Here is a 110,142-nt window from a genome sequence, read left to right as displayed (position 1 = left end):
AGTCGCAGCCGCATCAATCTGATCCCGTAGCTCGGGCGTGAACCGCAGTTTGAACTGCGGGTCGGTCTGTTTTGGCGTGGCCATTTTAGTTTTTCCCCGACTTGATCGCTTTCCGCCTATATGGACCATTTAGGTACTTGACGCCATAGGTACCTTATAGGTACATATGGACCTGTTAGGTACGTAGTTAACCGAGGATGAATGATGGAGGCTCAGCGCCAACTCAAAATCCGGCTTCCCTTCGATGCCAAAGCCTTCATCGAAGCCGAAGCTCGGGAGAACGCCAGTTCGCAGAATAGTGAGATTGTTCGCGCCATCCGCGCGGCCATGAAAGCAAAAAGCGCGGCATCGGCCGCAACCGACCAACACGACGTCACCTCACAGCCCCTGTAAGGATAGAAAAGATGATGAAAAACGATACCATCATCACGGACGCAGGGGCAGGGAGCATCACCCACCACGCCACCCTGAATGATTCGCTCCTGAAGGCCAGGGAAGTTGCCGACTTTCTGCAAGTCAGCATCCCGACGCTCTACCGCCGTGTTGCCGATGGCACCTTGCCTAAACCCTTTAAGCTTGGGGGCCTATCTCGCTGGTCACAGTCTGAAATCTTGGCGGCCATCAAGGTCGCGGGTGAGAGGCGGTTGTCAGTATGAGCGATATCAACGACCAGATGAATGCAGAACAAGAGCGCGCTTTTCTGGAATGGCGCGACCTTCGCAATAAGGCCGAAGCGACCGGCGATATGACCGACGCTAACGCGGCGGGAAAAGCATTCGCGACATTCTTCTACACCTATGTCGCCAACACCTATCGCCCCTCACCTTCGACGGGGCATAGACCTTGAACGCAATCGCCCAGATACCCGATACGGCCTATGTGCCTGAGATCGAGCAGGATGTTCTCGGGACACTGCTTTACGGCGGCGACTTCCGAAAGGTGATGTCCTTCCTGAAGGAGGAACATTTCGCCTCAGACGTGCACCGCATCATATATCGAGCCGCCAAGGCCGCTTTTGAGCAATACAGTTCAACGGCATTCCCGATCGTTTCGCGCCTGATCCCCGCCGACGCGGCGATGAGGTTCAGCCAGCAGACCGGCAAAGCACCGCTTGAATATTTGTCGTCTCTTGCCTCTACGGTCTTTACCGGCCCGAACGCCCTTGAGCGCGCCGGCAAAGCTGTAGTTTCACAGTGGGCGCGTCTCAAGGTGGCCGAAACCGGCAAACTGCTGCGCGATATGGCGCATGACGCGACGACTGACCCGAAGGAGATAATCCATGGGGCGGCATCAGATCTGGATAGCATAGCCGCAGAACTTCGCGCTGGTCCTCGTCGCCAAACACTCCACACTCTAGACAGGGCTACGGCTGAAGCGATCGAGGATGTTCGCGAGGCCATGCAACGCGGCAACGGCCTGACTGGTCACACATGGGGCCTGATGGACATCAATGCTGCTACTGGCGGTATCCACCCCGGAGAGATGGTCGTCGTCGGCGCCCGCCCGAGCATGGGGAAAACTGCCTTCGCCTTGTCTGTAGCGCTGCGCGCCGCGGGGAATGGCGTCGGCGTCGGGTTCATGTCCCTTGAAATGGGGGCCAAAAAGCTTGCCATGCGTCGGCTTACCGATATCGCCTTTGATTGGAACATCAAGGTTCCCTACGCCGACCTGATCAAGGGCAAGGTCGCAGAGCCCGACCTTGAAAGCATCCTTGCTGCAAACCAAGACGCCGACAATCTTCCGCTGTGGATCGAAGAGCAGTCCGGGCTCACGATAGCGGATATCAGGGTCAAGGTTGAGCGGATGGCAGAGCAAGCGACCGCTCGCGGTGTTCCTCTCGGCATCCTGATTGTCGACTACCTGCAACTCGTGAGGCCATCTGCCAGATATTCCGGCAACCGCGTCGGGGAGGTAACAGAAATCTCCTGGGGCTTGCGTGAACTGGGCCGTGAACTCGGTGTTGGCGTCATCGCTCTGTCGCAGCTCTCGCGTCAGGTCGAAAGCCGCGACGACAAGCGTCCGCAACTCTCCGACCTTCGCGAGTCCGGCTCGATCGAGCAAGATGCCGATATGGTCGCCTTCCTGTATCGCGAGGCTTATTACCTCGAGAAGGCCAAGGGCAAGGATGCCGAGAAGGAGGCTGACCGGATTGGCCGGCTGATCGATGTCCAGAACGAACTTGAATTCATCATAGCCAAGCAGCGGAATGGCCCGACGAAGACAGTAAAGCTATTCGTTGATATCGCTTGCTCGGCGGTTAGAAACGCGGTGAGGCTCTGATGCCGGCTATGATTGGGCAGCTTCGCGTTCGGAATTGGTCTGAGTTTCAGCACTACAAGGACCGCAATCCACCATGGATAAAATTGCATTTCGCGCTGCTTGCTAGCGAGGATTGGGTGACGCTAGACGATGCTAGCAAGCTGCTAGCAATCGTGTGCATGCTGGTCGCATCCCGCAATAATGGCATGATCCCGAACAATCCTGCGTATCTCAAGCGGGTTGCGTACCTCGACAAGCTCCCAAAACTTAAGCCATTGATAGATTGTGGGTTTCTCGAAATACCGCAAGCGGACGCTAGCACGTTGCAAGCGAATGATAGCACTGCGCAAGCGCTTGCTAGACCAGAGACAGAGACAGATACAGATACAGATAAGAAAGAGGAACCTAACGGTTCCTTGTCCGAAACGAGTTCGGACGACGCCGGGAAATCGAAGAAGAAACCAGCCTACCCCCCAGTTTTCGAAAGCTTCTGGCTCGACTACCCTCGAACGCCAAACATGTCGAAGACGAAGGCGTTTGCAGCATGGCGGAAGCTTCCCGGTGAAGATCAGGCGTCCTGTCATCGGGCCCTGCCTGCCTACAAGGCGTATCTGGCCGCGAAGCCAGATCACCCTGTCATGCACGCCACAACGTTCATCAGCGAACGACGCTTTGACGGGTTCCTTGAGCAGGCAACCGCGTCGGCAGCCAAGCCGGTCACCGAAGGCGACTGGAACAAGCGGCTGACCTTCGCCCGCGATAAACATCAATGGCATCTTGAGGCATGGGGCCCATTCCCAGGCGCCGATGGCTGCAAGGTTCCCGGACATCTCCTTCAACCAAATGACGGCCATGGCTGGGCCGAATGGGAGGCCTAGATTGATCACCCGTACTGACTTCAACGGCGGTTTGACAGTCGTCACCAGCGGCTGGGTAATACTCACCCGTACCGGCCTGCGCTGGTCCGATGCCTTGTGGCCGTCCAAGGAAAACGCTGAAGCGATTGCCGAAGCTCATGCGCTTGGGCCGGTGAACATCATCCCGGCAAAGCGCGTATGGAGCCTCAGCCGTCCGAAGTCCGTTGATTGGATCATGGCGGAGGGCAACGGATGAAACCCAATTTCCCACTTTCACGTACACCAGCGGCAAACGACAACAGGCGGGCAATCTGAATGAGCAAGGCCAAAAAAGGAAAAACGGCGCAACCGGAAAAGCCCAGGGTTCCGGCACAAGAAAAGCTACAGGTGCGAGCGCGACGGCTGTTGGGCCACGACTTTGCCCTGGCAATTGATGAGCATGGGCGCATCCGTCAGTACGCAGATACGGCGGAAGCCGCGCGCCGCTACGATATCAGCAACGGCGGCATCGTCCGGGTTCGCAACGTCGATCCGCTGAAGGGCATAAGCTCGCTGACCAAGGCGCACCGCATGGCCGGCGAAACCTTCCGCGAGACATACGAGTTCTGCGCTCGGGAAGGGATGAAGACGGGCGCCATGCAGGAACGCGTAGATGGTGGGCGCATGGGGAGCGGCGGGCCATCCGAAGCAATGTCGATCGCGCAAGGAGCCCTGAAGGCCGCGCAAGAGGCAGTCGGGCACCATGAGATTGTCAGCGTCATCGTCTCAGTGTGCGGCCATGGCATGTCATTGCGGGAGATATCGGCCAAGACGGGCGATCCGCGCGCCTCACTGCTGACCCTGCTGCGTATAGGGCTGGATAACCTGGCGATGCACTACAAGATCACCGCGCGCCCCCGGCGTAGTGTCTCAGCTTGACGCTACGCTTGTCGCGCGCCGCGCCGAACTCCTATATGCTTATCGGAATGCATGCGGTGTAGGAGGTTGAAGCCATGACGGTATACGGCGTTCTCATGTCGCTCGGCGGGCTCATTTTGGCGGGTATCATAGTCAAAGGGTTTTGGAGCGGCGACCGCGTCAAATCAATCGAGCAACCGGACGATTGGCAGAAGCATAATGTTGGCGGCGGACCTCCGGGAGGAAGCTGATACCAACCGGACCTGAAAGGGCAACGCCCGCCAACGCGCCGGTAGTGTCTCAGTTTGAAATCTGACGCCTCGCTTGTCGCGGTTCAGACCGAACTCCTATATGATGCTTAGTGGCTGAAAATGACGCCTGCAATGGCGGCTGGCGTGTCTCAGACCTCGTGGTCGATGGAAGACCTTTGCGAGAAGATGGACGCCGTTGCACCGAAGCCGGGTCCGCGCGGTCCGTATCGGAAGAAAGGTGCATGATGCATCCGTACTGGATTAACGTGAAAAATCGTCTTGGAGTTGGCATAACAGCGTATTCGGATGCGGATGCCGTCGAAATCTTCGCTCGCGCCTTTGGGTTGACAGAGACTATTGTCAGCGTGGATGTTATCAAGGACATGAATGACCTCGACCAAAACCATGTCGTACCCAATATGGGCACCTGGTTTCGCCGGGGCATTTGGTTCCCCCTAGGCTACGAACTAATTTCAAACTGAGACACTACCAACGCGCCAGTTCACTTGACGGTGGGAATCCAGTAACGTAGATTCGTCGGTAACGTGGTGATTTGCGCCACACGAACCCGCCCGCGAGGCGGGTTTTGCGTTTCAGGCTTCTTTGCAGAAGGCCCAGTGGAAAGTCGAGTTTGATGGCTCGTTCAAAGAAAAAGACGCCAATTTGCGGCATGACGACCGCCGACAGTGACAAGCCCTTCAAGGCCGCCGAGCATCGTCGTGAGCGCCGCAGTGTGAGGCGCGCGCTGGATGGCGGTGCTGATGTTCCCAGCCCTCTCCAGTTTGGCAATCCTTGGGCGTCAGAAAAGGACGGCAAACACTGGTTTGATCGTCAGGGCTTCCCCGAATTGATGCGGAAGTGAGCTTGTAGATCGTCTTCATCAAAGACCAATTCGGCCAGCGCGTATGGCGGGCCATTGAACCAGCCGGCATTTTCTGCTTCGGCCCGCGAAAGGACAGCGTTCGTAACCGTGCCATCTGAGTGCTTCGTGGTTATCTCCACGGGATCGATGCGAATGGCTACGACGGTGCGCGTACCAACGTCGGTGCAGCGGAAAGTTCCGCCATTCACCTCGAATTCCATGCCGATATGGAAGTTGGATGGTTTCAGGGAACTGTTCCTTGCATAGTCCAAGGCGTCGTTCAGCCCTGCCTCAATCTTGTCGAATGCGGACTTGCTCATACAGCTGTTCCCAATCGAGCGAGCGGCCCAGCCCGTCTCACCTGATCCTATTGGTATTGCCCTCGATGTCGCTCAATGTTCTCGCGAGCTCGTAGATCGCCTTTGCGATCTCATCCAGCTTTTCATTTGTATCGCTTGCGCGTTGAGCCTTCATAGCATGGGTCTTCGCCGCTGATGCCGACATGTATTCCTCCCGTTCAAACTCTGTAAATGCAGGTAACCAGAAATGGCGAGGACCGACAAGCGGCGGCCCGCGTCAGAACCTATTCACAAAATTCCTAAGTCGCGGTGGAGCAGCCCGGTAGCTCGCCAGCCTCATAAGCTGGAGGACGCAGGTTCAAATCCTGCCCGCGCAACCATTCCACACTTCCGTGGATAGGCGGCTGAGGCCGTCGCTTTCAACGAAGGATAAGACAATGGAACTGACCAAGGTTTGAATACCGGGTGCCTGACTGGCTGCACCGTCAGATTTTCCCGCCAGATCGCCAATTCTGAAAACCATTTCCAGAACGGACAGCCGCCTTATGGCCGCTGATGCCGGAAGGGAACGAGAATGCCAAGAGAACCGGGTCTTTCACCCGACAAGATCAAGGACATTGCCGACAGGGCCGAAGGCATCAAGCCAGAGCAGCCGGAAGCGGTCGTTGGTCGGCCACCGAAGTACAAAGACACCTTCGCGGCTCAAGCCGCCAAACTTTGCGGACTCGGCGCCACGAATGCCGATCTGGCCGATTTCTTCGAGGTATCCATTCGCACAATCGAGCGATGGACCTCAGAGCATGAAGAATTTTGTCGGGCCGTAAAGGAAGCGAAGGAAACGGCGAACGCTCGCGTTGAGCGCAGCCTGTATCAGCGCGCGGTCGGATACTCATTCGATAGTGAGAAGGTTTTCAACGACAAGGGCAAAATCCTGCGTGCTGCAACGCGCGAACATTGCCCGCCCGACACCACGGCGCAAATCTTCTGGCTGAAGAACCGCAAGCCGGATGAATGGCGCGACAAGCACGAGGTTGAGGCCAACGGCAACCTGACGATAGAAATCGTCTCGTTCTCGGATGGCAAGTGAAAGCCGGGTTCGGATACCAGCTTATGGCTGGCGTCCGCGTGATTACCAGATGGAGGCGTGGAACGCCTGGGAGCGGGGCTGCAAGCGTCAGCTTCTGTTCTGGCACCGCCGCGCCGGCAAGGATGAAGTAGATCTACAAAAGCATGCGGTGAGCGCCTTCAAGCGCCCCGGAACGTACTGGCACATGCTGCCGCAGGCATCGCAGGCACGAAAGGCGATTTGGAACGCGGTCAACCCGCACACCGGCAAGCGGCGCATAGATGAGGCTTTCCCGGCCTCGATCATCGAGAACCAGAATGACAATGAGATGTTCATTCGGTTCAAGAACAACGCGACGTTTCAGGTCGTCGGGTCGGACAACTTCAACAGCCTCGTCGGCTCTCCGCCTGTCGGCCTCACTGCATCTGAATGGGCTTTGGCAAACCCGAGCGCATGGGCATACCTGTCCCCGATCCTTGAGGAAAACGGGGGATGGGCCTCGTTCATCACCACGCCGCGTGGAAACAACCACGCCAAGACGATGCTGGATGAGGTCAAAAAGGACAAGTGGGACCCGGCAACCAATCCTGATGGGTGGTTTTCGCAAATCCTGACCGTCGATGATACCCGCGCGATCAACGCGGAGAGCATCGAGAAGCAGAGGCGGATTTATTCCGCCCTCTACGGCAAGGAAATCGCTGACCTGCTGATCCAGCAGGAATTCTACTGTTCATTCGCTGGCGCTATGGTTGGTGCCTATTGGGGTGCCGAAGTCGCAGAGGCAGAGGTTCAGGGCCGCATCGGCGTTGTCCCGATCGATTGGAGCCACCCTGTCCACACCGCATGGGACTTGGGCAAGGCGGTCAATAACCCGATCTGGTGCTTTCAGGTCATCAAGGGCCGTATTCGCATTGTCGATTTCTATCGGCCCGAGAGCGACGATGTAGAGGACTGGTGCAAGTGGCTCGATGAGCGCGGCTATCACGGCAACGACTACGTGCCGCATGACGCCATGGTGCACAATTGGGGCGAGGCCAAAACGCGCTTCGAGACGCTGAAAGCTCATGGCCGCAAGCCGAAGCTGGTCAAGAAGGTCAGTGTTGCCGATGGCATCGCAGCCGGTCGGCAGACAATCAAGATCGCATACTTCCATTGCGGAGAGGATGAGCGCGGCAAGCGCATGCAGCACGGCATTGATGGCCTGAAAAGCTATCGCCGCGAATGGGATGACGAGCGCAAGACCTTCCTTGAAAACGCACTGAAGGATTGGGCCGAACACATAGGATCGTCATTCCGGTACCTGGGCTTGGGCTGGAAAAGCGAAGTGGTTGAAGCCCCGCCGCCCCCGAAGAACAAAGAGCTTGTCTACGAGGCGACCGGCGACGGCGGCGTGAAATCCAACATGACCGTAGAGCAGGCCGTCAAGGCAATGGTGCAGCGTCGAAAGGGTAGAGAATGAAACCGCATGAATGGCTTGGCTTTGTAGCCAGCGCACTTGTCTACAGCGCAATCTTCCTGATCGCCGTGATTGTCTACGGCGGACCCGGCGCGCGCGCGGCGGCCGTGGCCTCTGCCTTGGTGGCCTGCTTCTCGCAGTACATCGGGCAGGACCAAAGCCGCCGCGCCTACGTGGCCTCGATCTACGTCGCCTATCTCGGGTTTATTCTGGCCCTTCTGGCGCTGATCTTGTTCGCACGGGGCATCTGATATGGCGAAGTCCACCAAGGACACTTCGACGCCTGAAGGCCAAGCGCTGCGCGAGACGGGCCGTAAATGGCTCACGCGCATTGAAGCGGCGGGAAAGGCAGAGAAGAACTGGATGGACGACGCCAGCGTTGCGGTTGGCGTCTATACCGGCGAGGGATCGAAGGCCGAGACATCAGTTGCAGCGGCCAACATCGCTTACGATTTCAATATCCTGTTCTCGAATGTCGAAACCATCGTGCCGGCGGTCATCAACTCGCCGCCGGCGCCTGACATTCGCCGCCGCTTCGGATCGGATGATCCGGTTGCCAAAGACTTTGCCGAGATGATCGAGCGCGCCATTCGCGTACAGGTCGATGACAGCAAGCTTCAGATCGAGATGGAAGCCATGGCTCAGGACGGGTTCCTGGCTGGTCGCGGCATCATCCGTATGCGCTTCAAGAGCGATTTCGTCGGAGGTGAAACAACCGACGAGGAGCTTTCCGAGCGTCTGGACGAGGAAAAGCCAGATTACGAGAAGGGCGACGAGGAGGAAGCGGCTCCCGAAACAGACGAAGAAACCGTCACGAATGAGCGCGTCACATTCGAGGCCGTGAGCTGGAAGGATTTCCGGCGCGGGCCGGCGAAGCGTTGGGACAGCGTCCCGTGGATCGCATTCCGCCATTCCATGCCCTGCGATGATATTGACGAGTTTGCAGATGCCAAGCTCGTCTCATCCCAGATGACGGCGGAAGACAGCACTGAGGCCGATCGCGACAGCGACCGCGATGTCTGGGAGGTATGGGTCAAGAAAAGCCGCACGGTCTATTTCATCGGGGCAGTGGACGGCGTTGTTCTCAAGAAGGTTCCCGACCCGCTCGGCCTGTCGACGTTCTTCCCGATCCCGACGCCGGTTCAGGCCATCGAAGTCACGGGCCGGCTGATGCCGGTCAATCCGTTCTCGATCTACAAGCGCCTGGCCGACGAACTGGACGTGACGACCAAGCGCATTCGGATCATCACCAAGCAGTTGAAGGTTAAGGGCTGGTACGGAGCGAGCGCAACCGACCTTCAAGCCGTCCTGTCGGCGGATGACAACGAATTTGTGCCGATATCAGACCCGGAGCTTTGGGCCTCGAAGGGCGGGATTGAAGGTGCGATTGCATTCTGGCCGATCGAGAAGCTGATCATCGTTCTGACCCAACTCTATCAGGTCCGGGAGCAGACAAAGCAGGCCATCTACGAGATTACCGGCATTTCCGACATTGTTCGCGGCGCCAGCAAGGCGACCGAAACACTCGGCGCTCAGCAGCTCAAAAGCCAGTGGGGTTCGCTGCGCATCCAGAAGATGCAGCGCATGATCGAGCGGGCCGCGCGCGATCTATTCGGCATGATGTCAGAGGTTATCCCGTCGAAGTTCTCCCCTGAAACACTCCAGAGGATGACGGAAATCCAGTTGGTGCCGACCGAGCAGGATATGACGCCGGTCCAGCCGCAGATTTCGCCCGACATGCCGCCAGAAGCCAAACAGCAGGCCATGGAGCAGGCGCAGCAGGCCGAACAGGCCCGCATGGCGAAGCTCCAGCACATGCAGCAACTCCAAGAGTTGATGAAGCAGAAGATCAACACCTACTATCGCGTGGACGTGGAATCGGACAGCACGATCCGCGCCGACCTGACCAGGCAGAAGCAGGAAGCAACCGAGTTCATGTCGGCGGCGGGCAGCTATTGGGCAACAGTCGGGCCGCTGGTCAAGGAGGGTGAACTGCCGATGGATATCGCGGTGGAAATCTTCTCCTCCATCTCGCGCATGTTCAATCTCGGCAAGTCGGTGGAAGACGCCTTGGACGAGATGATCAACATGGCAAAACAGAAATCCCAACAGCCCCCAGCACCGCCGCCGCCCGACCCTGAGCAGGAAGCCCGCGCCGCTGAGATGCAGGCCAAGACGCAGGGCGCGCAGTTGGACCAGAAGATCAAGACCGACGCGGCCCAGACTGACATCGCGATCAAACAACGCATGGCTGATGCCGATCTGGCCGGCAAGGTTCTGGACCAGAACACGAAGCGCGTGGACCTCCAGATCAAGCAAAAGGAACTGGAAATCAAGGACGTAGACCTTGCGCTGAAGACCAAGCAGCTATTCACGCCACCGACACAGGGTCAAAACTATGGGTGATCGCTACGTCTGGCGTGAAGGCCGATTTGTCAGCCGTTCCACTGGTGAGCCGATGGAGGTTCGCAAAGGCCCTCTGGCCGTGCCGATGATCGCCCCGAGCATGCCGGAATACACCAGCCCGATCGACGGGCGAGTGATTTCGACCCGGCACGACCGCCGCGAAGACCTGAAGCGCAACAACTGCGTGGAAGCCGGCGACATGCCGTCCCCGACAGGAGGGAAAATCAGGAACAAGGCCTTCGCGGCAAAGCGCGGGCTGAAAGTGAGCGAGGAATACCGATGAACGTCGAGAACCTGAACAGCAGCACCGCGCTTTCCACCGGCAACGCTGCCGTCATAGAAACAGCCGACCTTGGCGGCAACGAAGATGCTGCCCTCGAGGCGGTTTGGAACCAGATCGAGCGCGATAACGGCTCGGCTCGGGACGAGGGTGGCAAGTTCTCAAACGGAAATGGGGAAGGTGACGAGGCGGCGAAAGCTGCGGAGACCGACCCGAACGCTCCCCCACAGGAAGGTGAGGGAACGGGAGAGGAGGGCAACGAAGCCGGTTCCTCGACGCTCACGGCAACGGGCGTTCCTCTCCCGGCAAATTGGAACGGCATGGACGGCGATTGGGCGAAGATACCGCCTGACGTTCAGGCCAAGATCGCGGCGCGCGATACCGAAATTCATGCCCGCATGTCGGAGCAGGGCCGCAAGATCAGCGAGTTTCAGCCCTACACCGAAGTATTCGACCGCAACAAGGATTTGCTCTCGGGCAAGAAGATGGAAAACGGCAGCGAGCCTTCAATGGTCCAGGCCGTCGATTTCCTGATGAACGCACAGCGCCGGCTTGATCAGAACCCGATCGCCGGCCTGATGGAAATAGCTGAACGCTATGGAGTGCTGCCGCATCTGAAGGCAGTGTTCAGCGGGCAGATGCAAATTCCCTCCGACCCTCAGCCAGCCGGCATTTCGCCCGCTGATGTTGAGCGGATCGTGAAGGGTGCTCTTACGGAAGACGCCACGGTCAAGGCCGCGAACGACGAACTCAGCCGCTTGACAGCAGACAAGCCGCTGTTTTCCGAAATTCCGGAAGACGACATGGTGCACTTCATTCACAGGGCGCGAACGAAGCTCGGAGATGCCGCTTCCAAGGAAGCCGTATTCAACCAGGCTTACGACATGGCCGTGAACGCGGACCCCGATCTTAGGGCCAAGGCAGCCGCCACCAAGAAGGCCGCTGCAGCCGACCCGAAACGGACGGCGGACGCGAAGCGGGCCAACAGCGTCAATGTGACCTCCACCTCAACGGGCAAGGCGCGGGAGCTCACCGAAGACGAGCTTCTTTCGTCTGTCTATGACGAAATCCAGAACAAGGATTAACGACCATGGCTGGTCCATCCACAGTCTTTACGCAGATGGTTTCGACCACCCTGCGTAATTCCGCGACCGAAGTCGCGGACAATGTGAGCAAGCACAACGCTCTGCTCAACCGCCTGAAGGCAAAGGGCAATATTCGCAATCTCGACGGCGGCACCGAAATTCAGGTTCCGCTCGAATATGCGGAGAACGGCACCTATCAGCGCTACGGCGGCTACGACACGTTGAACACCAACGCGTCGGATGTCATCACGTCCGCGAAATACGATTGGGCGCAGATCGCGCTTCATGTCGTCTCCAGCGGTCGCGAGCTTCGCCAGAACTCCGGGAAAAGCCAGATGATCAATCTGGTGAAGTCGAAGAAGAAGAACGTCCTGCACACCGCGGCGAATAACTTCTCCGTCGACCTGTATTCTGACGGTTCGCTCTCCTACCAGATCGGCGGCCTTGCCAACCTGATCCAGACCAACGGGCAGGGCACGGTCGGCGGCATCGACTCCGGTACGTGGACCTTCTGGCGCAACAAGTTCCGTGAAATCACGGGCTCCAACGCCTACACGAAGGATACCATCCTTGGCGAAATGAACGCTCTCTGGATGGCCCTGACGCGCGGCGCCGACAAACCGGACCTGGTCACCCTCAGTCACGACCTGTTCACGGTCTACGAAGCCTCCCAGCAGCAAATTCAGCGTTACATGGACGCTGACATGGCGAAGGCCGGCTTCCAGACCTACAAGTACAAGACCGCTGACGTGATCTTTGACGACAACACCAACTTCGCGACGAACGCGGAGAAGGGCTACTTCCTCAACACGGACTATCTGTACATCTTCCAGCACAAGGAAGCGCAGTGGTCGCAGGACGAGGAGAAGAAACCCGTCAACCAGGATGCGGTGGTCATTCCGTATTACTGGATGGGCAACGTTGGATGCTCGAACCGGTCGCTGCAAGGCGTCCTGCTCGACGCGGCATAAGGAGACACGAACATGACCGCATTTGTTGGTGCAATCCTCACCGCCACTTTCACCGCAGCCGACCTTACCGGCATCGAAAGCGGCAGTGTTCCCGGCATCGGGGACATCTATGTCAGCCACGACAACAAGAAGTACCGCTTCGTCCAGTACAACGCCGGGGCCGGTGCGGTCGCGGCGGTGGCTGGCAACGTCGCCTACCTCTACGCTCCTTCCGGCGCATCTGCCGGCGCGAGCAATGTCGTGACTTCCGATCTTTCGGACAGTGCTGAAATCGGGGCGGGCGTCCTTCAGGCTGCAATCCCGACCGGTGGCTATGGCTGGATACAGGTTGGCGGCGTTGCCACCCTGACGCCCGCCCTGACTGCCGGTGCTGACGGCGATCCGCTGACGCCTACGGGCTCGACGGATGGCACGTTGGACACGGTTGCCGCGGCGACTGACGCGGTATGTGCATACGCGATCGATGCTTCGGCAAAGATCATCATGTGCGCCTTCCCGCACTAAGCACTCTCGACAATTTGAAAATGGGCAGGGCGGGCTTTCGGGCCCGCCCTTTCCGCATTCGACCATCACCTTCCAAAGGAGGCCAGTTATGGCAGACAATGAAAAGCCCGTAATCCGCGTGATCGGGTTCAAGCAGACATACGAGAAGCACCCCGTACGGGGCACAGACCCGCTCAACGACAACGTTGACGCCCATGGCTTCATCCTCAATGCCGCCGGCAAGCGCATCATGGAGGTTAAGGAAGAAGATTGGGTCGTCTACGCCCCGGCGCACAGCCCTCTCGCCACGCAGAACGTCGAGCGTGTCCGCCACATGATCCCCGACCCCGAGCGCGTAGGCGAGGATCACGATGGTTCGAAGCTCGCCTTCATGACCGCCCGATGGTCCCAGATCGAGCCGGCATACAGCGCATGGAAGAAGGGGCAGGAACTCCCTATCCACGGGACGGCTCTCAGCGTCTGGCCGGCGATCAATTCGGAACAGGTCAAGGTCTTCCGCCAGGTCGGCATTCTGTCGGTGGAGGAGGTTCGCGACCTTTCCGAAACGCAGATCAGCCGGGTTCCCCTCCCGAACATGCGCGAACTGAAGAAACAGGCATCGATCTTCCTCGACAATATGGGCGGCGCAGCGGCTGCAGAGCGCGAGGCGCTGAAGGACGAGAAGATTTCGACCCTCGAAGACCGCCTTGCCGAACTGGAGAAGCTGCTCGATACGCGCACCACACCGGCACCACAGCCGGCGGACGTTCCTGATGACGAGGTTGCCGCCCTGCGCGCCGAACTCGACGCCAAGGATATCGAGTACGACAAGCGGTGGGCTGCTCCGAAGCTCCGGGCCGCACTCGCCAATGAGGCGGCGTAATCATGACCGTCCTATCCGTCGCGCAGAAAGTTGCACTGAAAATCGGGCTCGACTCCCCGACGATGCTCATCGGCGCGACGGATCGTGAATTGGAAGAACTGGCGGAGGTGATTTCCAACGCCGCAGAGGTGATTACTGAGGCGTTTGATTGGCAGGCATTGCGCCGGGTCAAGACGTTCACCGGCGATGCTATAGCGGAAAGCTTCACCCTGCCTTCCGACTATGACCGCATGCTGAAAAAGTCTCGCATCTGGTCCAGCCGCTGGCGCTGGGCCATGACGCAGATCACCAACAGCGACGAATGGCTTGAGGCGGAGATTTATCCCTACGTCAACATATCTGGCATCTGGACGATTTTCGGCGATGCCTTCCAGATCAAGCCGATCATGGCGACGGGGGAGACGGCCAAGTTCTTCTACATCACCAATGAAACGGTGGTCGCGGAAGACGCGAGCCTTCACGATGCATTTTCAGCCGATACGGACAGGTTTGTTCTTTCCGAGAAGCTTCTGAGGCTCTGCGCGATCTATCTGTGGAAGCAGGCGAAGGGCCTCGATTTTGCGGCGGAACTCGCTGATTACGAGCAATTAGCGGCGCAACTGATGGACAAGGACGGCGGCGCGAAGCCGACCGTTTCTGGAAATCTTGTCGCATGGCCCGCAAGTTCGAATGTCTGGCCGGGGTCCGTCACGGGATGAAAAGCCAGCTTCTCCAGAAAACAGTTCGGCCAGGTCGATCGCGGACAAGCGACACGATTACGTTGCCGGCGCCGATCGGCGGTTGGAGTACGGCTGACGGGCTTGTGAATGCCGCTCCGGCGACTGCCATGGTGATGGATAACTGGTTCCCGACCAGCACAGGCGCGCGGCTTCGCGGAGGCTCTGTAACCCGAGCTACGATTTCGCTCTCTGCCGCTCCGGTCGTGAGCTTGATGGAATACAGTGCCCCGAGCAACTTCAAGGTGTTCGCTGCCAGCGCTACCGAGATTTTCGATGTAACGTCACCGGGCAGCCCGACCGTTCCGCCGGCGGCGGCAGTATCGGGTCGAACGACCGGATACTACTCCTACGTGAATTTTGCCACCTCTGGCGGGAACTTCCTGACGGCGGTCAACGGGTCCGATCCGCTGCTGCTCTACGATACCGTTGGTGGGTGGGTTCCGATAACGGGAGTGTCTAGCCCAGCAATAACAGGCATCTCAACGTCTGCGCTCTCCTACGTGTGGAACTACCGGAACCGCCAGTTCTTCATCGAGGGAAGCACACTCCGCGCCTGGTATCTTCCCGTAAACAGCATTGCCGGCGCGGCCAACGTCATTGACCTCAACGGCGTTTTTCAGCGTGGCGGCAAACTACTGTTCGGCGCAACTTGGTCGATGAACGCCGGCAACGGCCTCGATGACAAGTGCGTGTTCGTCACCGATCAGGGCGAGGTTGCAGTTTATCAGGGTTTTAATCCCGGCGATGCGAACAATTGGGGTCTTGTCGGACGCTATGACATGACATCGCCCATGGGGTCGCGGGCGTTCTGCCGCGTCGGCGGCGATCTGCTCATAGGTGTGAAGGACGGGATCGTCCCGATATCGTCGGCAGTGAGCAAGGACCCCGCCGCTCTCAGCCTGGCAGCCGTCACCCGAGCCGTTACGCCAGACTGGAAACGGGAGGTTATCGCCCGCTCTACGCACCCTTGGGAAATCGTCAAGTGGCCCGAGAAGTCGATGCTGGTCATCTCGATGCCGTCTTCATCGGCAGGGCAGGACCATATCGCCTATGTCGCCAACGTCGAAACGGGCGCGTGGTGCCGATTTGTTGGCATGAATATCCGCTGCACGGTGCTTTCGAACGGCAGGCTGTTTTTCGGGACCAGCGACGGCAAGGTGAAGGAAGCCGAAATCGGCGGCACGGATGACGGCGCCGGCATCTACTACACTATCATCGGGAACCCGGAATATCTCGGCAACCGGGCAGCAGTGAAGACCCTGCTTCAGGCGCGGGCGACCTACATCGGCTCGACACCATTCGTGGACAAAATCAGCGTATCCACGGATTACAAGATCAACCTGCCGACCGCGCCGAATGCCGCGCCGGATGTCTCACTCAGCGAATGGGACGCCGGCCTTTGGGATGTAGCACTATGGGATGGTGAGGCTCGATCCTCGTCTGTAAGGGCGAAGTGGGTATCGATCGGCCGCACCGGCTATGCGTTCCAGTATCAGGTTCAGGTGACGGGCGGTCTGACGCCGGCCCCGGATAACGAGTTCATCAGCCTCGATCTGCTCTATGAGACGGGCGGTATCGTCGTTTGAAGCCGTTTTGGGGCTATGACAAGCAGGTTGCGGCATGGGTCGCGGCCCGCATCCCCGGCTGCGAAGAAGGTTTCAACACCTGTCGCGCCCTTGGCGTAGCGACTGACGATCTGTCGGCCATGGCTGGCGGCATCGTCTATCACGACTGGAACCCGCGCGCCCAGATCATGGAGCTTTCCGGCGCTGCCGCTACACAACGCTGGCTGACGCGCCCCGTGCTCTGGCAGATGTTTTCCTATCCCTTCATCGGCTGCGGCTGCCAGATGGTGGTCATGCGGGTTTCCGAGCGGAACGAGACGCAATACGGGCGCGGCATCAAGCGCATCCTGAAGGCTTACGGCTTCAACGAAACCCGCATCGAACGGCTCTTTGGCCGCGACGAAGACGGGCTTGTCTACACCCTCACCGATGACGCCTGGCGCAACAACGGCTTCCACAAAAAGGAGTTTGCAGAGTTATGAGCAAACTGACGCTTGAGCGACTGAAGCAAGTCGTTCACTACGATCGCGAAACAGGCATTTTCACGCGACTTGAAGACCATTGGCGCAGCCCCGCCGGCTTGGAGGCGGGGTATCTCCGTCCCGATGGATACCGGACAATCACGGTAGACGGAGAACGACATCTCGGGCATCGGCTCGCCTGGTTTTATGTGACCGGGGCGTGGCCAGCCGATCAGATCGATCACATGGACAGGAACCGCGGCAACAACCGGTTTGCAAACCTTCGCGAAGTGACGATTGCCGAGAATGGCCTGAACCGCTCGTCCCGCGCCGGGTCGTCCAGCCGTTATCCCGGCGTGAAATTCCGCAAGGATCGGGGTCGCTGGACGGCTCGCATCTCATTGAATTTCAAGCATTACAATCTTGGCTGCTTCGATACCGAAGAACAGGCCTACGCCGCATATCGAGCGGCCAAGATCAACCTTCATGGCGTTGAACTCCCGGAGGCCGCATAATGTCGAAACCCCGCGCACCCGAGCCGCCAGATCCGATGAAGACGGCGCAGGCCCAGACCGGCACGAACATTTCGACTGCCACGGCCAACTCCATTCTGGGCAATGTCAATCAGATCACGCCATACGGCAATTTGACCTTCAACCAGACGGGGCAGCAGTTCGTCGCAGACGCCAACGGCCAGTCTTATTGGAAGTCGCCGGACGGCAAGTATCAGACGAACGCGCCGGGTATGGTCAACACGAACGCGCCAGGAACGACGAAGAAAGAGCCGATCTACGGCCCGACGAGCCGCGACGGCAAGCGTCAGGTCATCGGCTACAAGGACGTGACGACTGGCGGCGGTTCGAGCTCGTCTGTTCCTACGGGCTGGACGCAGGTCAACGGCCAGTTGGTCCCGCAGTATACCGCGACACAGACGCTTTCGCCCGAGCAGCAGAAGATTTTCGAGCAGACGCAGGGCGCACAGCTCAATCTAGGGACGCTCGCCAACCAGCAATCCAAGTTCCTCACCGATTACCTTGGAAAGCCGTTTTCGCTCAACGGTTTGCCGGCGGGTGGCAATGCCAACAGCCTGACGATGCCGAACTATCAGCAGTTCGGGAAAGGTCCGGGGCTCCAGACCGACATCGCCAACGCGGGCAAGATACAGTCGAGCTTCGGCGGTAGCGGCGCAATTACAAACACCTACAGCACGGACTTCTCTAAGGACCGTGATAAGTACGAGAACGCGCTTATGACGCGCCTCAACACGCAAATTTCGCGCGATCGAGAGGCAAATGAAAGCTCCCTGGCCAATCAGGGCATCCGGCTCGGGTCATCGGCTTATGGAGCGAGCCAGGACGATTTCAGCCGTGGCGTAACCGACGCTCGTCTTGGTGCAATTCTGTCTGCCGGCCAAGAGCAGTCTCGCATGGTCGGGCTAGAAGCTGACAGGGCCGCGTTCCAGAATGCGGCGCAGCAGCAAGGCTATAATCAGGCGATGGGCCGCGCTGGTTTCTCCAATCAGGCACAACAGCAGCAATTTGGCCAGAACGCCACCAGCGCCGGGTTCAGGAACGATGCGCTCCAGCAGGGCTATCAGAACGACCTCACGCGGACGCAGGGCAATAATGCGTTGCAGGATCAGTCTCTCAACGCCCAGCTTGCGCGCTTCAATGCCCAGAACACGCAGCGCAGTCAGGCGATGAACGAAGCGTTTGCGGCGCGAAACCAGCCGCTGAACGAGATCAGCTCGCTTCTGTCGGGCTCGCAGCTGACCGCGCCGAATTTCATCAACGCGAACATGCCGACCATCCCGACGACTGACGTGGCCGGCCTGATCAACAAGAATTATGACCAGCGTCTGGGCGCGTGGCAGCAGAACAACGCCAACTCGCAAGGGTTGCTTGGTGGTCTGTTCGGTCTCGGCTCTGCATTCCTCGGCAACCCGGCGTTGATGCCTTCCGACAAGCGTCTGAAGAAGGACACGACGAAAGTCATGGACCTTGACGACGATGGCACCGGCCTGTGGACGTACCGGTACAAGGGTGAAGATAAGTCCGCGCCGAAGCGTATCGGCCTCATGGCTCAGGAAGTCGAGAAGAAGAACCCCGGCGCGGTCGTCACTATGCCGGGCGGTTACAAGGCCGTTGATTACAAAAAGGCCCTGACCGGCCTGATGGCAATGGGGGCGCGCTGATGGCTATCGAAAGCTACATCTTCGGCAAGGGCCAGAAGTATGCCACGCCGCAAGAGCTGGCGCGCGCTCGTGCCATCAACGAGGCGCTGTTGGCAGAGGCAACCAACGGCGTACCCCGCAATGTCGGTGAGGGCTTGGCTTCACTCGGCAAAGCTCTTTCGGGCCGTTGGGGAATGTCGTCGCTCGCCAAGCGTGAGAAGGAAGGCCGGGAAAGTGCCGCCGCAGCTTTCAACCCGATCGCAGCCGCGCTGGGTGGTGGCAGTGCCTTCCCGCCCGCGCCGAAGGCGTCGAATGCAGTAGCTGAAGCGCTTTCCGGCAAGACTGCCAAGGCCGACAATCCGAACCTGCCGAGCCGTCTCGACTTCGCGCGCTCGGATGCGGAGCCGGCAAACCTATCAGGCAACAAGGAAGCGTTCGTTTCCGCACTGATGCCGGCTGCTATCGAGGCATCACAGCGGACAGGCGTCGATCCCCGTCTTATCGTGGCTCAGGCCGCGCAAGAGACGGGTTGGGGCAAGAGCGCACCCGGAAACAACTATTTCGGCATCAAATCCCATGGGCAGGGTGGCGGACAGACGTTCACCACGCACGAGGTGATCAACGGCAAGCGCGTCAAGATCAATGACAGCTTCCGCCAGTTCGCTAGCCCCGGCGATAGCGTTGCCGGATATGCCGATTTCCTCCTGAAGAACCCGCGCTACAAGCCGATGATGCAGGCTCAGGGCCTTGATGCTCAGTTGCAGGCTCTTGGGGCTTCTGGCTATGCCACTGACCCGAACTACGCCAACTCGGTCGGCGCTATCGCTCGAAGCCTGCCGATGCCTGGCGGCGGCGCGGCGGCGGCAACGCAGGCCATGGCGACAGGCGGACAGATGCCGCAGGCACCGGTTCAGGTCGCCAGCCTTGACCCCTCTGCCGGCATGTCTCAGGCAATGCCGCCCATGCCGCAGGAGTACGCCGCAACGGGTATGTCGCAAGAGCAGTGGCAGCGGATGAACGCGCCGCAGGGCGCTGTTCCACCCGCACCGCAAGGCCCTTTGAGCGATATCGCCATGCAGCCGCCTCAGCAGGGCATGCCGCCGCAGGCTGCCCCGCCCCAGATGCTCAGCAGCAACCAGCCGATGGGCGGTCAGCCCATGCCGATGATGCCGCCGGCAGGCACTCAGATGGCACAGGTACAGCCGCCACAAGGTGGTCAGGGCTTCCCGCCAGCGCCGCCGGTTCCCGCCGCTCAGCAGCAGCAGCCAATGCCGGAAATGGCGGGAAATGGTCCGCAGCCACAGCAGGGCGGCATTCCCCTGCAAACGCTTTACCAGACACTCAGCAATCCTTGGCTGAGCGAGGATCAGAAGGCTGTGATCTACGGGGAAATCGAGCGCCAGCAGCAGGCGGCGGACCCCATGCGTCAGTTGCAATTGCAGAAGATGCAGCGCGAACTCACCTCGCCACAAAAGAACTGGCAGAAGCTGGACGACAACACGCTCTATGAGCCCGCAACGGGTGAAATCAAGAAGATCACACCCGGCGAAGAAGCTGCGATGTTTGGCGGCAACTCAGTTGAGGCTCAGGGCTTGAACTATCTCGTCCGCACCAACCAGTTGAGCCGCGATCAGGCTGCCCAGCTCGCCGCCGGCAAGACGATTACCAATCCGGCGGACGGCTCGATCATCTTCCTTACGCCTCAGGGCGTTTTTGGTCAGCCGGCAGGCGGTGGCGCAGCTCAGCCGATCGCGCCGAACCAGCCGCCACAGGCTCAGCCTTCGCAGGGTGGTCAGCCTGCGCCGCAGCAGGGCCAGCAGAACGCACCGCAGCCTCTTAATGCGCCGACGCGGGACGGCCTTCTCCAGATCACGCCGCCAAAGCCCGAGAAGGAAACCGAGTCTCAGCGCACCACAAAGTCAAAGGTGGATACGGCTTTCAAGACCATCACGGGCGAATTGGATCGATATGCCGAACTGGTCGGGAAAACCGGCATCGAGGCAATGCCTGGAGAGGCAAAGGACAATCTGAACACGGTGCGACAGGGCATCATGTTGCAGATGAAGGAGCTGTTCAATCTTGGTGTTCTGAACGGTCCCGACCTGAGCCTTATGGAGCGTATGATCTACGATCCTGTCATTGACCCGCTGAAGGAAGGCGGGCTTGCGAACCTGCCGAGCCAGCTTTTTACGGGTGCATTCGGCGGAGCCGGCGACCGGGCCCGAAACAGCGTGTCGGAACTGAAGCGCATGCTGGGCAACATCAAGCAATCCACGGTTGGAACGACGACTGCCCCGCCACCCCCTCAAGGTGGAGCGGGACAGACATCCGGCGGTCTGAAATGGAGCATTGAACCATAATGCCGACTTTGAACATTGGCGGTCAGCGCATCCGGGTTGAAGATAGCTTTCTGAGCCTTTCACCGGAGCAGCAGAGCGCGGCGGTGGAAGAAATCGCCCGCTCTCTGCCTCAGCAGACTGGCCCGCGTCCGCAGCATCCCGAGTTCGATGGCAGGCTTGTGCCTGGCTACAATCCGAAAACCGGTCTTGTTGACCGGGGCGCGATTGACGAGGCCGGGGCCTTTGCCCTGTCCACGGTCAACGGCGTCCCGATCGCTGGCCCGATGCTGCATGCCGGCGCCAAGGCTGCCGCTGCCGGCCTTGTGACCCCGTTCTCCGATCAGTCCTTCGGCCAAAACTATGCCGACATGGGCAGGCGTTCCGAGAACGTCCGTGAAGACAATCCCATTGCATCAACAGCCGGCGCGGTTACCGGTGCGGTCGCCGGCACTCTGCCGATGATAGCCGCGGCGCCGGCTGCATTTGGTGTTGGGCTTCCGACCATGGGCGGGAGAGTGCTTGCTGGCGGGCTGAGCGGGGTTGGCATCGGTGGAGCAGATAGCGCGGTTCGGTCAGGTGGGGACTTGGATCAAACGGCGTGGGGGGCTCTCGCAGGTGGAGCCGCCGGGGCTGCTGGCCCTGTCGTCGCTCCGATCATCGGCAGGGGCGTCAAGACGGTCGCTGACAAGCTGCTGAACAGCCGCCTTGCCAAGGCTACAGGCATGGACAAACGGGCGCTCGCGCTCATGTCCACCGCCGCCGAGCGTGACGGGCTGCATACTGCCGCTGTTCAGTCACGGCTTGCCGATCTTGGCCCGGAAGGCATGATACTGGACCTTGGCCCAAACCTTCGCGGTCAGGCAGCCGCGCTTGCTGCGATGCCGGGAGAGGGAAAGGAAGTCGTCAGGTCAGCGATTGGCGCGCGCGATGCCGCCGCCAACCGCCGCATTCTCCAGACGCTTGACGACACGCTTGGGACAGCCCCCATTCCCTCTCGAGTTGATGCTGGTCTCCGCGCAAATCAGAAAGCCTTGTCGCCGGCTTACCGGGAAGTGTTTCAGGAAGCTTCCCCGGTCGATTCCGCGCCGATCGCGCAGTTTCTTGACCGCGAAATCCAGACAATTCGCGGCGATGCGCAAAAGGGCCTGCGACAGGTGCGCGGGATGCTGAACCGTGTCGGGGCCGATGAGTTGGACAGCAACCCGGTAGTGCTGTTCGAAACCCGGCAGGCGATTGATGGACTTCTGGAAACGGAAGCCAACAGCAAGGTCATTGAAGCCCTGTCGACGGCACGTCAGGCCATTGATGATCAGCTTCGCGTCTCGGTCCCTCGCATAAAGGAAGTGGATGCGAGCTTTGCCGAACTGGCGCGCCAGAGGGAGGCAGTTGGCCGTGGGCAGCAGGTTCTTGCCAGCGGTCGCGAAGCGCCTCGCCCTGCCGAGCTCATTGACGAGGTGCAGCAAGGCGCTTTGCCGCAAGGCATGCAGATCGGCCCGTCCGCCGTCCCCATGCGTCTCCGTCAAGGGGCGCGGGCTGAAATTGAGCGGATTGTCGGCACGAAGGCCAATGACCGCGTTGCCCTCAAGGATCTGATCAAGGGCGAAGGCGATTGGAACCGCGAGCGCCTGGCAACACTTTTCGATGAGGACCGCGCTGACCAGATCGTCAAGCTTCTGGAGCGTGAAAGCCAATTTGCAGACACGTCCGGTATCGTGACGCGAAACAGTGAAAGCCTGGCGCGTCGAGAGGCGATTGACGACCTTACGGGCAAGCGCGGCGCTGATTTCTCGACGCGAGATGCCTACTCGGCAGGCGGCGTCCCTGCAATTGCGCGCTCCGCAGCGGTGAAGGGCACTGACGCGGTTCTGGAAGCCCTTCAGGGAGTGCGGGACAGCAAGGCTCAGGCGGACTTGGCGCGAGCAATTACCGGCAAGGACAGCGCGGTTCTGGATGCCCTCATGAAGGCAACAGCCGGCTCAAACATCGCTCAGTCAAAGATCGATCGTGTTGCGCGAGCGCTGCTGCTCTCGTCCGCCGGTGGTGTTGGCCGCTGACTTGTGGTCCCAGCACATGGCAATAGCCATCAGTCCGCCGACGAACAGTCCGCCGAACAATGCGCCATAGGCGAAGTCAGCACTAAAACTGCCCTGCAAACTCGAAACGCCCTGATGAATTGCCGCCAGGACGGCGACGGTAATCACGGCAGCGATGATCTGAAGCGTAGCGCGCATCCCGCACAAATAACCGATTTCCCAACGGTTCGAAAGAGCCGCCTCATTCTCATGGAGAAAGTGATGTTTAAGTCCGGCGGAGAACTTCTCAAAGGGAAGACGTGGACCATGAACGGCCTCGGCCCTACACCTTGTGAGCAGCCCGGAGGCTATCGATTGCTTGATGCGATCGGAGCCTGGCTATTTCGCGCACTTTCTCGTTCAGATTGGCGTCACCGCCAACGAATTCTGCACCGTTCAAGTCGCGATCGATCTGCATCGTGAAATATTCCAGTGCAGCGTTCTTGTCGTTGGTGTTCCTCAAGATGAAGTCCAAGGCAATCGTAGCCAGCAATCTGCCCGCCATGGCCTCGCCGCGCACGTCTGCGATCTGTTCGGATATTTTGTCCATCGTATCCACCTCCCAACCCGGGCTGATCATGAAAGCCTGCTGGTAAAAAGTCGAGTCCCCCGAAAATCAGAACTGTTGCCGTCCCACCGGGGCGGCTTTTCTCATGGAGAACAGCCCATGCCACGTGTAAATGGCGTCTACGCCGAACCGCCCGGTACAAAAGGCGTTCCAAACACGGTCATCGAGAGCGGAAAGTACAACACTTTCATCGATGATCTTGTGCAGGATGCGAACACGGTGCGACCGATCCTGGCCGGCGGCACCGGGGCAACCACAGTTATCGGTGCAGCGGATGCTCTGGCGACTGTTTCCTCAAATATCGCGGCTGCCGCCACGACGAACCTTGCCAGCGCTACCGGCGTGGTGGTCAGCGTCACAGGCGCCGCGACCATCACCAGCTTTGGAACCGTCTCGGCAGGTTCTGAGCGCGTCCTGTACTTCACCGGGGCCAGCACCATCGTGCACAACGGCTCCAGCCTGATCTTGCCAGGGTCGAACAATATCCTGACCGAGAACGGCGACGTGATCACGTTCCGGTCGCTCGGCTCGGGGAACTGGCGCTGCACTGGCGTCCAGAAGCGAAACACGCCGCAGATTGCCGGCTTCCGCAACAGGGTCATCAATGGTGACTTTGAGGTCTGGCAGCGCGGGACCAATCTTGGAACTTCCGGCTCGGGCGGCTCCAGCTTGGCCCTCTCTCTTATGCAGGCCGATCGGTGGGCCGGCGTAATCCAAAGCCCGAACCCCGGCACCGGATCGAATGCCATCAATCTTTCCCGACAGGCTCACACTTTCGGCCAGGCGACAGTTCCAGGCAATCCACGGTTCTTCCATCGCCTTCAGGTGACGGGCGTCCAGAGCGGCGCAACCAATTCCGCCGTCTACCTTGAACAGAAGATTGAGCGCGTCGACACCTTTGCGGCAAAAACGGTCACGCTCACCTTCTACGCCAAGGCGGCGTCCACTACGACTTGTGCCGTTCAACTCACGCAGAATTTCGGCACTGGTGGCGGGTTTTCTGCCTCAGTGCCGGTTGCCCCGAATGGTACGGCGACATTCACCCTGACGACTTCGTTCCAGAAGTTCAGCTTTACATTCAGTGTCCCTGCGGTGAACACGAAAACGCTTGGAAGCGACGGGAACGACCGGCTTTCCCTCTTTTTCGTCCTGGCCCAGCAGAGCGGGACATTGCTCGGCAACGCCTACGGTTCTGTTGGGAATTTCGCTACCGCAACCTATGACATCTCGCGTGTGTCTCTGGTCGAAGGCGATCTGATGGGGGATACCGACCCGTTTTCGCCGCGCGCGCTCCAGCAGGAAATTTCGCTCTGCCAGCGCTACTATTTCAACACCTATGCGGACGGAGTGTCACCCGGGGCCCTCTCTTTCCCCGGCTCCTATTCGTGGAATGTTGTCTCAGCGAGTGGCGGTGTGACCACCGCAAAATTCCCGGTTCAGATGCGGCTCATGCCATCTCTGACGAGCTACAACCCCTCTACAGGAGCAACAGGCACGGCGCGCGATACGACTGCCAACGCCGACAGAACGTTGACGTTCGGTTCCATCAGCCAAGGCGGCTGTTACCTCGCGGTCGCCAGCGGCACGGCGGGAAACGCGCTCGCCGTCCATGTCGTTGCAGATGCGGAGTTCTGACCATGATCGAACAGGCAAAATTCACTGAAGCCGGCGATATCCTGGCGGTGATCGGCGGCGAGACTGTCACTGTCCCCAATTTTCCCGGCAACCGCCACCGCGACATGCTGGCTGCATGGGAAGCCGAAGGGAACACGATCGAGCCATACGCGCCGCCGTCACCCTCGATTGATCCGAACGACTACCCGCTGTCTCCCTATCAATTCCGGGCCATGCTCAAGATTGCCGGCATTGAAGGCACGATCATCGAGGCGATCGACGGCATAGCCGATCCGGCAGCGCGGGCCGTGGCTCAAGCGAAGCTCGACTTCGCCTTGTCCTACCAGCGCGCCGATCCTCTCTTTGCGGTGATCGCGCCGATCGTCGGCATGACCGACGCGGAGATTGACGCCCTGTGGCTTCAGGCGAAAGACCTGTAGGCCCTCAACTCTCCCCAAAATCCGAAACCTGAAATCGCGCCGATCTATCGGCGGGAAAGGACGCGCCATGACCTGGCGTCTTGCAAAGAGCCTTGAAACCCTGCGCGCGCAGATCAACGCGCTTTCGCCAAACCGATCGAAGATCAGCGACGGCACGATTGGCGATGCCGCGCATGCTTCGCGCTCGTCGGATCACAATCCATGGGTGAAGGATGGGAAAACCGGCATCGTTACCGGTATGGACCTGACCCACGATCCGGCGCACGGCATCGACAGCGAAGCCTTGGCGGATGCGCTGCTCGCTTCCCGGGACAGTCGTATCAAATACGTCATCAGCAACAAGAAGATTGCCAGCGGCTCGGATGGTCCGTCGCCGTGGAAATGGCGGCTCTACACCGGCAAAAACCCGCACAATCACCACGTCCATCTGTCGGTGAAGCCCGACAAAGCATCCTACGACAGCACCAAGCCGTGGGCGATCGATCTGAAGGTTTCGCCGGCGGCGGTCGCGGCACCAGCCACCAAGCCGAAAAACCCGGTTCTGGTGAAAGGCAGCAAGGGCGCGGACGTGAAGCGCCTGCAAGGGCTACTCGGGCTCGCCACTGACGGGGCATTCGGCCCGAAGACAGAAGCGGCGGTCGTCGCCTTCCAAAAGACCTACAATCTCGTCTCGGACGGCAAGGTCGGGCCGCAGACATGGGATGAGCTTGCATACCAAGCCGCCGTTGCAGCGCAGCGTCAGGCGCAGGCTGCGGCGAGCCCCATGACCTTTACGGCCAACAACTCGACGCCCGCCAAGCCAACCGGCGGCTGGCTGGCCTTTCTCGGCGCAATCCTTTTGATGTTCAGGAGCAAGAAATGAGAACCGTCAATCAACCGACGCTCGCGCCGACGCGCAAGCTCACCGCGGCTGTCGTTGCCGGTGCGGCGCATTCCATCCTTGGGCTGCTGCTCAGGAACATGGCGCCCGAATGGTACGACCCGGAAGTGATGGCCGCAACGCTGCCGCTGGTCATCTTCGCCGCCGGCTACGTCATCAAGGACAACCCAAATGCTTGAAAAGCTGCTTTCCCTTTTCGCGGGTGGCAACGGCTACCTGATCGGCGGCGGCGCGGTCTTTCTCCTGTGGCTGATCACCATCCTCAAAGCCGTCCTGTGGGGCGCGGGGCGTGAGCGCGAGAAACAGGCCGGTGACAAGCTCGCCGCAGCCGAAGAACGCCTTGAGATGGATCGCGAAGCCACGGCAGCCGAACGCCAGGCCGCAGGCATGAGCGACGACGAGGCGCGCAAGGAGGCCATGCGATGGGCAGAGCGCTGATCCTGTCAGCTTTCCTTGCAGGTTGCGCCAGCTTTCCCGCGCCGGTCGAAAACCCACGGCAGGTCTGGTGCGACCACAATTCCCCACGCCGAGACGCCACGGCAGACACGCCGCGCGCCGAACTGGACGAGATCAACACGCATAACGCCAAGGGCGTTCGGTGGTGCAATTGGAGGCCCTGAGCATGGATGAAAACCAAGAGCCGGCCCGCCGCATGGTGGAGCTCCCGACGAAAACGCGCGAGTTCCTTTCTGAACTCAGCCCAGATGACATCGCCACCATCAAGACCGGCCTGCCGATCATCCGTATGATTGTTGGCTTCGGAAAGGTGACGAAATGGCTCGCCATAACCACGATCGGCATTGCAGTCGGGGCAGTCATGTTCTGGGAATCGGTGACGAAAATCCTGGGTTGGTTCCGTCCGCCGCCAGCCTAATCGCGATGGACAGGCTTGGCATTCACTTTCTGGGCAATTTCCGTCAAGTTATACCAGTGGGGGCTGTTGCAACTGCGATGGAGGAGCGATTTGCAACGGCGATATACGAGAGTGATGGACGAAAAGAGCTCGTTCTTGCGCGATGTCTGCAAGAGGCTGCGCCGCGAATTCGGCCATCCAACCGGTAGTATGCAGGGGATGGAAATTGCCAACGATATTCTTGCGTTGTTCGAATCCGGAATAACGGACGAAGAATCGCTGTTGAGCGCCTATCGTGCAAGCCATCCGAAACACCGCCCTCATTCGGGAGGTGCGGCATAGCCATCGTCGGGCTTTCCAACGCTGGGGCCGCGCTCACAGCAACTGTCCAAGCCTTGGCGGAGGATCGATCGCGAAGACCGCCCGAACCTACATCATCCCAAAAACGGGATAGGCGATCATTTTGCTGATGTCATATAAAAGCCCGCCGCTCCGAAAGGGGTGGCGGGCTAGCCTGTTAATGACCTCGACCGAATGTGTGTTGATTCGATAATTTATTGGTCGGAATCGAAGCGTCTGTCCGTCCAAAACGTCGATTGGGCCGAACGGATTTCAACCAATGCTTCGTCATACGCTTCACGATTTTTCTCAACCAAACTCGCGAGTTGCTTAACTAGCAGTTCTCCATCATCATTGCGGTCAGGACGGCGTTCAGCAAGTGCTGGTTGCATGGTCATAGGGCTGGCTCCGTTTTTCGAGTTTTATCCCGACATTATTTTATTAACAAATGTTCAACGATATGGCCACCAAAACGTTCAAACGTCCTGACATAGAATGTCCCGAGATAGTAATTGGTATAGTATCGCCGGTAGGTACCGACGTCACTGGAGTAATTTCCGCGCTACATTCGTCATTTAAAAAAATGAATTATGATATTTACCATATAAAGCTCTCAAAAATAATGGGAGATATCGCTAAACCGCTGTCATATAATAAACTTGTTGAGAGTAACAAGTACAGCCGGATAAATAGTTACATTGATTTTGGTAATTATTTGAGAGAAAACCTTGGAAATGATATATTATCTGCAATGGCTATTGCAAGTATCGTTGAAAATCGACTATCAGATAAGTTAAACAAAGGATTTGAGCGCAAAATATACATCGTTGATCAATTAAAGACTGAAGATGAACTTCATCTACTCAGTGAGGTCTATGGCAAATCTTTTTTTCAAATCTCCGTGTACTCCGCTCGTGATATTCGCGTCGACAATTTATCGAAAGCCATGGCTCACGACGAAAAGCGCGGGGATCGCAATGCGTTTCGTGACAAGGCTGAGTTCCTGGTGGTTAGAGACGAGGATGAGCGTGACGTTCCTCACGGTCAAAAAGTCGGCAAGATTTTTCAATATGCCGACTTGGTTTTGAATGCTGACAAGGTCGACGACCTCAATAAGATTGATCGCCAAGTGGATCGGTTCGTTGATCTCCTTTTCGGCTCCAACCGTTACTCGCCGAACAGGCTAGAGTACGGAATGTTTGTAGCTCATTCCGCCGCGCTAAGAAGCCTCGATCTTTCCCGCCAAGTCGGCGCAGCAATCTTCCGAAGTTCTGGTGAAATTGCTTGTCTGGGTTCAAATGAGGTTCCCAAAGCCGGCGGTGGGACATACTGGGCCGACGATATCTTTGATGCTCGAGAATACAAATTACATGGCGACAGCAATGATGCTCGCAAAGAAGAGCTTCTCAATGAAGTGCTTGAAATAGCTCTTGGAAAAGGGTTCCGATTGGGTGAAGAGAAGACGAAACAATTGGAACGCTCGCAGTTTATGGACGCTCTGGAGTATGGCCGAATAGTTCATGCTGAGATGTGTGCACTTAGTGATGCTGCCCGACTTGGTATTCAGGTGGTAGGAGGAACAATTTACTGTACCACTTTCCCCTGTCATATGTGCTCTAAGCACATCGTGGCCTCGGGTATCGCAAAGGTAGTGTTTTTGGAGCCTTATCCGAAGAGCCTCACATCCGATTTACACTCAGACTCCGTGAAGATCGAAGGATCGTCACGCGGTATCTATGAGAAATATCCATCGGTTGAATATGTGCCGTTCTTCGGCATCACACCGCGTCGTTACCGCGAACTATTCGCCCGTTCGAAGCGAAAGCAGAAAGGACGCTTTGTTGAATTTCAGGGTGACACACCTCGTCCAATAATTTCCATGATCGCTCCATGGTATATGCAACGAGAGAGCGAAATAATTGATCTGGCTCAATTATCTATTTCTGCCTTCATCAATCAGGTTTGGTCGAGAAAACCGGCATAATCACTCCATATCCGGCACTTCACCGGCCACAAACAGCGTCGTGGGCTCGCCATACTCTCCGACGGTCGGGTTTGCCTCTCGGCTCCAGGCGATGACACCGGCATGCTTTCCCGCCAGTCCCTTCGCCGTTCTGATCGCGCGGTCCTCGGTCTGCTGCTCCATTGGATCGAACGCCGGCTGAAGCTCGCCTTCCTCGTCTCGGTCGAATGCCATGACGACGATCAGCTTCGGCGCTTTCTGCCGCGGTAAGGTGTTATCGGACATGATCAGCCGGCTGCCGCGTGTCTACGAGTCGGGGGGATATCCCGAGCCAATAGATCGCCCAGAACTAGCGATGTTTCGCGCAAGAGCTTTTTGATCTCAGCGGCGGGCATTTTTTCGAGATGTTCGGCGGCGTCCAGAAGCTCGACAACCAGTTCAACACCTCGGGCGTGAAGTTGTGGCATCGCATCCTCCAACGAGAGGCCGACGCGACTTGGGCGACTTGGGGGTCTTCGCGCCGGCCATGCAGCCGACGGGGGTCAGGCTACTCAACCACATAATCACCGAATCTCCTGCCGTGCCAGTGAATTTGGAGGGAACATTGCCGCAAGGCGAGCGTTTGCCTCCTGCCGCTAATTTCTGGGATTATGCGAGGAGCGGAAACCGCCGGCGTTCACTCACTCCCCGGCGGCATAGAGCCCGCCTTCGCTGCCCTCGCGACGGCGGGCTTCTTACCGACGGCTCCGCTTCGTCATTGTGTTTTTCGGACGCGCGTCACCGATGGTCTTGGCTGACAATTCCAGTTCGGCGGTGTCTGGAACCTTATCCTTCGCCCACCCTTTGCAGCAGGCTTCCACCGCGGCCACATCGGCTTCCCGCCAGACGTCGCATATGTCGGAATTGTCTGGTCCTTCTCCTTCAAAGCCCAGAATATCCCAGCCTTCCATGGCGTATTGCGCTTCCGCCGCCTGAAGTGGTGTCACGCCGGCCTTGTCGAACACCGCTTGCGCTGCAAGCAGGCCCCGAACGATTTCTTCCGGGTTTGCACCTGGGATATGGATTGTGATCGACATTGTCTCACCCCTTCCTAAAAGCCCGGCACCCTGTCTTTCTCTGATTCTTCGCGATGTTCGGTGGAGCAATACCAGAGCGTGCCGTTCCGAGTATTCACGCCGAACGGCGCGACCTTTCTGCAACCGCTGCTGTGGTCGCAAAGGTGGTTCTCGATCTGCCTTGGGGCAGTCTGCTGTCTGGCCGTGAGATTTTCGTCCGACATGGTTCAGACCAGCGATTTTGGCTTGCGGTCCTGGCGGTCGAGCTTTTCCTGAAGGTGTGCGTTCAAGACCATCTGTTCCTTCAGGGCTTTCATCATATCGCCGCCGTGCAGACGAACGAATTTCTCGGCGGTGGTCTGCAGAATAGCCTCTTGCCGAGCATCAAGCGTGACAATGTGGTCCATGGCGGGACCTCCTGTTAGGCATGGACTCCATAAGAACAAAATGAGAACATAGAGTCAAGTCAAGCCTTTACCCGAAAGCCTGGAGAGAAATGCCCGATACCAGCGGAGCCCGTAGACGTGGGACGGAATGGACGCTGGCCCATGCCAACGAACTGCGTCACCTGATCCGCATTCGCTGCGGAACGTGCAAGATCCAGCGCCATTACTATCCAGGCGATCTATGGAAGCTTTACGGGAACATCGAGCTTGAGCGCGTTGTCAGTAAGATGTTCTGCGAAAAATGCGGCAAGAAAGAATACCTAGACATCGATACGGTCCACCCGACCGCTTCTGAAATCGTGAAAGAGAAGATCAGGGTTCGAACGCTGGTGGAAATCCGGTGGATTCGCCGGCCAGTTTGGCGCGATGACGACATGCCGCCTTAAAACAGGGAAGGTTGCTCTGGCGGCTCTGAAACGCCCTGCGGAAACTTGATCTGCGTTGCCGGCTTGCCCACGATTATCAAGGCATCGTCAGGCACCGGTCGCTGGAGTTTCTTGGCAACCGGCCAGGGCGCGGTAAGCCAAAGCTCGATTTCCTCTTCGGTCGTTAAAATGACCGGCATGGCCTTTTCGTGGATCGGTCCGACGACGCCGTTAGGTTGCGTAGTCAGGAAGCCGTACAGCTCGAAATCGCCAGGGCCGTCCTTGACCTTCCGGACGCCCTGCCACCGCGTCCAAAGGCCAGCAAAGAAGAACAGCGGGCGGCTTTCGTCGCGCGCGAACCAGAAATTCCGCTGGATACCTGTCTCCGGGTCTTTGTCGCCCGGAGTAGGTGATGGTTCGGCAAAGCTCGTCACCGGGACGACGCAGCGATTGCCGATGTCCAGATACTGCTGCCAGTGGGAATATTGGGTTTGGCGGATATTCGTCGTTCCGTAGTCCGCCTTTCCCTTCACGCGCTCGATCGGCGTCGGCATGCCCCAGAGCAGGTTTGCGACCTCGCGCTCACCGTCTGGCGCGTTGCGGACCACAGGGGCTGGGGTGTTTGGATAGATATCGATCGACGGCGGCAGGTTGCCGGATAGGTCGCGCAGCGTGCGCGTCAACTCACGTATGGCCTGCTGCGACGTGGTGATGTTGTACAGATTGCACATCGCGCGAGACTGCCCGCAAAACGGTTGGCGGGCAAGCAGGCAGCTAATGGCGCGCAACACCGATATCAGGGCGAACCTCAGTCATAACCGTGTTTCTTACTCCATTCTGCCAATTCGCGGTCAAGGGAGGCTTCGTCATCGTCTGCTGGTGGGCTGAAATTCCAGCGATACGTGCCATCAGGCAAGATATCCAACGATAGCGGTTCAAGTCCCGCTGATCGCAGAGCGTTCACAACGGTCTTGATATCTGATGCTCGAAGGCGAGGGCGGTTCGTATTTGTGGTCACAGCCGAAAATCTTCTTCGTCAATGGCGTTACTAGAGCAGTCTGACGTGGCTGGAATGATGAGAACCGTGACCGCGCCAAGCTTGACTTCGACTCGCACACCCTCCTTGCGAGCCGCGCGCATGATGGCCCGCAATTGATTTTCAGGAAGTGCTATTGAGCGTGACATGGAACCCTTGGGGTATCTATTCGCCACCGTCGACAGCCTGTCTTGGGCGTCCACGGTGGTTACTCGCTATTCGATCCGTCGCCTTTGTCCCTACTCATATAGCGCCTGAGTTTCCAGTCCTCGCCTTCCTGATCAGTGCTTGCGGTCAGACCTCCTCAAGCTCATATGGTTCAGGAGCGGCAATCGTGTCGATGCGTCTAATCTCGGTCCCGGGGATAAAGTCATCGAGCGATACGGCTGCAAACGTATCGTATTCCCGGTTGTAGGAGCGCACGAACTCCGGTGCGCGCTTCTCGACGTGGTCTAGAAGCAATTTCCCCTCCAGCACCGCAAGGAGGATCGAAGATATCAGATCATCGCGCATGTGCCGGGGAAACGCCCGAGAGATAACCTTGCTCACGTGGGCATAGACCACATCAGGCGAGTACCGCACCGTGTTGATTGATTGTTTCTTTTGCCGCCTATCGCGATAGTACTGTCGGTTTTGCTCGACATGTGTTCGGTTATATTGCCTATTGTATTCACTCAATCGCTCTCGACAATCCTTACGATACTGGCGCATGCGAGCTTTTATGTGCTCTCTATGTTTCTCTCTATAAGCCTTTTTATCGGCCAGCTCTTTTTCCCTATTCCTCTCCGAATAGGCTTTTCGTTGTCGCTTGCCCTTTTCGGTAGCACGGTATCTTTGTTGCGCCGCAGTGGCCTTTTCACGATTATTTCTCTGCCAAGCGCGACCTTCTGATCGCTTCCGTTGCAATCTTTCTTCGGGCGTTAACTTGGAGAGTTCCATCAAAACCATCCGGTAACAGGGCCCCGCCCGTAACCGTGGGTAGGGCGGATGGTCCGCCCGTATGGTTAACGAAAGGTTAACTGCTGCGGTCTCTTAAACGCACTCCTGGACCATTCCCGTTCTGCTCAATGAACATCACCCCGCCAGATTCCAGCGCGCTCTTCACAGCTTGAACATTATCGGCGGAACTGCGTCCGGGCCCGATTTTTTCCATTCTCTTGATGGTCGCAAGGGCAAGGCCGGTCTTCTCGGCTAGATCGCCTTGCGACCAATCTATCAGCGCGCGCGCTGCTCTCATCTGGCTTGCATTGATCAATGTGCACTTCCCTTCGTTAATCTTTATAGCTCACGACTTGCACAAAAAGATTGACAGGACAATTGTTAAGGCCCATTAAGGTTACCAGATGCGCTAAAAAGTGCAACGGGCGCACCTTAATAGAGATTGGGAGAACCAAAAATGCCTAACATCACTGTTCGGGCAGCCGCCGAAGGCTTGCCCTCAATCAACCGACGCATATTCCTCCGGGGCACGGCTGCTCTCGGTGCCATGAGTGCCACAGTGGCCGCCCCGGCATTCGCTGCCGAGCCTGAAACTACGATCCACGAAAGAGCCATCTGGCACATGCGCGAATTGGAGCGGTTGGCCGTAGAGGATGGTGCTGGGTCAGCCATGGTCATGGTCGTCGGTCGCCCATGCCACGGCCAGTACAAGGGGTTCAAGACCATGTTGATCGATCATCATGGGAATCTTCGTGATGATGACAGCATGTTCGTGGAGGCGCGAACATGAGCATCACCCGCCGCCTTTTTCTTCGCAATACCGCCGTCGCAACGGCAGTGGTTGCAACTGTCGGGGCCCCCGCCGTCGCGGAAGCCGCCAAACAGAACAGCCCGGCCATGGATCATTGGGCGGCGTTTATCGCTTCACTCGGGGAGCGCGTACCGGCAGGAAGCCGCATTCAAATATTCGGCGGCACCACGCACGTTCGCGCCGAAATTATGGTGACTTCAATCGAACAGGTCCACCCGAAGGTGGCGATGCCTGTAGAGCGCATCGTTGCCTCCTACCGGCTTCGGCGCGAAGGATGGGTTTCGGAGGACCGGCCATGACCAAAGCCAGTCTTTCCGACACCCCAAATTTCATCGGCAATCTGTCCGAGTTACTGACCGCCTCGATTGAAATCCTGCTGGAGGCGGATCGGCATACGATTAAAGCCACGCTCGAATCACTCGACCGCGTGACATCTTTGCTGATCATCGGTCGCGATATGTGCGACCGCACCTTGCAAGAAATCGAAAGCGGCCCGGAGGAAGAGGAAGAAGCGGGGGCAGCGTCATGAACACGCAAGAAATGGCTCGGCTTAAACTGCTCGACGCGATTGATGAACTTGACGTGACATCGGGCCTTTGCCGCGCGCTCGATATGGCTCTGGAAAATGATGACAGCGAGAACTCAGAAGCGCTGCGGCAACTGCTGATCGTCATTTCCAACAAGGTCGCCAAAGCGCGCGGGTATGTTGATGAAGCGCGGGAGAGCGTCCTGCCATGATGCTCATCCGCATCCGGCTCGCGCTGTTGATTCTGAAGGCCACTGGAATTGCCAGTGCGTACCTATTGCGTACCTGGGAAGAAAACGAGGAAAACGAGCGAATTAGCTAAGCGCTTGAAAAGGCTTGGCTCCCCGGGCCGGATTCGAACCAGCGACCAACCGGTTAACAGCCGGTTGCTCTACCACTGAGCTACCGGGGAACAGCGGCTCGTTTGAACGAGGGTGCCTATAGCAAACCAAATTCAGCTTTGCAAAGCGCCAATCTGCATTTTTCATGGAATAATATGCCCGGCGCCTCGCAATTGCGACGGAAAGCCTCATATGTGGGCATCCGGCCGGGATTTTGGTGGATATGGAAGACGGCAAAAGACTCATGACGGAGCAGGCGAACCAGTCGAGCAAGACGTCCAGGCGCGTCATAACCGTGTTTGGCCGCGAGATAAAAATGCCGCGGTCGCGCAACAAGCGCGTGGCGATCGGCGTGGGGCTGACGATTCTCGGCCTTCTCGGCTTCCTGCCGATTCTCGGCTTCTGGATGGTTCCGCTCGGGCTTCTCGTGCTTTCCTACGAATTCGCGCTGGTCAGGCGTTATCGCCGCCGCGGTATCGTCTGGTGGGAGCGGCGGCGCAACAACCGCTCGCGCTGAAGCGGCCATCTGCCGTTTTCCGGGTGATTCGATCAGGTTTTGAGGCTCAAGTCAGGACGGCGCGATTGCTCAGGATCGAGCACAAAGCCTCATTCAATCGGCCCTGAAAGACGAAACTCTCTTTTGTCGGCGTTCCAGACCAGATTGAACACAGCCTCGGGATTTTCCTTCCATATCTCCACCGCCTGGCGGTCGACCCGTATTTTGCGGCCGTTCACCAGCACTGTTCTTGCGGTTTTCGTCTTGCCGACGTCGTCATAGGAGATTTCCATCGCTCCCCCTTTGTCTTGTCCCTTCCTTATCTTTGAGTGGTGCGGCCGATTGCCGATATTAAATTAGACACATTGCAACAAAGAAAGTTCCGTTTGCGCTCGCCGGCCTCACGGTTCCTGCTGTCGGCAGCTCGGCTGGCCTTTGAACTCGCGCGACAGGCAGCCATATTCGTCGAACTTGCCGGCGGTGTCGCGAACCGCCTTGGCTGCGCCGCAGCCGCAGAGGGCGAGTGGTATCAAAACGGCAATGGCCAGTTTCCAGCGCACGATTTTCTCCACGGCTCGAGCGTTCCGTCGGATGGCGATGAACATGATGCGATTCTATCCCGCATCAGATGAACTGCAACCGCCCGGCCATGGCTGAAAATCGGCGCGGTCTACAATGCGTTCACGATGCCGCAGAGGATTTTGTTCGGAATGGCTGTCTGTCGCTTGACGGCAATTTGCCCGCAACCTATTGAAGCGGCGTAGAACGCCGGCAGCGGCGAGGCCTCGTGGCGGAGTGGTTACGCAGAGGACTGCAAATCCTTGCACCCCGGTTCGATTCCGGGCGAGGCCTCCAATCTGCCACAGCGGCCGCCATGCGCGGCTACAGCGTTCACGCGAAGTGAAACGCGCAACGCTTGCGCCGAGACGGGTTGTTTTGGGCATGGACACTGATTTTTCCGAACAGCGCGTGAAGATGGTCGATGGCCAGGTCCGCACGACGGATGTGACCGATCAGGCCTTGCTCGACGCCATGTTGTCTGTGCCGCGCGAAGCCTTCGTCGGCGCCAACCGCCGCAACCTCGCTTACATCGATGAGCATATCGAGATCGCATCTCCCGCGTCCGGCCAGCCTGCGCGGTACCTGATGCAGGCCTCGCCCTTCGCCAAGCTGACGCAGCTCGCCGAAATCCATTCGAGCGACTTCGTTCTCGATGTCGGTTGCGGCACCGGCTATTCGTCGGCGGTTCTGTCGCGCCTGGCCAGCTCGGTCATCGCACTGGAAAGCGACCCTGTGCTCGCGCAGAGCGCGACATCGACGCTGGCAAACCTCGGTTACGACAATGTCGTTGTCGTCCAGGGCGCGTTGAACGAAGGCCACGGCGCAGAGGCGCCCTATGACGTGATTTTCATCGGCGGAGCGGTCGAAGAGATACCTCAGGCGCTGTTCGATCAGCTGAAAGAGGGGGGCCGACTCATTGCCGTGGAAGGGCAGGGCAATGCGGGCGTCGCCCGTCTGTTTTTAAAGACTACTGGCATTGTTGGCGGCCGACGTGCATTTAATGCGGCAATTCGGCCACTGCCGGGATTCGAACGCATCCGCGCATTCGAATTTTGAGGCGGAAAGTCTTGCGACTATCGCGTCATCGTGGTGGCTTAGTGTTTGGACCATCGTTGCTGAGTCCTGTGCGTATTCGTGTGGGCATTTGGCAGGGGGCGTGAGTCGGATCGTGTTGGTGAGGCGCAACGCCTGAATTGACCGATGTGACGCCCGCAGAAACGAATGAGGGAATAGTCGTGTCGTTTATACGCAAAGGCATTTTCACTGCCGTATTTTTGTCGGCCACCGCGCTGTCTCCGATAGCTGCTTCCGCCGAAACCATCCTCGGCGCACTTTCCAAGGCCTATCAGTTCAATTCCTCGATGAATTCGAGCCGCGCCGGCGTAAGGGTGACGGACGAGGGGGTCGCGATCGCGAAATCGGGATACCGCCCGACGATCAACGGCTCGTCGAGCGTCGCTTATTCGTCGACGAGGGACGTCAACAGGCAGTCGACCGCCAGCTTCGGCATCCAGATCAACCAGATGCTGTTCGATGGCTTTCAGACCAGGAACAATGTCGCAGCCGCCGAAGCGCAGGTGTTCGCGTCCCAGGAAAATCTGCGCAACACTGAAATGAACACGCTGTCCAGCGCGGCCCAGGCCTATATGGACGTCATCCGCGACCGCCAGATCGCTGTGCTGCGCGAGCAGAATCTTAAATTCCTGGCCGAGCAGGTTCGTGCGGCCAAATCCCGCTTCGATGTCGGCGAGGGCACGCGCACGGACGTTGCGCAGGCCGATGCCGCCCGTTCGCTGGCCGAAGCGCAATTGGCGGCGGCGCGCGCGCAGGCGGCGGCGAGTGCCGCGACCTATCGCCAGATCGTTGGCGAGGAGCCGGGCAAGCTCAAGGCGGCGTCGCCCCTGGCGAAATTGCTGCCCAAGAGCCTGGATCAGGCATACGGCCTGGCTTCCGCCCAGCATCCGGCAATCCTGGCCGGGCAGCATCTCGTCGATGCCGCCGGTTTCTCGGTGAAATCGGCGGAAGGCGCGCTGCTGCCACAGATTTCTGCGTCGGCAGGCGTTTCGCATGCCTACAATCAAACCAACGGCATCCTGTCCGGGACGGGTCTGAGCGGGCAGAGCACGACCAACAGCGATACCGCCCAGATCGGCGCGTCGATCACGGTTCCGATCTATTCGGGGGGTCGTACCTCCGCACTCGTCCGCCAGTCCAAGGAACAGCTTGGCCAGCAGCGCATCCAGGTCGATGTGTTTCGCGATCAGGTCCGTCAGGCCGTTGCATCCTCCTGGACCTCTTACATTGCCGCGCAGGAAAGCGTCGCCGCAAACCGCTCGGCCATTGCCGCTGCCCAGCTGGCGCTGAACGGCGTCATCGAGGAGCGCAATGTCGGCCAGCGCACGACGCTGGACGTGCTCGATGCCCAGCAGGACGTCATCAACGCACAGATCAATCAGGCCAACTCCGAAAATCAGGTCGTCGTGGCGAGCTACGGCATTCTGCAGGCCACCGGCCAGCTTTACGCCAAGCGGCTCGGCCTGCAGGTCACCGAATACAAGCCGGAAGAGCACTACAAGGCCGTCAAGGACAAGTGGATCGGCCTGCGCACGCCGGACGGCCGCTGATATCGTTCCATTCCGGTTCCCGCCGGTTTTCGAGAGGCGCCCTTGTGGCGCCTCTTTTGATTCCAGGGCTCTATTCTGTTGAAATCGCCTAAGGGCTGACTTTGGGGATTCTCCAAGGTCGATCCGTCCGCTACCCTAACCGTTGATTCGAATTCCTGCGGCCTAAGCCAATGGAATCGTTAATTTTGGTCACAAGGGCGGCGGATGTGACGATGGCACAGGCAAGCAGCGTACAGCGCGAACCTTCGATGGAAGAGATTCTGGCTTCCATCCGCAGGATAATCGAAGACAGCGACACCGTCCGAAAGAGTGCCGACGAACTGGCGGCGCTTGGAGACGACGTCGATGTCGCACCCGTCGACAATGCGGTGATCGAGGTCGATGCCTTCCGCGCCGAACTGCGCGCGGCCCGCGCCGCTCCCGAACACCCAAAACCGCTGTCCATGGCCGAAGTGCAGGCGCAGATTGCCGAAGAAGCGCCGCAGAACCAAGAAATTGAACAACAGCCCGCCGAGTCCGTGGCGGTTGCCTATGCTGAGCCTGAAGTGAGCGAAGCACCGGCTGAGACGCCGGTTCTGGCGGAGCCCGAGTGGAATGTGCCGCAAGCTGCCGAGGCAGCTCAAGCCGCCGTATCGCAGCCGAGCTACGAGGACGAACTGGACGCGGCTCTGGACGAGCTTTCGCTGGAGCAACCTGTTGCGCCCACGCCGGCCGTCGAATCGCCTTCGCCGTCGTACAATGCCTATGCGCCGGTTTCGACGGCGAAGCCTGATTCTGTCTCAGCCGCGGCCGATATCGCCCGTCCGGCGATCATTTCCGAGCATGCTGGCCGTCAGGTCGCAGCCGCTTTCGGCGAGTTGTCGGAAGCCTTTGCCGCCAGAAGCCGCAAGACTTTCGACGAAATGGCCGAGGAAATGATGCGACCCATGCTGCAGGATTGGCTGGACAACAATCTGCCGACGCTGGTCGAGCGCCTGGTGCGCGAGGAAATCGAACGCGTCGCGCGCGGGGCGTGACCGCGCCATTGCATTTGCCGGCAAGATCAAGCATCTAATCGCCCGATACGCCATCGCCTTTGACTGACTGAAGCCGATCTTATCCCGCTTCGTCTAATGGTAGGACACCGCCCTTTGACGGCGTGAATCGTGGTTCGAGTCCATGAGCGGGAACCACAATATGTCTGGGCGATCCTCGAGCCTGTAGGAAAGATTTACGCCAGATTTCCTGCTAACCTATTGTTTTCCTTTACTGCGAACATTTTTTCACACCCGATCTTTCCTCACCCCATCAGCCTTCATCCATAATCCCCCCATCGCTCCTGCGGGACCGGGTCTGGAACCGGGATCAAGGGGGAGTGGCGGTGACCTCCCGCCCTGGTGTGGTAGCCAGGGACCCGAGGGCCCGACACAGGCCGGCGTGGAACGAGCACGGCGCAAATGCCTCTGCCCAAAACCATGCGGAGAACCCGCGGCGTCTTGTCCATGGAATGTACATGGAGCGGGCGTTGTGACCGGCCAACTTCGGGACAGACACCGAGACGGGCGGTCGAGAGATCGCAGAAAAATACAAAAGATGAGCGAGATTTCGGCCGCCCGTCTTTCCCGGCTCTTTGACAATGGCCAGACGGTGAAAACCGGGCGTGGCGATGATGAAGCGTGCCTGCGTTTTCTCCCCCCTCAAGGGGGAGATGGCGCGAAGCGCCAGAGGGGGTCGTTCATGCCACACTCGGCGCAAAGCAACGTCGAGCACTGCCGCAACGACCCCACCCGCCGCTGCGCGGCGACCTCCCCTCAAGGGGGAGGTGAGCCTCAGCCCACTGTTGACTCGCAATGCCCCTTCCGATTTACACCGGGGCAACCTATTTCCGGACAAATCGGATCACTTTCCCATGCTTGAGAAGACCTACGACGCAAAGACCGTCGAGCCGAAAATCGCCAAACGATGGGAGGAGGCCGATGCGTTTCGTGCCGGCGCCGGCTCCCAGCCGGGTGCGGAAGCTTTCACCATCGTCATTCCGCCGCCGAATGTAACGGGCTCGCTCCACATGGGCCACGCGCTCAACAACACGCTCCAGGACATTCTGGTGCGCTTCGAGCGCATGCGCGGCAAGAACGTTCTGTGGCAGCCGGGCATGGACCATGCCGGCATCGCCACCCAGATGGTTGTCGAACGCCAGTTGATGGAAAAGCAGATCCATCGCCGCGACATCGGCCGCGAAGAGTTCATCGAAAAGGTCTGGGAGTGGAAGGCCGAATCCGGCGGTGCGATCTTCAACCAGTTGAAGCGCCTCGGCGCTTCCGCCGACTGGTCGCGCGAACGCTTCACCATGGATGAGGGCCTGTCGAAGGCCGTGCTCGAGGTCTTCGTCACGCTCTACAAGCAAGGCCTGATCTACAAGGACAAGCGCCTTGTGAACTGGGACCCGAAATTGCTGACCGCGATCTCCGACCTCGAGGTCGAGCAGCACGAGGTCAACGGCAATCTCTGGCACTTCCGCTACCCCGTCGAAGGCGTTGCCTACGACCCGGAAAACCCCGCGACCTATGTCACGGTGGCGACGACCCGCCCGGAAACCATGCTTGGCGACACGGCCGTCGCCGTTCATCCCGAAGATGAGCGCTTCAGCAAGCTTGTCGGCAAGAACGTTGTTCTCCCGCTCGTCGGGCGCAAGATCCCGGTCGTTGCCGACGAATATTCGGACCCGGAGAAGGGCACCGGCGCGGTCAAGATCACGCCGGCGCACGACTTCAACGACTTCGAAGTCGGCAAGCGCCACAAGCTTCGCGCGATCAACATCCTGACCATCGAGGCGGCGGTAAACCTCAGGGATAACGAGGACTTCCTCGAAGGTCTTGATTCAACGTCTGAGCTTGCCGCCACCATCGAAGCGCTGCACGGCCAGGATCGCTTCACCGCGCGCAAGAAGGTCGTCGAGATGATGGAGGCGGGCGGCTTCCTCGACAAGATCGAGCCGCACCGCCACGCCGTGCCTCATGGCGACCGCGGCGGTGTGCCGATCGAGCCGTTCCTGACCGACCAGTGGTACGTCAACGCTGCCGAACTCGCCAAGCCGGCGATCGCCTCGGTGCGCGAGGGCCGCACCAATTTCGTGCCGAAGAACTGGGAAAAGACCTATTTCGACTGGATGGAGAACATCCAGCCCTGGTGCATTTCGCGCCAGCTCTGGTGGGGTCACCAGATTCCGGCCTGGTACGGCCCGGATGGCCGCGTCTTCGTCGAAAAGACCGAGGAAGAAGCGCTGGGTGCGGCGATCGAATATTACCTGGCGCTGGAAGGCCCCTGGAAGGGCTGGGTCGAGGACAAGCTTGAAAACTTCAAGCCGGGCGAAATCCTCACCCGCGACGAGGACGTGCTCGACACATGGTTCTCCTCAGCCCTATGGCCGTTCTCGACGCTCGGCTGGCCGGATGAGACGCCGGAACTGAAGACCTATTACCAGACCGACGTTCTGGTCACCGGCTTCGACATCATCTTCTTCTGGGTCGCCCGCATGATGATGATGGGCCTCCACTTCATGGAAGAGGAGCCGTTCCACACCGTCTACGTCCACGCGCTGGTCCGCGACAAGAACGGCGCCAAGATGTCGAAGTCGAAGGGCAACGTCATCGACCCGCTCGACCTGATCGACGAATACGGCGCCGACGCGCTGCGCTTCACGCTGTCGATCATGGCGGCGCAGGGCAGGGACGTGAAGCTCGATCCGGCCCGCATCGCCGGCTACCGCAATTTTGGCACCAAACTGTGGAACGCTACCCGCTTTGCCGAAATGAACGGCGTTGCCCGCAACGACGAGTTCTGGCTGCAGGACGCCAAGCTCACCGTCAACCGCTGGATACTCACCGAGCTTTCCCGCGCCACCCGCGAGGTCACCGACGGCATCGCCTCCTATCGCTTTAATGAAGCGGCTGGAGCGGCCTACAAATTCGTCTGGAACCTGTTCTGCGACTGGTATCTGGAACTGCTGAAACCCGTCTTCATGGGCGAAGACGAGGCCGCCAAGGTCGAAAGCCGCGCGGTCGCTGCCTTCGTGCTCGACGAGATCTACAAGCTGCTGCACCCCTTCATGCCGTTCATGACGGAAGAGCTGTGGGCGCATACGGCGGGCGAAGGGCAGGAGCGGCCGACGCTTCTTTGCCTGGCTGCATGGCCGTCGCCGGAGTTCGAAGACGCGGAGGCCGCAGCCGAGACCAACTGGCTGGTCGATTTGGTGTCGGGCATCCGCTCGGTGCGCTCGGAAATGAACGTGCCGCCGGCAGCGATCGCGCCGCTGGTGATCGTCGGTGCCAACGATACGACGAAGGCACGGCTGGAGCGTCACGATTCGGCGATCAAGCGGCTGGCGCGCGTTGGCGAAGTCAGTCATGACGAGGCAGCCCCCAAGGGTTCGGCCCAGATCGTCATCGGCGAGGCCACCGCCTGCCTGCCGCTCGGCAGCCTGATCAATCTCGAAGCCGAGGCCGCGCGCCTGCAGAAGGAACTGGCCAAGGTGACCGAGGAAGTCGCGCGCATCCACAAGAAGCTCGCCAACGAGAAATTCGTCGCCAACGCGGCCGCCGAAGTGGTGGCTGCCGAGCGCGAAAAGCTGGTCGAATTTCAGGAGGCGCAGGAGAAGCTGAACGTCGCTTTGGCGCGGGTTCGTGACGCTGGGTAAGGGCACTTCGGAGGCTGATTCCTGGATGCCGCCTGAGGCGGCATCTGCCCCGAAATGGGTCATAACGCAGCGTCATGTTTTCACATCTTTGCCACTTTTTGCCCCCTTGTTGCCATAATGTAACAATTTGGCGATATGGGGTCGAAAAGCATCGATTTTCACTTTTTTTGGCTGCTTTCGGCCACCTTTTATGAAAAAATTCCCACAAACTGAGGCCGTTTTAAGCCTTTTTGTGGATGGCCACCTTCCTTTTACGTAAGCCTTAACCTCCCTCGAAAGGTTCAGGTGTAAAAACGTGGTTGCACCCGCTGAGGGAAATAGTTCTAGCTTGCTTCACGTACTTCTTGGGGAGGGAATACCTGATGAAAAAAGCGCTAATGAAATCGGTCCTCGGAGCCGGCTCTTTGATGCTCGCGATCGTAGGATCGGCGAGCGCTGGTGGCCTCGAGCGCGGGGGCTACAACATCGATCTGCTTTTCGATACTTCGCGATTCACCGGCGAAGTTTCCGGCACTTACGTCATGCCCGATCGTAAGCTCAACAATGTGCGCGATATCAATCCCGCCAACGGCATCGGATCCAATGGTATCGGCGGTGGCGCGACGAACGGCGTCAACGAAACCGAGGATTACTGGGTTCCGCGCATCGGCTTCAAAGCTGGCATCGGCGAGGCCATAGACTGTATGGCCGACTATTCGCAGCCCTGGGGAGCGCACAGCAACCCAGGCGCTAACTGGATGGGCGCCAACGACAATATCGAGACCAAGATCGAAAGCGACAACTATGCCGCGACCTGCTCCTACAAGATGGATGCCGGGAAGGGCCAGTTTCGCGTGCTTGGCGGTGTGTTCTATCAGGAAGTCAGCGGTTTCAAGGAACGTTTGGTTGCACCCGTTCCAACGCTCACCGGTACCACGGCTTTCGGGAATGGCGTCGGCCGTCTCGATCTTGAGGATAGCGGCGTTGGCTGGCGCATCGGCGCGGCTTACGAAATTCAGGAAATCGCCTTCCGCGCAAGCCTGGTCTACAATTCGGCAGTGAAGCTGGACGGTCTTTCAGGAACGCTGGATTTGACGCAGATTCCCGGCTTCATCAGCCCGACCAACCCGCTTCTTGGTCGCGTGACGGATATATACGGCTCAGCAACGATGCCGGAATCAATTGAATTCAAGGTTCAGTCGGGCATTGCACCGGATTGGCTGGCTTTCGGCTCCGTGAAATGGGTCAACTGGAGCCGCTTGCAAACAGTTGATCTCTGCCCTGTTGGGGTCGATGCTTCGCTTTGCTTCCCAGGTAGCCCATTTGTCGCGACCTCGCTTGATCTGCTCTATCGCGATGGCTGGACGGTTTCCGGCGGCATCGGGCACAAGTTCAACGATCAGTGGAGTGCAGCGGGTAGCATCACCTGGGATCGTGGAACCACGACCGGCCTCAGCGCCCAAACCGACACCTGGACCTTCGGCGGCGGCGTCGCCTATACGCCAACTCAGAACGTCGAGCTCCGTCTTGCTGGTGCCCTGGGCATTCTAACCAGCGGTTCTGCCGGCCCTGTGACCTCAAACGGCATCAACTATGGCGAAGAGGTTACCTACGACTTCGACAATGACCTCGTCAGTGCCATCTCGGCCTCGTTGAAGGTCAAATGGTAACTCATTGGAAACAATGATCGAAAAAGCCGGGCGCATGCCCGGCTTTTTTGTTTCAAATGAGGAAAATTCTTAAGCCGGCAAGCGCAAGCTCTGCCGGCTTTTTAGTGCTGGTGGGGCCTGCGGCATGGTTAACATCCTCATACCGTTTGTGATGTTTCTGCAACACTCTCTGGTGAAGCATTGGGCTACAACGGGCCGGGCACAATTCGCCTAGTTCCCGCCATAAACCCGGAGCACCTCAGAGGTGTCTTCGGGCAGCATATTAGAAGCTGTGCGGAGAAACCGCGATGGGGCGGCAAGGACAGGAATGGACGCAAAGGTAATCTCGAAAGCGAAACTGCCAAGTCGCTATGTGACCGAAGGGCCGGCGCGCGCGCCGCATCGGTCATATCTCTATGCGATGGGCCTTTCGCAGAAGGAGATTGCCCAGCCTCTGGTCGGCGTCGCAAGCTGCTGGAACGAAGCTGCCCCCTGCAACATTTCGCTGATGCGCCAGGCGCAGGTGGTGAAGAAGGGCGTCGCCGCAGCCAACGGCACGCCGCGCGAATTCTGCACCATCACTGTCACCGACGGCATCGCCATGGGCCATCAGGGCATGAAGGCCTCGCTGGTGTCGCGCGATGTCATTGCCGACAGCGTCGAGCTCACCATGCGCGGCCATTGCTATGATGCTCTGGTTGGCCTTGCAGGCTGCGACAAGTCGCTGCCAGGCATGATGATGGCGATGGTGCGGCTCAACGTGCCTTCGGTCTTCATCTATGGCGGCTCCATCCTTCCCGGCAGCTATCGCGGCCGCCAGATCACCGTTCAGGACGTTTTCGAGGCGGTCGGCCAGCATTCGGTCGGCGCGATCTCGGATGACGATCTTCTCGAAGTGGAGCAGGCGGCTTGTCCTTCGGCGGGCTCTTGCGGGGCGCAGTTCACCGCCAACACAATGGCGACGGTGGCCGAAGCGATCGGCCTTGCGCTGCCATATTCCTGTGGCGCGCCGGCGCCTTACGAAATGCGCGACCGTTTCAACTTCGCTTCGGGCGAAAAGGTCATGGAACTGATCGCCAAAAACATCCGCCCGCGCGACATCGTCACGCGCAAGGCGCTGGAAAATGCGGCGGCAGTGGTTTCGGCTACCGGCGGCTCGACCAACGGCGCGCTGCATCTGCCGGCAATCGCCCATGAGGCCGGCATCGAGTTCGACCTGTTCGACGTCGCCGAGATATTCAAGAAGACGCCCTACATCGCCGATCTGAAGCCGGGCGGGAAATATGTCGCCAAGGACATGTTCGAGGCCGGCGGCATTCCGCTGCTGATGAAAACGCTTCTCGACCACGGCTATCTGCATGGCGATTGCATGACCGTGACTGGCCGCACTTTGGCCGAAAACATGGAACATGTTGCCTGGAACGACAGTCAGGACGTGGTTCATCCGGCCAACAAGCCGATCACGGTGACTGGCGGCGTTGTCGGCCTGAAGGGCAATCTGGCTCCCGAAGGCGCGATCGTGAAGGTGGCGGGCATGTCGGAGCTGAAATTCTCCGGTCCGGCGCGGTGCTTCGACTCGGAAGAAGAATGTTTCGAGGCGGTGACCCATCGCAGCTACAAGGAAGGCGAGGTTCTCGTCATCCGCTATGAGGGTCCGATAGGCGGACCCGGCATGCGCGAGATGCTGTCGACGACAGCAGCGCTTTATGGACAAGGCATGGGCGGCAAGGTTGCCCTGATTACCGACGGGCGCTTTTCGGGCGCGACGCGCGGCTTCTGCATCGGCCATGTCGGCCCGGAGGCTGCAATCGGAGGCCCGATCGGCCTTCTCGAAGATGGCGACATCATCACCATCGACGCCGTGAACGGCAGTCTCGATGTGGCGCTATCGGAAGAGAAACTTGCGGCCCGGGCAAAGAAATGGAAACCGCGCCAGACCGACTATCAGTCCGGCGCGATCTGGAAATATGCGCAAACGGTAGGCTCGGCTCGCTATGGCGCCGTGACCCATCCGGGCGGCGCGAAAGAAACACACTGCTATGCTGACATCTGACGTCGTGAGAACAACCATCCTGTCGGCTATCGTAGCCGCAACGACCTTCGGCACCGCCGGGGGCGCGATGGCGTTCGACGACAAGGTTTTCGATGACAACGGCGCGGTGAAGGCTCAGTCCAGCCCGTGGGCGGTGTTCCAGTTCGGCTTCTCGGCCTACAAGAGCGGCCACAAGGATCAGGCCGTCGAGGCCTATCGCTATGCCGCTGAAAACGGCCAGATCGGCGCCAGCTGGAAGCTTGCGCGCATGTATGCCGAGGGTGACGGTGTCGATCGCAACGATTTCGAGGCGTTCAAGTTCTTCAGCGAGATCGTCGAGCAGGATGTCGAGCCCGGCAGCCCCGAGGAAAGCTATGTCTCGGACGCACTGGTCGCGCTCGGCAACTATCTGCAGAAGGGCATACCGGGCAGCCCGATAAAGGCCAACAAGGTCGCCGCGCAGGAATATTTCATGCGCGCCGCCGCCAATTATCGCAATCCCAACGCCCAGTTCGAAATGGGCAAGATGTTCCTGAAGGGCGAGGGCGGCGTGAAGGCGAGCGTGCGTCAGGCGGGACGCTGGTTCCAGCTTGCGGCCGAAAAGGGCCATGCCGGTGCGGAAGCGACGCTGGGCAATCTCCTGTTCCAGTCGGGCAAGGTGGTGCGCGGGCTTGCCATGATGACGGCAGCGCTCCAGCGCGCAGCCCCTGCCGATCAGCCGTGGATTCGCGGCATGCAGGAAGAGGCATTCGCGCTTTCGGGTGAAGCGGATCGCCGCACCGCGATTGCGCTGGCCGAGGATATTCTCACCAAGGGCGATACCGGCCAGCAGTGACGGGCGTTAACCGTTCGCGTCGGTAAATGCTGTCGGCAGCAAGAGATGCGGCGCGCCATGCTCGCCGGAACTCTCTGGCGGCTGTGAAGACGGTCCCTCCGGCCTCGAGAGAAGCTCCGCTTGCGGGCAGCCGTCCGAGACTTTCTTCCAGGCCGAGTTGTTGAGAACCATGTCGCAGCGCGCCAACTGGTTGCCGTTCGGCAATTTCAGGCAGGCCAGTTCGCCGTGATGGTAGACCTTGCCGTTGGCAAGGCACTGGCAATCAGCCAAACCCGCAGTCAGCGACGAAGCGAGCATCGCGACTGAAAGCAGGCAGGATCGGGCCAACTGCATCACCGCATATTAGCACCTGCCGAAACCCCGCGCTATACGGCCATCGATCAGGCTGGCTGGAGTGCCAGCTCGGCTGCCACCGGCACATGGTCGGACGGTTTTTCCCACGCCCGCACATGCTTTTCGATCGAGGCGGAGGAAAAACGATTGGCCGCTTCCGGCGACATCAGCAGGAAATCGATGCGGATGCCGTTGTTCTTCTGCCAGGCGCCGGCCTGGTAGTCCCAGAAGGTGTAGGTGTCGGGCGCGTCGGTCACGGCGCGCGTTGCCTCGGTGAAGCCGAGGTTCAGGAGTCGCCGGAAGGCCTGCCGGGTCTCGGGCTGGAACAGCGCGTCACCAAGCCATGCTGCGGGATTGCGCGCGTCGATCGGCTCGGGAATGACATTGTAGTCGCCGCACAGTAGCAGGGGCTCCTCAAGGAGTAGGCGTTCCCCCGCCCATTTCTCGAGCCGCGCCATCCATGACAGCTTGTAGGGGAATTTTTCGGTGTCGATCGGATTGCCGTTCGGCAGATAGAGCGACACGACCCGCAGCACGCCCTTGTCGGTCGAGAACACGCCTTCGATGAAGCGCGCCTGCTCGTCGCTGTCGTCGCCGGGCAGGCCGCGATTGACTTCATCGAAGCGCAGCTTGGACAGGATAGCGACGCCGTTGAAGCCTTTCTGGCCATGCGTTTCGACATGATAGCCAAGCGCCTCGATCTCGGAACGGGGAAACTGTTCGTCGACCGATTTTATCTCCTGCAGGCAGACGATGTCGGGGTCGCTCTCCTTCAGCCAGACCAGCAGATTGCCGATGCGCGCCTTGATGCCGTTGATGTTCCAGGTGACGATTTTCATGATTTCCTCGAATCGAAACGTTCAAGCAGGCCGCCGCTCGACGAGCCCGATCGTATTGCCTGCCGGGTCTTTAAGGAAGGCCATCCATTCGCTTTCCCCGGCCGGACCGAACTCCCCAGCGGTGTCGATATGGACGAGTGTGGGCGGTGAGCTGATCGGAATGCCGCTCGCGGCCGCATTCTTGCAAAAGGCATCGATGCCGGTCATGTCGAGATAGACGGTGGCCTGCGGAGTGCCATCGGTGAAGAACAGCCTGACGCCGCCAATCACGATGAAAGCGATGCCGGGCGGGTCGAAGCGGGCATAGGTTTCAAGCCCCAGCACGTTGCGCCAGAAGGCGAGCGTGGCGTCGAGGTCGCGGCCGGCAGCCAGCGCGACCTGACGAAAGACGGTCGGGCTCGTAACCGGCCCGGCCATGGCTCAGATGGAAAAACTGGTACCGCAGCCGCAGGAAGCCACGGCGTTCGGGTTCCTGATCTGGAACGACTGGCCCATCAGGTCGTCGACGAAATCGATCACCGAGCCGCCCATGTAGACGAGCGACAGATCGTCGATTAGCACCGTCGCGCCGTCTTTCTCGATAGCAATGTCGTCGTCGTTTCTGGAATCTACCAGATCGAATTTATAGGAAAAGCCCGAGCAGCCGCCGCCTTCGACCGAGACGCGCAGCGCGATCTTGCCCGGTTCGCCGGCGACGATCTTCGAGATACGCTTCGCAGCGGCCTCGGAAACGTCTACACCCTTCATGGCAGTCTTGGCATCTGCGCCCATTGGCGTCACCTTGCATTCGTGTTGTTACCATAGGTATGAAGCGCGAAGGGGCAAGTCAACCAGCAGCGGCAAGTCAAAAATGGCGAACGAGCTAGGCGACATCGGTTTCGGCTACCGGCCGCGCGCTGCCTATGCCTGTGATCCGGCGCTTTCGCGCGGGCGGTTTTTCGATGAGGTCGAAAGCCCGACGCGCACGCCATTCCAGCGCGACCGCGACCGCATCATCCATTCCACGGCATTCCGTCGACTGAAGCACAAGACGCAGGTCTTCATCGCGCATGAAGGCGATCACTACCGTACGCGGCTGACCCACACGATCGAGGTGGCCCAGATTGCACGGGCATTGGCACGGGCACTGCGTTGCGACGAGGATCTGGCAGAGGCGGTGGCGCTGGTCCATGATTTTGGCCACACGCCATTCGGCCACACCGGCGAGGATGCGCTGAACGAGAAGATGGCGGCCTGGGGCGGTTTCGACCACAACGCGCAGTCGCTGCGCGTTGTGACGCGGCTGGAGAGGCGCTATGCCGAGTTCGACGGGCTGAACCTGACCTGGGAAACGCTGGAAGGGCTGGTTAAGCACAACGGCCCGCTGATCGACTCCCAGGGCAAGGGCCTGAAAGGCGCGGTGCCGCAGGCTATCCTTGACTATTCGGAGCTTCACGACCTCGAACTCGACAAGTTCGCCAGCCTGGAGGCGCAATGCGCGGCAATCGCCGACGATATCGCCTACAACACGCATGACATTGACGACGGTCTGCGGGCGGGGCTGCTCACGCTCGACATGCTGGAGGAGGTCCCTCTGCCGGCATCGATCCTGAAGGGCGTGCGCGAACGCTATCCGGCGCTCGACCCTGCACGCACCGGTCACGAACTGATGCGGCGCCAGATCACAATCATGGTCGAGGACGTCATCAAAACTGCTTCCGCACGGCTGGCTGAGTTGAAGCCGCAAAGCGTCAAAGACGTTCATGCCGCCAATGCGGCGATTGCAACGTTTTCAGACGAAATGGCGCCGGCTGAAAAGGAACTGAAGGCGTTTCTCTACAAGAACATCTACCGCCACAAGGATGTGATGCTGGTGCGCGAGGGCGCCGACCAGATCGTGCGCGAGCTCTTCGACGCTTATTTCGCCGATCCGCGTGAAATGCCGGACGGCTGGCGCGAGGGGCTCGACCGCGCGGCGGAACGCGTAAAAGCGCGTCATGTCGCCGATTTCCTGGCCGGCATGACGGACACTTATGCGATCAAGGAACACCGCCGCCTGTTTGACCGCACGCCCGATTTGGGCTAGGCGGAACCGGTTTTCCGGCATTGAGCCGGCATAAAGTGCCGATTTTCCAGAGTAGCCATCCATGAATATCTTCGCCGATTTCAACGAGCGGATCATCAAGATCGTTGAAGCGCTTGATCTTAAAGACAAAGACGGCCAGCCGGCCGATCTTTCGCGAATTGCCGTGGAGCCGCCGCGTGATGCTACGCATGGCGATCTGGCGACCAATGCGGCGATGGTTCTGGCCAAGCCGACCGGGCAAAACCCGCGTGCGCTCGCTGAAAAGCTCGCTGAGGCGTTGCGTCAGGACAAGGATATTGCAGCCGTCGACGTGGCCGGTCCCGGCTTCGTCAATCTGCGGCTGACGGATGGTTTCTGGCAGGCGCAACTGACCAGCCTGCTGGGTGTCGGCATCGATTATGGCCGCTCGACCGTCGGCAAGGGCATCAAGGTCAATGTCGAATATGTTTCGGCCAACCCGACCGGGCCGATGCATGTCGGCCATTGCCGCGGCGCGGTGGTGGGCGACGCCCTGGCCAATCTGCTCGGCTTTGCCGGCTATGACGTGACCAAGGAATACTACATCAACGACGCAGGCGCGCAGATCGACGTGCTCGCGCGCTCGGCCATGCTGCGCTACCGCGAGGCTTTGGGCGACGAGGTCGGGGAAATCCCGGCCGGGCTTTATCCCGGCGATTATCTGGTGCCGGTGGGGCAGGCGCTGGTCAAGGAATTCGGCCGCGACCTGCTGCAGAAGCCTGAGGACGAGGCGCTCGCCCTCATCAAGGACCGCACGATCGATGCGATGATGGTGATGATCCGCGAGGATCTGGCGCTGCTGAACGTGCACCACGAGGTGTTCTTCTCCGAACGCACGCTGCATGCCAACGATGCGGCCGCCATTCGCTCAGCCATTACCGACCTGACGCTGAAGGGCCATGTCTACAAGGGCAAGCTGCCGCCGCCCAAGGGGCAGACGCCGGAAGATTGGGAAGACCGCGAGCAGACCTTGTTCCGCTCAACGGATGTCGGTGACGATATCGATCGTCCGCTGGTCAAGTCGGACGGTGCCTTCACCTATTTTGCCGCCGATGTCGCTTATCTCAAGGACAAGCTGGATCGCGGTTTCGGCGAGACCATCTTCATTCTCGGCGCCGACCACGGCGGTTACGTCAAGCGGCTGGAGGCGCTGGCCAAAGCCTTGTCCGGCGGCTCGCTCAAGCTGACGGCACTTCTGTGCCAGTTGGTGAAGCTCTATCGCAACGGCGAGCCGGTGCGCATGTCCAAGCGCTCGGGCGATTTCATCACCCTGCGCGAGGTGGTGGAGGAGGTCGGGCGCGACCCGATCCGTTTCATGATGCTCTATCGCAAGAGCGATGCGCCGCTGGACTTCGACTTCGCCAAAGTGACGGAGCAGTCCAAGGACAATCCGGTCTTCTACGTGCAGTATGCGTCTGCGCGCTGCCATTCCGTGTTCCGGCAGGCAAAGGAGCAATTGGGCGAGGGTGCATTCGACCGGGCTTCGCTTGCCGAATCGGCTGCGCGCCTGACCGACGAAAGCGAAATCGGATTGATCAGAAAGCTCGCCGAATATCCCCGGCTTGTCGAATCGGCAGCACTTGCGCATGAGCCGCATAGACTGGCATTTTACTTGTATGATTTGGCCTCCAGCTTCCACGGACACTGGAACAAGGGTACGGAAAATCAGGACTTACGTTTTGTTAAGGTTAACGACCGACAATTGACGTATGCCAGACTCGGGCTGGTGCAGGCTGTCTCGGACGTTTTGACGTCCGGCCTGGCGTTGATCGGGGCCGATGCGCCCGCCGAAATGCGCTAGGTTTTGCGGGAAAACCTGTCACCATTTGCCCACATTGCGCTGGTAAGGCCCAACCTTACGTGACGCCCATTGCGTCCGAATAGTGCGAGTATCGGGAAAGAGTATGGTAGACAGAACCCAGCTTAAAATCGCCGATCGGGACCAGTTGTCGAACGATGATCCGTTCGCCGAACTGACCCGGATCATGGGATTTGACCCGCGCCAACCGGTCCAGCAGGAACCGGCGGCAGCGCCTTCTTCGGTCGCAAATGTCGAGGCGGACGATTTCGGCATCGATCTGGAAAAGGAACTGATGGGCGAGTTCGCCCAGGAAGATTCCGTGCACGACAATGTGCATGCTTTCCAGCCGGCCTATCGCACGGAAACGGCCTATCAGCCGGAAGCCCCGGCTGCCTACGAGCCCGAGATTTTGTCCAGTGAGCTGGATGTAGCCGAGTTCGAAGCTCTGGAGCCTCAGGCTTCGGAGGGCGAGCCCGCTTTTGCCGCCCAGCCGGAATATGAGCCGACGGTTGCTTTCGAGGCTGCGCCTCTGGAAGCTCTGGCCCATGATGCAGGCAACTTCGACGACGCGGTCGCCGCTGAGTTGGAAGACGAGTTGTCGCTGGATGGCGAGTGGTCTCACGCGGAAGTCGCCGTTGAAGAGGCTGCGTCACCTGAATATCAGGCGGTCACGGCCGCTGAATATGAACCGGCATCCGACCAGCAGCCTGCTGCCGATTATGAATCCGTAGGCGAATACGAAGCTGTAGCTGAATACGAGCCCGCAGCCGAATTCACTCCGGTAGAAGTTGCTGTCGAAGAGTCCGTCGTTGCTGATCCTTTCGATCAGGCGGTAGCCGCTTCCTTCGAAGACGACCAGCCGCTGCATGGCGAATGGTCGCCAGCTGATGAAGCCGGTGCTCACGTCGCCTATGAAGGCGAGGCTGAGCCAGTCTACGAAACTGCGGCGGCCTCCGAAGCCGCACCGGCCTACGAAGCCGAGGCAACGAACGAATACACTCAGCCTGTAGCCGCAGTCGCTTCGGAAGAAGCTTTTGCCGATGATTTCGATGAAGCCCTGGCTGAAGTGGACATGGACTTCACCGCCGTGCCGCTGAAATCGTCCGGTCACGGTTCGATCGATCCGGAACTGGATAAGGAACTCGAGATCGCCCTGCAGCCGGAAGAACCGGTTTCCGCCGTGGATGAGAGCGGGCCGAGCCTTGAGGACGAGCTGAATGCGCTTCTGGGCAATGTGCCTGCGCATCACGCCGAAGAGGCTCCGGTCGTGGAGGCCGTTGCCGAAGAGCCGGCCTACGCTATCGCCGACGAGCAGGTTTATGCCGTTGCAGACGAGCCGGCCTATGTTGCCGCGCAAGGCACGGACGAAGAAATCGAGCTGGAACTCGCAGACGAGGATATGCTCGCCGAGACGCCTTACGTCGAAGCTCCGCAGCCGGTCGTTTCCACGCCTTACTCGCTCAGCAATTACCGTACCGGTCAACCGGCCTACGCGGCTCCCGCCGACGAAGCCGTCTATGACGCCGAGCCCGTCGCAGAGGCCGAGGCGGATATCGATCTTGAATTCGACGATGAAGCCTTCGACGCCGCATTCGCCAATTCGATTGAAGATGTCGACCTCGCTCTGGATGAGGATGAGCATGCGCCGGTCGAGGAGCCGCCGGTGGTGGCTTCCAGCCAGCCTAACGATCCTTATGCCGATCTGGCTGCCTTGACGGCTCAGTTCACGCCGACCGGACCGGTAAGCACCTGGAACAGGCATGAGCCTGAACCGCAGCCGGTGGTCGCGCACTATGACGAAGCGTCCGACGAAGACTTCGCAGCGCCTGCCGCCAGCTACAACGACGTCCCGGACATCGAAACGATCGATGTGCCGGAGCAGGCGGTTGCGCTCGCGGAAGACCTCGATATTCCGGAACTGGCTTTCGAAGAAGACGTTCCGGCAGCACCCGCTTACGACGACATCGACGCGGAGTTCGCAAGCCTTCTCAACGACATGAACTCGCCGGAACCAGCGCCTGCCGCACAGCCGCAGCAGGCTGCGGGCGATGCCGACGACTTCGCCGCCGATTTCGAGCGTGAGTTCCAGATCGACGAGGATGCGCTGACGCAGGGGCATCCGTATCAGACTGCAGCCGTTGCCGGTGCCGCCGTAGCTGGCGCGCTTGGCGCAACTGCCGCTCACACCGCCTATGCGCCTGCTGCCACTCAGCCCGCCTTCGACACCGGCGCTCTTTCGGGTTCGCAGGGACGGGGGCAGTATCAGCAGCCCAATCTCGATGATTTCGATTACGACCCGGACTCTGAAGAAGAGATGACGGCAACCGCTTATGGCGCGGCTGGTGAGAGAGAGCGTCCGCAGCGGCGCGGCATGCTCATCGCTGCCGTTGTCGGCGGAATCGCGGTTATCGGCGCGATCGGCGCCTATGCGCTCTCGGGCGGCAATGTCGGGTCCGGCGCGCCGGCGCTCGTCAAGGCCGATGACGGCCCGATAAAGATCAGGCCGGAAAATCCGGGCGGCACCGTTGTCCCCAATCAGGACAACAAGGTCTACGACACCGTTTCGCGCACGCCTTCCAGCGCCACGCCGACGCAGGAAAAGCTGGTGACGACGGCTGAAGAGCCGATGGACATGGCTGCCCAGGATCCGGAACCGGCGCTGGACGAGACGGACATGGCATCCGAGACCGACGGCGACGCCGCCGCTCCGATGGCCAAGTCCGAGGATCGCATCCAGCAGATCATGCAGGAAAACGGCGGCGACCAGAACCCCGAAGTGGCCGCAGTCACGCCCCGCAAGGTGCGTACGATGGTCGTGAAGTCGGATGGCACACTGGTTCCCCGTGAGGACCCGGCTCCTGCTGCTCCGGCGATCGACCCGGCAACGACGGCGTCGGAGAGCGTCACCGATCCGGTCGGCGCAACCACCACGGCATCGGTGCCCGACGCCAAGCCTGCCGCATCGCTGAACGCCAATGAGCCTGTCCCGGCAGAAGCCAATGCTGCTCCGAAGGCAGCAGCCAAGCCGCAGAACTCGACCACGCCGAAATCGGTGGCGATCGCGCCGACGCGTCCTTCCGATCAGCCGGTCGATGTCGTGGGTGAAGTGAAGGCCGATCAGGTTGCAGCCCTTGCTCCGGCAAGCGCTGCTGCGGCCGGTGCATGGTCCATGCAGATCGCTTCGCAGCCAAGCCAAGCGGCCGCCCAGTCGTCCTATCAGGACCTGCAGCGCCGCTACGGCAGCGTGCTCAACGGCCACCAGGCAAATATCGTCAAGGCAGAGATTGCCGGCAAGGGTACGTTCTGGCGTGTTCGCGTGCCTGCACCGAGCCGCAACGAAGCGATCTCGCTTTGCGAAAGCTACAAGGCTGCCGGCGGCAACTGCTTCGTCTCGAAATAGGCAACTGGCAACATTCGAAGATAATGAAACCGGCGCGACATGTTCGCGCCGGTTTTGCTTTGCGGCAGGCCCGATAGCGATTTCGAATGGATTCCCTCGAAGCCCATGTTGCTCTAATCTGGGGGCCATGACCGAATCAAAATCCATGATCCTCGGCTGTGCCGGGAAAACGCTCACTCCTGACGAAATTCGCTTTTACGGCGATGAACGCCCTTGGGGCTTTATCCTTTTTGCCCGCAACATCGGCGAGCCGGAACAGATCCGCGATCTGGTCGCCTCGATGCGCGACAGCATCGGCCGCCCGGAAGCGCCGATTTTCATCGACCAGGAGGGCGGCCGCGTCCAGCGTCTTCGCCCGCCGATCGCGCCGAATTATCCGGCAGGTGCGGCCCTTGGCGCACTCTACAGGAGCGATCACGAGGCGGGGCTGCGTGCCTCTTGGCTTCTGGCGCGGCTGCACGCCTTCGATCTCCTGCGTCTCGGCATAACGGCGGACTGCCTGCCGGTGCTTGATGTGCCGATCGAGGGTGCAAGCGATGTCATCGGCACACGCGCCTACGGCAAGGAGCCGCAAAGCGTGACGGCGCTGGGCAAGGCTGCGGCCGAGGGGCTGCTTTCCGGTGGCGTTCTGCCGGTGATGAAGCACATTCCGGGTCACGGACGGGCGTTCTCGGATACGCATTTCGAACTGCCGACGGTCGATACGCCGATCGAGGAATTGCGGGCCCATGATTTCGCCCCGTTCAAGGCGCTAAGTCATCTGCCGATCGCAATGACCGCGCATGTTGTATATTCTGCGATCGATCCGGCGGCACCAGCGACCACTTCCGAGAAGGTGATCCGGGAGATCGTGCGCGGTGAGATCGGTTTTGACGGCCTGCTGGTCAGTGACGATACGTCGATGAAGGCACTTTCTGGGGATTTCCCGTCCAAAGCCGCTTCGATCCTTGCGGCTGGATGCGATCTGGTCCTTCACTGCAACGGGGTGATGGAAGAAATGACAGGCATAGCTTCACGCACCACGGCGCTCGAAGGAAAGTCGCTGGAACGCGCCGATCGTGCGCTAAGCTATATTCGTGAGCGCGACGCAGCCGACGAGGCGCAGATACGGGCCGAGTTTGCGAACTATTTCGAAGCGGTGGCATAGCCGCCGCGGAGTTTAAGGAGAGAAGGCACCGAATTGGCGGAGACATTGGAGAGCCGGGCCGGGAAGGCCACACCGATGGACCGTCTCTGGGCGGAAAACGACGATTCACGCGGCGTCAGCGAACCGACGATGCAGGTCGACGTTGCCGGTTTCGAAGGCCCGCTTGATCTCCTTTTGCATCTGGCGCGCAACCAGAAGGTCGATCTCTCCCGCATCTCGATCCTGGCGCTGGCCGAGCAGTATCTGAAATTCATCGACAGCGCCCGCGCAATCCGGCTGGAACTCGCCGCCGACTATCTCGTCATGGCGGCTTGGCTCGCTTTCCTGAAATCTAAGCTGCTCATTCCCAAGCAGCCGGGCGACGAAGGCGAAAGCGGCGAAGAACTTGCCGCTGTCCTGCAATTTCGCCTCAAGCGCCTTGAAGCGATGCGGGATGCTGCTTCGCGGCTCGTCAATCGCAACCGGCTTGGCCGTGACGTTTTCGCGCGCGGCATGCCGGAAATGGTCATCATCGACAAGAAGAACGAATATTCCGCCTCGCTCTACGATCTGTTGACTGCCTATGCCATTCAGCGGCAACGGCAGGCGATCACCAATGTGCGGATCGCCAAGCGCGGTGTCTGGTCGCTCAAGGAAGCGCGCGATATCCTCACCCGCCTGGTTGGCTCGTTCAAGGACTGGACGGCGCTCGATCAGTTCCTGCTCGCATACATGACCACTCCTGAGGAGCGGGCGACGGCAATCGCCAGCTCTTTTGCCGCCACACTGGAACTGGTGCGCGAGGGCCATATAGAGATGCGGCAGCAGGATGCCTTCGCGCCGCTCTATCTGCGCAGCCGTGCGCCGGCTGAAAAAGCAATCGAAGGTGCGCCATGAGTGACAGCGCAAATGCCACGGTGATCCCGTTCACGGTCGATGAAGAGGCCGAAGCCGAACGCAATCCGGCGGAGCGCCTGATTCTGGCGGAGGCTGCGCGCATGGCCGAGGCCATCGTCTTTGCCAGCACTGAGCCGGTGACTGAAAAGCAGCTTGCATCGCGCCTGCCTGAAGGTGTCGATGTTCGTGCCGCCATGGCTGAACTGCAGAAAATCTACGCGCGACGTGGCGTGAACCTCGTTCGTGTCGGCGACGCGTGGGCCTTCAGGACCGCCGGCGATCTGGCCTTCCTGATGAACCGCGACGCCATACAGCAGAAGAAGCTGTCGCGCGCCGCCCTCGAGGTTCTGGCCATCATCGCCTATCACCAGCCGGTGACGCGCGCCGAGATCGAGGACATTCGCGGCGTCGAGACGTCGAAAGGCACGCTCGACACGCTGATGGAGACGGAATGGGTGCGGATGCGCGGCCGCCGCCGCACGCCCGGCCGGCCGGTGACCTATGGGACGACCGAAAAATTCCTCGACCATTTCGCACTCGAAGAAATCCGCGATCTGCCGGGTATGGAAGAATTGAAGGGAGCAGGACTGTTATCGGCCCGGATGCCGTCGAATTTTTCTGTTCCGCTTCCGCCGTCCGATCTTGATCTGCTGACCGAGGACGAAGATCCGCTGACCGATATCGACCTTGAAGAGCTCGGGCTGTTGACACCTCGCGTCACAGATGATTGACCGGGACCGGGTGGTTCAAGGGTAGTGTTTTAAGTGAAGAATGGGGAAGCGCAGACCGCAAGCCGGGTGACCGCGGGTGTCACTTTTGCCGCGCGCCTTGCTTTCGAAAACATCTGCCATTCATTCGGGGCTGAAGCCGAGACGCTGCGCGACGTTACGCTCGCCGCCGAGCCGGGCGAAGTTCTGTGCCTGCTCGGACCGTCCGGCTCGGGCAAGACGACGTTGCTTCGTATTGCTGCCGGCATCGAAAGCCAGTCGACCGGACGCGTTCTGCTCAACGATCGCGAGATCGCGGGACCGTCAGTCTTCCTGCCACCGGAAAAACGCTCGATCGGCCTGGTTTTCCAGGATTTCGCGCTGTTTCCGCATCTGACCATCCTGGACAATGTCCGCTTCGGTCTGACCGCGCTTTCGGGTGAGGAGGCTCGGCGCGAAGCTTTGATTGCACTGTCCCGCGTCGGGCTGGAGCATTACGCAGGTTCCTATCCGCATGTGCTGTCCGGTGGCGAACAGCAGCGTGTGGCGCTGGCACGTGCCTTGGCGCCGCGGCCAGCGGTGCTTTTGATGGACGAGCCGTTTTCCGGGCTCGATTCGCGCCTCAAGGACAATGTGCGCGCCGAGACGCTGGCGATCCTGCGCGAAAGCCGCGCCACCGCGATCGTCGTGACGCATGACGCCGAGGAAGCGATGCGCATGGCCGACCGGATTGCGCTTCTGAGGGATGGCCGCCTCGTCCAATCCGGCCGCGCCGAGGAGCTTTATCTCAGCCCTGCGAATCTGTTTGCAGCCGGGTTTTTTTCCGAGCTGAACGTCTTCGATGGCCGGGTTGCGAATGGTGTGGTGGATACGCCGGTCGGCAAGATCCCGTCGCCGGATATCGCGGACGGCGCAAAGGCGACGGTGGCGGTGCGGCTGACAGGCTTCGAGGTCAGCGAAACGGAGGGCGAAATCGAGGCAAGAATACTGTCGCGCCGGTTCCTCGGCGTCGTGGAATTGCTGGAATTCGCCGTTTCAGGTGCCGAAAAGCCGGTGCGCGCCCGCATACGCTGCGGCGCTTTGTCTGCCAAAGCACGTGACATCTGGCTTTCCTTGCGAAAGTCTGACGTACTTCTGTTTGAAACGCAGCGCGAAAGCGCATAGATCAATCTCAGGAAATCGTTCGAGAGAGAGTTACAATGGGTTCCTTTTCGATATGGCACTGGCTCATCGTGCTGGTAGTGGTTCTGCTGCTGTTCGGCCGCGGCAAGATCCCGGAATTGATGGGCGACATGGCTAAGGGCATCAAGAGCTTCAAGAAGGGCATGTCTGACGAGGACGCCGAGGAAGGCGTCAAGACCGTCGATGGCAGGACCGTGGAGCATCGCTCCGACGAAACCATCCAGGCAGCCAAGGAAAAGGCCAGCAAGAGCTGAACCGTTTCCCAGCTAGTCAGGTTGGTTAGTCATGTTTGATATCGGCTGGACCGAAATGCTGGTGATCGCGGTCGTCATGATCGTGGTCGTCGGGCCGAAGGATTTGCCACGCATGCTGCGCACCTTCGGCAAAACGACGGCGAAATTGCGCACCATGGCGGGCGATTTCCAAAAGCAGTTCAATGAGGCTTTGAAAGAAGCCGAGCTCGATGACGTCAAGAAGTCAGTCGATGAGTTGCGCAGCCTGAACCCGGCCGCAGAAATCAGGAAGCAGCTCAATCCCTTCGAGAAGGCTGCAGCGGATGTTCGCGCCGGCGTTGATGCAGCCATGAAGTCGACGCCCTCCACCGCGGCGGAACCTGCTTCCGATGCGGTGCATGCGGCCGAGCCGCTGAAAAACGGCGCGACCACCATGCCCGGCGTTGCCGGTCCTGAAGCGATGCCAACTGCTGCGCCGGTATTTCCGGCGACAGCGCAGGAGCCCGCGCCAGTCGCCAAGCCTGCCAAATCGACGCCTGCTGCCAAGCCTGTAAAAGCGGCGAGTGTCGCCAAGCCGGTCAAGGCTGCCGCAGCACCGAACGCGGCTGTGAAAGCACCGGCGGCCAAAGCTTCCGCGCCGAAAGCCGCAGGCAAGGCTGCCGCTGAAAAGCCTGCAGCCAAACCAGCCGCAGCCAAGCCCGCCAAGGCGACGGCCAAAAGCCCGGCCAAGCCGGCCGCAACCAAGAAGAAATAAGCGGGAATCGCCAAGTGAGTGAACCGGAAGACGAAATCGAAAAGTCATCGGCGCCGTTGATCGAACATCTGATCGAACTGCGCACGCGTCTTATCTGGGCGATCGGCGGGTTTTTCGTAGCCTTCCTCGGCTGTTTCTTCTTCGCCAAGCAGTTGTTCAACCTGCTGGTCATCCCGTTCAAATGGGCGACCGCATGGGCCGGCCTCGACCCCCACAAGGTCGAGCTGATCTATACGGCACCACAGGAATTCTTCTTCACGCAGATCAAGCTTGCAATGTTCGGCGGCCTCGTCATCGCCTTTCCGCTGATTGCCTCGCAGATCTACAAATTCGTCGCTCCCGGCCTCTATAAGAATGAACGTGGCGCGTTTCTGCCATTTCTGATCGCGTCGCCCGTCCTGTTCCTGATGGGCGCGTCGCTGGTCTACTTCTTCTTCACCCCGATGGTGATGTGGTTCTTCCTGGCCATGCAGCAGGCCGGCACGGACGACCATGTGCAGATTTCGCTGCTGCCAAAGGTTTCCGAATATCTCAGTCTGATCATGACGCTGATCTTTTCGTTCGGCCTGGTGTTTCAGCTTCCGGTGGTCACGACGCTTATGGTGCGGGTCGGGCTGTTGTCGTCGCAGGCGCTTGTCGACAAGCGCAAATGGGCGATCGTGCTGGCCTTCATCGTTGCGGCAGTGCTGACCCCGCCCGATCCTGTCAGCCAGATCGGTCTTGCCCTTCCCACCATCCTTCTTTACGAGATTTCAATCTGGACCGCCCGGATGATCGAACGGAATCGCGAACAGGAACGCGTGGCGCGCGAGAAAAAGGAAGCCGCAGAAGCGGTAGCCGAAAAAGCGCCATTGAGTGGGACTGGAGACGGGACCGCCGCAAGCTGACAGCCTTTCGATCCCCCGTCGCGGTCGCCTTTAGAACTCATACTGCGACCGGACTTCTGACATGCTTGACATCAAATGGATTCGCGAGAACCCGAAAGCCCTCGTTGACGCCCTGGTGAAGCGTAACCACTCGCCGGAATCCGCGCAGGCAACCGTCGATGATCTGCTGTTGAAGGACGAGGAGCGTCGTGCCCATCTTGGCGAACTTCAGGTCAGGCAGGAGCGCCGCAACATAGCCTCGAAGGAAATCGGCAACGCCATGCGTGCTGGCGATTCGGCGCTGGCCGAGCAGCTCAAGCTCGAAGTCGCCGACATCAAGAGCTTCATCCAGAATGGCGAGGCGCGCGAGCGCGAACTCGACAAAGCGCTGGAAGATGCGCTGGCCGTCATTCCCAACGTGCCGTTTGATGACGTTCCAGTCGGCGCTGACGAAAACGACAATGTCGAAACGCGCAAGGTTGGCGCGATTAAGCCGCGCCCGAACTGGGTGAAGGAGCATTTCGAGATCGGCGAAGCGCTCGGCCTGATGGATTTCGAGCGCGCCGCAAAGCTTTCAGGCAGCCGCTTTACGGTGCTGAAGGGCAAGCTTGCGCGGCTCGAGCGCGCGCTCGGCCAGTTCATGCTCGACCTGCACACGACCGAGCATGGCTATCAGGAAGTGATCCCGCCGCTGCTGGTTCGCGATGAGGTTCTGTTCGGCACCAATCAATTGCCGAAGTTCGAAGAGGATCTGTTTTTCGTGCCTCACGGGGACGGACGGTTGGGCCTGATCCCCACCGCCGAAGTCCCGCTCACCAACCTCGTCCGCGAGGAAATCCTCGCTCAGGAAAAACTGCCGCTGCGCATGACGGCGCTGACGCCCTGCTTCCGCTCGGAAGCCGGCTCGGCCGGTCGCGACACGCGCGGCATGCTGCGCCAGCATCAGTTTTACAAGGTCGAGCTGGTTTCGATCACCGATGCGGACAGCTCGATTGCCGAGCATGAGCGCATGACGCAATGCGCCGAGGAGGTGCTGAAGCGCCTCGAATTGCCGTTCCGCACGGTCACGCTGTGCACGGGCGACATGGGCTTTGGCGCGCGCAAGACCTATGACATCGAGGTGTGGCTGCCGGGCCAGAACGCCTATCGCGAAATCTCGTCCTGTTCGGTCTGCGGCGATTTCCAGGCACGGCGCATGGATGCCCGCTACCGCGTCAAGGACGAGAAGTCGACGCGCTTCGTCCACACGCTCAACGGTTCGGGCACGGCTGTCGGCCGCGCGCTGATCGCGGTGCTTGAAAATTACCAGAACGAGGATGGCAGCGTAACCATTCCTGAAGTTCTGCGTCCTTACATGGGCGGCGCAGCCAAGATCGAGGCGAACTGACCTTATGCGCATTCTGCTGACCAATGACGATGGCATCCACGCCGAAGGCCTGGCCGCCCTCGAGCGCATAGCGCGCACTCTGTCCGACGATGTCTGGGTGGTCGCGCCGGAAACCGACCAGTCGGGTTTTGCCCATTCGCTGTCGATCTCCGAGCCGCTTCGCCTGCGCCAGATCAGCGACAAGCATTTTGCCGTGCGCGGCACGCCGACCGACTGCGTCATCATGGGCGTGCGCAAGATCATGCCGGAAGCGCCGGACCTCATCCTGTCCGGCGTCAATTCCGGCGCGAACCTTGCCGACGACGTGACCTATTCGGGTACGGTTGCCGGCGCGATGGAAGGCACGCTGCTCGGCATTCGCTCGATTGCACTGAGCCAGGCCTACAATGTGCAGGACGGCGCGCGGCTGGTGCCGTGGGAAACGGTCGAGGCGCTGGCGCCGGCGCTGCTGCAGCGTCTGCTTAAGATCGACCTGCCTGCGGGCACCTTCCTGAATGTGAATTTCCCGAACTGCCCGCCCGAGGAAGTCGAGGCGACCCGCGTTACCACCCAGGGCAAGCTGGTTCACAGCCTGTGGATCGACGAGCGCGCCGACGGCCGCGGCTTTCCCTATTTCTGGCTGCGCTTCGGCCGCGAACCACCCGAATTGAAGGAAGGCACCGACGTTCATGCCGTGCGCAGCAAGTTCGTTTCGGTGACGCCGCTGAAGCTCGACCTTACCGCGCATGAAATCCGCGACCAGTTGACGAAAGCGCTTGCATGAACTCCATCGACGACCGCGAAGGCTTTGCAGCATTTCTCCTGAGGTTGCGCGGACGCGGCATCGTTCCCAAGGACATGATCACCGCCTTCGAGGCGACGCCGCGCCGGGCCTTCATTTCCGCGCAGTGGCACAGCATCGCCTGGTCGGAGCGGACGCTGCCGATCGAATGCGGCGAGACGATCGAGGGCGCCGATCTGCAGGCGGCGGTGATCGCAGCCCTTGCCATCGAGCCCGGTAGCCGCGTCCTCGAGATCGGCACCGGCTCCGGCTACACCGCAGCCGTCATGTCGCGGCTCGCGGCGCGGGTGGTGACGGTCGATCGCTTCAAGACGCTGACCGAACAGGCGCGCCAGCGTTTTGAGGCGCTCGGCATCACCAATGCGTTCGTGCGTCAGGCCGACGGCTCGAACGGGCTGGCGGGCGAGGGGCCGTTCGATCGCATCGTCGTCTGGGCCTCGTTCGACGGCCTGCCGCGCACCTTCGTCGATCAACTGTCCAGCGGCGGCATCATGATCGCGCCGATCGGCCCCGACGAGGACGAGCAGGTGATGGCCAAGCTGACCAAGCTCGGCAGCCGCTTCGAGCGTGAGGATATCGGCGTGGTGCGTCTCCAGCCGATCGCCCGCAGCGTTGCTGCCGTGATCTGAGTCGTGGCTCTCACATTCGCGTATTTCTTACTATCTTCTCCAGCCTCTTAACCGACCAGTAACATTAACGCGCTTTAATCATACCAGTTGGGTATCGAGTATACGCGGGTTATTGCGATGCGAATCAGTATTTTAGCCAAGAACGAACGCGCTCTGGCGCGCAGTGCGGCCATATTCCTGGTCGCGAGCATGGCGGCGGGTTGCAGCGCCCAGGTCTCGCGATTCGGCGGCGGTGGTGTCGATGACATCTTCACGGCCTCGACGCCGAACCAGCGCCAGATCATGGGGCAGCAGAACCAGCCTTATCCGGGCGACGCCCAGATGGCGGCAGCGCCAGTTGCTCCCGCCCAGACAGAATCGGTCAGCCGCAGCGCGCTGACCCCGGTCTCCTCGCAGCCATTGCCTCCTCCGCCGGTAACGCAAGCCGCAATGAATACGCCGCGCGCTTCCAATCCTGCGCCGGCTCTGGCTCCGGTCGCTGCCGCAAGATCGCTTGATCAGACCGTGACGGGAACCGTCTCGCAGGCGAAGCCGGCTGTCATGGCAAGCGCGGAGGAAGAAGTCGCCGGCTGGTCGCGCGCCGGCGGCACGCAGATCACCGCCAAGGAAGGCGAGACCGTCTACAATCTCTCGCGCCGCTTCGGCGTGCCGGCCAATGTGCTGATGAAGGTCAATGGCATACCCGAGCATGGCGGGTTGCAGGTCGGCCAGAAGGTCGTCATCCCGACCTACGTCTATTCCAGCAAGGCGCCGGTTTCGGCTCCCGACAGCAATCCGAACGTTGCCGACGCCAGGTCTTCGACAGGCACCAAGTATGATGTTCCGGCCCATAAGGTGCCGGTACCGACGGGTGCGCCTGCGGGCAATCTCGGCGTGCTGCCGCAGACGCCGAAGCTGAAGGAAGGCGAGAATGCGCCTCAGCCGACCGCTACCGCTGCCAACGACGCCAAGGCGCCGACGGCACCCGGAACCTACAAGGTTCAGGAAGGCGACACGCTGAGCAAGATCGCGCGCAAGACGGGTGTGAGTTCGGCTGCTTTGAAGTCGGCTAATGGTTTGCAGGATGGCATCATCCGCATCGGCCAGACGCTTCAGGTTCCGGCCGGTGGTGCTGCCACCGTGGCTGCCGCGGCACCCGCACCGAAGGCCGCCGATCCGGTCGTTACCGGCGCGACCGTGCCCTCGAAGCCATCTGCCGCAGCCGCTCCGACGGTCGTAGCCTACACGCCGCCGAAGAAGGAAAAGCTCATCGAGCAGGTCGAGCAGGATGATTCAGCGGCACCAGATGCCACTGGCATCGGTCGCATGCGCTGGCCGGTTCGCGGCCGTGTCATCACCGCTTTCGGCAAGGGCGGCGGGAAGTCCAATGACGGCATCGACATCCAGGTGCCGGAAGGGACCCCGGTCAAGGCTGCCGAAAATGGCGTGGTCATCTACGCCGGGGACGGGCTTAAGGAATTCGGCAACACCGTTCTGGTGCGGCACGAGAATGGACTAGTCACCGTCTACGGCCACGCCAGCGAGCTGAAGGTCTCGCGCGGCGAGAAGGTCAAGCGCGGTCAGGAACTCGCTCTCTCGGGCATGAGCGGCAGCACGGACTCGCCGAGGCTGCATTTCGAGGTGCGCAAGAATTCTTCGCCGGTCGATCCGTCGACCTTCCTCGAATAAACGATTGCAGGCTTCCTGAATTCAAATCCATCATCTACGCCCGCCCCATTGGGGCGGGTTTTTGCGTTCGGAGATGACTGTAAGCGGATGAAGACGCTCAGTCTTTCAGCGGCTGACCAAGCCGGCCGGCGAGATCTTGAATGAATTGCCAGGCCACGCGCCCGGAGCGGCTGCCGCGCGTGGTTGCCCATTCCAGCGCATCGGCACGCAGGAGGTCCGGTTCGATCTTGAGATCGTGGTAGCGGACATAACCGTCGACCATCTCGAGATAGTCGTCCTGCGAGCATTTGTGGAAGCCGAGCCAAAGGCCGAAGCGATCCGAAAGCGAAACCTTCTCCTCGACAGCCTCGGAAGGATTGATCGCCGTCGAGCGCTCATTGTCGATCATATCGCGCGGCAGCAGGTGCCGGCGGTTCGACGTCGCGTAGAAAATCACATTGGCCGGACGGCCCTCGACGCCTCCCTCGAGCGCTGCCTTTAGCGATTTGTACGATGTATCGTCATGATCGAAGGAGAGGTCGTCGCAAAACAGGATAAAGCGGAAGGGGGCAGCCTTCAGGATCGTCATCAGCTTCGGCAGCGTGTCGATATCCTCGCGATGGATTTCGATGAGCTTGAGCGGCGCGTCCTTCTTGCGCGCGGCGTTGATCGAGGCATGCACGGATTTGACCAGCGACGATTTGCCCATGCCGCGCGCGCCCCAGAGCAGCACGTTGTTGGCCGGCAGGCCGGCGGCAAATCGCTCAGTATTGTCGACCAGGATGTCGCGAACGTGGTCGACGCCGCGGATGAGGCCGATATCGACGCGGTTTACGCGATGCACAGGCTCGAGAAAGCCGGGATCAGCCGCCCACACGAAGCAATCGGCTTCATTGATGTCCGTCTGCGGCACGGCGCGGGGCGCCAGTTTGCTGACGGCATCGATGAGAAGATCGAGCTTCTGGGTGAGCGTTTCGATGGTATTTTCGGTCATTTCGCATTCCGCATTCGTGGCAAACAATGTCGCGAACGCTCTAACATGCTCAAACAGGCCGGGAAAGCGGCTGCCGAAGGTGCTTACGCGGTTGCAAAGGTGGCTTGAGCGACTATATTCCCGCCAACTTTCACGAAGGGCTGGGGTAGTGGGCCCTCCCATAATTTTCAGGAGTTTTTTATGCCAGGTACAGGCGCAAGCCCCGACATGTTGATCAGCGTTCTGCCGTTCGTCCTGATCTTCGTGATCATGTATTTCCTGATCATCCGTCCGCAGCGCACGCAGCTCAAGAAGCGCGGCGAGATGCTGGCTGCCGTTCGTCGTGGCGATACGGTCGTCACCGGCGGCGGCTTCATCGGCAAGGTGACCAAGGTCATCGACGACAACGAACTGGAAATCGATCTTGGCGGCATGAAAGTGACCGCGTTGCGTTCGACAATCGCCGATGTGCGCGTGAAGGGTGAGCCTGTCGCCAATCAGAACGCCAAGAAGTAGTCTCTGACAGAGACTCGGCGTACAGAGTCGTCTGAACTGACGAGGCAAAATGCTCTATTTCTCGCGCTGGAAGACGATTTCCATCTGGGCCATTGTGATCTTGGGGCTGCTTTTTGCGGCCCCAAATCTGTTTTCGAAGGCAACGCTCGATGCGTTGCCGGACTGGCTGCCAAAGCGCGCCATGACGCTGGGCCTCGACCTTCAGGGCGGCTCGCACATTCTCCTGGCGCTTGACCGCAAGGACCTTGTCAACGAGCGCCTTGCGGTAACCCGCGACGACATTCGCACAAAATTGCGCGAAGCCAAGATCGGCTACACCGGCCTGACCGGGGCCGACAGGAGCGTGCAGGTCAGCATTCGCGAGGCAAATGAGGTCGACAAGGCCAAGGCAGCGCTCGATTCGCTGCTGCAGCCGGTGTCCTCCGGCATGTTCGGAACGGGTTCGACGCAGGAATTGACCCAGGACGAACCCCAGCCCGGCGTCTTGCGCTATACGCTGACTGATGAGGGTATCGACTACCGCGCCGAGGCGGCACTCGCGCAGTCGGTCGACGTAGCCACGCGCCGCGTCAATGAACTGGGCACGAATGCGCCGATCGTCGAGCAGCAGGGCGCAAACCGCATCCTCGTTCAGGTTCCTGGCCTTCAGGACCCGCAGCGCCTGAAGGAAATCCTCGGGCAGACCGCCAAGCTGACCTTCCAGATGATCGACCAGACCATGCCGGTGCAGGACGCGATTTCGGGGCAGCCGCCGGCCAATTCGACGGTGATGTATTCCCCCGACGATCCACCCGCTGCCTATCTGATCGAGGATCGCGTTATCGTCTCGGGCGAAAGCCTGATCGACGCAAAGGCTATCAGCCGCTCGGACGGCGAGTCCGTGGTTTCCTTCCAGTTGAACCCCGAGGGCACCGCGCGCTTTGGCGAAGCGACCCAGCAGAATGTCGGCCGGCTCTTTGCCGTCGTCCTCGACAATCAGGTCATTTCCGCTCCCCAGATCAGGGAACCCATTCTCGGCGGCGTCGGCCAGATCGCCGGAAACTTCAGTGCCGAGAGCGCGGCCGATCTGGCAGCATTGCTCCGCGCAGGTGCATTTCCGGCTCCGTTGACGATCGTCGAGGAGCGAACGGTTGCCCCCAACCTCGGCATGGATTCCATTATGGCAGGTGCAACCGCCGCCTTGATCGGCGGCCTGCTCGTGCTGGTTTTCATGATCATCGCTTATGGCGGCCTAGGCGTCATCGCTAACCTGGCGCTCATTGCCAACGTCGTGCTGATCATCGCCATACTTTCGCTGTTCGGCCTGGCGCTGACCATTCCCGGCATTGCCGGCATCATTCTCACCATGGGCATGGCGGTCGATTCCAACGTCCTTATCTATGAGCGCGTCAAGGACGAGCGGCGGCAGGGAAAATCGCTCGTGCAATCGCTCGACGCCGGCTTCTCTCGAGCCATGGCCACCGTTATCGATGCCAACGTCACCACGCTCATTGCAGCGGCAATCCTCTTTTATCTCGGCTCGGGCGCCGTGCGCGGCTTCGCCATCACCCTGGCCGTCGGCATCATCACCACCGTCTTCACCGCATTCACCTTCACGCGCTGGATGATCTCGTTCTGGCTGCGCCGGACGCGGCCGACCGAAATCCCGCGCGGCATCGTCAAATTCGTGCCGGACGACACCAGAATTCCGTTCATGAAGATGCGCAAATATGCGTTCGCTCTTTCGGCTATCCTGTCGATTGGCACCGCCGTGCTGTTCGTGACCAGGGATTTGAACTACGGCGTGGATTTCCTCGGCGGGTCGGTCATCGAAATGCGGGCCAAAACCGGCTCGGCCGATGCGACCGATGTGCGGGCGCGGCTGGATGAAGTCAATCTCGGCGAGGTGCAGGTGCAGGGCTTCGGATCGCCGCGCGATCTCCTCGTCAAGATCGCGGCGCAAGGCGGAGGCGATAATGCCGAACAATCCGCGGTCGAAAAGGCGCGGCTTGCCGTCGGCGAGGATTACGATTTCCGCCGGGTCGAGGTCGTCGGCCCGAACGTCTCGAACGAACTGGCGAAGGCGGGCGCCCTGGCTGTGCTCGCGGCTCTGGCGGCGATGCTCATCTACATCTGGCTGCGGTTCAAATGGCAGTTCGGCCTTGGCGCGGTCATATCGACGCTTCACGACGTCATCGCCATGATCGGTCTCTATGTCGTCACCGGCATGGACTTCAATCTCGCCAGTGTTGCCGCGATCCTCACCATCATCGGCTATTCGATCAACGACACCGTTGTGGTCTACGACCGCGTTCGCGAAAACCTGGCAAAGTTCAGGACGATGCCGATCAGGGATGTCGTGGACCTGTCGCTGAACCAGACCCTGTCGCGCACGATCCTGACGGGTGCGACGACGCTGCTTGCGCTGATTGCGCTTTATCTGTTCGGCGGCGAGATCATCAGCTCTTTCGCGCTGGCATTGATTTTCGGCGTGGTGTTCGGCACCTATTCCTCGATCTTTGTCGCCGGGCCGCTGCTGATCCTGTTCAAACCGCGCCCGGACACACTCGACAACGACACCAGTGTCGTGCGGACGGCCCAGCCGTCGAATTCATAGCGGGCAACAATGTCGGGCATTTTCATCAAAGAAGCGCATTTTCCCGGCCGCGCGCCGATCGAAGCCTATGGCAATGGCGGCTTTCGCTTTGCCGACATGTCGCATCGCGGCTCGATTCTGTGCCTGCCTTCCGGCATTTACGGTTGGGAACCGGCAGATCCGAATGCGCTGACGGCAGAGGATTTTGCGCGGCTTCTTTCCGAGGCTGGCGATGTCGAGATTCTGCTGGTCGGAACGGGCAAGGATTTGCGGCCTTTGCCGGCCGCACTCAAGACGGCGTTGAAAGATGCGCGCATCTCGTCCGATCCTATGTCCACGGGTGCTGCCGTGCGAACCTACAATGTGCTGCTCGCAGAAGACCGTGCGGTCGCAGCAGCCTTGTTAGCCGTCGATTGATATGAACGATCACGCCCAGATCGTGATGGAGGCGGTGCGCGCCGCCGACCGGGATCGCTACCTCTCGACGCTTTATGCGCCGGAAGACAAGCGCACCGGCCTTTTCGCTCTCTATGCTTTCAACGCGGAGATTGCCGGCGTTCGTGACCGCATCCGCGAGGCGCTGCCCGGCGAGGTGCGTCTGCAATGGTGGCGCGACGTGATCGCGGCGGGCACCGTCGAGGCAGCATCAGGCCATCCCGTGGCCGAAGCGCTGGTCAGCACGATTGCGGCTTACGGTCTGCCGCAAAACGCCTTCCAGAACTATCTCGACGCTCGGATTTTCGATCTCTACGACGATCCGATGCCGTCGCGAAACGACCTCGAAGGCTATTGCGGCGAGACGGCTGCTGCACTCATTCAGCTTGCGTCGATGATCCTCGATCCGCAAGCCGCACCGAAATTCGCCGAACTCGCAGGCCACGCCGGTTGCGCGCAGGCGATCACCGGCCTCTTGCGCCTGATGCCGATCCACCGCGCGCGCGGGCAGTGTTTCGTGCCGAAAGATATCCTCGCCGCTGCCGGCTCTTCGCCGGAGGAGTTTGTCTCCGGCGATGGCGGGGCGGGGGCTTCCCGCGCGGTTGAGGCGATGATCGCACTCGCCCAAGACCATCTCGGCACCTTCGAGCGTGGAGCGCGCGATCTTCCCGATACGCTGCGGCCGGCCTTCCTGCCCGTTGCATTGACCGGCGCCTATCTGAAAAAGCTCGGCAGTGCGCCCGCGAAAGCGCTGACCTCGGTGTCAGAGATTCCGGCCTGGCGCCGGCAGTGGATTCTCTTTCGCCACGCCACGCGCGATTGGCGATGAAACGCCTTTGACGTAAACGTCAATTATGATATTCCTCTCGCGACGCCGCTGCGGATAGCTGGACGCTTCGGTCGGGAGGAGAATTTCGGCCTATGAGCTTGCCTGTACTCGTCGCCATCGTGGTTGTCGGGATAGCTTTGTGTGTTCTGGCCGTCCACTTGACGGGCGGCAGCAAGGGCTCGTCGATCACCGCTTCTGATGATGCGAAACAGCGCTTTGGCGAAGATTTCCCGGAAGAAACAATCTGGACCGTTCGGCTCACCGCGGACGGCAAGACGGCATTTCTGGAACTCGACGGCGACCGAACCGGTATCGTCCAGAGCTTCGGCGACAAGTTCCTGACGCGCATCATCACGCAATCCGACGTGGTGTCGCTGACGAGTCCCGACCCTGAATGCCTGTCCATCCGGCTTAAGGATTTCACCTGGGCCGGCGGAGAGTTCGCTTTCGCCAACGCCGCCGATGCCAGCGCGGTGCGCAACGTGCTGCTACCCGCAAAAAGAGAAGCATCATGATGGAAAATTACGATTTCCCGCAGGTTACGCAGCTTGCCATTCCCTTCTTCGTTATCGCCATCCTGATCGAACTCTGGCTGGTGCGCACCGGGCGGGCCAAGGGCGCTTTCGAAACGCGCGATACCCTGACCAGCCTGATGATGGGCACAGGCAACGTCGTAGCCGGCATCCTGCTCGGCGTTGTTTCCTACACCGCCTTGCTGTGGGTCTGGCAGTTCCGTTTCTTCGACCTCGGCCTTTCCATCTGGGTGTTTCTGGCGGCGTTCCTTCTCGATGACCTGCGCTACTACTGGTATCACCGCATTGCACACCGCGTGCGCTGGGTGTGGGCCGAGCATGTCAACCATCATTCGAGCCAGCACTACAACCTCTCCACGGCGCTGCGGCAGAGCTGGACCGGCCTTTTCACCGGCATGTTCATTTTGCAGGTGCCGCTGGTGCTGCTCGGTTTCCACCCGGCGGTGATCGCCTTCGTCTTCGGCTTCAACCTCGTCTGGCAGTTCTGGATACACACCGAGACGATCGGCAGGATGTGGGGCTGGTTCGAGATGATCTTCAACACGCCGTCGCACCACCGTGTCCACCACGCCACCAATCCGCGCTATCTCGACGCCAACTATGCCGGCACGCTGATCATCTGGGACCGGATGTTCGGAACTTTCGTCGCGGAACTGCCGGAGGACCAACCACGCTACGGCATCGTCAAGAACATCGGCACGTTCAACCCGGTGAAAGTCGCGTTCCACGAATGGGTCGGCATGTTCCGCGACGCGGTAGCACCCGGCCTGACTTTGCGCCAGCGCCTCTCCTACCTGTTCCAGCCGCCAGGCTGGAGCCATGACGGGTCGCGCAAGACTTCGCAAGACCTGAAGCTGGACTATGTCCGCCTTCATCCCGGTGAATCCGGAAAGCCTGGCCTTCCGGCTACCTCGCAAGAATGATGCGGGCCTGATTGAAATAAGGACAAAGCGCCTCTATTCCTTTTTATCGGAGAAATAATATTCGATATGCGAGGTATAGTGGCATGCTTCGTCTTGTATTTATTGCTTTGCTTTTCTCCATTTCGACCGTTGTACACGCCGCGCCGGCAATAGACTGGCGCGTCGAGCATCCATTCCGCTACTTCCTCGAAACCCGCGACTTCGACATGCAGCGCGAGGCCATGGCCGATGTCATGGCTGCCAATGGCGGCGCGCTGTCGGCGACTGCGGTGTCCGATCTCGAACGTTCGCTGAACGATCCACGCTGGCTGCGCGAATGGTACAGGCAGGATTCCACGCTTTATGCCAATCCGCGCAGTGCCGGCCGGCCGGAGCGCGGATGGGCGCATCACATCAACCGCCGCCGCGCCACTTGCTGGGACAGTCGCCAGCAATGGCATTCGTCCTGCGCCAGCGACACATTCGGCACAGCGCTACGCACAGACTATGTCAGGCGGCAGCGCCATACCGTGATCCTGAAGCTGACCGAGCCGCCGTCGGGTCAGTGCAAATGGCAGGCGGCGAGGGCGATCTTCATTGAGGGCAACGCGCTCGTCACGATGACGGAGAAGCCCTGCGCCGCCGATGTCGAGACGCGCATTCCCTTCGAGCCTGACCTTCCCGAAGCCCAGCGCGGCGTGGCCGTCGCCGTGCAACTGCCCGACGGCACCAGTGTCTCGCACGAACCGATCTGGGTGCGCGACCGGCTGGTCGTCGGCATGGGCGACAGCTACTCCTCGGGCGAAGGCAACCCGGACACGCCGGTCGAGATCGACCGGTTCTCGCGTCGCGCCGGGCTCAATATCTCCTATCTCTACGACCCCGACGCCCAGGCGATCCGTTCGAACGCTACCTATTCGCTTCCGGTGCGCTACCAGAACGGCCCCGCCGGCTGGCTCGACCGCAAATGCCACCGTTCCGCCTACAGCTATCATCTGCGCACGGCTCTGGAGATCGCGCTCAGCGACGTCAAGCATTCGGCGGTGACTTTCCTGGGCTTTGCCTGCTCGGGCGCGGAGCTGACCGAGGGTTTTCTGTTTCCCTATGCCGGCGTCGAGAGGGTCGAGCCCAGTTACTTCACCGCCGGCGGGCGGCTGCGCCGTGACATGCCGCAGGTCGACCGCCTGATGGTCGAGCTTTGCAGCGACGACCTGATGCGCAGGCTTCCCCGCCGCACGATCTCGCTGGATCAGCCGGTGACCGCGCCCAACGACCGCCCGGTGCGCAGCGTCAGCCTGCTCGATTGCCCGAGCGGAAAATTCCTTCGGCCGGTCGACCTGCTGATCGTCTCGATCGGCGGCAACGATATCGGCTTCACGCCGCTGATCGTTGATACGCTGACCAAGACGCGACCGCCTTACGCCAACCTCAACACCGAAATTCGCGCCAGGGCGCAGGGCAACGATCTTATCCGTCTGGCCGCCCGGCTGACCAAGGCGCATGGCATCGATCGTGCGCAGGAGAGGGCGCGGGAACTGCCGGCGCGGTTTGCCGCCTTGCGCAAGGCGCTGGCGCCGATCCCGATCGTCAAGGGTGACGCCGGCAAGCCCAATATCGTCCTTACGGCCTTTCCCAAGGTCGAGTTCAATGAAAACGGCCGTCTCTGCGGCGAGAGCGATCCGCGCGAACGGCTCGAAGGGTTCAATGTCGGCGGCGTGCTGTCGATCGATGTTCCGGAATTGCGGCTGGTCAGCCGATTCGCCAACGAGGTTCTTTATCCGGCCACCCGGGACGCCGCGCGCGCCGGCAACTGGTATTTTGTCGACGCCCACCGGGAGCCGTTCGCCAAGCACGGCATATGCGCGCAGAAGCGCGACGCCAACGGCAATGTCTCGGCTGCCGAAAACCTGATGCTGCCCTATTATCACTTCGCCAGCCCGGTAAATCGCTGGTCGGATTTCGAGCCTTTTGCGGAAAACCGTGAAACCGGCTTCAACCGCCTGCGCGACACGCGCGCCTACGCGCCGCGCGAGCGCTGGTTCCGCACCCTCAACGACATCTGCCTGTTCGTGCAGTACAAAGCCAACGGCTCGCCGCCGCCAACAGGACAATGGGGCCTGCTCGATCTGATCGAAGCCTGCCTTGGCGGTCCGTTCCATCCAACGGCCGAAGGTCATGCGCATATCGCGGATGCGGTTTTCAACACGGCCAAGCAGATCCTGAAACTGCCGGCACCGAATGTTGCGGATTTGAGGTCGGGGTTGTAGTGCGGCCCTCTTCCTTCTCCTTGAGGGGAGGGTGGCCCGTAGGGTCGGGTGGGGTCGCTGCGGCCGTGCTCGACGTTCCTTGGCGCCGCGCCGCTGCCTTGACCGACCCCCTCTGGCGCTTCGCGCCATCTCCCCCTCAAGGGGGGAGAATACGCCGGCGCGTTTCATCGCCAACCGTCCTCATCCTGAGGTGCGAGCGCAGTGAGGCTCGAAGGACGCACCTTATCGCCACACCCGCTCTCCACCCCAGGAAACTGACTCTACCGCCGGGTGAAAAACAGAAAGCGGTCGAGGCCGCGCGAATTGACGTAGCTTCGCCTCTCGCGATGCAGGCGGCGCGCGACGCTCATCGACGCGCTGTTTTCGGGCGCGACGATTGATCCGATTTCCGGCTCGCTGGTCGCGGCAAAGGCAGTGGCGAGGCATGCTCGGGCGGCCTCGAGGGCAAAGCCGTGGCAACGCCGATCGGGAGCGATGTGGTAGCCGATCTCCAGAAGGGGCTGGCCGCCAGCGTCCTGCCAGGTCAGGCCGCAATCACCGATCAGCCGTCCGGTGCTTTTTTCAATGACCGCCCAGAGTCCGAAGCCGTGCTCGGCGTAGCGCTCGAGATTGCGGCCTATCCATTCGGCCGCGGCAGCCTCGGTGGTCATTTCGGGATAGAAGCGCCGGGCATAGTCGTCGGCGAAGACGGTCAGCAGATCCGACGCATCGTCCGCCCTGAACTCCCGCAGAATAAGGCGTTCTGTCTCGGGCGGCTGCATGGTCGCTCTATTCCGCGGCTTGCGCTTCCGGCGCAATGCCGAGCCATTCACGGCAATCAGCCAGCGCGCGCGAGGTGATGGCGTGGCGCTTGGCGACGATCTTTTCCTTGCCGCGCAGGCGCTTGCCTTCGGATTTCACTGCCTCGACTGCCGGAAACAGGCCGAAATTGACGTTCATCGGCTGGAAGGAGCGCTTTCCCGGCTCGTCGTCGGAGACGATGTGCCCGCCGGTGATGTGGTTGAGCAACGCGCCGAAGGCGGTCGTCACGGGCGGCGCTGATGCCTGCTGGCCAAGAATCTCGGCGGCGGCGAAGCGGCCGGCGAGCAGGCCGATGGCGGCGGACTCGACATAGCCCTCGCAGCCGGTGATCTGCCCGGCAAAGCGCAGGCCGGTGCGGCCCTTGAGCTGAAGCGTTTCATCGAGAAGCGTCGGCGAATTGATGTAGGTGTTGCGGTGGAGGCCGCCGAGGCGGGCGAAATCGGCGTTTTCCAATCCCGGAATCATCCGGAATATCCGCACCTGCTCGGCATGCTTCAGCTTGGTCTGGAAACCGACCATATTGTAGAGCGTGCCCAGCGCATTGTCCTGCCGCAGCTGGACGACGGCATAGGCCTTGACGTCCGGATTGTGCGCGTTGGTGAGGCCCATCGGCTTCATCGGACCATGGCGTGCGGTTTCGGGGCCGCGCTCGGCCATCACCTCGATCGGCAGGCAGCCGTCGAAATAGGGCGTGCCTTCCCACTGCTTGAACTCGGTCTTGCCACCATCGATCAACGCCTGGATGAAGGCCTCGTACTGCTCCTTGTCCATCGGGCAGTTGATGTAGTCCTTGCCGGTGCCGCCGGGTCCGACCTTGTCGTAGCGCGACTGGAACCAGCATGTGTCCATGTCGATCGTGTCGAAATGCACGATCGGCGCGATGGCGTCGAAGAAGGCGAGCGCATCGGCGCCGGTCTTTGCAGCGATTGCTTCGGCAAGCGACGGTGCAGTCAGTGGGCCGGTGGCGATGATCGCCTGTTCCCATTCCTCGGGCGGCAGGCCGGTCACTTCTTCGCGCATGATGGTGATCAGTGGATGGGCTTCGAGCTTTGCCGTCACGGCTGCCGCGAATCCGTCGCGGTCGACGGCCAGCGCGCCGCCGGCCGGCACCTGGTTCAGGTCGGCCGAATTCATGATCAGCGAGCCGGCAAGCCGCATTTCGGCATGCAGCAGCCCGACCGCATTGGCCTGCGCGTCGTCTGAGCGGAAGGAATTGGAGCAGACGAGTTCGGCGAGGCTGTCGGTTTTATGCGCGTCGGTGCCGCGCACCGGGCGCATTTCGTGAAGCACGACAGGCACGCCGGCCTGTGCCGCCTGCCAGGCGGCTTCGGAGCCGGCGAGACCGCCGCCGATGATATGGAGCTGTTTTGTTGTCATGGAGGGGGAATAGGCCGATGGCCGGGGGAAATCAATCTCTGCCGAAACACGGCCCTAAAACAACAACACCCGCCGGGGGAGGAGGTCCGGCGGGTGTCGTTTTGATCGGTCAGCGATCGGGAGGAGGTGAAGGCTGACCGTATTCATCGGAACCTGGGAGGAGGTAGGCGCCGACGAAATTCTTTTCATTCTTTTCGCCGTTTAGAGGGTGCGAAGGCCCTTTGGGAGACAACACCCGCCGCGGGAGGAGGTGCGGCGGGTGTCGTTTTGGCCAGTCAGCGATCGGGAGGAGGTGAAGGCTGACTGTATTCATCGGAACCTGGGAGGAGGTAGGCGCCGACGAAATTCCTGTTAGATCGAGCGGCGAGCGACCGACTGGATTTCGGCGCGGTTGATGCCGAGGTCCGAGAGCTCACGGTTCGAAAGGCGGCTCAGCTCGGAAACGGTTTCCCGGTAGCGGCGCCAGTTGCGGTAGTTGCGAAGGATGTTCATTTCTTTTTTCTTGCTTTCTTTACGTCTTGGTAGTGCCGAGGCCACGATCGGCCTCGAAATCAGTTAGGCGGCCTTGCGGGCAACGAAAGGAATGTCGCTGCGGCTGATGCCGAGGTCAGTCAGTTCGCGGTTCGAGAGGCGGCTCAGCTCGGAGACGGTGTCCCGGTAGCGGCGCCAGTTGCGGTAGTTGCGGATCAGGTTCATCGTAGTTCTCGTTTCGTCTTTCGTTCGTTTTCTTTGTCGCTGTTTACGAAGCCTAAATATGTCCGGTTGTTACATTTTAAAAGTGCTATCGGCGCATGGCAGCAATGCGTTTTGTGCATTGCAACATTAATCGATTTTAGTGGCTGCGGCGCAAATGTGGCCAAATCTTAAAAAAGCCATGACAACAACGGCTTGTTCGGCGATCTTTCGTCGCAGGCTGTATCGGGAGAATTGCATTGGCCGGTTATTCGTCGCGGGTGAAGAAGGACATCGGCCGCTGGCTGGAGAGGGACCTCATCGACGCCCAGACAGCCGAGGCGTTATCGCGCGACGTCGAGGCGAATGAAAGCAACCTGTTCAGTTTCGGTTTCATCCTCGCGGTGATGGCGGCCTTGCTGCTGGGCGCGGCGATCCTGCTTCTGGTCGCTTCGAACTGGGAAGCGATCCCGCGCCTGATCCGCGTCGCCTGCCTGTTTGCGATCATCCTGGGCGGTTACATCGGTGGTGCGGCGCTGAAGCTGCGCGGCAGCGACGCCATTGCCGAAGCGCTGTGGCTGATAGCGGCAGCGGCCTTCGGCGGTGCGATCGCGCTGATCGGGCAGATGTATCATCTCTCAGGCGACGAGGCTTCCGCCGTGATGACCTGGTGCCTTGGGACGGCGCTGGCGGCTGCCGCATTGCGTTCCGGCCCGCTCACCATTGCAGCCGCTGGAATTGCGATCGCCTGGATGGTGCTGAGCCAGGTCGAATATTGGGACAGCGGCCGGTTTCCGTTCTTCTATCTGGCCATCGCTGTTGTGCTCTGGCTGGTGTCCTACTGGACGGACAGCCGCACCGCGCGTCATCTGATCCTCTTGTCACTCATATTATATGGCGGCCTGCTGGCGGTGCATTACGACGACGTCGCCGGCATCGGCACTGCCATGGCGATCGTCTCGGCGGCACTGTTTGCGGCAGCGGTCTATCTGCGTGATCCCGTCGAGAAGATCGTGCAGCTTGGGGGAAGGCTGCCGGTGCACTGCCTGATAGGTTTCCTGACTGGATTGGCGCTGGTGCAGGCTGAAATGGTCGACAAGACGCCGGGCCTGGCTATCGGAGCACTCGTGACCTTCGCCGGCATTGCCGCAGCCCTGCTGCTGGCTGGCCGCGAAAGCCGCATGCTTCGCTGGGTCGCCTATGCCGGCTTCGGTCTGGAGCTCTGTTACGTCTATGTCGTCATGTTGGGCACGATGCTCGACACGGCCGGCCTGTTCCTGGCCTCCGGCATCGTGCTCGGCATCATTGCGCTCTTCATCATCAGGGTCGAGAAGCGCGTCAGGAACAAGCTGCTTGAGCAAAAGGGAGCCTCGTGATGCCCAAGAACAGGCTTCTTATATCCGCGCTTGTCCTGGCACTCGTGCAGACCGGCTTCCTGTCGTGGATCATCGCATCGCGCGCGGCGATCCTGCGCAACGGTCAGGAAGTCCTGCTCAAGGTCGAGCCGGTCGATCCGCGCGACCTACTGCGCGGCGATTACGTCCGGCTCGGCTATGACATTTCGGCGGTGCCGGTTGAGATTGTCGTCAATCGGCCAACTGATGCGGCGAAGGCCGACTTCAGATCGATCTATGTTCGCGTCAAGAAAGGCCCCGACGGCTTTTGGTATCCAGCTTCGGCTTCGCTGGAAAAGGTCTTTGCCGCGCCGCCGGCTGACGGCGAGGTGGATCTACATGGCACCGTTATTTACGGGGTTCCAGAGGATGGCAACATTGGCGTCCACTACGGCATCGAACGCTTCTATCTCCCCGAAGGCGAGGGGCTGGCGATCGAGCGCGACATGCGCGTGCGCAGCTTCGGCATCCTCGCGGCTGTCGATAAAAACGGCACGCCGCAGATCAAGGCGCTGATGGACGGGGAGACAAAGTTGTTTTCGGAGCCGCTTTATTGATTCTTCGTGTCTATGTCTTGCCCCAAGTGCGTTCTATAGCCGTATCAGCTTCTCTATCGAGCGCCACAGGACTGCATACTGAATGATCATAAAAGAATATAAAATTGACCGATTTATACCGATAGATAGGAAGTAGTCAAAAGATACAATGAGTATCGCCATTGCTATTAGTATATATAATTTTTGTGGGTGCGAAAAATTTAAATTTAATTTGTTTTTGAATGAAAAATATATCCTGCAATACATAAAATTCGTAAGAAGTACTATAAATACTAGAATGAAATCAAATTTAAAGGCCTCTTCCATGCGTACGCAAGCTCCCCAGCAGGTGTGATCTCTCACGATATGCGTTTGCCGTCGCTTGGGGAAGATCAAGGGCGCAGGCTCGATTTGCGGTCCGAGGATGAAAGCAGGCTTTCTGAATTGTTGTTCAGATATGGTGCGCATGGAGGGACTCGAACCCCCACGCCTTTCGGCACTGGAACCTAAATCCAGGGCGTCTACCAGTTCCGCCACATGCGCGCGGCCTGCAAATCTCACGTGGCCATCATTCTGTCAATGTCGCGATTGAACGATGAACCGGCTTACGTGCGAAGAGAGTTGAAAAATCAGTCCGTGTATGACAAAAGGCGTGTCAAATGTGACGGGTTATAAAGGTCCGCTTCGGACGAATGTGGTAAGAAGCAGGAAAAACAAAGACTTACCCACATTCTTGGAATGGACTGACAGCATTTTCCGCCGGTGGCGCAAGCCACCCCGGTTGAATTGCTTCACCCGCCCAAAGAATACCCCCGGCACGAGAATTCCGGCAGGCTGAGCGGCAGAACGCCGTGTGTTCAGCCGCTTTCGTGAAAACAAAGGTTTTATGATGCAGGTTACCGAAACACTCAATTCCGGTCTTAAGCGCGAAATCAAGGTGACCGTGCCGGCCGGCGATATGGAAGCCAAGCTCGTCGAGCGGCTTTCGGACGCCAAGAACAAGGTGCGTATCAACGGCTTCCGTCCCGGAAAAGTGCCGATGCAGCACCTGCGCAAGGTCTACGGCAAGTCGTTCATGGCCGAGGTCGTCAACGAGATTCTGTCGAACTCGACGCGCACCATCATCTCCGATCGTGGCGAAAAGGCTGCCATGCAGCCCGAAGTCACCATGACCGAGGACGAGAAGGAAGCCGAAAAGATCCTCGCCGGCGGCGCGGACTTCGAGTTCCAGCTTTCCTACGAAATCATCCCGGCCATCGAGATCAAGGATTTCTCCAAGATCGCCGTGACCCGCCAGGTCTTCGACGTGCCGGAAGGCGAGATTGACGATCAGGTCAAGCGCATCGCCGAATCGTCGCGCACCTATGAGCCCAAGACCGGCAAGGCCGCTGAAGGCGATCGCGTCACGATCGACTATGTCGGTAAGATCGACGGCACGCCGTTCAACGGCGGCACCGGCAACGACCAGCCGCTGGTTCTCGGTTCCAAGGAATTCATCCCGGGCTTCGAAGACCAACTGGTCGGCACCAAGGCCGGCGACGAGAAGCTCGTCACCGTGACCTTCCCGGAAAACTACAACGCGCCTGAACTGGCCGGCAAGGAAGCCACCTTCGACGTCACCGTCAAGGAAGTCGGCAAGCCCGGCGATCTCGAGATCAACGACGAGACCGCCAAGAGCCTCGGCCTCGAATCGCTCGAGCGCCTGCGCGAGATCGTGCGCGGCCAGATCGAAAGCCAGTTCGGCACGATGACGCGCCAGAAGGTCAAGCGCCAGCTTCTCGACCAGCTCGATGAGAGCTACAGCTTCGAGGCGCCGTCGAAGCTCGTTGAAGCCGAGTTCGAAAACATCTGGAACCAGGTCCACCGCGATCTCGAAGCAGCCGGCCGCACCTTTGCCGACGAAGAGACGACGGAAGAGGAAGCCCGCGCCGAGTATCTGCGCCTTGCGGAGCGCCGCGTGCGTCTTGGCCTCGTTCTGGCCGAGATCGGCGAGAAGGCCGGCGTGCAGGTGTCGGACGAGGAACTACAGCGCGCTCTGTTCGAGTTCGTTCGCCGCTACCCGGCCAACCAGCAGCAGGAAGTCTTTGATTTCTACCGCAACAACGCCAACGCGCTGACGACCCTGCGCGCGCCGCTGTTCGAAGAGAAGGTCATCGACCATCTGCTGACCCAGATCTCCGTCACTGACCAGAAGGTCAGCAAGGAAGAGCTGATGGCCGACGACGAGGAAGAAGGCGCTGCCAAGCCTGAGAAGAAGGCCAAGAAGGCATCCGCTAAGAAGGCCGACGACGAGGCTACTGCCGAAGAGCCGAAGAAGAAGGCCGCTCCCAAGAAGAAGGCCAAGGAAGCCGACGCCGAATAAGGCGACGCTTCCGGGACGTCATGAAAAAGGCCGCTGGTAAGACAGCGGCCTTTTTTCTTTGAGCTGAATGGAGTGGAACCAATGAATTCTGAAACAATCGAGATCTATCACCCTCGCGATGTTTCAAATTTGGGCCAGTGGGACATTGGCGATCTCAAGCTTAAGATCTATGGCCTTGTCGCAGATAACAAGAAGATCGACCAAGCCATGGTGACCCTGGCGCAGTCATTTGTGCGACAGGACGTTCTGCCGCGCGTAGTGGACGAGGGCGACGACAATGGCATGGGCTTTGTGATCGTTCATCCCGGCGAACTCGGTATTTCCATCTCGGTTCACTGGTGGATACAGGGTTCGGTGCTTTGTCAGCATATCTATCGGAAGCTGTATTCTGCCTCCGAGCCAATGGATACGGTCAAAAGGCCTGTTATCGCCTGTGTTTGGGAATTAGCTCTGATAAACGCTGAGCAAGAGGCCTGGCGAAAGGCGATGATGAAAAGCGAGCCAAGTCCGTCAGCCTACATGGACACGCGCGCTGACTTCGCAGCCGCATAGAGACCCACCTTTACAAATTTGATGCGGCTGGAATCCGCGTGATTGCTATGCAATCATTCCGCAGCCGTAAGACGTCCAGGCGCTTGTTCACGCTCGAACGTCGCATTACTAAATTGCCGCTGCATTCGCCGCTATTGCATTCCAATGGTTCCGGGACGGGAAAGTATGACGTCACGCGCAACTGCGAAAATCCTGCTTTTTATGCTTTTCATCACTGTTTGGGCGCTTGCGGCCACCACCGCGCGAGCGCAACTGGCGGATGGCTGGCGCTTTGGCAACGGCAGCAATGGCCAGTTCACCGCGTCGGTGTTTTCGACCAACACGATGAGCACGGATTCCTCGCGCGTCATCGAGTATCACCCGGTCTTCACGATCGGTTGCCGTACAGGCGGTAATCCCAGTTGGACGCAGTCGATCCAGCTTAGGGAGTCGCTTTCCAGGCGGCAGGCGATCGATCTCGAACTGCGCATCGACGGCAGCGCGTTTTCCGAGCAATGGACGCTTGGCTTCCAAAACCGCAGTTTTTACACGGACGGCGATGCGGCTGTTGCCCGCCTTCTGGGCGCCAGCCGGTTTCGGGCGGTCTGGCGCATCAGCTTTCTGTCGGGCAACGGCGAGGCCGACTTCAACCTGACCGGTATCAGGGATGCCCTGACCAAGATTGCGGCGTCTTGTGGCGTGCCGCTGCCGTAAGCGCGTGGATCGTCAGATCAGCAGCAGGCCTTTCATGCTGGCATGACCCTTCTTGCCGATGATGATGTGATCGTGCACGGCGATGCCGAGCGGCTTGGCCGATTCGATGATCAGCTTGGTCATATCGATGTCTGCTCGCGACGGTGTCGGGTCGCCGGATGGGTGGTTATGAATTAGCACGATGGCCGTCGCCGATAGCTCAAGCGCCCGTTTTACCACTTCGCGCGGATAGACCGGCGTGTGGTCGACCGTGCCGGTCTGCTGCACCTCGTCGGCGATCAGCGCGTTCTTCTTGTCGAGAAAGAGGATGCGGAACTGCTCGCGCTCCTCGAAAGCCATGGCGGCGCGGCAATATTCCAGCACCTGGCTCCATGACGACAGAACCTCGCGGCCTTTGATTTCACCGCGCGCCATGCGTTGGGCGGCGGCCGCCACGATCTTCAGGTCCATGGCAGCACCTTCGCCGATATCCTCGACTTCGCGCAGCAGATGCTCCGGCGCGCCGAGAACCTCGGCCAGCGAACCGAACCGTTTCAGCAGCGACTTGGCGCGTTCCTTGGTGTCCGCGCGCGGGATGGAGCGGAACAGCAGAAGCTCCAGAATCTCATAATCGGAAAGGGCCGATGGACCCGCTTCGCGAAACCGTTCGCGCAGGCGCTGGCGATGGCCGAGATAATGCGGCTTCTCATCAATAGGCTTGGCGGATTTCAGAGATTTCGGCGGCTGCTCGGCAAAGAAACCGCGCTCGTCCTCCCGGTCGTCGATCATGCCCGCATTTCCCCGTATGCATTGCCGCAAGATGCGGCATACCCCGAGGGAATATTAGGAAGACAAACCGGGCCGGTCGAGCCCTTTGGGCGACAGCGTGAAAATTTCGCAGCCGGTCGCGGTGACGCCGACGGTGTGCTCGTACTGCGCTGAGAGCGAGCGGTCGCGGGTGACGGCGGTCCAGCCGTCGGAGAGCACCTTTACATGCGGGCGGCCGAGATTGATCATCGGCTCGATGGTGAAGATCATGCCTTCGCGCATCTCGACGCCTTCATTGACGCTGCCGTAATGCAGGATATTCGGCGCATCATGAAAGAGCTGGCCGACGCCGTGGCCGCAGAAGTCGCGCACGACCGAGCACCGCTCGGCTTCGGCAAAGGTCTGGATGGCGGCACCGATCGCGCCGGTGCGCGCGCCGGGACGAACCGCGGCGATGCCGCGCATCAGGCATTCGTGGGTGACTTCGAGCAGGCGCTCGGCTGCTCGCTTGATGGTACCGACCGGATACATGCGGCTGGAATCGCCATGCCAGCCGTCGAGAATATAGGTCACGTCGATGTTGACGACGTCGCCGTCGCGCAGCGGCTTGTCGTCGGGAATGCCGTGGCAGACGACGTGATTGATCGAGGTGCAGGTCGACTTCGTGTAACCGCGATAGTTCAGCGTCGCGGGCAGGGCGCCATTGTCCATGCCGAATTCGAAGACGAAGCGGTCGATGGCGTTGGTGGTCAGTCCGGGCTCGACCATCGATGCCAGCTCGTCCAGGCAGCGTGCGGTGAGGTTGCACGCCTTGCGCATGCCCTCGAACGCCTCCGCGCCGTAAAGGCGAATCTGTCCGGTGTTTCGTGTCGGGGCCGTGGCGGCGTCCAGATAGGTGACCATCGATAGAACCTAGGGCTTGCGGATGGCCGAAGAAGCATCGGCCGCGTAAGCCCCTGATGTGACACCGGATTGCGCCGGCTTCAAGCCCCAACCGGGTGGGAATGGCCGAAAGACGCAGGCAAACCGGCCAATTCCGGCTGGAATTTGCGTCAAAAGTCGGCTTTCGCGTCGGGAACGACGACCAGCTTGCCGACGAAATCCTTGGCGACGAAATCGGCCTGCGCGCGGCGGAAGTCGGAGAGCCTGTAGACGCCGCCGACCAGCGGCTTGATCAGGCCCTGTTCGATGTAGCGCACGATGCGCTGGAAATCGCCGCGCGTGCCTTGCGATGAGCCGTGAAGCTGAAGCTGCTTGAGATACATAGTGCGCAGGTCGAGCTGCACGACCGGGCCGGCAATCGCACCGGCCGTGGTGTAGCGGCCTTCCGGGCGCAGGATGCGCAGGAGATCGTTGAAGATCGCGCCGCCGACGAGATCGGCAACCACGTCGATGGGTTGACCGCCGGTCGCCTCGTGCACCGCCGCGATGAGATCTGGCGCGCCGCGCGTGATGACGGCTTCCGCGCCGATATTCTTGACCGCCTGTTCCTTGCCGGCGCCGACGATCGCGTAGGGGATGGCGCCACGGGCGCGGGCAAGCTGGACGATGCCTGAGCCGACGCCGCCGGACGCGCCGGTGACCAGCACCCGCTCGCCAGCCTTCAGGCCGGCGCGCTCCAGCATCTGTTCGCCGGTGAGATAGGCGCAGCAGAAGGTGGCGAGTTCGATGTCGGTCATCGCCGTGTCAACGACATGGGCGTTTTCCGCCGGCAGTGCCTGATACTCGGCGTAACCGCCGTCGCGGCCGTGGCCCATATAGTCGATGTCGGCGAGGCTATCGTCGTCGCGGTTGTAGATCGAGAAATCGACCATCACGCGCTCGCCGACGCGTGATGGCGAAACGCCGTCACCGACCGCCACGATCCTGCCGACGCTGTCGGTTCCCTGGATGCGGGGGAAGGTCAGCGTATTGCCCTGCCGGCGCCACGTCGAAACCGCGCCGGCGTCTTCCTCGGTGCCGTATGCCCCTTGGCGCACCCAGACGTCGGTGTTGTTCATGCCGCAGGCGGTGACCTCGATCAGCACCTCGCCGGGAGCGGGGGCGGGAACGGGTACGTCCTCGCGATAGACCAGCTTTTCAGGACCACCGTGTCCGGTGAGCAGCACGGCGCGCATGGCGGCGGGGAGGGAGGATGTGATGGGCATGTTGATGCTTCCTGATTGGTGTTTGCGCTGCCCCTCACCTGCCTGCCGGCATCCTCTCCCCGTGTAGTGACGGGGAGAGGAAGGCTGGCCGCAACGCTTACGCTTCCTTCTTCTCCCCGTTTACGGGGAGAAGGTGCCGGCAGGCGGATGAGGGGCGGCGCTGGCTTTCAAGAACTAGTTATTCGCAAACACGCTCTTCACCGCATCCGCAGCAGCGGCGATCACCTTATCCGCCTCTTCCCTTGTCAGGCAGAGCGGCGGCGCAAAGCCGAGGATGTCGCCTTGCGGCATGGCGCGGCCGATGACGCCGCGCTCGGCAAGGGCGGTTGCGACCTGCGGGCCGATCTTCTGCGAGGCGTCGAAGAATACCCGGTCGTCCTTGTCGGCGACGAATTCCACCGCCGCCAGCATGCCGTCGCCGCGCACTTCGCCGACATGCTTGTGGCCGGCGAGAGCATCCGTGAGGCCCTTGCGGAAATAAGCGCCGGTTTCGCCGGCATTCGTCACCAGATCTAGTTCATCGATGAGTTCGAGATTGGCAACGCCCGCAGCCACACAGATCGGATGCGCCGAATAGGTCCAGCCATGGCCGAGCGCGCCGAGCTTGTCGGAACCCTGGACGAGCACCTGCCACATCTTGTCCGCGACGATGACGCCCGACAGCGGCGCATAGGCCGAGGTCAGTCCCTTGGCGATGGTGATGAGGTCCGGCTTCATGCCGTAATGGTCGGAGCCGAACATGGTGCCGAGCCGGCCGAAACCGGTGACGACCTCGTCGGCGACCAGCAGGATGTCATATTTCTTCAGCACGGCCTGGATCTTCTGCCAGTAGCCGGCGGGCGGCGGCACGATGCCGCCGGTGCCGAGGATCGGCTCGCCGATGAAGGCGGCAACGGTTTCCGGTCCCTCGGCCAGGATCATTTCCTCGAGCTTGTCAGCACAATGCTGCGAGAACTGCTCCTCGCTCATCGAACGGTCGGCGCGACGGAAATAATAGGGCGCTTCGGTGTGCAGGATCGGCGCGCGCGGCAGGTCGAAGGCGTTGTGGAAGAGTTCCAGCCCGGTGAGCGAGCCGGTCATGACGCCGGAACCGTGATAGCCGCGCCAGCGCGAGATGATCTTCTTCTTCTCCGGCCGGCCGAGCACGTTGTTGTAGTACCAGATCAGCTTGATGTTGGTTTCGTTGGCGTCCGAACCGGAGAGGCCGAAATAGACGCGGCTCATGCCGGCGGGCGCACGGTCGATGATCATCTTGGAAAGCCGGATCGAGGCTTCCGTGCCGTGGCCGACATAGGCGTGGTAATAAGCGAGGTTCTTGGCCTGTTCGGCGATCGCGTCGGCGATCTTCTGGCGGCCATAGCCGACATTGACGCAATAGAGCCCGGCAAAGGCATCGAGGCTGCGCTTGCCCGTGGTGTCGGTGATGTAGACGCCTTCGCCGCCGGCAATCACGCGCTGGGGCGATTCACCGCGCGCATGGGTGCCCATATGGGTCGAGGGATGGAAGAAATGATCGCGATCCCAGGCGGCGAGTTCGTTCGACTGTTCGAGCATGGCAGTTTTCCTTGCGTGATTGTTCAGGCTGCGTCGAGGCAGAGATATTTGAGTTCGGTAAAAGCCTCCAGCCCATGGCGGGAGCCTTCGCGGCCGAGGCCGGATTGTTTGACGCCGCCGAACGGGATCGGCGCGCCGGTGATCTTTACACGGTTGATGGCGACCATGCCGTATTCCAGTGCGCGGCCTAGCCGCAGCTGGCGAGCGCCGTTTTCGGTGACGACATAGGCGACAAGGCCGTATTCGGTGTCATTGGCGCGGGCGATCACTTCATCCTCCGTGTCGAAGGGCGTGACGGCAGCGACGGGTCCAAAAGTTTCCTCGCGCATGATGAGCGCATTGTCGGTGAGGTCGGCGAGCAGTGTCGGCTGGTAGAACAGTGCGCCGGCCTCAAGGCGCTTGCCGCCGGTCAGGCAGCGCGCGCCGCGTTTTATGGCATCGGCAACCTGTTCCTCGACTTTGGCGATGGCGCGCTCGTGCATCAGCGGGCCGATATCGACGCCTTCGGTCAGGCCGTCGCCGACCTTGAGCGCGGCAATGCGCTCGGCGAATTTGGCGCAGAAGGCGTCATAGATGGAGCGCTGCACATAGATGCGGTTGGCGGCGAGGCAATCCTGACCGGAGGTCGCGAATTTGGCGTCGATGGCGATCTTCACGGCGCGATCCAGATCGGCATCATCGAAGACGATCAACGGCGCGTGGCCGCCGAGTTCCATGACGAGGCGCTTCATCGTCGGGGCGCATTGGGCGGCGATCAACCGGCCGATCTCGGTCGAGCCGGTGAAGCTGAGCGCGCGAACCCGCGCATCCTCGCAAAGCCTGCCGACGATGGTCGCGGCGTTGCCGGTGACGATGTTGAACACACCGGCCGGTAGCCCGGCACGCTCGCCAAGCTCTGCCAGCGCGAGTGCTGAAAGCGGCGTCTCGGAAGATGGGTGGGCGACGATGGTGCAGCCGGCGGCGAGAGCTGCGGCGGCCTTGCGGGTCAGCATGGCCGACGGGAAATTCCACGGCGTGACGACGCCGACGACACCAAGCGCCTCGCGGCGAACGATCATTTCCGCGCCGGGCAAATGGCTGGTGACGCTCTCGGCGTTGAGGCGCTTTGCCTCCTCGGCGTACCACTCGATGAAGGATGCGGCATAGTCGATTTCGCCGAGGGATTCGGCGAGCGGCTTGCCCTGCTCCAGCGTCATGATCAGCGCGAGGTCTTCCTTCGCAGCGATGATCAGCTCGAACCATTTTCGCAAGATCGCCGAGCGCTGCTGCGGCAGGAGCGAACGCCAAGCGGGCAGGGCGCGTGCGGCGGAATCGATTGCCTGCGAGGTCTGCACGGCGTCCAGCGACGCAACCCAGGCGAAGGCCTCGCCATTCGAGGGATTGCGCACCTCGAAGGTCTGGCCGGTTTCGGCAGCCGTCCAGTGTTCGTCGACATAGGCGAGTTCGCGCAGCAGGCGGCGGTCGGCAAGCCGGTCGAGGGCATCCTGTCGATGGGCGCGAGCGAATTGGGCGGGCATCGGGAGTCTCCGAATTTGTTCACCCGGAGACTAGGCGTGACGGACCGGAGAAAGAGACTTTTCCGGGGGACACCAGGAGAGAGATTGTCTAGCGCAGCGCTTATTGCCAGAGAGATCGACTATTGGCTGGCGTCCGGCGGCAGCAATTCCTGGAGCGGCAGCGCGGTCTCTTCCTTCACCGTCTTGATGACGATGTAGGTGAAATAGCGGTCGATGCCGAGCTCACGCTCCAGCAGGCCGTCGACCAGCCGCTGATAGGCGTCGATATCGCGCGCCATCACCTTCAGCACATAATCGACGCCACCGCCGACAGACCAGCAGGCGATGATCTCGGGAATGTCGCGGATCGCGCGTTCGAAACGGTCGAAATCCGCCTGCCTGTGCGCGCCTAGCGTGACCTCCATCAGCACCGTGGCGACAGGCGCAACCAGCCGCATGGCAAGCCGTGCGTGATAGCCGGTGACGATGCCGGCTTTTTCCAGTTTTCGCAGCCGCATCCAGCATGGCGTCGGCGACAGCCCGACACGCTCGGCAAGCGCCAGCTTGGTGATGCGCCCGTCGCGCTGGATCGCATCGAGAATGCGCAGATCGATCGGATCGAGTTTTATCGAGGACATAGCTTGCCTGTGAATTCCGTCGATGGACCATGACCGCGCATTTTTTCGATTGTCAATTGCACTGATTATGGTCTCATATAAATCATGACATTCTGGCGCCCGGATCCTGCTCTCATTCGCCGCCCCGCCTATCTTTCGCTTGCCGAACAGATTGCGCGGGCGATCCATGATGGACGCCTCGAAAGCGGGGCACGATTGCCGACGCACCGGCGCATGGCCGATGACCTGAAACTCTCGGTCCAGACCGTCAGCCGCGCCTACGAGGAGCTTATACGGCGCGGGCTTATTTCGGGCGAGATCGGGCGCGGCAGTTTCGTGCAGACGCAGCGCAAGGAACCGGACCCGCCCTATCTGCCGGAGCGGCTTGGAGAGGTGATCGACCTGTCGATCCTGAAGCCCGTCTGTGAGCCGATGCATTTGGAGAAGATGAAGCAGGCGCTGGGCTGGCTTTCGGAAAATCTGACGTCCAGTGCGGCTCTGTCCTTCCGGCCCAATGTCGTCTTCCCACGCCATCGCGCTATTGCTGCGGACTGGCTGCGGGGTTGTGGGCTGGAGGTGTCGCCGCAGAATATCAGCATCACCAATGGCGCGACGGCCGGCATGACGGTTGCACTGATGAGTGTCGCGCCGCCCGGTTCGATCGTCGCCACCGAGGCGATCGGCCACCATACGCTGATACCGCTTGCGACCTATCTCGGCTTCGATCTCGAGGGATTGGCGATCGATGACGAGGGCATGATCCCGGAAGCGCTGGACGAAGCCTGCCGGAAATCGCCGATCCGGGCCGTTTTCGTGCAGCCTTCCGTCATCAACCCGACGGCGACACTCATGGGTTCGGTGCGGCGTTCGCAAATTGCCGAGGTCGCTCGACGCCACGATATCGCGATCATCGAGAACGATGTGCTCGGCCCGCTGGTGCAGGATCGCGCGCCGCCGATGGCCTATTTTGCGCCCGAACGCACGCTCTACGTCACCAGTTTTACCAAGATCGTCGTGCCGGGCCTGCGCGTCGGTTATCTGGTCGCGCCGGACCGCTATGTCGCCGCCGTTGCCAACCGTCACCTCGTCTCGAACTGGATGGCGACGCCCATGGTGGTCGAGATCGCCTCGCGCTGGGTAGCCGATGGAACGGCCATGGAACTGGTCCGTTGGCAGCGCGAGGCCTTGCGCCGCCGCCACGAGATCGCAGCAGAAATGCTGGGCGGCGTGGGCTATCTCGCACACCGCGACAGCCTGCACATCTGGCTGCCGCTGCCGGATCAGCGCACCGAGGAGGGGTTCGTCTCGCAGGCGCGGCTGCAGGGCGTTGCCATCGCGCCCGGCGTTTCCTTCCGCATCTCGCAGGAAGAGTGGCAGCCGGCGGTGCGCATCTCGCTGGGATCGACGACCGAAGGCGAATTGCGGGCAGGGCTGGGCGTGGTCGCGAAGTTATTGCTCGGCGATCCCGAATTGCTGTTGCTGGCCATTTAGACGAAATGCCTCGAAATCCAGCATATTTCGAAAAATTGTCATGATATTATTTTATGAATTGACATGATTTCATAAACTCCCCATCGTTTGGGACATTCGCTTCTCCCAACAGGAGAGACACATGTCCCAGCCTATCATCAAGATCGACGGCATCACCAAGAGCTTCGGCTCGTTCAAGGTGCTCGACGGCCTCTCGCTGGAGGTCAAGCCGGCTGAGAAGCTGGCGCTGATCGGCCCGTCCGGTTCCGGCAAGACGACGATCCTGCGCATCCTGATGACGCTGGAAAGCATCGATGGCGGTCACATCCAGATCGACGGCGAGCATCTCTACCATATGGAGCGCAACGGCCAGCTGCTGCCGGCCGACGAGCGGCATTTGGCCAGAATGCGCCAGAAGATCGGCATGGTCTTCCAGCTGTTCAACCTGTTTCCGCACAAATCCGTCATCGAAAACGTCACGCTGGCGCCGATGCTGACCAAGGGCGTGAAAAAAGCCGACGCGGAAAAGCGGGCGATGGAGCTGCTCGACATGGTCGGCATGGCCGACAAGGCGAAGTCGATGCCGGCGCAGCTTTCCGGCGGCCAGAAGCAGCGCGTGGCGATCGCCCGTGCGCTGGCACTGTCGCCGAAGATCATGCTGTTCGACGAGGTCACCTCTGCGCTCGATCCCGAACTGGTCGAGGAAGTGCTGAACGTCATGCGCAAGCTGGCGGCCGAGACCGACATGACGATGCTGCTGGTGACGCATGAGATGGGCTTTGCCCATGATTTCGCCGACCGTGTTCTGTTTTTCGATCGCGGCAAGATTGTCGAGGAGGGCAAGCCCGACGACATCTTCCGCCATCCCAAGCAGGAACGCACGCAGGCATTCCTCAGAAAGATCATAGCGGCCGGACACCGCGTCTGACCGCAATGCATGGGCGGCGGGGCCGCTCGAAATAAAACCACAAGAAACCGAATGGAGCTGGGAACTATGAACAAGATCAAAGTTTTATTGGCAGGAACTGCGTGTGCGGCCGCCGTCGCCGCCTTTGTCGCAACCGGGCCGGTATCGGCCGACGACAGCAAGCTTGAGCAACTGAAGGCTCAAGGGTTTGCCCGCATTGCCATCGCCAACGAGCCGCCTTTCACCGCGGTCGGCGCGGACGGCAAGGTTTCGGGTGCGGCGCCCGACGTGGCGCGCGAAGTGTTCAAGCGTCTCGGCGTTGCCGATGTCGTGGCCTCGATCTCCGAATATGGCGCGATGATCCCCGGTCTGCAGGCCGGCCGCCATGACGCCGTCACCGCCGGACTTTTCATGAAGCCGGAACGTTGCGCTGCGGTCGCTTACTCCGAGCCCGTACTGTGCGACGCCGAAGCCTTCCTGCTGAAGAAGGGCAACCCGAAGGGTTTCCAGAGTTATGCCGACATTGCCAAGGACCCGTCGGGCACCATCGGCGCGCCCGGCGGCGGCACCGAGGAAAAGCTGGCGCTCGAGGCTGGCGTGCCGCGTGACCGCGTCATCGTTGTTCCGGACGGCCAGAGCGGCCTGAAGATGCTGCAGGACGGCCGCATCGACGCTTATTCGCTGCCGGTGCTGTCGATCAACGATCTCGTCAAGAAGGCCAACGATCCGAGCCTCGAAGTCGTCGCCCCGGTCGTCGGTGCGCCGGTCTATTGCGATGGCGCGGCCTTCAAGAAGGGCGACGAAGCCCTGCGCGATGCCTTCGATGTCGAACTCGCCAAGCTGAAGGAATCGGGCGAATTCGCCAAGATCATCGAGCCCTACGGCTTCTCGGCCAAGGCCGCGATGTCGACGACGCGCGAAAAGCTCTGCGCGGCGAAGTAGGGCACCTCTTCCTTCTCTCCGTTCACGGGAGAAGGTGGCTCGAAGGGCCGGATGAGGGGCAGCATCAATTCTGCCAGGCTAGCTCTGCCCCTCATCTGCCTGCCGGCATCTTCTCCCCGTAAACGGGGAGAAGGAGCTGCTCGCGCGAAATCACCGATCTGGGAAACCGCTGAATTCATGATCGACTGGTCCGGATATCTAGGCCTCATCCTGCAAGGCGCAGTCGTCACCGTCGAACTGACGGTGATGGGCTCCGCACTTGCGCTGGTCATGGCTTTTGCCGCGGGGCTCGGCCGCCTGTCGCGCTTCTGGGCGGTGCGGGCGCTGGCCACGACCTATATCGAATTTTTCCGCGGCACCTCGATCTTCGTCCAGCTTTTCTGGGCCTATTTCGTGCTGCCGTTCATGGGCATTACGCTGACGCCGCTGCAGGCGGGCGTGCTGGCGCTGGGCCTGAATGTCGGCGCCTATGGTGCCGAAGTGGTGCGCGGCGCGGTGCAATCGATCGGCCGCGAGCAGTATGAAGCCTGCGTTGCGCTCAATCTCGGCCGCTGGCAGGCGATGCGCCATGTCATCCTGCCGCAGGCGTTTCTCCTGATGCTGCCGACCTTCGGCAACAATGCGATCGAGCTTCTGAAGGCGACCGCCGTCGTCTCGCTGATCTCGCTGACCGACATGACCTTTCAGGCGCAGGTGGTGCGCGCCCAGACCGGCAACACGCTGGTGCCCTTCACCACCATATTGATCCTCTACTTCGCCATCGCCTGCGTGATTTCCTACGGCATGCGCGCGCTCGAGCGGCGCATGGCACGCGGCCTTGACGGCGTGAGGAGCTGACCATGGAGTGGGATTGGGATTTCGTCTGGCAGATCATGCCGACCCTTATCCAGGGCGTGAAGATCACGATTCTGGCAACGCTGCTCGGCTCGGTGCTGGCAGCAGTCGTCGGGCTCGGCATTGCGCTCGCGCGCCGCTCGCCGAACAAGCTGCTGTCGCGGCCGGTCGGCTTTCTCGCCGAGTTCATTCGCGGCACGCCGCTGCTGGTGCAGCTCTATTTCATCTTCTATGTGCTGCCCGATATCGGCATCACGCTGTCGCCGATGGTGGCGGGCGTGATCGGGCTTGGGCTGCATTACGGCACTTACACCGCCGAGGTTTACCGCGCCGGCATTGACAATGTGCCGCGCGGCCAGTGGGAGGCGGCGAAGGCCTGCAATCTGAGCGCGCGCCAGACCTGGACGCAGATCATCCTGCCGCAGGCTCTGCCGCCGATGATCCCGGCGCTGGCGAATTATTTCATCGCCATGTTCAAGGAAACGCCGCTGCTCTCGGCCATCACTGTGCTGGAGCTGATGAACCAGGCCAAGAGCGTCGCCAATTCCAGCTACCGCTATGTCGAGCCGATCACCATGGTCGGTGTATTCTTCCTTGTCATCAGCCTGATCTCGGTCTTCGCCTTGCGCTGGCTGGAACGGCGGTATGGGCGGATAGGTTGAAGATCATGAAACCATTGCCCGAAATCAGGATGAGCCAGGCGCGCCCGATGCTCGACGATCGCCCGATGGCGAAGCGCGTCGGCCTGATCGCGCTTGCCACCGACCACACATCGGAGGTCGACTTCCAGCGCATGGTCGCCGGCCCGCGCATCGGCGTCTACGTCGCCCGCATAGATTACGCCAATCCGACGACGCCGGAAAACCTGCGCAAGATGCAGCCGTCGCTGACCGAGGGTGCAAGGCTGATCCTGCCGGGCGAGGAACTCGACGCGATCTGCTATTCCTGCACCTCTGCCTCGGCGGTGATCGGCGACGACGAAATAACAGCGGCCATTCAGGCGGCAAAGCCGGGTGTGCCGGTCGTCACGCCGACCTTGGCCAGCGTGCGCGGCCTGCGGGCGCTCGGCGTCAGCAAAATCAGCGTGCTGACGCCTTATACGGTCGAGACGAGCCGGCCGATGGCGGCTTACTTCGCCAGCCACGGTTTTGAGCTCATCAACTTCACCTGCCTTGGTTTCGACGACGATCGCGAGATGGCGCGGATACCGCCGGCGCTGCTCATCGAGCTAGCGCGCGATGCCATCGCACCGGGCGCGGAAGCCCTTTTCATTTCCTGCACGGCGCTGCGGGCTGCGGGCGTCGCTGCCGAAATCGAACGCGCGATCGGCAGGCCTGTCGTTACCAGCAATCTCGCCAGCGCCTGGAACTGCCTGCGCCTGTGCGGAGACGGCAAGGCGCGCCCTGAGCTTGGCCGGCTGATGACCATGCCACTGGCGGCGGACTGATTTGCCATGGCCGATTTTGTGACCCTTCACGATACCCAGTCCGCGCGTTCACGCATCGCCGGCAAGGTCGTCCACACGCCCACCGTGCAGTCCGTGGCGCTGTCGGAGATCGCCGGTGTGCCGGTTTTCCTGAAGCTCGAACATCGCCAGACGACCGGAGCGTTCAAATTGCGCGGCGCCTCCAACGCCATTGCATCGCTGTCGGATGACGAGAGAAAGCGCGGCGTGGTGGCGGCATCGACCGGAAACCACGGCCGCGCGCTGGCCTATGCCGCCTCGCTGGAAGGCCTCCGCGCGATCATCTGCATGTCCAGCCTGGTGCCGCAGAACAAGGTCGAGGAAATCCGCAAGCTCGGTGCCGAGATACGTATCGTTGGAAAATCCCAGGACGACGCGCAAGAAGAGGTTGACCGTCTGGTGGCCGAAAGGCAACTTGTGATGGTACCGCCGTTCAATCATTCGGCGGTCATCGCGGGTCAGGGAACCATCGGGCTGGAAATGCTCGACGACGTGCCGGATGCCGCGACGGTGGTGGTGCCGGTTTCGGGCGGGGGGCTTGGAGCCGGCATCGCTGCTGCCGTAAAGGGCCTCAAACCTTCGATAAAAGTCATCGGCGTCTCGATGGAACGAGGCGCGGCCATGAAGGCCAGTTTCGACGCCGGCCGGCCCGTGCTGGTCGAGGAAATGCAGAGCCTTGCCGACTCGCTCGGCGGCGGCATTGGGCTCGACAACCGCCTGACATTTGCGATGTGCCGCGACCTGCTCGACGATCTGGTGCTGCTGTCCGAAGACGAGATCGCAGCCGGAATCCGGCACGCCTACGCGGTCGAGCGCGAGATCGTCGAAGGGGCGGCAGCGGTTGGCATCGGCGCGCTGTTGGCTGGCAAGATTAAGTCGAGCGGCCCGGTAGTTCTCGTCTTGTCGGGGCGCAACATCGATATGGATTTGCATCGTAGGATCGTCTGCGGCAACTGGCGCGACGGACGGGAGGCTGCATGACCTATTCTGCTCCTGCGCTCACCCCTCTCTGGCCTGCCGGCCATCTCCCCCTCAAGGGGGGAGATCAGCCTTCATTTCTGCTTTCGCCAATCACCAGCGATGGCGGGAGAGGGACGACAACGAAGCTGCTGATCTCCCCCCTTGAGGGGGAGATGGCCGGCAGGCCAGAGGGGGGTGATTCCAGCCTCAAATCTGGTCGCGAGGTGCTCTCATGCCGCGCATGACCATCCTCACCGAAGCCGATCTGCGCAAGATCGTCACGCTCGATCTGGAAGCGGTGGCCTGCGTCGAAAACGCTTTCCATGCGCTGGCGACGAAAGCGGTCGCCATGCCGCCGATCCTGCGGCTCGACATTCCTGAGCATCGCGGCGAGGTCGACGTGAAGACGGCATACGTGCCGGGCATCGACGGCTTCGCCATCAAGATCAGCCCCGGTTTCTTCGACAATCCCAAGCTCGGCCTGCCGAGCCTCAACGGCATGATGGTGCTGCTCTCGGCGCGGACTGGTCTGGTCGAGGCGCTGCTGCTCGACAATGGTTATCTCACAGATGTTCGAACCGCCGCCGCCGGTGCGGTTGCGGCGAAGCATCTGGCGCGTGAAGATTCGCATATCGCCGCTATCTTTGGTGCGGGCGTGCAGGCTGGCTTGCAGCTCGAGGCACTTACGCTGGTGCGCCCGATCAGGGAAGTCCGCATCTGGGCGCGCAATCTGGGCAAGGCCGAGGTCGCGGCCAAACAATTTGCCGAACGCCTTGGAATTGTCGTTCGCGCCGAACCCGATGCCGAAACAGCCGTTCTCGGCGCCGACATAATCGTCACCACGACACCTTCCGATCGTCCGATCCTGCAAGCCGAATGGCTGGAGCCGGGGCAGCACATCACCGCCATGGGCTCGGATTCGGAACACAAGAACGAGCTCGACCCCGCAATCATCACCAAGGCCGACCTCTACGTCGCCGACAGGCTGAGCCAGACGCGGCTGCTGGGCGAACTGTACCATGCGATCAAGGCGGGACTGGTCGAGGAAACGGCGTCTTTTGCCGAACTCGGCGAGGTGATCGCGAAAGCGAAGCCGGGCCGCAGCACCGGGCGTGACATCACCGTCGCCGACCTGACCGGCACCGGCGTGCAGGACACGGCCATCGCCAGGCTGGCAAGCGACCGCGCCAAGGCGGCAGGTGCCGGCACCACATTCGAAAGCTGATTTTGGCCATCGGCCCAAAAACACGAGGAAACGACAGAGAATGACCGGACCAAACCTGAAATTTTCTCGCGGCGAATATGCGGATCGCCTCGCCAAGACGCGGCGCGCCATGGAAGCCAAGGGCGTCGACCTGCTGATCGTCAGCGATCCCTCGAACATGGCGTGGCTGACCGGTTATGATGGCTGGTCGTTCTATGTGCATCAGGCGGTCATCGTTCCGCCGCAGGGCGAGCCGGTCTGGTACGGTCGCGGGCAGGACGCCAACGGCGCCAAGCGCACCGCCTATCTCGCGCATGACAACATCGTCGGTTACGCCGACCATTACGTGCAGTCGACCGAGCGCCATCCGATGGACTTCCTGTCCGAAACGCTTACGTCGCGCGGCTGGGACAAGCTCACCATCGGCGTCGAGATGGACAATTACTGGTTTTCGGCCGCCGCTTACGCCGCGTTGCAGAAGCATCTGCCGAATGCCCGTTTCGTCGACACGACAGCGCTGGTCAACTGGCAGCGCGCGATCAAGAGCACGCAGGAGATCGACTATATGCGCAAGGCCGGGCGCATCGTCGAGGCCATGCACCAGCGCATCGTCGACAAGATCGAGGTCGGCATGCGCAAATGCGATCTGGTCGCCGAGATCTATGACGCCGGCACGCGCGGCGTCGACGGCATCGGCGGCGACTATCCGGCGATCGTGCCGCTGCTGCCGTCAGGCGCCGATGCGTCCGCGCCGCACCTGACCTGGGACGACAAGCCGATGAAGAGCGGCGAGGGCACCTTCTTCGAGATCGCCGGCTGCTACAATCGCTATCACCTGCCGCTGTCGCGCACCGTTTTTCTCGGCAAGCCGACGCAGGAATTCCTCGATGCCGAGAAGGCGACGCTGGAGGGCATGGAGGCCGGCCTTGCTGCAGCAAAGCCCGGCAACACCTGCGAGGACATCGCCAATGCCTTCTTCGCGGTGCTGAAGAAATACGGCATCGTCAAGGACAACCGCACCGGCTACTCCATCGGGCTTTCCTATCCGCCGGATTGGGGCGAGCGCACGATGAGCCTGCGCCCCGGCGACAAGACCGAGCTGAAGCCCGGCATGACTTTCCATTTCATGACCGGCCTGTGGCTGGAAACGATGGGGCTGGAAATCACCGAAAGCATCCTGATCACCGAAACCGGCGTTGAATGCCTGTCCAACGTGCCGCGCCAGCTTTTCGTGAAGGACTAAAGGTCGATGCTCATGGCAAATCCGCGCCCCTCACCGATCACGCCCACCGTCGACTTCGACAAGCCCGGCGTCCAGCACGGCTTCCTGCGGCTGCCCTACAGCCGTGACGATTCCGCTTGGGGTTCGGTGATGATCCCGCTGACGGTGGTGAAGAACGGTAGCGGGCCGACGGCACTGCTGACTGGCGGTAACCACGGCGACGAATACGAGGGGCCGATCGCGCTGTTCGATCTCGCCCGGACGCTCGATGTGAAAGACGTTTCCGGCACGGTCATCATCGTGCCGGCGATGAACTATCCGGCCTTCCGCGCCGGCACGCGCACATCGCCGATCGACAAGGGCAACATGAACCGCAGCTTTCCCGGTCGCCCGGACGGCACGGTGACGGAAAAGATCGCCGACTATTTCCAGCGCGAATTGCTGCCGCGCGCCGATATCGTGCTCGACTTTCATTCTGGCGGCAAAACGCTTGATTTCGTTCCGTTCTGCGCCGCCCACATCCTTCCCGACAAGAAGCAGGAAGAGCAGGCATTTGCGGCTGTGAAGGCATTTTCCGCGCCTTTCTCCATGCGCATGCTGGAGATCGATGCGGTCGGCATGTACGACACCGCCGCCGAGGAAATGGGCAAGATCTTCGTCACCACCGAGCTCGGCGGCGGCGGCACCTCGCGCGCTGAAACAGTTCGGATCGCCAAACGCGGCACGCTCAATGTGTTGCGCCATGCCGGCATCGTTGGCGGTGCGGTCGACAGCCAGCCGACGCAAGGGCTCGACATGCCGTCCGGCGATTGTTTTTCCTTCGCGCAAGATGAAGGCATGATCGAGCCTGTTGTCGATCTGGGCGACGCGGTTGAGGCGGGGCAGGTGGTCGCCCGCATCTATCCGGTTGGCCGCACCGGACAGGCGCCGGCTGAGATCAAGGCAAAGCTTTCCGGCATCCTCACTGCCCGGCATTTTCCCGGTCTGGTCAAGCCGGGCGATTGCGCGGCAGTGGTGGCCGTGCTGGTGGTCGATTGATCGCATGCGCCCCGCTTCTCCCGTCGCACTGTTGCGGCGGGAAGCTGGTGATACGATAGCGAATCCGCACGACCCATACTTTTCATCGGCGACGAGACGTGTTACCAGCCCGTGCCAATCCTGAAAGGGAAAGAAAGAGTCTGCGCAGCTCGACAGAGCCGGCGCTGGCTTAACGCATCAAGGGCTGGCCATGGCAAAAATCATCGAAACCGCGACGGGCGCGACGGCGCTTACTTTTGACGACGTGCTCCTGCAGCCCGGCCATTCGGAAGTCATGCCGGGCGAGACAGACGTCCGCACCATCATCGCTGGCGACATCGAACTCAACATTCCGATCCTTTCCGCAGCCATGGATACGGTGACCGAATCGCGCCTCGCCATCGCCATGGCCCAGGCCGGCGGTATCGGCGTCATCCACCGCAATTTCACGCCTGCCGAGCAGGCCGAGCAGGTACGCCAGGTCAAGAAGTTCGAATCGGGCATGGTCGTCAATCCGGTCACGATTGGGCCGGATGCGACGCTGGCCGATGCGCAGGCGCTGATGCGCAATCACGGCATCTCCGGCATTCCGGTGGTCGAAAACGGCGGCTCGGGCGGGCAGATCGTCGGCCGGCTGGTCGGCATCCTGACCAATCGCGACGTGCGTTTCGCCACCGATCCGGCGCAGAAGGTCTATGAGCTGATGACCAGGGAAAACCTGATCACGGTCAAGGAGAACGTCGATCAGACCGAGGCCAAGCGGCTGCTGCACCAGCACCGCATCGAGAAGCTGGTTGTGGTCGACAAGAGCGGCAATTGCGTCGGCCTTATCACCGTCAAGGATATCGAGAAGTCGCAGCTCAACCCGAATGCCACCAAGGATTCGCAGGGCCGGCTACGCGCTGCCGCTGCAACCAGCGTCGGCGAGGATGGTTTCGAGCGCGCCGAACGCCTGATCGATGCCGGCGTCGACCTGCTGGTCATCGATACCGCGCACGGCCATTCGCAGCGCGTTCTCGACGCCGTCACCCGCGCGAAGAAGCTTTCGAATTCGGTGCGCATCATGGCCGGCAATGTCGCGACTGCCGCGGGCACGCAAGCGCTGATCGATGCCGGCGCGGATGCTGTCAAGGTCGGCATCGGCCCCGGCTCGATCTGCACGACGCGCATCGTTGCCGGCGTCGGTGTTCCGCAATTGTCGGCCATCATGTCGGCGGTTGAGACGGCCTATAAATCCGGCGTGTCGGTCATTGCCGATGGCGGCATCAAATATTCCGGCGATCTGGCCAAGGCGCTGGCCGCCGGCGCCAGTGCGGCGATGGTCGGCTCGCTGCTGGCCGGCACCGACGAAAGCCCCGGCGAGGTCTATCTCTATCAGGGCCGCTCGTTCAAAGCCTATCGCGGCATGGGCTCGGTCGGCGCCATGGCGCGCGGCTCGGCCGATCGCTACTTCCAGGCCGAAGTGCGCGACACGCTGAAGCTGGTTCCCGAGGGCATCGAAGGTCAGGTGCCGTACAAGGGACCGGTCTCGGGCGTGCTGCATCAGCTTGCCGGCGGCCTCAAGGCTGCGATGGGCTACGTCGGCGGCCGCGATCTCGCAGATTTCCGCGAGCGCGCCACCTTCGTGCGCATCTCCAATGCGGGCCTACGTGAAAGCCACACCCATGACGTGACGATCACGCGCGAAAGCCCGAACTACCCCGGCGGCTTCTGAAGCAGATGGTTGCCAGACTGGCACGGCATGCCGGGGCGCTCTGCGTTGCCTCGGCATGTGTTTTTGCCGCAATGACACTGCTGGAATTCTTCTATTTCCGCGGCCTGAGCGGTGGGCTGCCGTCTCTCGACATGCGCTATTTCGGCTTTACGCCCGATGAAGGCATGGAGTGGGTGACGGCACTGGGACGGCGCGGCAGCGAGAATATCCTCGTCTGGCACTATCTGACGTTCGACCTTCTGTTTCCGGCATTGTTTTCCGCAACGCTGGTCAGCCTGATTCTGGCCGCCGGAAATCGGCTTCGGCGCTTTTCGGCACTGTCTGAAAACGCACGTTGCAGCTTCGCGCTCGGTATGGTGCTGCCATACACGGTCGCAGATTACGCCCAGAACCTGGCCGTCGCACGCGTGCTTTCGGATCCGATCGCGGCCAACCCGGATACGCTTTCGCTTGCGGCTGGCCTGATCGTTGCGAAATTCGCACTCGGCACCATTCCGATCATTGTCATTGCCGCGCTGTTTCTGGCAGGCCAGAAAGAGAACTGAGGTTGTTCGTTCCGGAAAGGCAGGCGCGACCATGAATCCGACGGCAATCTTCTGGCCGGTCATTGCCCATGTGGTGCTGGTCTACATCGTCTATGCGGTCGTGGGTAAGCGGCGCTACCACGCGGTGCAGTCGGGCGAGGCGAAGACCTCGCAATTCCGTGGCCGCACGGACGAGCCGTCAAGCAGCGCCACTGCCGCGAACAATTTGATGAACCAGTTCGAGCTTCCGGTTCTGTTCCACGTCGTCTGTCTGGCTCTGTTCGTTACCAGCGGCGTCGCCTATGTGCCGGTAGCACTGGCTTGGCTGTTCGCCATTTCACGCTATGTGCATGCGTGGGTGCATCTGACGGGCAATCGCATTCGATATCGCCAGCCGGCATTCTCAGTCGGTTTCGTCGCGCTGGCGGCACTCTGGATCTGGTTTGCGCTGCACCTGCTGGCGGTTGTCTAGGGCAACATGCTCACCATCGCGTTTTCTATTACAGCTCGAACACCGTAATCTTCTTGCTGTCGAATTTGAGCGCGAGTTCGCCGCGCACCAGGCGTACGGCGATGTCGCCGAACACTTCGCGCCGCCAGCCATGCATGGCCGGCACGTCGGCTTCTTCGCCGTCCGCGGCAAGGCGGTCGATGTCATCGCTTGAGGCGAGGACCTTGGCAGCCACGCCTTCCTTTTCGGCCACCTGCCGCAGCAGAACCTTCAGCAGTTCGGCAGCCGCACTCGTGCCTTCGGGCGCCTGGATGACCTTGGGCAGCCGCGGCATCTGTTCCTTGGGGATGGTGAGGGCTGCGTTGACGATTTCGAGAAGCGTCGTTGCGGTGGAAGACCGTTCCCAGCCTTTCGGCACGGTGCGCAGGCGGGAAAGCGCGGTCGCGTCGCGCGGCTGCTGCTGGGCGATCTCGTAGATGGCATCGTCCTTCAGCACGCGCCCGCGCGGCACGTTGCGTTCGCGCGCCTCGCGCTCGCGCCATGCGGCAACCGCCTGCACCACGGCGAGCTCGACAGGCTTGCGCAGGCGCATCTTGAGGCGCTTCCAGGCATCGTCTGGATGCGGATCGTAGGTCTCGCGGGAGGTCAGCACCTCCATTTCCTCGTTCAGCCAGTGGGCGCGGTTGTCGCGCTCGAGTTGCGCCTGGAGGTGCTGGTAGACGTCGATCAGATGGGTGACGTCGGCCAGCGCGTAGGTGAGCTGCTTTTCCGACAGCGGACGGTGGCGCCAGTCGGTGAAACGCGAGGATTTGTCGAGATGGGTCCCGGTGATCTTCTGCACGAGCTGGTCGTAGGAGACGCTGTCGCCGAAGCCGCAGACCATCGCCGCTACCTGCGTATCGAACACCGGGTGGGGGATAAGCCCGCCGAGATGGAAGATGATTTCGATATCCTGCCGGGCGGCGTGGAAAACCTTGATCACCGCCTCATTTGCCATCAGTGCGAAAAACGGTTTGAGATCGATGCCCGGCGACAGCGGATCGACCAGCGCGGTGACGCCGGGAGCGGCCATCTGGATCAGGCAGAGTTCCGGCCAGAAGGTGGTTTCGCGGATGAACTCGGTGTCGACGGTGACGAAAGCGGACTTTTCCAACGCCGCAACGGCGGTTTCAAGTTCTTGCTGGGTCGTTATGACATGCATGAAATTTCTTTGACCTAAAAAGCAACGACATTTCCTTTCAGTCCCAGACGCTTTCGTCAAGCGTTGTGGCTCATTCGTCCTTACCCGATTTGGGTGTATCGCCGTTGCGGCGGGCAAGCCGGGCAAAAATCGTCGATGTTCGCAAAAGTGCGGTGAAGCGGCCACGGTGGTTGGCCGGAACGGGCGAGCGGACACCCATCCGGTAAAGCGTGATCAGGATGAAAATCGCATAGATCGCCGCCGTGAAGCTGAATAGCGAATGCGGCCCGAAATATTGCATCACCGTTGACGCCGCCAGCGGTCCGCCGATGGCGCCGAAGGAATAGAAAAGCATCAGCGCGGCATTGACGAGAACGAACTCGCCCTTGCCGGCGCGGTCGTTGGCATGGGCCGCGGAAAGCGAAAACAATGGCATGGCGAAGGAGCCGAACACGAAGACGAAGGCGAAATTGGCGATGACGGCGTTTCCGGCCAGAAAAACGATGGCCAGCGCCGACAGCATCGCGCAGCAGGTGGTGAGCAGGAGCACCTTGCGCCGGTCCCAGCGGTCGGAGAGATAGCCGAGCGGATACTGGATCAGCGCGCCGCCGATGATGCCGACACTGATGAAGGTGACGACGTCGGCGACCGACATGCCGATCTCTTCGGCATAGACGGGTGAAAGCGTTCGGAAGGCGCTGTTGGTGACACCGACGGCAATGCAGCCGATGCAGCCGAGCGGCGAGATGCGCCACACCCGCGCCAGATCGAGCTTCACGTCTTCCGGCGCTTTTGGGTTCGAGCGGTCGCCCAGCGATACAGGCACCAGCGACAGCGTGATCATGATCGACATGATGGCGAAGATGGTGAAGCCGCCGGCGCCGAAGACGGGAATCATGAACTGTGCGCCTGTGACCGAGCCGATATCGATGATGCGATAAAGCGCCAGCACGCGGGCGCGATCGTGATTCTGCACGCCGGAGTTCAGCCAGCTTTCCATGATCGTGAACAGGCCGGCAAAGCAGAAGCCCGTGGCAAACCGGATCACCGACCACATGATCGGGTCGATGACCAGAACCAGCATAAGCGTGCCGGCCGAAGCGATCGCCGCCAGTGCGGAGAAGGAGCGGACATGGCCGACCGCCTTCATGATGCGGGTGATGGCGATGCAGCCAAGAAGAAAGCCGGCAAAATAGGACGTGCCCATGAAGCCGATGGTCGAGGCTGAAAAGCCTTCCTGGGCGCCGCGGAGCGCAATCAGCGTGCCCTGAAGGCCGTTGCCGCCGAGGAGAATGCCGGCGGCAATGAGCAGGGGTATCAGCGGGCGTATGGAAGACATCAGGCTTTCAGTCTGGCGGTGAGGTATCAGTAGTGGACCATCGCCCTGGCGATTGCCAGCGGCAAACCCGACAGCCATTGGACCAAAACGCGGCATTGCCTTGACAAAACCGGGCTCGCATGCGCTTTTCGCGCGAATTTTGGAGCCGGCGGCAAAAATGCGCCGGCCTGATCACGCCAACATCCCGGACCGGAAATTTGACCATGCACCGTTACCGCAGCCATACCTGCGCTCAGTTGAGGAAATCCGACGTCGGATCGAGCGTCCGCCTTTCCGGCTGGGTCCATCGCGTCCGCGACCATGGCGGCCTGCTGTTCATCGACATACGCGACCATTACGGCCTGACACAGATCGTCGCCGACCCGGATTCGCCTGCCTTCAAGATCGCCGAGACCGTTCGCGGCGAATGGGTGATCCGCGTCGATGGCGAGGTCAAGGCGCGCATGGCCGAGACGGTCAATGCGAACCTGCCAACCGGAGAGATCGAGGTTTTCGCCCGCGAGATCGAAGTGCTTTCAGCAGCCAAGGAATTGCCGCTGCCGGTGTTCGGCGAGCCGGATTACCCCGAAGACATCCGCCTGAAGTATCGCTTCATCGACCTGCGCCGCGACACGCTGCACAAAAACATCGTCCAGCGCACGAAGATCATCGCCGAAATGCGCAAGCGCATGGACGAATCGGGCTTCACCGAATATTCGACGCCGATCCTGACGGCCTCTAGCCCCGAAGGCGCGCGCGACTTCCTCGTGCCGAGCCGCATCCATCCCGGCAATTTCTACGCGCTGCCGCAGGCGCCGCAGCAGTACAAGCAACTGATCATGGTGTCGGGCTTCGACCGTTACTTCCAGATCGCGCCCTGCTTCCGCGACGAAGACCCGCGCGCCGACCGCCTGCCAGGCGAATTCTACCAGCTCGACCTCGAAATGAGCTTTGTTGAGCAGGACGACGTTCTGTCGACCATGGAACCGGTGATGCGTGGCGTCTTCGAGACCTTCGCCAACGGCAAGCCGGTGACGCAGGAGTTCCCGCGCATTCCTTACGATGTCGCGATGCGCAAATACGGTTCCGACAAGCCGGACCTGCGCAACCCGATCGTTATGGACAATGTTTCCGAGCATTTCCGTGGCTCGGGCTTCAAGGTGTTCGCCGGCATTCTGGCCAACGATGCGAAGGCCGAGGTCTGGGGCATTCCGGCCAAGACCGGCGGCTCCCGCGCTTTCTGCGACCGCATGAATAGCTGGGCGCAGGGCGAGGGCCAGCCGGGGCTCGGCTATATCTTCTGGCGTAAGGAGGGCGATAAGCTCGAAGGCGCAGGCCCGCTGGCAAAAAACATCGGCGAGGAACGCACTGAGGCCATCCGCCAGCAGCTTGGCCTTGGGGATGGCGATGCGGCGTTCTTCGTTGCGGGTGATCCGAAGAAGTTCGTTTCTTTCGCAGGTGCTGCCCGCACGCGCGCCGGTGAGGAACTGAACCTCGTCGACCGCGACCGTTTCGAGCTCTGTTGGATCGTCGATTTCCCGTTTTTCGAATGGAACGAGGACGAGAAGCGCGTCGACTTCGCGCACAACCCGTTCTCCATGCCGCAGGGTGGTATCGATGCGCTGAATGGCGCAGAACCGCTCGGCATCAAGGCTTTCCAGTACGACATGGTCTGCAACGGCTTCGAGATCGCCTCGGGCGGCATCCGCAACCACCTGCCGGAAACGATGGTGAAAGCTTTCGAGATGGTCGGCCTCGATCGCCAGACGGTCGAGGATCGCTTCGGCGGCCTCTATCGCGCCTTCCAGTATGGCGCGCCGCCGCATGGCGGCATGGCGGCCGGCATCGACCGCGTGGTCATGTTGCTGGTCGGTGCGAAGAACCTGCGCGAAGTCACGATGTTCCCGATGAACCAGCAGGCCTTCGACCTGTTGATGGGTGCGCCGTCTCCGGCAACGCCGCAGCAGCTTCGCGAGCTGGAATTGCGTGCGGCGGCGCCCAAGAAAGAGGCTTAAGCGCCGGGCCTAACACACTCGTACGACTCAATAAAAAGCCCGGCATCGCCGGGCTTTTTCGTTTTCGATCGGCTCGAACAGGCGAATTACTCGTTGGCCGTAACGGTGACGCCGAGCGTCTTGGGCAGTTCCGTCGGCGCCGACATTGCGCCGGCGGCGATCATTGCGAACGGCACAGGCGAGGCGGGTGCCGCAGTGATCGCCAGGCTCTTCGGATCGTCGAGGAACTTGTTGACCGCAGCCGTGATCTGGCCGGACAGTTCGGGGTTGTTGAGCTGGGCGGTCAGGAAGGGAACGATCGCCTTGGCCTGGTTGGCGATGTCCTTCGGCTGCATGCTCTGCTGCTTGGCGACATAGGCGAGAACCTTGCCGGTCAGAGAATCGTCGTCGAAGCGGATGTTGGCGCCATGGAAGGTGAGCTGCTGCATCAGGCCGAGCATGGCGAGGCCCTGCGTGGAATTGTCGGCGCCGGCCGGCTGATCGGCCATCTTCTTCTGCATGTCCTGAAGCGATTTTACGAAGGCCAGCGTGTATCCGCCGAAGTCGAACTTCATGCCGAGCGTGCCGGCGTTATCGACCGTGATATCGTACTGGGACAGCGCCATGCGGCCATCGGAGGGCTGCCAGGAACCGGCCATTTCCAGGTTGCCGCTGATGTTCTGGTAGCCGAGGCCGTCGATGATGACTTTCGACTGGGGATCCTCGACGGCCGTAAGGTCGGCCGTGAACTTTTCAGCCGAACCGGTGAATTCCATCGGCTTGTCGTCGACGGGTGGGGTCACTTCGATGTTCATGTTGGAAAGCGAAAAGACCTGCTTGTCGGCAACCTTGACGCCGACGCTGGCGATCTGGGCCGAATCATACATCAGCAGCGATGCCAGCGGGTCGGCCGCATTGGCAGCCGGAAGCTTCACGCCCGAGAACGTCATGGTGCTGACGTCGATGACTGCCTTGTCTTCGGTGACGTGGTAGGGCTCGGTGCTCACCGTATCGACCTTGTAGCCGCCGTTTTCCTCGGTCACGCCTTCGAAAGTCAGCTTGCCGATCGGGAATGGCTCCTTTTCGCCCGGTGCGCTGAAGGTCACGCCGTCGAACACCATTTTGGAGGCGTCACCGCTGACCGAGGACCACTTCAGGTCGACGCTCTGGGCGGCCAGCAATTCCTTGAAACGCTCGGCAACGGCATTGGCGTCCTGTGCGTAGGCGCCGTGCAGGGGCAGGGTGAACAGAATGGTGGAAAAAGCGAGTTTGTAAAAAAGCGGACGGTGGATCGTCATTGTATGTTTCCTGAAACTGGAATGATTCCGTGCCGCCATTCCTGTCTGCGAAGAACCCGACCGGAAAATGGCGACTTCGGCACACCATGCTCAAAAATGCGTGCAAAAGGCAATTGGAAGATCGCTGCGCAATTGAAGGTTAGTATCAGCTAATAGGCGTGCGATTTCGAAAGTTCGGGGCTTGACCATCAGGCTCTTGCCGCGAATCACCCCTTCGGATAGTCGAAAGCCATGGGAAAAGGGCTCTTACCGCCAGGTGCCGGCGGCGGCGACAACATAGAACCGGTTGATCTGAAGAAGGCGCTGGAAGACCGATATCTTTCATACGCGCTGTCGACCATCATGAACCGTGCCTTGCCGGATGTGCGCGACGGGCTGAAGCCCGTTCATCGCCGCATCATGCATGCAATGCGGCTGCTGCGGCTCAATCCCGACCAGGGTTTTGCCAAATGCGCGCGCATCGTCGGCGAGGTGATGGGCAAGTTCCACCCGCATGGCGACCAGTCGATCTATGATGCGCTGGTGCGCCTCGCGCAGGATTTCGCCGTTCGTTATCCGCTGGTCGACGGGCAGGGCAATTTCGGCAATATC

The 110,142-nt window shown here is 60.5% G+C and carries 121 protein-coding genes and 4 tRNA genes (2 of these 125 cut by a window edge); 91 read left to right on the top strand and 34 right to left on the bottom strand.

The annotated features are described in order from the left end of the window. Positions 1-84, bottom strand: the 5' portion of a protein-coding gene (locus WBQ96_RS19085) for an Arc family DNA-binding protein (protein ID WP_336552789.1). The gene continues 927 nt to the left of window position 1, outside the view; the window shows 84 of its 1,011 coding nt (coding positions 1-84); the start codon lies at positions 82-84; its stop codon lies off the left edge, out of view. Positions 85-201: 117 nt separating this feature from the next. On the opposite strand from WBQ96_RS19085, the gene WBQ96_RS19080 reads away from it, so the two are divergent. From WBQ96_RS19080 to WBQ96_RS19035, 10 genes are all read left to right on the top strand, one after another. After that, positions 202-393, top strand: coding sequence for an Arc family DNA-binding protein (locus WBQ96_RS19080; RefSeq protein ID WP_336552790.1), 192 nt, complete (start codon positions 202-204; stop codon positions 391-393). Between the two features lie 74 nt (positions 394-467). Then, complete coding sequence (locus tag WBQ96_RS19075) at positions 468-656, top strand: helix-turn-helix transcriptional regulator (RefSeq protein ID WP_336552937.1); 189 nt, start codon at positions 468-470, stop codon at positions 654-656. Then, entirely contained in the window at positions 653-847 is a 195-nt protein-coding gene (locus WBQ96_RS19070; RefSeq protein WP_336552791.1) for a hypothetical protein, read from the top strand. The genes WBQ96_RS19075 and WBQ96_RS19070 overlap by 4 nt, the downstream gene beginning before the upstream one ends. A gap of 32 nt (positions 848-879) precedes the next feature. Continuing rightward, positions 880-2,280, top strand: a complete 1,401-nt coding sequence (locus WBQ96_RS19065) for a replicative DNA helicase (protein WP_336552792.1) — start codon at positions 880-882, stop codon at positions 2,278-2,280. After that, positions 2,280-3,137: a hypothetical protein gene (locus WBQ96_RS19060; RefSeq protein WP_336552793.1), complete on the top strand. Its 858-nt coding sequence runs from the start codon at positions 2,280-2,282 to the stop codon at positions 3,135-3,137. Before WBQ96_RS19065 ends, WBQ96_RS19060 begins: the two co-directional genes overlap by 1 nt. 1 nt (position 3,138) lies before the next feature. Further along, entirely contained in the window at positions 3,139-3,372 is a 234-nt protein-coding gene (locus WBQ96_RS19055) for a hypothetical protein (RefSeq protein ID WP_336552794.1), read from the top strand. 59 nt (positions 3,373-3,431) lie between these two features. After that, positions 3,432-4,034 (top strand): DUF6456 domain-containing protein, encoded by a 603-nt coding sequence (locus WBQ96_RS19050; RefSeq protein ID WP_336552795.1) that lies wholly within the window; start codon positions 3,432-3,434, stop codon positions 4,032-4,034. A 74-nt stretch (positions 4,035-4,108) separates the two neighbouring features. Beyond that, the gene (locus tag WBQ96_RS19045) at positions 4,109-4,264 is read left to right on the top strand and encodes a hypothetical protein (RefSeq protein WP_336552796.1); all 156 of its coding nucleotides are present in this window, start codon (positions 4,109-4,111) and stop codon (positions 4,262-4,264) included. Between the two features lie 242 nt (positions 4,265-4,506). Then, positions 4,507-4,746: a hypothetical protein gene (locus tag WBQ96_RS19040; RefSeq protein WP_336552797.1), complete on the top strand. Its 240-nt coding sequence runs from the start codon at positions 4,507-4,509 to the stop codon at positions 4,744-4,746. Positions 4,747-4,898: 152 nt separating this feature from the next. Next, positions 4,899-5,126: a hypothetical protein gene (locus tag WBQ96_RS19035; RefSeq protein ID WP_336552798.1), complete on the top strand. Its 228-nt coding sequence runs from the start codon at positions 4,899-4,901 to the stop codon at positions 5,124-5,126. Here WBQ96_RS19035 and WBQ96_RS19030 read toward each other — a convergent pair. Both WBQ96_RS19030 and WBQ96_RS19025 read right to left on the bottom strand, forming a co-directional pair. Beyond that, positions 5,096-5,446 (bottom strand): hypothetical protein, encoded by a 351-nt coding sequence (locus WBQ96_RS19030; RefSeq protein ID WP_336552799.1) that lies wholly within the window; start codon positions 5,444-5,446, stop codon positions 5,096-5,098. The two genes, WBQ96_RS19035 and WBQ96_RS19030, sit on opposite strands and share 31 nt — an antisense overlap. Before the next feature lie 37 nt (positions 5,447-5,483). Continuing rightward, positions 5,484-5,630: a hypothetical protein gene (locus tag WBQ96_RS19025; protein WP_336552800.1), complete on the bottom strand. Its 147-nt coding sequence runs from the start codon at positions 5,628-5,630 to the stop codon at positions 5,484-5,486. Positions 5,631-5,999: 369 nt separating this feature from the next. On the opposite strand from WBQ96_RS19025, the gene WBQ96_RS19020 reads away from it, so the two are divergent. From WBQ96_RS19020 to WBQ96_RS18945, 16 genes are all read left to right on the top strand, one after another. Then, positions 6,000-6,512 carry a helix-turn-helix domain-containing protein gene (locus WBQ96_RS19020; RefSeq protein WP_336552801.1) on the top strand — a complete coding sequence of 171 codons (513 nt, stop codon included), beginning with the start codon at positions 6,000-6,002 and terminating at the stop codon, positions 6,510-6,512. After that, positions 6,502-7,950: a hypothetical protein gene (locus WBQ96_RS19015; RefSeq protein ID WP_336552802.1), complete on the top strand. Its 1,449-nt coding sequence runs from the start codon at positions 6,502-6,504 to the stop codon at positions 7,948-7,950. The genes WBQ96_RS19020 and WBQ96_RS19015 overlap by 11 nt, the downstream gene beginning before the upstream one ends. Then, a complete protein-coding gene (locus WBQ96_RS19010; protein ID WP_336552803.1) occupies positions 7,947-8,198 on the top strand; it encodes a hypothetical protein in 252 nt (83 codons plus the stop codon). The genes WBQ96_RS19015 and WBQ96_RS19010 overlap by 4 nt, the downstream gene beginning before the upstream one ends. 1 nt (position 8,199) lies before the next feature. Next, positions 8,200-10,353, top strand: a complete 2,154-nt coding sequence (locus WBQ96_RS19005) for a hypothetical protein (RefSeq protein WP_336552804.1) — start codon at positions 8,200-8,202, stop codon at positions 10,351-10,353. Continuing rightward, positions 10,346-10,636 carry a hypothetical protein gene (locus WBQ96_RS19000; RefSeq protein ID WP_336552805.1) on the top strand — a complete coding sequence of 97 codons (291 nt, stop codon included), beginning with the start codon at positions 10,346-10,348 and terminating at the stop codon, positions 10,634-10,636. Before WBQ96_RS19005 ends, WBQ96_RS19000 begins: the two co-directional genes overlap by 8 nt. Then, a complete protein-coding gene (locus tag WBQ96_RS18995; protein WP_336552806.1) occupies positions 10,633-11,718 on the top strand; it encodes a hypothetical protein in 1,086 nt (361 codons plus the stop codon). The genes WBQ96_RS19000 and WBQ96_RS18995 overlap by 4 nt, the downstream gene beginning before the upstream one ends. A gap of 5 nt (positions 11,719-11,723) precedes the next feature. Continuing rightward, entirely contained in the window at positions 11,724-12,689 is a 966-nt protein-coding gene (locus tag WBQ96_RS18990; protein WP_336552807.1) for a phage major capsid protein, read from the top strand. Positions 12,690-12,701: 12 nt separating this feature from the next. Further along, a complete protein-coding gene (locus WBQ96_RS18985; protein WP_336552808.1) occupies positions 12,702-13,193 on the top strand; it encodes a hypothetical protein in 492 nt (163 codons plus the stop codon). A gap of 88 nt (positions 13,194-13,281) precedes the next feature. Then, the gene (locus WBQ96_RS18980; RefSeq protein ID WP_336552809.1) at positions 13,282-14,055 is read left to right on the top strand and encodes a hypothetical protein; all 774 of its coding nucleotides are present in this window, start codon (positions 13,282-13,284) and stop codon (positions 14,053-14,055) included. Between the two features lie 2 nt (positions 14,056-14,057). Continuing rightward, the gene (locus WBQ96_RS18975) at positions 14,058-14,753 is read left to right on the top strand and encodes a phage adaptor protein (RefSeq protein ID WP_336552810.1); all 696 of its coding nucleotides are present in this window, start codon (positions 14,058-14,060) and stop codon (positions 14,751-14,753) included. Positions 14,754-14,986: 233 nt separating this feature from the next. Then, positions 14,987-16,360, top strand: a complete 1,374-nt coding sequence (locus tag WBQ96_RS18970; RefSeq protein ID WP_336552811.1) for a hypothetical protein — start codon at positions 14,987-14,989, stop codon at positions 16,358-16,360. Next, positions 16,357-16,821, top strand: a complete 465-nt coding sequence (locus WBQ96_RS18965; protein WP_336552812.1) for an N-acetyltransferase — start codon at positions 16,357-16,359, stop codon at positions 16,819-16,821. Before WBQ96_RS18970 ends, WBQ96_RS18965 begins: the two co-directional genes overlap by 4 nt. Further along, positions 16,818-17,315, top strand: coding sequence for an HNH endonuclease (locus WBQ96_RS18960; protein ID WP_336552813.1), 498 nt, complete (start codon positions 16,818-16,820; stop codon positions 17,313-17,315). The genes WBQ96_RS18965 and WBQ96_RS18960 overlap by 4 nt, the downstream gene beginning before the upstream one ends. Beyond that, a complete protein-coding gene (locus tag WBQ96_RS18955; RefSeq protein ID WP_337035911.1) occupies positions 17,315-18,994 on the top strand; it encodes a tail fiber domain-containing protein in 1,680 nt (559 codons plus the stop codon). The genes WBQ96_RS18960 and WBQ96_RS18955 overlap by 1 nt, the downstream gene beginning before the upstream one ends. After that, positions 18,994-21,333, top strand: coding sequence for a glucosaminidase domain-containing protein (locus WBQ96_RS18950; RefSeq protein ID WP_336552815.1), 2,340 nt, complete (start codon positions 18,994-18,996; stop codon positions 21,331-21,333). Before WBQ96_RS18955 ends, WBQ96_RS18950 begins: the two co-directional genes overlap by 1 nt. Continuing rightward, positions 21,333-23,366 carry a hypothetical protein gene (locus WBQ96_RS18945; protein ID WP_336552816.1) on the top strand — a complete coding sequence of 678 codons (2,034 nt, stop codon included), beginning with the start codon at positions 21,333-21,335 and terminating at the stop codon, positions 23,364-23,366. The genes WBQ96_RS18950 and WBQ96_RS18945 overlap by 1 nt, the downstream gene beginning before the upstream one ends. Here the strand turns inward: WBQ96_RS18945 and WBQ96_RS18940 are convergent. Next, positions 23,304-23,543 (bottom strand): hypothetical protein, encoded by a 240-nt coding sequence (locus tag WBQ96_RS18940; RefSeq protein WP_336552817.1) that lies wholly within the window; start codon positions 23,541-23,543, stop codon positions 23,304-23,306. The genes WBQ96_RS18945 and WBQ96_RS18940 overlap by 63 nt on opposite strands. 160 nt (positions 23,544-23,703) lie before the next feature. On the opposite strand from WBQ96_RS18940, the gene WBQ96_RS18935 reads away from it, so the two are divergent. From WBQ96_RS18935 to WBQ96_RS18900, 8 genes are all read left to right on the top strand, one after another. Beyond that, a complete protein-coding gene (locus WBQ96_RS18935; protein ID WP_442920856.1) occupies positions 23,704-25,587 on the top strand; it encodes a hypothetical protein in 1,884 nt (627 codons plus the stop codon). 2 nt (positions 25,588-25,589) lie between these two features. Next, positions 25,590-26,006 (top strand): hypothetical protein, encoded by a 417-nt coding sequence (locus tag WBQ96_RS18930; RefSeq protein ID WP_336552818.1) that lies wholly within the window; start codon positions 25,590-25,592, stop codon positions 26,004-26,006. A gap of 67 nt (positions 26,007-26,073) precedes the next feature. Beyond that, positions 26,074-26,868 carry a peptidoglycan-binding domain-containing protein gene (locus tag WBQ96_RS18925; RefSeq protein WP_336552819.1) on the top strand — a complete coding sequence of 265 codons (795 nt, stop codon included), beginning with the start codon at positions 26,074-26,076 and terminating at the stop codon, positions 26,866-26,868. After that, positions 26,865-27,065, top strand: a complete 201-nt coding sequence (locus WBQ96_RS18920; RefSeq protein ID WP_336552820.1) for a hypothetical protein — start codon at positions 26,865-26,867, stop codon at positions 27,063-27,065. Before WBQ96_RS18925 ends, WBQ96_RS18920 begins: the two co-directional genes overlap by 4 nt. After that, a complete protein-coding gene (locus WBQ96_RS18915) occupies positions 27,058-27,324 on the top strand; it encodes a hypothetical protein (protein ID WP_336552821.1) in 267 nt (88 codons plus the stop codon). The genes WBQ96_RS18920 and WBQ96_RS18915 overlap by 8 nt, the downstream gene beginning before the upstream one ends. Continuing rightward, positions 27,309-27,506 (top strand): hypothetical protein, encoded by a 198-nt coding sequence (locus tag WBQ96_RS18910; protein WP_336552822.1) that lies wholly within the window; start codon positions 27,309-27,311, stop codon positions 27,504-27,506. Before WBQ96_RS18915 ends, WBQ96_RS18910 begins: the two co-directional genes overlap by 16 nt. 2 nt (positions 27,507-27,508) lie before the next feature. Continuing rightward, the gene (locus WBQ96_RS18905) at positions 27,509-27,760 is read left to right on the top strand and encodes a hypothetical protein (RefSeq protein WP_336552823.1); all 252 of its coding nucleotides are present in this window, start codon (positions 27,509-27,511) and stop codon (positions 27,758-27,760) included. Between the two features lie 111 nt (positions 27,761-27,871). Beyond that, positions 27,872-28,081: a hypothetical protein gene (locus tag WBQ96_RS18900; RefSeq protein ID WP_337035910.1), complete on the top strand. Its 210-nt coding sequence runs from the start codon at positions 27,872-27,874 to the stop codon at positions 28,079-28,081. A gap of 212 nt (positions 28,082-28,293) precedes the next feature. Here WBQ96_RS18900 and WBQ96_RS18895 read toward each other — a convergent pair whose 3' ends face one another. After that, on the bottom strand, positions 28,294-28,476 hold the full coding sequence (locus WBQ96_RS18895; RefSeq protein WP_336552825.1) for a hypothetical protein: 183 nt from the start codon (positions 28,474-28,476) through the stop codon (positions 28,294-28,296). 62 nt (positions 28,477-28,538) lie between these two features. On the opposite strand from WBQ96_RS18895, the gene WBQ96_RS18890 reads away from it, so the two are divergent. Further along, positions 28,539-30,062, top strand: a complete 1,524-nt coding sequence (locus WBQ96_RS18890) for an anti-phage dCTP deaminase (RefSeq protein ID WP_336552826.1) — start codon at positions 28,539-28,541, stop codon at positions 30,060-30,062. Here the strand turns inward: WBQ96_RS18890 and WBQ96_RS18885 are convergent, their stop codons facing one another. The 4 genes from WBQ96_RS18885 to WBQ96_RS18870 form a co-directional block, all read right to left on the bottom strand. Then, positions 30,063-30,326, bottom strand: coding sequence for a hypothetical protein (locus WBQ96_RS18885; protein ID WP_336552827.1), 264 nt, complete (start codon positions 30,324-30,326; stop codon positions 30,063-30,065). A 2-nt stretch (positions 30,327-30,328) separates the two neighbouring features. Beyond that, a complete protein-coding gene (locus WBQ96_RS18880) occupies positions 30,329-30,508 on the bottom strand; it encodes a hypothetical protein (protein WP_336552828.1) in 180 nt (59 codons plus the stop codon). A 267-nt stretch (positions 30,509-30,775) separates the two neighbouring features. Beyond that, positions 30,776-31,117 (bottom strand): hypothetical protein, encoded by a 342-nt coding sequence (locus WBQ96_RS18875; protein WP_336552829.1) that lies wholly within the window; start codon positions 31,115-31,117, stop codon positions 30,776-30,778. 206 nt (positions 31,118-31,323) lie between these two features. Then, entirely contained in the window at positions 31,324-31,503 is a 180-nt protein-coding gene (locus tag WBQ96_RS18870; RefSeq protein ID WP_336552773.1) for a hypothetical protein, read from the bottom strand. A gap of 89 nt (positions 31,504-31,592) precedes the next feature. Here WBQ96_RS18870 and WBQ96_RS18865 point away from each other — a divergent pair, with 89 nt between their 5' ends. Further along, on the top strand, positions 31,593-31,928 hold the full coding sequence (locus WBQ96_RS18865) for a hypothetical protein (RefSeq protein ID WP_336552830.1): 336 nt from the start codon (positions 31,593-31,595) through the stop codon (positions 31,926-31,928). Here the strand turns inward: WBQ96_RS18865 and WBQ96_RS18860 are convergent. The 3 genes from WBQ96_RS18860 to WBQ96_RS18850 all read right to left on the bottom strand — a co-directional run bounded on the left by WBQ96_RS18860 (position 31,925) and on the right by WBQ96_RS18850 (position 34,198). Further along, a complete protein-coding gene (locus tag WBQ96_RS18860) occupies positions 31,925-32,638 on the bottom strand; it encodes an SOS response-associated peptidase (RefSeq protein ID WP_336552939.1) in 714 nt (237 codons plus the stop codon). The genes WBQ96_RS18865 and WBQ96_RS18860 overlap by 4 nt on opposite strands. Positions 32,639-33,237: 599 nt before the next feature. Further along, on the bottom strand, positions 33,238-33,882 hold the full coding sequence (locus WBQ96_RS18855; protein ID WP_336552831.1) for a hypothetical protein: 645 nt from the start codon (positions 33,880-33,882) through the stop codon (positions 33,238-33,240). Between the two features lie 76 nt (positions 33,883-33,958). Next, on the bottom strand, positions 33,959-34,198 hold the full coding sequence (locus WBQ96_RS18850; protein ID WP_336552832.1) for a helix-turn-helix domain-containing protein: 240 nt from the start codon (positions 34,196-34,198) through the stop codon (positions 33,959-33,961). Between the two features lie 141 nt (positions 34,199-34,339). Here WBQ96_RS18850 and WBQ96_RS18845 point away from each other — a divergent pair, with 141 nt between their 5' ends. The 4 genes from WBQ96_RS18845 to WBQ96_RS18830 are packed head-to-tail and all read left to right on the top strand — an operon-like array spanning position 34,340 to position 35,431. Then, entirely contained in the window at positions 34,340-34,672 is a 333-nt protein-coding gene (locus WBQ96_RS18845) for a hypothetical protein (RefSeq protein WP_336552833.1), read from the top strand. Beyond that, positions 34,669-34,992, top strand: a complete 324-nt coding sequence (locus WBQ96_RS18840; protein ID WP_336552834.1) for a hypothetical protein — start codon at positions 34,669-34,671, stop codon at positions 34,990-34,992. The genes WBQ96_RS18845 and WBQ96_RS18840 overlap by 4 nt, the downstream gene beginning before the upstream one ends. Continuing rightward, entirely contained in the window at positions 34,989-35,222 is a 234-nt protein-coding gene (locus WBQ96_RS18835; protein WP_336552835.1) for a hypothetical protein, read from the top strand. Before WBQ96_RS18840 ends, WBQ96_RS18835 begins: the two co-directional genes overlap by 4 nt. Continuing rightward, positions 35,219-35,431 (top strand): hypothetical protein, encoded by a 213-nt coding sequence (locus WBQ96_RS18830; protein ID WP_336552836.1) that lies wholly within the window; start codon positions 35,219-35,221, stop codon positions 35,429-35,431. Before WBQ96_RS18835 ends, WBQ96_RS18830 begins: the two co-directional genes overlap by 4 nt. 125 nt (positions 35,432-35,556) lie before the next feature. Here the strand turns inward: WBQ96_RS18830 and WBQ96_RS18825 are convergent. Then, positions 35,557-35,631: transfer RNA gene (locus WBQ96_RS18825), tRNA-Asn, on the bottom strand. Positions 35,632-35,804: 173 nt separating this feature from the next. On the opposite strand from WBQ96_RS18825, the gene WBQ96_RS18820 reads away from it, so the two are divergent. Further along, the gene (locus tag WBQ96_RS18820; RefSeq protein ID WP_336552837.1) at positions 35,805-36,077 is read left to right on the top strand and encodes a hypothetical protein; all 273 of its coding nucleotides are present in this window, start codon (positions 35,805-35,807) and stop codon (positions 36,075-36,077) included. Positions 36,078-36,166: 89 nt separating this feature from the next. Here the strand turns inward: WBQ96_RS18820 and WBQ96_RS18815 are convergent, their stop codons facing one another. Then, on the bottom strand, positions 36,167-36,349 hold the full coding sequence (locus WBQ96_RS18815) for a hypothetical protein (RefSeq protein WP_336552838.1): 183 nt from the start codon (positions 36,347-36,349) through the stop codon (positions 36,167-36,169). 108 nt (positions 36,350-36,457) lie between these two features. Further along, positions 36,458-36,616 carry a hypothetical protein gene (locus WBQ96_RS18810; RefSeq protein WP_336552839.1) on the bottom strand — a complete coding sequence of 53 codons (159 nt, stop codon included), beginning with the start codon at positions 36,614-36,616 and terminating at the stop codon, positions 36,458-36,460. Positions 36,617-36,837: 221 nt separating this feature from the next. Here WBQ96_RS18810 and WBQ96_RS18805 point away from each other — a divergent pair. The 9 genes from WBQ96_RS18805 (at position 36,838) to WBQ96_RS18765 (ending at position 48,408) form a co-directional block, all read left to right on the top strand. Then, positions 36,838-36,911: transfer RNA gene (locus tag WBQ96_RS18805), tRNA-Cys, on the top strand. Between the two features lie 87 nt (positions 36,912-36,998). Beyond that, a complete protein-coding gene (locus WBQ96_RS18800; RefSeq protein ID WP_165120830.1) occupies positions 36,999-37,673 on the top strand; it encodes a protein-L-isoaspartate O-methyltransferase family protein in 675 nt (224 codons plus the stop codon). Between the two features lie 179 nt (positions 37,674-37,852). Further along, positions 37,853-39,241 (top strand): TolC family outer membrane protein, encoded by a 1,389-nt coding sequence (locus WBQ96_RS18795; RefSeq protein ID WP_336552840.1) that lies wholly within the window; start codon positions 37,853-37,855, stop codon positions 39,239-39,241. A 212-nt stretch (positions 39,242-39,453) separates the two neighbouring features. Next, complete coding sequence (locus WBQ96_RS18790; protein ID WP_336552841.1) at positions 39,454-40,257, top strand: PopZ family protein; 804 nt, start codon at positions 39,454-39,456, stop codon at positions 40,255-40,257. Between the two features lie 82 nt (positions 40,258-40,339). Next, a tRNA-Gln gene (locus WBQ96_RS18785) sits at positions 40,340-40,413 on the top strand. Positions 40,414-41,129: 716 nt separating this feature from the next. Beyond that, positions 41,130-43,913: a valine--tRNA ligase gene (locus WBQ96_RS18780; protein ID WP_336552842.1), complete on the top strand. Its 2,784-nt coding sequence runs from the start codon at positions 41,130-41,132 to the stop codon at positions 43,911-43,913. Between the two features lie 362 nt (positions 43,914-44,275). Further along, positions 44,276-45,562 carry an OmpP1/FadL family transporter gene (locus tag WBQ96_RS18775; RefSeq protein ID WP_336552940.1) on the top strand — a complete coding sequence of 429 codons (1,287 nt, stop codon included), beginning with the start codon at positions 44,276-44,278 and terminating at the stop codon, positions 45,560-45,562. A gap of 307 nt (positions 45,563-45,869) precedes the next feature. Further along, positions 45,870-47,594 (top strand): dihydroxy-acid dehydratase, encoded by a 1,725-nt coding sequence (gene ilvD / locus WBQ96_RS18770; RefSeq protein WP_336552843.1) that lies wholly within the window; start codon positions 45,870-45,872, stop codon positions 47,592-47,594. Then, complete coding sequence (locus WBQ96_RS18765; protein WP_165120824.1) at positions 47,581-48,408, top strand: tetratricopeptide repeat protein; 828 nt, start codon at positions 47,581-47,583, stop codon at positions 48,406-48,408. Before ilvD ends, WBQ96_RS18765 begins: the two co-directional genes overlap by 14 nt. Positions 48,409-48,414: 6 nt before the next feature. Here WBQ96_RS18765 and WBQ96_RS18760 read toward each other — a convergent pair whose 3' ends face one another. Genes WBQ96_RS18760 through erpA form a run of 4 tightly spaced genes read right to left on the bottom strand, consistent with a single transcriptional unit; the run spans position 48,415 to position 50,351 of the window. Next, complete coding sequence (locus WBQ96_RS18760) at positions 48,415-48,735, bottom strand: hypothetical protein (RefSeq protein WP_337035909.1); 321 nt, start codon at positions 48,733-48,735, stop codon at positions 48,415-48,417. Between the two features lie 53 nt (positions 48,736-48,788). Continuing rightward, the gene (xth, locus tag WBQ96_RS18755; protein ID WP_336552845.1) at positions 48,789-49,580 is read right to left on the bottom strand and encodes an exodeoxyribonuclease III; all 792 of its coding nucleotides are present in this window, start codon (positions 49,578-49,580) and stop codon (positions 48,789-48,791) included. Positions 49,581-49,601: 21 nt separating this feature from the next. Beyond that, positions 49,602-49,997, bottom strand: a complete 396-nt coding sequence (locus tag WBQ96_RS18750) for a VOC family protein (protein WP_336552846.1) — start codon at positions 49,995-49,997, stop codon at positions 49,602-49,604. A 3-nt stretch (positions 49,998-50,000) separates the two neighbouring features. Further along, positions 50,001-50,351: an iron-sulfur cluster insertion protein ErpA gene (erpA, locus tag WBQ96_RS18745; RefSeq protein ID WP_336552847.1), complete on the bottom strand. Its 351-nt coding sequence runs from the start codon at positions 50,349-50,351 to the stop codon at positions 50,001-50,003. A 79-nt stretch (positions 50,352-50,430) separates the two neighbouring features. Between erpA and WBQ96_RS18740 the strand changes: the two genes are divergently transcribed. The 14 genes from WBQ96_RS18740 to WBQ96_RS18675 all read left to right on the top strand — a co-directional run bounded on the left by WBQ96_RS18740 (position 50,431) and on the right by WBQ96_RS18675 (position 67,094). Further along, a complete protein-coding gene (locus tag WBQ96_RS18740; protein WP_336552848.1) occupies positions 50,431-51,645 on the top strand; it encodes a deoxyguanosinetriphosphate triphosphohydrolase in 1,215 nt (404 codons plus the stop codon). A gap of 61 nt (positions 51,646-51,706) precedes the next feature. Then, on the top strand, positions 51,707-53,464 hold the full coding sequence (argS, locus tag WBQ96_RS18735) for an arginine--tRNA ligase (protein WP_336552849.1): 1,758 nt from the start codon (positions 51,707-51,709) through the stop codon (positions 53,462-53,464). A 103-nt stretch (positions 53,465-53,567) separates the two neighbouring features. Beyond that, complete coding sequence (locus tag WBQ96_RS18730) at positions 53,568-56,864, top strand: SPOR domain-containing protein (RefSeq protein ID WP_336552850.1); 3,297 nt, start codon at positions 53,568-53,570, stop codon at positions 56,862-56,864. 127 nt (positions 56,865-56,991) lie between these two features. Continuing rightward, positions 56,992-58,011, top strand: coding sequence for a beta-N-acetylhexosaminidase (nagZ, locus tag WBQ96_RS18725; RefSeq protein ID WP_336552851.1), 1,020 nt, complete (start codon positions 56,992-56,994; stop codon positions 58,009-58,011). Between the two features lie 75 nt (positions 58,012-58,086). After that, positions 58,087-58,887: a segregation and condensation protein A gene (locus WBQ96_RS18720; protein ID WP_165120815.1), complete on the top strand. Its 801-nt coding sequence runs from the start codon at positions 58,087-58,089 to the stop codon at positions 58,885-58,887. After that, entirely contained in the window at positions 58,884-59,618 is a 735-nt protein-coding gene (gene scpB, locus WBQ96_RS18715) for an SMC-Scp complex subunit ScpB (RefSeq protein WP_336552852.1), read from the top strand. The genes WBQ96_RS18720 and scpB overlap by 4 nt, the downstream gene beginning before the upstream one ends. 33 nt (positions 59,619-59,651) lie before the next feature. Then, the gene (locus WBQ96_RS18710) at positions 59,652-60,758 is read left to right on the top strand and encodes an ABC transporter ATP-binding protein (RefSeq protein WP_336552853.1); all 1,107 of its coding nucleotides are present in this window, start codon (positions 59,652-59,654) and stop codon (positions 60,756-60,758) included. A 35-nt stretch (positions 60,759-60,793) separates the two neighbouring features. Further along, positions 60,794-61,030, top strand: coding sequence for a twin-arginine translocase TatA/TatE family subunit (locus tag WBQ96_RS18705; RefSeq protein ID WP_336552854.1), 237 nt, complete (start codon positions 60,794-60,796; stop codon positions 61,028-61,030). 31 nt (positions 61,031-61,061) lie between these two features. Next, the gene (gene tatB, locus WBQ96_RS18700) at positions 61,062-61,763 is read left to right on the top strand and encodes a Sec-independent protein translocase protein TatB (RefSeq protein ID WP_336552855.1); all 702 of its coding nucleotides are present in this window, start codon (positions 61,062-61,064) and stop codon (positions 61,761-61,763) included. A gap of 14 nt (positions 61,764-61,777) precedes the next feature. Beyond that, positions 61,778-62,650, top strand: coding sequence for a twin-arginine translocase subunit TatC (tatC, locus tag WBQ96_RS18695; protein WP_165120810.1), 873 nt, complete (start codon positions 61,778-61,780; stop codon positions 62,648-62,650). A gap of 61 nt (positions 62,651-62,711) precedes the next feature. Continuing rightward, positions 62,712-64,016: a serine--tRNA ligase gene (gene serS / locus WBQ96_RS18690; RefSeq protein WP_336552856.1), complete on the top strand. Its 1,305-nt coding sequence runs from the start codon at positions 62,712-62,714 to the stop codon at positions 64,014-64,016. Positions 64,017-64,020: 4 nt separating this feature from the next. Continuing rightward, positions 64,021-64,779, top strand: a complete 759-nt coding sequence (gene surE, locus WBQ96_RS18685; RefSeq protein WP_336552857.1) for a 5'/3'-nucleotidase SurE — start codon at positions 64,021-64,023, stop codon at positions 64,777-64,779. Next, positions 64,776-65,426, top strand: a complete 651-nt coding sequence (locus WBQ96_RS18680) for a protein-L-isoaspartate(D-aspartate) O-methyltransferase (protein ID WP_336552858.1) — start codon at positions 64,776-64,778, stop codon at positions 65,424-65,426. The genes surE and WBQ96_RS18680 overlap by 4 nt, the downstream gene beginning before the upstream one ends. A 117-nt stretch (positions 65,427-65,543) precedes the next feature. After that, positions 65,544-67,094, top strand: coding sequence for a peptidoglycan DD-metalloendopeptidase family protein (locus tag WBQ96_RS18675; RefSeq protein ID WP_336552859.1), 1,551 nt, complete (start codon positions 65,544-65,546; stop codon positions 67,092-67,094). Positions 67,095-67,191: 97 nt separating this feature from the next. Here the strand turns inward: WBQ96_RS18675 and WBQ96_RS18670 are convergent, their stop codons facing one another. Further along, complete coding sequence (locus tag WBQ96_RS18670; RefSeq protein ID WP_336552860.1) at positions 67,192-68,067, bottom strand: ATP-binding protein; 876 nt, start codon at positions 68,065-68,067, stop codon at positions 67,192-67,194. A 180-nt stretch (positions 68,068-68,247) separates the two neighbouring features. On the opposite strand from WBQ96_RS18670, the gene yajC reads away from it, so the two are divergent. The 7 genes from yajC to WBQ96_RS18635 all read left to right on the top strand — a co-directional run bounded on the left by yajC (position 68,248) and on the right by WBQ96_RS18635 (position 76,103). Then, complete coding sequence (gene yajC / locus WBQ96_RS18665; RefSeq protein ID WP_165120804.1) at positions 68,248-68,562, top strand: preprotein translocase subunit YajC; 315 nt, start codon at positions 68,248-68,250, stop codon at positions 68,560-68,562. Positions 68,563-68,611: 49 nt separating this feature from the next. Then, positions 68,612-71,158 (top strand): protein translocase subunit SecDF, encoded by a 2,547-nt coding sequence (secDF, locus tag WBQ96_RS18660; protein WP_336552861.1) that lies wholly within the window; start codon positions 68,612-68,614, stop codon positions 71,156-71,158. A gap of 9 nt (positions 71,159-71,167) precedes the next feature. Continuing rightward, the gene (locus WBQ96_RS18655) at positions 71,168-71,554 is read left to right on the top strand and encodes an Mth938-like domain-containing protein (protein WP_336552862.1); all 387 of its coding nucleotides are present in this window, start codon (positions 71,168-71,170) and stop codon (positions 71,552-71,554) included. Between the two features lies 1 nt (position 71,555). Then, positions 71,556-72,401, top strand: coding sequence for a phytoene/squalene synthase family protein (locus WBQ96_RS18650; protein WP_336552863.1), 846 nt, complete (start codon positions 71,556-71,558; stop codon positions 72,399-72,401). Positions 72,402-72,493: 92 nt separating this feature from the next. Then, positions 72,494-72,916 (top strand): hypothetical protein, encoded by a 423-nt coding sequence (locus tag WBQ96_RS18645; RefSeq protein ID WP_336552864.1) that lies wholly within the window; start codon positions 72,494-72,496, stop codon positions 72,914-72,916. After that, the gene (locus WBQ96_RS18640) at positions 72,913-73,857 is read left to right on the top strand and encodes a sterol desaturase family protein (protein WP_442920857.1); all 945 of its coding nucleotides are present in this window, start codon (positions 72,913-72,915) and stop codon (positions 73,855-73,857) included. Before WBQ96_RS18645 ends, WBQ96_RS18640 begins: the two co-directional genes overlap by 4 nt. 83 nt (positions 73,858-73,940) lie before the next feature. Beyond that, positions 73,941-76,103, top strand: a complete 2,163-nt coding sequence (locus tag WBQ96_RS18635) for a hypothetical protein (protein ID WP_336552865.1) — start codon at positions 73,941-73,943, stop codon at positions 76,101-76,103. Between the two features lie 260 nt (positions 76,104-76,363). Here the strand turns inward: WBQ96_RS18635 and WBQ96_RS18630 are convergent, their stop codons facing one another. The 4 genes from WBQ96_RS18630 to WBQ96_RS18615 all read right to left on the bottom strand — a co-directional run bounded on the left by WBQ96_RS18630 (position 76,364) and on the right by WBQ96_RS18615 (position 78,977). Next, the gene (locus WBQ96_RS18630; protein WP_336552866.1) at positions 76,364-76,864 is read right to left on the bottom strand and encodes a GNAT family N-acetyltransferase; all 501 of its coding nucleotides are present in this window, start codon (positions 76,862-76,864) and stop codon (positions 76,364-76,366) included. Positions 76,865-76,871: 7 nt separating this feature from the next. Then, positions 76,872-78,281 (bottom strand): methylenetetrahydrofolate--tRNA-(uracil(54)-C(5))-methyltransferase (FADH(2)-oxidizing) TrmFO, encoded by a 1,410-nt coding sequence (gene trmFO, locus WBQ96_RS18625; protein WP_336552867.1) that lies wholly within the window; start codon positions 78,279-78,281, stop codon positions 76,872-76,874. A gap of 351 nt (positions 78,282-78,632) precedes the next feature. Then, positions 78,633-78,773 (bottom strand): DUF1127 domain-containing protein, encoded by a 141-nt coding sequence (locus WBQ96_RS18620; RefSeq protein ID WP_091918858.1) that lies wholly within the window; start codon positions 78,771-78,773, stop codon positions 78,633-78,635. Between the two features lie 63 nt (positions 78,774-78,836). Continuing rightward, complete coding sequence (locus tag WBQ96_RS18615; RefSeq protein WP_091918859.1) at positions 78,837-78,977, bottom strand: DUF1127 domain-containing protein; 141 nt, start codon at positions 78,975-78,977, stop codon at positions 78,837-78,839. Between the two features lie 236 nt (positions 78,978-79,213). On the opposite strand from WBQ96_RS18615, the gene WBQ96_RS18610 reads away from it, so the two are divergent. Together WBQ96_RS18610 and WBQ96_RS18605 are read left to right on the top strand one after the other, a co-directional pair. Beyond that, positions 79,214-80,329 (top strand): DUF2157 domain-containing protein, encoded by a 1,116-nt coding sequence (locus WBQ96_RS18610; RefSeq protein WP_336552868.1) that lies wholly within the window; start codon positions 79,214-79,216, stop codon positions 80,327-80,329. Then, the gene (locus tag WBQ96_RS18605; protein WP_336552869.1) at positions 80,326-80,904 is read left to right on the top strand and encodes a GDYXXLXY domain-containing protein; all 579 of its coding nucleotides are present in this window, start codon (positions 80,326-80,328) and stop codon (positions 80,902-80,904) included. The genes WBQ96_RS18610 and WBQ96_RS18605 overlap by 4 nt, the downstream gene beginning before the upstream one ends. 437 nt (positions 80,905-81,341) lie before the next feature. On the opposite strand, the gene WBQ96_RS18600 is transcribed toward WBQ96_RS18605, so the two are convergent. Further along, positions 81,342-81,426, bottom strand: a tRNA-Leu gene (locus tag WBQ96_RS18600). 346 nt (positions 81,427-81,772) lie between these two features. Between WBQ96_RS18600 and tig the strand changes: the two genes are divergently transcribed. The 3 genes from tig (at position 81,773) to WBQ96_RS18585 (ending at position 84,490) form a co-directional block, all read left to right on the top strand. Then, positions 81,773-83,245, top strand: a complete 1,473-nt coding sequence (gene tig, locus WBQ96_RS18595; RefSeq protein WP_336552942.1) for a trigger factor — start codon at positions 81,773-81,775, stop codon at positions 83,243-83,245. An 81-nt stretch (positions 83,246-83,326) separates the two neighbouring features. Then, positions 83,327-83,797 (top strand): hypothetical protein, encoded by a 471-nt coding sequence (locus WBQ96_RS18590; RefSeq protein ID WP_336552870.1) that lies wholly within the window; start codon positions 83,327-83,329, stop codon positions 83,795-83,797. Between the two features lie 165 nt (positions 83,798-83,962). Continuing rightward, a complete protein-coding gene (locus tag WBQ96_RS18585) occupies positions 83,963-84,490 on the top strand; it encodes a hypothetical protein (RefSeq protein WP_336552871.1) in 528 nt (175 codons plus the stop codon). Between the two features lie 12 nt (positions 84,491-84,502). Here the strand turns inward: WBQ96_RS18585 and radC are convergent, their stop codons facing one another. From radC to WBQ96_RS18555, 6 genes are all read right to left on the bottom strand, one after another. Next, on the bottom strand, positions 84,503-85,258 hold the full coding sequence (radC, locus tag WBQ96_RS18580; RefSeq protein ID WP_336552872.1) for a RadC family protein: 756 nt from the start codon (positions 85,256-85,258) through the stop codon (positions 84,503-84,505). A 54-nt stretch (positions 85,259-85,312) separates the two neighbouring features. Next, positions 85,313-86,140, bottom strand: coding sequence for a type I methionyl aminopeptidase (map, locus tag WBQ96_RS18575; protein WP_336552873.1), 828 nt, complete (start codon positions 86,138-86,140; stop codon positions 85,313-85,315). Between the two features lie 149 nt (positions 86,141-86,289). Then, positions 86,290-87,384, bottom strand: coding sequence for an alcohol dehydrogenase family protein (locus WBQ96_RS18570; protein WP_336552874.1), 1,095 nt, complete (start codon positions 87,382-87,384; stop codon positions 86,290-86,292). A gap of 174 nt (positions 87,385-87,558) precedes the next feature. Beyond that, the gene (locus WBQ96_RS18565; protein ID WP_336552875.1) at positions 87,559-88,938 is read right to left on the bottom strand and encodes an aspartate aminotransferase family protein; all 1,380 of its coding nucleotides are present in this window, start codon (positions 88,936-88,938) and stop codon (positions 87,559-87,561) included. 23 nt (positions 88,939-88,961) lie between these two features. After that, positions 88,962-90,455, bottom strand: a complete 1,494-nt coding sequence (locus tag WBQ96_RS18560) for an NAD-dependent succinate-semialdehyde dehydrogenase (RefSeq protein WP_336552876.1) — start codon at positions 90,453-90,455, stop codon at positions 88,962-88,964. 119 nt (positions 90,456-90,574) lie between these two features. Then, entirely contained in the window at positions 90,575-91,063 is a 489-nt protein-coding gene (locus WBQ96_RS18555) for an Lrp/AsnC family transcriptional regulator (RefSeq protein ID WP_336552943.1), read from the bottom strand. Positions 91,064-91,156: 93 nt separating this feature from the next. Here WBQ96_RS18555 and ehuR point away from each other — a divergent pair, with 93 nt between their 5' ends. The 13 genes from ehuR (at position 91,157) to WBQ96_RS18490 (ending at position 103,782) form a co-directional block, all read left to right on the top strand. Next, a complete protein-coding gene (ehuR, locus tag WBQ96_RS18550; protein WP_336552877.1) occupies positions 91,157-92,542 on the top strand; it encodes a MocR-like ectoine utilization transcription factor EhuR in 1,386 nt (461 codons plus the stop codon). A gap of 121 nt (positions 92,543-92,663) precedes the next feature. Continuing rightward, on the top strand, positions 92,664-93,449 hold the full coding sequence (gene ehuA / locus WBQ96_RS18545) for an ectoine/hydroxyectoine ABC transporter ATP-binding protein EhuA (RefSeq protein WP_119818398.1): 786 nt from the start codon (positions 92,664-92,666) through the stop codon (positions 93,447-93,449). Between the two features lie 66 nt (positions 93,450-93,515). Then, complete coding sequence (ehuB, locus tag WBQ96_RS18540; protein WP_165120785.1) at positions 93,516-94,370, top strand: ectoine/hydroxyectoine ABC transporter substrate-binding protein EhuB; 855 nt, start codon at positions 93,516-93,518, stop codon at positions 94,368-94,370. A 177-nt stretch (positions 94,371-94,547) separates the two neighbouring features. Beyond that, on the top strand, positions 94,548-95,207 hold the full coding sequence (gene ehuC / locus WBQ96_RS18535; protein WP_165120784.1) for an ectoine/hydroxyectoine ABC transporter permease subunit EhuC: 660 nt from the start codon (positions 94,548-94,550) through the stop codon (positions 95,205-95,207). Between the two features lie 2 nt (positions 95,208-95,209). After that, entirely contained in the window at positions 95,210-95,866 is a 657-nt protein-coding gene (gene ehuD / locus WBQ96_RS18530; protein WP_165120783.1) for an ectoine/hydroxyectoine ABC transporter permease subunit EhuD, read from the top strand. A gap of 5 nt (positions 95,867-95,871) precedes the next feature. Beyond that, the gene (gene eutA / locus WBQ96_RS18525; protein ID WP_336552878.1) at positions 95,872-96,651 is read left to right on the top strand and encodes an ectoine utilization protein EutA; all 780 of its coding nucleotides are present in this window, start codon (positions 95,872-95,874) and stop codon (positions 96,649-96,651) included. Between the two features lie 6 nt (positions 96,652-96,657). Then, positions 96,658-97,650 carry a hydroxyectoine utilization dehydratase EutB gene (gene eutB / locus WBQ96_RS18520; protein ID WP_336552879.1) on the top strand — a complete coding sequence of 331 codons (993 nt, stop codon included), beginning with the start codon at positions 96,658-96,660 and terminating at the stop codon, positions 97,648-97,650. A 211-nt stretch (positions 97,651-97,861) separates the two neighbouring features. After that, positions 97,862-98,854 (top strand): ectoine utilization protein EutC, encoded by a 993-nt coding sequence (gene eutC / locus WBQ96_RS18515; protein ID WP_336552880.1) that lies wholly within the window; start codon positions 97,862-97,864, stop codon positions 98,852-98,854. 40 nt (positions 98,855-98,894) lie between these two features. Continuing rightward, entirely contained in the window at positions 98,895-100,076 is a 1,182-nt protein-coding gene (gene doeA / locus WBQ96_RS18510; RefSeq protein WP_336552881.1) for an ectoine hydrolase DoeA, read from the top strand. Positions 100,077-100,088: 12 nt separating this feature from the next. After that, positions 100,089-101,093 carry a N(2)-acetyl-L-2,4-diaminobutanoate deacetylase DoeB gene (gene doeB, locus WBQ96_RS18505; protein WP_336552944.1) on the top strand — a complete coding sequence of 335 codons (1,005 nt, stop codon included), beginning with the start codon at positions 100,089-100,091 and terminating at the stop codon, positions 101,091-101,093. 190 nt (positions 101,094-101,283) lie between these two features. Continuing rightward, entirely contained in the window at positions 101,284-102,786 is a 1,503-nt protein-coding gene (gene guaB / locus WBQ96_RS18500; RefSeq protein ID WP_165120777.1) for an IMP dehydrogenase, read from the top strand. A gap of 5 nt (positions 102,787-102,791) precedes the next feature. Further along, positions 102,792-103,331, top strand: a complete 540-nt coding sequence (locus WBQ96_RS18495) for a hypothetical protein (RefSeq protein WP_336552882.1) — start codon at positions 102,792-102,794, stop codon at positions 103,329-103,331. Positions 103,332-103,362: 31 nt separating this feature from the next. Beyond that, entirely contained in the window at positions 103,363-103,782 is a 420-nt protein-coding gene (locus WBQ96_RS18490; protein ID WP_336552883.1) for an MAPEG family protein, read from the top strand. Positions 103,783-103,810: 28 nt separating this feature from the next. On the opposite strand, the gene rnd is transcribed toward WBQ96_RS18490, so the two are convergent. Together rnd and WBQ96_RS18480 are read right to left on the bottom strand one after the other, a co-directional pair. After that, complete coding sequence (gene rnd, locus WBQ96_RS18485) at positions 103,811-104,962, bottom strand: ribonuclease D (RefSeq protein WP_336552884.1); 1,152 nt, start codon at positions 104,960-104,962, stop codon at positions 103,811-103,813. A gap of 70 nt (positions 104,963-105,032) precedes the next feature. After that, positions 105,033-106,280: an MFS transporter gene (locus WBQ96_RS18480; protein ID WP_336552885.1), complete on the bottom strand. Its 1,248-nt coding sequence runs from the start codon at positions 106,278-106,280 to the stop codon at positions 105,033-105,035. Positions 106,281-106,483: 203 nt separating this feature from the next. Between WBQ96_RS18480 and aspS the strand changes: the two genes are divergently transcribed. Continuing rightward, a complete protein-coding gene (gene aspS / locus WBQ96_RS18475) occupies positions 106,484-108,274 on the top strand; it encodes an aspartate--tRNA ligase (RefSeq protein ID WP_336552886.1) in 1,791 nt (596 codons plus the stop codon). 86 nt (positions 108,275-108,360) lie between these two features. Here the strand turns inward: aspS and WBQ96_RS18470 are convergent, their stop codons facing one another. Then, complete coding sequence (locus WBQ96_RS18470) at positions 108,361-109,551, bottom strand: hypothetical protein (RefSeq protein WP_336552887.1); 1,191 nt, start codon at positions 109,549-109,551, stop codon at positions 108,361-108,363. Positions 109,552-109,782: 231 nt separating this feature from the next. Between WBQ96_RS18470 and parC the strand changes: the two genes are divergently transcribed. After that, on the top strand, positions 109,783-110,142 hold the 5' portion of the coding sequence (gene parC / locus WBQ96_RS18465) for a DNA topoisomerase IV subunit A (RefSeq protein WP_336552888.1). 1,917 nt of this gene lie beyond the right edge of the window; 360 of the gene's 2,277 nt are visible here — the first part of the coding sequence; the start codon lies at positions 109,783-109,785; the stop codon falls past the right edge of the window.

It is taken from the genome of Mesorhizobium sp. CCNWLY176 (assembly GCF_037153935.1).
GTDB classification, from domain to species: Bacteria; Pseudomonadota; Alphaproteobacteria; order Rhizobiales; family Rhizobiaceae; genus Mesorhizobium_M; species Mesorhizobium_M zhangyense.
The sequence above is the reverse complement of the archived record's forward strand: the minus strand, read 5'-3'. Positions and strand labels throughout refer to the sequence as shown.

What these genes read in the sequence shown, in the direction of transcription:
- WBQ96_RS19080 (WP_336552790.1), top strand. Translation starts at nt 202, where the DNA reads ATGATGGAGGCTCAGCGCCAACTCAAAATCCGGCTTCCCTTCGATGCC.
- WBQ96_RS19070 (WP_336552791.1), top strand. Translation starts at nt 653, where the DNA reads ATGAGCGATATCAACGACCAGATGAATGCAGAACAAGAGCGCGCTTTT.
- WBQ96_RS19060 (WP_336552793.1), top strand. Translation starts at nt 2,280, where the DNA reads ATGCCGGCTATGATTGGGCAGCTTCGCGTTCGGAATTGGTCTGAGTTT.
- WBQ96_RS19050 (WP_336552795.1), top strand. Translation starts at nt 3,432, where the DNA reads ATGAGCAAGGCCAAAAAAGGAAAAACGGCGCAACCGGAAAAGCCCAGG.
- WBQ96_RS19045 (WP_336552796.1), top strand. Translation starts at nt 4,109, where the DNA reads ATGACGGTATACGGCGTTCTCATGTCGCTCGGCGGGCTCATTTTGGCG.
- WBQ96_RS19040 (WP_336552797.1), top strand. Translation starts at nt 4,507, where the DNA reads ATGATGCATCCGTACTGGATTAACGTGAAAAATCGTCTTGGAGTTGGC.
- WBQ96_RS19035 (WP_336552798.1), top strand. Translation starts at nt 4,899, where the DNA reads ATGGCTCGTTCAAAGAAAAAGACGCCAATTTGCGGCATGACGACCGCC.
- WBQ96_RS19030 (WP_336552799.1), bottom strand. Translation starts at nt 5,446, where the DNA reads ATGAGCAAGTCCGCATTCGACAAGATTGAGGCAGGGCTGAACGACGCC.
- WBQ96_RS19025 (WP_336552800.1), bottom strand. Translation starts at nt 5,630, where the DNA reads ATGTCGGCATCAGCGGCGAAGACCCATGCTATGAAGGCTCAACGCGCA.
- WBQ96_RS19020 (WP_336552801.1), top strand. Translation starts at nt 6,000, where the DNA reads ATGCCAAGAGAACCGGGTCTTTCACCCGACAAGATCAAGGACATTGCC.
- WBQ96_RS19015 (WP_336552802.1), top strand. Translation starts at nt 6,502, where the DNA reads ATGGCAAGTGAAAGCCGGGTTCGGATACCAGCTTATGGCTGGCGTCCG.
- WBQ96_RS19010 (WP_336552803.1), top strand. Translation starts at nt 7,947, where the DNA reads ATGAAACCGCATGAATGGCTTGGCTTTGTAGCCAGCGCACTTGTCTAC.
- WBQ96_RS19005 (WP_336552804.1), top strand. Translation starts at nt 8,200, where the DNA reads ATGGCGAAGTCCACCAAGGACACTTCGACGCCTGAAGGCCAAGCGCTG.
- WBQ96_RS19000 (WP_336552805.1), top strand. Translation starts at nt 10,346, where the DNA reads ATGGGTGATCGCTACGTCTGGCGTGAAGGCCGATTTGTCAGCCGTTCC.
- WBQ96_RS18995 (WP_336552806.1), top strand. Translation starts at nt 10,633, where the DNA reads ATGAACGTCGAGAACCTGAACAGCAGCACCGCGCTTTCCACCGGCAAC.
- WBQ96_RS18990 (WP_336552807.1), top strand. Translation starts at nt 11,724, where the DNA reads ATGGCTGGTCCATCCACAGTCTTTACGCAGATGGTTTCGACCACCCTG.
- WBQ96_RS18985 (WP_336552808.1), top strand. Translation starts at nt 12,702, where the DNA reads ATGACCGCATTTGTTGGTGCAATCCTCACCGCCACTTTCACCGCAGCC.
- WBQ96_RS18980 (WP_336552809.1), top strand. Translation starts at nt 13,282, where the DNA reads ATGGCAGACAATGAAAAGCCCGTAATCCGCGTGATCGGGTTCAAGCAG.
- WBQ96_RS18975 (WP_336552810.1), top strand. Translation starts at nt 14,058, where the DNA reads ATGACCGTCCTATCCGTCGCGCAGAAAGTTGCACTGAAAATCGGGCTC.
- WBQ96_RS18970 (WP_336552811.1), top strand. Translation starts at nt 14,987, where the DNA reads ATGGAATACAGTGCCCCGAGCAACTTCAAGGTGTTCGCTGCCAGCGCT.
- WBQ96_RS18960 (WP_336552813.1), top strand. Translation starts at nt 16,818, where the DNA reads ATGAGCAAACTGACGCTTGAGCGACTGAAGCAAGTCGTTCACTACGAT.
- WBQ96_RS18955 (WP_337035911.1), top strand. Translation starts at nt 17,315, where the DNA reads ATGTCGAAACCCCGCGCACCCGAGCCGCCAGATCCGATGAAGACGGCG.
- WBQ96_RS18950 (WP_336552815.1), top strand. Translation starts at nt 18,994, where the DNA reads ATGGCTATCGAAAGCTACATCTTCGGCAAGGGCCAGAAGTATGCCACG.
- WBQ96_RS18945 (WP_336552816.1), top strand. Translation starts at nt 21,333, where the DNA reads ATGCCGACTTTGAACATTGGCGGTCAGCGCATCCGGGTTGAAGATAGC.
- WBQ96_RS18940 (WP_336552817.1), bottom strand. Translation starts at nt 23,543, where the DNA reads ATGCGCGCTACGCTTCAGATCATCGCTGCCGTGATTACCGTCGCCGTC.
- WBQ96_RS18930 (WP_336552818.1), top strand. Translation starts at nt 25,590, where the DNA reads ATGATCGAACAGGCAAAATTCACTGAAGCCGGCGATATCCTGGCGGTG.
- WBQ96_RS18925 (WP_336552819.1), top strand. Translation starts at nt 26,074, where the DNA reads ATGACCTGGCGTCTTGCAAAGAGCCTTGAAACCCTGCGCGCGCAGATC.
- WBQ96_RS18920 (WP_336552820.1), top strand. Translation starts at nt 26,865, where the DNA reads ATGAGAACCGTCAATCAACCGACGCTCGCGCCGACGCGCAAGCTCACC.
- WBQ96_RS18915 (WP_336552821.1), top strand. Translation starts at nt 27,058, where the DNA reads ATGCTTGAAAAGCTGCTTTCCCTTTTCGCGGGTGGCAACGGCTACCTG.
- WBQ96_RS18910 (WP_336552822.1), top strand. Translation starts at nt 27,309, where the DNA reads ATGGGCAGAGCGCTGATCCTGTCAGCTTTCCTTGCAGGTTGCGCCAGC.
- WBQ96_RS18905 (WP_336552823.1), top strand. Translation starts at nt 27,509, where the DNA reads ATGGATGAAAACCAAGAGCCGGCCCGCCGCATGGTGGAGCTCCCGACG.
- WBQ96_RS18895 (WP_336552825.1), bottom strand. Translation starts at nt 28,476, where the DNA reads ATGACCATGCAACCAGCACTTGCTGAACGCCGTCCTGACCGCAATGAT.
- WBQ96_RS18890 (WP_336552826.1), top strand. Translation starts at nt 28,539, where the DNA reads ATGGCCACCAAAACGTTCAAACGTCCTGACATAGAATGTCCCGAGATA.
- WBQ96_RS18885 (WP_336552827.1), bottom strand. Translation starts at nt 30,326, where the DNA reads ATGTCCGATAACACCTTACCGCGGCAGAAAGCGCCGAAGCTGATCGTC.
- WBQ96_RS18880 (WP_336552828.1), bottom strand. Translation starts at nt 30,508, where the DNA reads ATGCCACAACTTCACGCCCGAGGTGTTGAACTGGTTGTCGAGCTTCTG.
- WBQ96_RS18875 (WP_336552829.1), bottom strand. Translation starts at nt 31,117, where the DNA reads ATGTCGATCACAATCCATATCCCAGGTGCAAACCCGGAAGAAATCGTT.
- WBQ96_RS18870 (WP_336552773.1), bottom strand. Translation starts at nt 31,503, where the DNA reads ATGGACCACATTGTCACGCTTGATGCTCGGCAAGAGGCTATTCTGCAG.
- WBQ96_RS18865 (WP_336552830.1), top strand. Translation starts at nt 31,593, where the DNA reads ATGCCCGATACCAGCGGAGCCCGTAGACGTGGGACGGAATGGACGCTG.
- WBQ96_RS18860 (WP_336552939.1), bottom strand. Translation starts at nt 32,638, where the DNA reads ATGTGCAATCTGTACAACATCACCACGTCGCAGCAGGCCATACGTGAG.
- WBQ96_RS18855 (WP_336552831.1), bottom strand. Translation starts at nt 33,882, where the DNA reads ATGGAACTCTCCAAGTTAACGCCCGAAGAAAGATTGCAACGGAAGCGA.
- WBQ96_RS18845 (WP_336552833.1), top strand. Translation starts at nt 34,340, where the DNA reads ATGCCTAACATCACTGTTCGGGCAGCCGCCGAAGGCTTGCCCTCAATC.
- WBQ96_RS18840 (WP_336552834.1), top strand. Translation starts at nt 34,669, where the DNA reads ATGAGCATCACCCGCCGCCTTTTTCTTCGCAATACCGCCGTCGCAACG.
- WBQ96_RS18835 (WP_336552835.1), top strand. Translation starts at nt 34,989, where the DNA reads ATGACCAAAGCCAGTCTTTCCGACACCCCAAATTTCATCGGCAATCTG.
- WBQ96_RS18830 (WP_336552836.1), top strand. Translation starts at nt 35,219, where the DNA reads ATGAACACGCAAGAAATGGCTCGGCTTAAACTGCTCGACGCGATTGAT.
- WBQ96_RS18820 (WP_336552837.1), top strand. Translation starts at nt 35,805, where the DNA reads ATGACGGAGCAGGCGAACCAGTCGAGCAAGACGTCCAGGCGCGTCATA.
- WBQ96_RS18815 (WP_336552838.1), bottom strand. Translation starts at nt 36,349, where the DNA reads ATGGAAATCTCCTATGACGACGTCGGCAAGACGAAAACCGCAAGAACA.
- WBQ96_RS18800 (WP_165120830.1), top strand. Translation starts at nt 36,999, where the DNA reads ATGGACACTGATTTTTCCGAACAGCGCGTGAAGATGGTCGATGGCCAG.
- WBQ96_RS18790 (WP_336552841.1), top strand. Translation starts at nt 39,454, where the DNA reads ATGGCACAGGCAAGCAGCGTACAGCGCGAACCTTCGATGGAAGAGATT.
- WBQ96_RS18780 (WP_336552842.1), top strand. Translation starts at nt 41,130, where the DNA reads ATGCTTGAGAAGACCTACGACGCAAAGACCGTCGAGCCGAAAATCGCC.
- WBQ96_RS18775 (WP_336552940.1), top strand. Translation starts at nt 44,276, where the DNA reads ATGAAAAAAGCGCTAATGAAATCGGTCCTCGGAGCCGGCTCTTTGATG.
- ilvD (WP_336552843.1), top strand. Translation starts at nt 45,870, where the DNA reads ATGGACGCAAAGGTAATCTCGAAAGCGAAACTGCCAAGTCGCTATGTG.
- WBQ96_RS18765 (WP_165120824.1), top strand. Translation starts at nt 47,581, where the DNA reads ATGCTGACATCTGACGTCGTGAGAACAACCATCCTGTCGGCTATCGTA.
- xth (WP_336552845.1), bottom strand. Translation starts at nt 49,580, where the DNA reads ATGAAAATCGTCACCTGGAACATCAACGGCATCAAGGCGCGCATCGGC.
- WBQ96_RS18750 (WP_336552846.1), bottom strand. Translation starts at nt 49,997, where the DNA reads ATGGCCGGGCCGGTTACGAGCCCGACCGTCTTTCGTCAGGTCGCGCTG.
- erpA (WP_336552847.1), bottom strand. Translation starts at nt 50,351, where the DNA reads ATGGGCGCAGATGCCAAGACTGCCATGAAGGGTGTAGACGTTTCCGAG.
- WBQ96_RS18740 (WP_336552848.1), top strand. Translation starts at nt 50,431, where the DNA reads ATGGCGAACGAGCTAGGCGACATCGGTTTCGGCTACCGGCCGCGCGCT.
- argS (WP_336552849.1), top strand. Translation starts at nt 51,707, where the DNA reads ATGAATATCTTCGCCGATTTCAACGAGCGGATCATCAAGATCGTTGAA.
- WBQ96_RS18730 (WP_336552850.1), top strand. Translation starts at nt 53,568, where the DNA reads ATGGTAGACAGAACCCAGCTTAAAATCGCCGATCGGGACCAGTTGTCG.
- nagZ (WP_336552851.1), top strand. Translation starts at nt 56,992, where the DNA reads ATGACCGAATCAAAATCCATGATCCTCGGCTGTGCCGGGAAAACGCTC.
- WBQ96_RS18720 (WP_165120815.1), top strand. Translation starts at nt 58,087, where the DNA reads ATGGACCGTCTCTGGGCGGAAAACGACGATTCACGCGGCGTCAGCGAA.
- scpB (WP_336552852.1), top strand. Translation starts at nt 58,884, where the DNA reads ATGAGTGACAGCGCAAATGCCACGGTGATCCCGTTCACGGTCGATGAA.
- WBQ96_RS18705 (WP_336552854.1), top strand. Translation starts at nt 60,794, where the DNA reads ATGGGTTCCTTTTCGATATGGCACTGGCTCATCGTGCTGGTAGTGGTT.
- tatB (WP_336552855.1), top strand. Translation starts at nt 61,062, where the DNA reads ATGTTTGATATCGGCTGGACCGAAATGCTGGTGATCGCGGTCGTCATG.
- serS (WP_336552856.1), top strand. Translation starts at nt 62,712, where the DNA reads ATGCTTGACATCAAATGGATTCGCGAGAACCCGAAAGCCCTCGTTGAC.
- surE (WP_336552857.1), top strand. Translation starts at nt 64,021, where the DNA reads ATGCGCATTCTGCTGACCAATGACGATGGCATCCACGCCGAAGGCCTG.
- WBQ96_RS18680 (WP_336552858.1), top strand. Translation starts at nt 64,776, where the DNA reads ATGAACTCCATCGACGACCGCGAAGGCTTTGCAGCATTTCTCCTGAGG.
- WBQ96_RS18675 (WP_336552859.1), top strand. Translation starts at nt 65,544, where the DNA reads ATGCGAATCAGTATTTTAGCCAAGAACGAACGCGCTCTGGCGCGCAGT.
- WBQ96_RS18670 (WP_336552860.1), bottom strand. Translation starts at nt 68,067, where the DNA reads ATGACCGAAAATACCATCGAAACGCTCACCCAGAAGCTCGATCTTCTC.
- yajC (WP_165120804.1), top strand. Translation starts at nt 68,248, where the DNA reads ATGCCAGGTACAGGCGCAAGCCCCGACATGTTGATCAGCGTTCTGCCG.
- secDF (WP_336552861.1), top strand. Translation starts at nt 68,612, where the DNA reads ATGCTCTATTTCTCGCGCTGGAAGACGATTTCCATCTGGGCCATTGTG.
- WBQ96_RS18655 (WP_336552862.1), top strand. Translation starts at nt 71,168, where the DNA reads ATGTCGGGCATTTTCATCAAAGAAGCGCATTTTCCCGGCCGCGCGCCG.
- WBQ96_RS18650 (WP_336552863.1), top strand. Translation starts at nt 71,556, where the DNA reads ATGAACGATCACGCCCAGATCGTGATGGAGGCGGTGCGCGCCGCCGAC.
- WBQ96_RS18645 (WP_336552864.1), top strand. Translation starts at nt 72,494, where the DNA reads ATGAGCTTGCCTGTACTCGTCGCCATCGTGGTTGTCGGGATAGCTTTG.
- WBQ96_RS18640 (WP_442920857.1), top strand. Translation starts at nt 72,913, where the DNA reads ATGATGGAAAATTACGATTTCCCGCAGGTTACGCAGCTTGCCATTCCC.
- WBQ96_RS18635 (WP_336552865.1), top strand. Translation starts at nt 73,941, where the DNA reads ATGCTTCGTCTTGTATTTATTGCTTTGCTTTTCTCCATTTCGACCGTT.
- WBQ96_RS18630 (WP_336552866.1), bottom strand. Translation starts at nt 76,864, where the DNA reads ATGCAGCCGCCCGAGACAGAACGCCTTATTCTGCGGGAGTTCAGGGCG.
- trmFO (WP_336552867.1), bottom strand. Translation starts at nt 78,281, where the DNA reads ATGACAACAAAACAGCTCCATATCATCGGCGGCGGTCTCGCCGGCTCC.
- WBQ96_RS18620 (WP_091918858.1), bottom strand. Translation starts at nt 78,773, where the DNA reads ATGAACATCCTTCGCAACTACCGCAACTGGCGCCGCTACCGGGAAACC.
- WBQ96_RS18615 (WP_091918859.1), bottom strand. Translation starts at nt 78,977, where the DNA reads ATGAACCTGATCCGCAACTACCGCAACTGGCGCCGCTACCGGGACACC.
- tig (WP_336552942.1), top strand. Translation starts at nt 81,773, where the DNA reads ATGCAGGTTACCGAAACACTCAATTCCGGTCTTAAGCGCGAAATCAAG.
- WBQ96_RS18590 (WP_336552870.1), top strand. Translation starts at nt 83,327, where the DNA reads ATGAATTCTGAAACAATCGAGATCTATCACCCTCGCGATGTTTCAAAT.
- WBQ96_RS18585 (WP_336552871.1), top strand. Translation starts at nt 83,963, where the DNA reads ATGACGTCACGCGCAACTGCGAAAATCCTGCTTTTTATGCTTTTCATC.
- radC (WP_336552872.1), bottom strand. Translation starts at nt 85,258, where the DNA reads ATGATCGACGACCGGGAGGACGAGCGCGGTTTCTTTGCCGAGCAGCCG.
- map (WP_336552873.1), bottom strand. Translation starts at nt 86,140, where the DNA reads ATGGTCACCTATCTGGACGCCGCCACGGCCCCGACACGAAACACCGGA.
- WBQ96_RS18570 (WP_336552874.1), bottom strand. Translation starts at nt 87,384, where the DNA reads ATGCCCATCACATCCTCCCTCCCCGCCGCCATGCGCGCCGTGCTGCTC.
- WBQ96_RS18565 (WP_336552875.1), bottom strand. Translation starts at nt 88,938, where the DNA reads ATGCTCGAACAGTCGAACGAACTCGCCGCCTGGGATCGCGATCATTTC.
- WBQ96_RS18560 (WP_336552876.1), bottom strand. Translation starts at nt 90,455, where the DNA reads ATGCCCGCCCAATTCGCTCGCGCCCATCGACAGGATGCCCTCGACCGG.
- ehuR (WP_336552877.1), top strand. Translation starts at nt 91,157, where the DNA reads ATGACATTCTGGCGCCCGGATCCTGCTCTCATTCGCCGCCCCGCCTAT.
- ehuA (WP_119818398.1), top strand. Translation starts at nt 92,664, where the DNA reads ATGTCCCAGCCTATCATCAAGATCGACGGCATCACCAAGAGCTTCGGC.
- ehuB (WP_165120785.1), top strand. Translation starts at nt 93,516, where the DNA reads ATGAACAAGATCAAAGTTTTATTGGCAGGAACTGCGTGTGCGGCCGCC.
- ehuC (WP_165120784.1), top strand. Translation starts at nt 94,548, where the DNA reads ATGATCGACTGGTCCGGATATCTAGGCCTCATCCTGCAAGGCGCAGTC.
- ehuD (WP_165120783.1), top strand. Translation starts at nt 95,210, where the DNA reads ATGGAGTGGGATTGGGATTTCGTCTGGCAGATCATGCCGACCCTTATC.
- eutA (WP_336552878.1), top strand. Translation starts at nt 95,872, where the DNA reads ATGAAACCATTGCCCGAAATCAGGATGAGCCAGGCGCGCCCGATGCTC.
- eutB (WP_336552879.1), top strand. Translation starts at nt 96,658, where the DNA reads ATGGCCGATTTTGTGACCCTTCACGATACCCAGTCCGCGCGTTCACGC.
- eutC (WP_336552880.1), top strand. Translation starts at nt 97,862, where the DNA reads ATGCCGCGCATGACCATCCTCACCGAAGCCGATCTGCGCAAGATCGTC.
- doeA (WP_336552881.1), top strand. Translation starts at nt 98,895, where the DNA reads ATGACCGGACCAAACCTGAAATTTTCTCGCGGCGAATATGCGGATCGC.
- doeB (WP_336552944.1), top strand. Translation starts at nt 100,089, where the DNA reads ATGGCAAATCCGCGCCCCTCACCGATCACGCCCACCGTCGACTTCGAC.
- guaB (WP_165120777.1), top strand. Translation starts at nt 101,284, where the DNA reads ATGGCAAAAATCATCGAAACCGCGACGGGCGCGACGGCGCTTACTTTT.
- WBQ96_RS18495 (WP_336552882.1), top strand. Translation starts at nt 102,792, where the DNA reads ATGGTTGCCAGACTGGCACGGCATGCCGGGGCGCTCTGCGTTGCCTCG.
- WBQ96_RS18490 (WP_336552883.1), top strand. Translation starts at nt 103,363, where the DNA reads ATGAATCCGACGGCAATCTTCTGGCCGGTCATTGCCCATGTGGTGCTG.
- rnd (WP_336552884.1), bottom strand. Translation starts at nt 104,962, where the DNA reads ATGCATGTCATAACGACCCAGCAAGAACTTGAAACCGCCGTTGCGGCG.
- WBQ96_RS18480 (WP_336552885.1), bottom strand. Translation starts at nt 106,280, where the DNA reads ATGTCTTCCATACGCCCGCTGATACCCCTGCTCATTGCCGCCGGCATT.
- aspS (WP_336552886.1), top strand. Translation starts at nt 106,484, where the DNA reads ATGCACCGTTACCGCAGCCATACCTGCGCTCAGTTGAGGAAATCCGAC.
- WBQ96_RS18470 (WP_336552887.1), bottom strand. Translation starts at nt 109,551, where the DNA reads ATGACGATCCACCGTCCGCTTTTTTACAAACTCGCTTTTTCCACCATT.